Source organism: Methylobacterium sp. NPDC097929 (assembly GCF_049543375.1).
Taxonomy (GTDB): domain Bacteria; phylum Pseudomonadota; class Alphaproteobacteria; order Rhizobiales; family Beijerinckiaceae; genus Methylobacterium.
Genome location: NZ_JBMVEP010000001.1, coordinates 504,357 through 613,250 on the forward strand (window position 1 = coordinate 504,357; position 108,894 = coordinate 613,250).

Sequence of the window (108,894 nt, forward strand, 5' to 3'; positions counted from 1 at the left end):
GCGGGTGGCCCTGCCGGATGCGCGCGCCGAGCCGCACGGGCTCGCGGAAATCCAAGGGCGTGCCCACGACCGGGGTGATCGCGCCGGTCGGAATCTGGGTCGCGTCGGTCGGCGCGTAGCCCTCGGCGAAGATCCGTGCCTCGTGGTCCATCACGTCGCCGCTGCCCTCGCCGGCGAGGTTGAAGTAGCTGTGATTGGTGAGATTCAAGACCGTCGGCCGGTCGGTCGCGGCGCGGTAATCGATGCGCAGCGTGCCGGTCGCGGGCAGGCTGTAGCGCACCTCCACGTCGAGCGTGCCGGGAAAGCCCTCCTCGCCGTCGGGGCTGCGCCGCGTGAGCGCCAGACGCATCGCGTCGGCGGCCGTGACGCGCCAGAGGCGCTTGGCGAAACCCGCGGGTCCGCCGTGCATCGTGTTGGGCGGCTCGTTGATCGGAAGCCGGTAGGTCTGCCCGTCCAGGGTGAAGCGCCCGCCCGCGATGCGGTTGGCGTAGCGCCCGGCGATCGCGCCGAAATGCGGGCTCACGGTCTCGTAGCCCTCCACCGTGTCGAGGGCGAGCACGACGTTGGCGGCGAGGCCCTGCCGGTCGGGCACCTCAATGGCGGTGACGATCGCCCCGTAATCGATGACCTGAACGCGCAGGTCTTCGCGGGTCAGCGTGTAGCGGGTGACCGCTTCGCCCTCAGCCGTGGTTCCGAATCGTTCCTCGATCACGCGCCGCTCCCACCGCCGTCGCAGCGTCTACGCGCGAACGGGGGAGGGGTGGCAGCGGCTGTCAGAAATACCCGCGACGCGCCGGTCTTCTACACCGATGCGACGTCGGGCCGGGCGCTCTGCGTATCGTCCGACAGCTGGAGCCGGTGCAGCCGGGCATAGGTGCCGCCGGTCGCCAGCAACTCGTCGTGCCGGCCGAGTTCGATCACCCGGCCGGCCTCCATCACGGCGATGCGGTCGGCCTCACGCACGGTCGAGAGGCGGTGGGCGATCACGAGGGTGGTGCGGCCGCGCATCAGCCGCTCCAGAGCCTCCTGCACGAGGTGCTCCGACTCGGAATCGAGGGCGGAGGTCGCCTCGTCGAGGAGCAGGATCGGCGCGTTCTTGAGGAAGGCGCGGGCCAGCGAGATGCGCTGGCGCTCGCCGCCGGAGAGGCGGCCGCCGCTCGGGCCCACTTGGAAGTCGTAGCCCTCGCCGAGCCGGCTGATGAAGCCGTGGGCCGCCGCGGCCTGCGCGGCCGCCTCGATCTCGGCCCGGGAGGCGCCGGGGCGGCCGAAGCCGATATTGGCCGCGATGGTGTCGTCGAACAGCACGACCTCCTGCGAGACCACCGCCACGGCGGCCCGCAGGGAGGCGATGGTGGCGTCGCGCACATCCGTGCCGTCGATCAGCACGCGGCCCGCCGTGACGTCCTGGAGGCGCGGCACGAGGTTGAGCAGCGAGGACTTGCCCGAGCCCGAGCGGCCGACGAGCGCCGTCCGCGATCCGGCCGGCACCACGAGGTCGATGCCCTCCAGGGCCGGCGCGTCGGGCCGGTAGCGGAAATGCACGCCCTCGAAGCGGATCTCGCCCCGGGTCACGGTCAGAGGCCGGGCATCGGGCGCCTCGCGGATGGTGGGGCGCTCGTCCATCAAGGCGAAGTAGCGCGTCAGCGCGGCGGCGGCCTCCTGCAGGATGGCGTTGAGGGTGCCCAGCGCCCGGGCCGGCTGCGCGGCGAGCAGGAGCGCGGCGACGTAGCCGGTGAAGTCGCCCACCGTACGGTCGCCCGACATCACCCGCTGGCCCACCAGCACCAGCACGCCCGCGACCGCCAGGCCGCCGCCGATCTCCATCAGCGGGTCGAGCCGCCCACGGGCATTGGCCGCCTTCATCTTGAGGCGGCGCACCTCGTCCAAGGCCTGGGCGGCGCGGCCCTTCAGGTAGCCTTCCAGCGCGTAGGTCTTGGCGACGCGGGCGCCCTGCAGGCTCTCGGTGATGAGGCTCGCGGTTAGGCCCATCTGCTCCTGCGTCGTGGTCGAGACCTGGCGCAGCTTCCTGCCGATGCGGTTGACCGGCCCGGCCACCAGCGGCACCGTCACCGCGGCGGCGAGGGTCAGCAGCGGATCCATCCAGACCAGCGCGATCACCAGCGCGACTAGCATGGCGACGTCGCGCAGGAGCACCGTGGAAATGCGGGTCAGCGCCTCCTTGATGAAAGCGAAGTCGGTGGTGAAGCGCTGGGTGAAGGCGGCCGGGCTCTCCCGGCCGAGCTGGGCCAGATCCGCGTCGATCAGGTGGCCGTAGAGCGCGGCCTGCATGTCGGCCTCGACCCGCGTCACGACCCGGTTCGTCAGCACGGTCTGGCCGAACAGCGCGAAGCCGCGCACAGAGGTGACGGCGATGACGACGAGCGGGCCGTAGGCCAGCGCGGCCGTGTCCTTGCTGTCGAAGGCGTCGAAGGCGGCCTTGATGAGGGCGGGATAGAGGCCCGTCGCCGCGCCGACGATGGTGATGAGCACGAGCACCACCGCCAGCGTCGCCCGGTGGGGGGAGAGCCATTCCCGCCAGAGCCGCCGGAGCAGGGGAAGGGTGTCGCCCCTCAGGAGCGGCCGGCGCGCCATGCTGTACCGTGTCGATGCTGACCCCGGCGGGAACGCCGGGGCCCGCGGTGTTTGCCGCTCCGGGCCCGCCGGATCAAGCGCGGGACGCGGTCAGTCCCGCTCGCCGCCGTGCCGATGCCAGCCGCGGTGCGGTCCGCCGTGAGGGCCGCCGTGAGGACCGCCATGCATCCGCAGGGGCCGGGCGAGCACCATGGCGCGGCGTTTCTGCCCCTCGTCGAGAGTCGCGAAGAGCGGGGCGGTCGCATCGGCGAGCTTGCGCAGGGCGTCGCCCCGGGCACTCGCCGCATCCGCCATGGCGCGCAGGGCGCCGGGCGCGTCGTCCACCATCCGGCCGCGCTCGCGCCGGGCCTCGCGCCGCGCATCCCGCTGCTTGGACAGGTCGCGGATCGCGGCCTCCACCGGCGGCCACAGCTTTTCCTGATCGGGATTGAGCTTCAGGCCCGCATGCAGCCCGGCGATGCGCGCATCGGTGAAGGCAGCCCGATCCTCGGGCGAGAACGCGGCCCAGCGGCCGTGCCGATGCCGGCCGCCGTCCGCGAAGGGGTCGGCACGGTCGCCCGCCCGCACCGCCGCGGTGCCGAGACCGGCGGCACCCAGGCCCACCAGCCCCACCAGAAGAAGACCCTTCACCCGTCGCTCGATCATGGGAAGCCTCCACCGCATCGGGACCGCCGGCCCCGAGGTCTCGCGAGGATGCGCAGAGCGACGTCTCTGGCATGTGTCCGGAAGATGAAAGCTTGTCCATGTTCCGGCCCGCCCCTTGGCGATGTGATAATGTTACATTATGACGCGAGCCGAGCGGAGGAGCGGTCGGCATGGCAAGGGGCGTGGCAAGGGGCGTGGCACGGGGCGTTGGACGAGGTTTCGCACGGGGATCGCGGCGCGCGCTGGCGGCGATCGGTCTGGTCCTGCTCGGACTCGCGCCTGCTGTCGCCGCCGAAGCGCCGCTGAAGGCGGTGGCGACCTTCTCGATCCTGGCCGACCTCGTCGGTCAGGTCGGCGGCGAGCGAGTGGCGGTGACCAGCCTCGTCGGGCCCGACGCCGACGCTCACGGCTATTCCCCGGCACCGGGCGACGCCCGCCGGGTCGCCGAGGCGGGTCTCGTCGTCGTCAACGGTCTCGGCTTCGAGGGCTGGATCGAGCGGCTGATCAAGGCCTCCGGTACCAAGGCGCCGGTCGTCGTCGCCTCGAAGGACGTGCGGACCATCGCCGGGCGCCACGACCACGACGACCACGGGCACGATCACGGCGATCACGCCGACCCGCATGCTTGGCAGAGTGTCGCGAACGTGAAGCTCTATGTCGCCAACATCCGCGACGGCCTCAGCGCCGCCGACCCGGGAAACGCCGCACTCTACGCCGCCAACGCCGCCGCCTACACGCAGAAGCTCGACGCGCTGGACGCCGAGATCCGTGCGACGCTGCAGGCGATCCCGGAGGCGCGCCGCCGCATCATCACCACGCACGATTCCTTCGGCTATTTCAGCGATGCCTACGGCATGCGCTTCCTCGCGCCGCAGGGGATCTCGACCGACAGCGAGGCGGGGCCGAAGGACGTCGCCCGCATCATCCGCCAGATCCGCAAGGACAAGGTGCCGGCCGTGTTCGTGGAGAGCATCGCCGATCCGCGGCTGATGCAGCAGATCGCCCGCGAGAGCGGCGCCAAGGTCGGCGGGCGGATCTACTCCGACGCGCTGAGCGGCCCCGGCGGGCCGGCACCGGGCTATCTGGAGATGATGCGCTCCAACCTCAACGCGTTCCGCGAGGCGCTGAGCTGACCTGGTTGCTCAGCCGCCGGTCATCGGCGGGAAGAAGGCGATCTCCCGGGCGCCCGCGATCGGCGTGCCGGGCTTGACGTGGACCCGGTCGATGGCCGTGCGCACCACGCCCTCGTTCTCGAAAGCGTAGTCGTACTCCTCGCCCCGCGTCTTCAGCCAGCCGATCAGGTCGGTGACCGTGACGACGCCCTCGGGCGGAGTCACGACCTCCTCGGGCTTGCCGACGCGCTCGCGCACCCAGGCGAAATAGACGAGCTTCATCTCACATCCACTTCCAAATCCGTCCTTGCGCGGCGGAGCTGACGCAATCCAGAGCCCCATCCTCTCCGGACTGGCCACGCCCTGGATTGCTTCGCATTCGCTCGCGATGACGGATGCGTTAGCGCGGATCGTCGATCACGTGCCGGATCCCGGCCCTCATGTAGTCCCAGCCGGTATAGAGCGTGAGGGCGGCCGCGAGCCACAGCAGGACGATGCCCGCCGCGAGGCTGCCGGGGATCAGGCTCTCCCCCGCCGGGCCGGCGACGAGGACGCCGAGGGCGATGAGCTGCACCGTCGTCTTCCACTTGGCGATCCGGCTGACGGGCAGGCCGACCTTCAGCTCCGCGAGGTACTCGCGAAGCCCCGAGACCAGCACCTCGCGGCAGAGGATGACGATGGCCGCCCAGAGCGACATGCCCTCGATGGTGCGGTCGGCAGCGAGCATCAGCAGGCAGGCGGCGACGAGCAGCTTGTCGGCGATCGGATCGAGCATCCGCCCCAGCGCCGAACTCTGCGCCCAGGCCCGCGCCACGTAGCCGTCGAGATAATCGGTGATCGCCGCGGCCACGAACACGCCGAAGGCGGTCCAGCGCGCACCGACCTCGTCCGGCCAGAACAGCAGGATGACGACGACCGGGACCGCGACGAGGCGGCCGTAGGTGAGGCAGTTCGCGAGCGTCCAGGCCTGCGACCGGCGTCGGGGGAGGACGGCGTTCATCGACGGGGTGAAATCATGGGCCGCATGGGGCGTCAACCGCGTGGGAGGGGGGGCTGCCAAAGGATCGGCCAGGGGCTCGGTCGACACGGGGCTCGGCTCAGGCATTGGCGTGGAAGAAATCGTAGACCGCCCGGGCGGTGGCGGCATTCACGCCCGGCGCCTTGGCGAGATCCTCGAGAGCCGCCCGCTCGATCGCCTTCACCGTGCCGAAATGGTGCAGGAGCGCGCGTTTGCGAGTGGGGCCGATGCCGGCGATCTCGTCGAGGGGGTTCCTCGTCATCTCGCGCTTGCGCCGCGCGCGGTGGGTGCCGATGGCGAAACGGTGCGCCTCGTCGCGCAGCCGTTGCACGAAGTAGAGCACGGGATCGCGCGGCGGCAGCTTGAAGGGGCTGCGGCCGGACACGAAGAAGGTCTCGCGGCCGGCATCGCGGTCGCGGCCCTTGGCGATGCCCACCAGCGGCACGTCGGTCACGCCGATCTCGGCGAGCGAAGCGCGGGCCGCCTCCAGCTGGCCGGCGCCGCCGTCGATCAGCACGAGGTCGGGCCAGGTGGGGAAAGCGTCGGGATCGTCCGAAACCGGGTCGGTCGGCGCCGGCACGGCCTGCGCCTCGGCGGCAGCCCGCGGCTCACCGGCCTCCGCCTCGCGGGGCGTGCGCGGCGCCTCCTTGGCCAGCCGCTTGAAGCGGCGGGTCAGCACCTCGCGCATCATCCCGAAATCGTCGCCGGGGGTCAGCTCCTCCGACTTGATGTTGAAGGTGCGATAATGCGTCTTCATGAAGCCGGTCGGGCCGGCGACGATCATGCCGCCGACCGCGGCCGTGCCGGAGATGTGCGAGTTATCGTAGACCTCGACCCGCCGCGGCGGCTTGTCGAGGCCGAAGGCCTGACCGAGCGCGGTCAGCAGCTTGCCCTGGGAGGCAGTGTCGGCGAGCCGGCGTCCCAGAGCCTCCTTGGCGTTGCGCTGGGCGTACTCGACGAGGTTCTTGCGTTCCCCCCGCTGCGGCTGGTGAACCTCGACCCGGTGCTCGACACGGCTCGACAGGGCCGCAGCCATGAGCTCGGCATCCTCGATCGTGTGACTGACGAGGACGAGCTTGGGGGCGGGCTTGTCGTCGTAGAACTGCGAAATGAACGAGGCCAGCACCTCGTCCGCACTCATGGAGCGGTCAGCCTTGGGGAAATAGGCGCGGTTGCCCCAGTTCTGGAAGTTGCGGAAGAAGAATACCTCGATGCAGAACTGACCCGCCTGCTCGTCGAGGGCGAACACGTCCGCCTCCTCGACGCCCTGCGTGTTCACCCCTTGCGTCCCCTGGATCGCCGAGAGCGCGGCGATGCGGTCGCGGAAGCGCGCGGCGCGCTCGAATTCCAGCGCCTCGGAGGCGCGCTGCATCTCCTCGCGCATCCGATCCTTCACTGCATTCGACTTGCCCGAGAGGAAGGCGCGCGCGCTGTCGGCGAGGCCGGCATAATCCTCCTGCGCGATCTCGCCGGTGCAGGGGCCGGAGCAGCGCTTGATCTGGAAGAGCAGGCAGGGCCGGGTGCGGTTCTCGTAGTAGCTGTCCGTGCAGGTGCGCAGCAGGAAGGCGCGCTGGAGCGCGTTGACCGTGCGGTTGACCGCCCAGACGCTGGCGAAGGGACCGTAGTAATTGCCCTTGCGGCGGCGCGCGCCGCGATGCTTGACGATCTGCGGCGCGGGCCCGTCGCCGGTGAGCAGGATGTAGGGAAACGACTTGTCGTCGCGCATCAGCACGTTGAAGCGGGGCTTCAGCTGCTTGATGAGGTTGGCCTCGAGAAGAAGCGCCTCCGTCTCCGTCGCCGTGGTGACGAACTCCATCGCCGCCGTCTGGGCGATCATGCGGGCGATGCGGTTGGAATGCGCCTGTCCGCGGGCGTAGGAGCCGACGCGGTTCTTCAGGTTCTTGGCCTTGCCGACGTAAAGGACATCGCCCTTGGCGTCGAACATCCGGTAGACGCCCGGCGACGTCGGCAGCGTCGTCCAGAAACGGCGAATGATCTCGGTGCCGGCCTGCACCGCGCCGGGCTCGAAATCGAAGTCGATCTCGGGCGCCTCGTCGAGGGAGGGCGCCTCGCTCTCGTCCTCGTCGAGCCCGTCGGGCGGGACGTCCTCGAAGTCGGATCGGGTCGCGCGGCTCATGGTCCCGATGTAGGCCGCGACGATTCCGGTTGAAAGGGCCGTTTCGCTGCGGCCGATCAGTCGAACAGCGCGTCGATGTCGGACTGATCGACGTGGCCGGGATCGTCCTGGAGCTTGGGGCCGTTGAGGAGCGAACTCTCGTCGTCCGCGGCGGGCTCCGCCGTGTCGACCGCCAGCAGATCGCGGAAGCCTTCGAGCCCGCTCCAGGCTTCGATGACGCGGTCGAGATGCTCCTCGACGAACTTCAGCACGTTGACGATCTTGTTGATGCGCTGTCCGGTCAGGTCCTGGAAGTTGCAGGCTTCGTAGGCGCTGATCACGCTGTCGAGGATGCCGTCGACGTTCTCTTGGGCGGCCTTGGGCAGGCGCAGGCCGCGCATCATGTTGGCGTTGGTCTCGATCCGCTCGATGCTGCCGAGGATGGTCGAGGTGGCCTGCTCGGTGGATTCGACCACGGCGTCGAGCTCGCCCGCCACGCGCCGCATCCCCTTGCCCGTGCTCTCAGAGCGGTGGAGGCTCGCGATCTCGGACTTGGTCCGCGTGATCGCCTCCTTCATCACCTCCAGTTCGTGGCGCATGGCGAAGGCCTCGCCGAGTTCGCGGCGGCAGGCCTCCACGGTTTCGCCGGCGCTCGCGGCCGTGACGCGGCGCAGATCGTTGATCGCCGACAGGATCTCGTCGAGACGCGGGTTCGGCACGCCCGTCCGATCGGCCGCAGCGGCGACCGCCGCCGGAGCGGGAAGGCCCAGGCTTTCCTCGATGCGGTAGCGCTTGGTCATCATCGGTCGGGCAGGCCTTCGGGGTCGGTCAGGTCCGTCACAATCTCCCGCAGCGGTTTCCAATTGCTGAAGTTTTTTGCAAGAACACGCGCATCATGCGCCGGCTTCGCGATGGGTCCGTGGAGGTGAACGCTCGATGCGGGTCTTCACCGGCCGTTGACGATGAATCGGGGATGGGCGGGAGCCCGGCCTCCGTCCCGCAGGATTCACCACGTTCGTTCACCGTCCGCAGGCGCGATCCCCGTGACCATTCCCCTCACGCGAGCAAGGGCGGGAGCGAGGGATGCGTGTGAAACGGTGCGCAGCGGCGGCGATCGCCGTCGCGATGTCGAGCCAAGTGGCGCAGGCGGAGCCGGGCCGCTACGGCGGCGGCTTCATCGAGTATCTGATGACCGGCAGCGCTGCCGGCCAGCCCCGCGCCTCGGGCGTGGACGGCTACGGCAGCCTCGGGCCCGCTCGGGCACCCGTCGCCGTCGAGCCGCGGACCCGGTTCGCGGCCCTGCCGAACCGCGCCCCGCCGGAGGAGGGCGCCATCGCTCGCGCCGTCGATCCCCGCTACGCGCGGCAGGTCATCGGCTATGACGGCCCGGGACGGCCGGGCCAGATCGTGATCGATACGGGTGCCAAGTATCTCTATTTGATCCAGCCGGGCGGTCAGGCGATCCGCTACGGCATCGGCGTCGGCCGGCCGGGCTTCGTCTGGACCGGGGCGAAGACGATCACCGCCAAGCGGGAATGGCCGGACTGGACGCCGCCGGCCGAGATGCTGCGGCGGCGCCCCGACCTGCCGCGGCACATGGTGGGCGGGCCAGAGAACCCGCTGGGCGCCCGGGCGATGTATCTCGGCACCTCGCTCTACCGCATCCACGGCACCAACGAGCCGCATACGATCGGGCAGAACGTCTCCTCCGGCTGCATCCGCATGATGAACGAGGACGTGATCGACCTCTACGAGCGCACGCCGGTCGGCACCCGCGTCGACGTGATCTGAGATCCAAGCCTCCCGTTCAAACGCGAAGCCCGCCGCCGGGAGACCGGCGACGGGCTTCTTCGTCCATCCGCACGCGATGGGTCGGGCCGCCCCGATGTCGCGACCGGGCGCGGTCCGTTCCTGCGGGCTGATCAGGCCCAGTCGTCGTCGCCGCCGTCGCCCAGGTCGCCGCCGAAATCCCCACCGGTATCGCCGCCGCCGAAGGCCGCGTCCTGGAAGCCGCCGTCGCCGCCGCCGAGAGCCGAGCCGAGATCCTGCTCACCGCCGGCCGGGCCGGCCAGACCCGCGGCCGATGCGCTGCCGAGCTGGGAATGTCCGCCGGCGAAGGCGTTGGAGAGGGCGCTGCCGAGCAGCATGCCGCCCGCCGCGCCTGCCGCCATGGGCAGCGCGGTCGCGAGGAAGCCGCCGCCGCGGGCCGGCTGCTGGGCCTGTCCGCCCCAGGGACCACCCTGCTGCGGGCCGCCGTAACCGGGCTGCTGGCCGTAGCCGCCCTGCTGCGGGCCGCCATAGCCGGGCTGCTGGCCGTAGCCCGGCTGCTGACCCCACTGGCCGGCCGGACGCTGCGGCTCTGAGCGCTGGCCGCCGCCGAAGATGCTCGACAAGAAACCGCCACCGCCGCCGGAGGGCTGTGCCTGGGCCTGCTGCCGGGCCTGCTCGAGCTGCTGGTTGAGGCTCTTGATCGCCTCTTCCTGAACGTAGATGAGCTGCGCCATCGCGTAGGGCGCGTAGGGCTGGTTGCGCAGCTTCTCGGCGATGAAGCGCTCGGCATCGGCGTCGCGTTGCTGGCCGGATGCTTGTTCGAGCCGCTGGAAGATGCCGTTGATGATGTCGCGTTCTTCGCTGTTCATGGAGCCGTCTCCCTCAGGCGCCGACGGCATCGTCACCGCGCGGCGGCTACGAGATGGGGACCGGTCGAGCTTTTGTCAGGGGGCGGAGCGACGATTGTCGGCGCCCGGGCGCCGCCGCATGCGCGTTCGCGCACAGGATCGCGGCAGGCGAACGCCGTCTCGAAACGAAAAAGCCCGGCATCGAGCCGGGCTTCTCAGGCGGTCCGGCGGCTCGCTTGCGAGCCGCCGGAGAGCGTCGGGGTCTTAGTACGAGCCGAACTTGTAGTTCAGGCCGGCGCGGACGACGGCGAACTCGGTGTCGCGCTGACGGGCGACGTTGCCCGAAGCCAGCACCACGCCCGGGCTGTTCGTGAAGACGAGACCACCGGCGGGGGTGGAACCGAAGGCGCCACGGCCGCCGTTGCCGCGGTCGAGGTTCACGTACAGACCTTCGACCTTGAGGGTCACGGCCGAGGACTTGAAGAAGTTCAGGAACGAGTCGGTCGGGAGAGCGTACTCGATACCACCACCCGCGGCCCAGCCGGTCTGGAAGTCGTCGCTCGACACGCCGGTGCCGAACTCACGACCGCCGCCGGAGCCGTAGGCGAAGCCGCCGGTGCCGTACACGAGGGTGCGGTCGAAGGCGTAGCCGAGACGGCCGCGGACGGTGCCGAAGAAGTCGAGGCCCGATAGGCCGTTCGGGTTGAACACCTGGGTGCCGGCCAGGAGCGGGCCGCCGGCGAGGGCGAAGCGGTTCCGGTCACGACCGAAATCGACGTACTGGGCGTCGGCTTCGATACCGATCACGACACCGGAGCCCGGGGTGAACTGGTAGTTGTAGCCGATCTGACCACCGCCGACGAAGCCTTCGTCGCTGCGACGGTTGCCGAAGGCGACGACAGCGGTCGTGCCCGGGGCAACGAGGCCGGAGGCGCCGTTCACACCGAGAACGGTCGGGGCGTTGTTGTTGTCACCGGTGCCGAAGCCGTAACCAGCGTTGAAACCGGCGTAGAAGCCCGTCCAGGTGAAGACCGGCACCGGCTGGAACACCGGCGGGGGAGCCGCGCGGCGCGGAAGGTCGGCAGCGAGCGCCGAACCGGCGAAGGCGATGCCGGCGATGGCCGTGCCGGCGCGAAGGAAGGATTTCATCACTCTGGTCCTCTTTGACTGTGCCGAGGCCTCACTCGGAAGCGCAGCGGCACGGTGCCCCGTATCTATGCCAGCATCCCGGAAGATGCTGTTGCGGCTTGACCACGCCGACCGTCCAGAAGGCGGCCCCTTTGTGGCAGTGGTCTTTGGTCTACCGTCGTTCCAACCAGGAAACGTCGCCGAACGGCCAAGGTTCACGTACGGCCGAGCTTTTTTTGGTGACGCTTCCGGACAGATTGTCGCAGGGTGCAACCACGGCGTTCCGCGACGACGGAGGGATACGACGGCGCGGCCGGGCTTTCGAGTGTTCCAACGCACAAAAGCTAAGCTGAAGGTACCGTCGCGGAGCTTGTTGTAATGATGCAACGCATCATGCCTCGCCGCGCCGCACAACACCTCATGGCGTCAGAGCGATCGCCGAGATGAGACGACCGTAGTCGGGCTCGTTGCGGTGGGTCGTGCGGCGGAAGCTGTAGAACCGGTCGGGATCGGCATAGGTGCACAGGCCGAGCGCGGCGGCTTCGCCGATGCCGGCCTGCTCCAGACGGCCCAAGATGAAGGCCGGCAGATCGAACTGGGCGTGGCCCGGCCGTCCGGGGGCGAAGAAGCGTTCGGCCTCCGGCACCTCGGTGCGGAAGCGTTCCACGAACTCCTCGCCGACCTCGTAGGAGGCCTGAGAGATCGTCGGCCCCAGAACGGCGACGATGGTCTCGCGCCCGGCGCCGAGGCGCTCCATGGCCGCGACCGTCGCCTCGACCACGCCGCCGAGCGCTCCCTTCCAGCCCGCATGCGCCGCGCCGACGACGCGGTTCTCCGGGTCCGCGAAGAGGATCGGGCCGCAATCGGCCGTGGCGATGCCGAGCGCGAGGCCGGGCACGCGCGTGACCATCGCATCCGCCTTCGGGCGGTCGTCCAGCGGGAACGGCGCCTCGACGGTCACGACCTCCGCCGAATGCACTTGGTAGAGACTGACGAGGTTGCCCTCGGGCAGCGCGAGCTGCGCGCACATCCGCGCCCGGTTCTCGGCGATTCTGGCCGGCTCGTCCCGCGATCCGATCCCTCCGTTCAACGAGGCGTAGAGCCCCTCCGAGACGCCGCCCTGACGGGTGAAGAAGGCGTGCCGGACATAGGAGTGCGAGCTGAGTTCGGGCGCTTCGATGAACATGCTGTGCGGGCTCTCACGGGGGAGGCGGGAAGGCCGGCAACGGCCCCAGGGCGGGGTGGCTCGCGCCGAGCACCTTGAACAGGGCGCCCATACCGCGCGGGTCCGGATCGGTCAGGCGGGCTCGTGCGGCCTCGATCGCCGCGGCCTGGTCCGGCCTCGCACGGGTCTTCAGCCGCTCGGCACGCTGGTCGAGGCCGAGCGCCAGAAGGAAGTCGCGCTGCGCCACCGGCCCATGCACGGCGGCGCCCTCGGCCGCGGCGGCGCGGGCGAGGGCCGCGAAATCGACGTGGACGGTGAGATCGGCCTCGCCGGGGCGGGCGAGCGGATCGGCGAACCGGTGGCCCGCCAACGCCTGGAAGGTGTCGCCGAAGCCCGGCCGGTCGTGGCCGTAATCGACGGCGAGCAGGGCGCCGCCCCGGGCGACGAGGCGCCGGCAGAGGTCGCGGGTCACCATGAGCGCTTGGCTCGGCAGGGTCAGCACAGCGCCCTCGGGCGCCTCCGCCGCGATCCGGGCGTCGGGCTCCGGATCGAGGCCGAAGGCCAACCTCTCGCCCTCGGGCGCGAGGCCGACCCGGCGCTCGCACCAGCCGCGCCCCGTGCGCACGAACTGGCGGGCCGGAAGGGCGTCGAAGAACTCGTTGGCGAGCACGAGGAGCGGCGCCTCGGGCAGGCTCGCGACCGAATCGTGGAAGGTCGGTGCGGCCTCGGACAGCCGCTCGGCCTGGATTCGGCGCAGGACCGGGCTCGTCTCGACGAGATGCAGGTCGAAGTCGGCGCCGGCCGCGCGCAGCGCCCGGAGCGCATCGGCCATCAGCGTCCCCCGGCCGGGGCCGAGTTCCACGAGGCAGGGCCGCGCATCCGGCGCGGCCGCGGACAGGGCGGGGAGAATCGCGGCGGCCCAGGCGCCGATCAGCTCGCCGAACATCTGGCTGATCTCCGGCGCGGTGACGAAGTCGCCGGACCGGCCGAGGGGATCGCGGGTGGCGTAGTAGCCGTGGCGCGGATGGCCGAGGCAGAGCGCCATGTAGCGGTCGAGGCCGATCGGCCCGCCCGCCCGGATCTCCCGCGCGAGCAGCGCGAGAAGCGGCGTGGGCTCGGCCTCCACCGTCAAATCTGCCCGGCTTCCGGGCGGATCTCCGGCCCCGTCGATCGGGGCCGCGTCACGCCGCGGGCGGCGAGCACGATGTAGAGAAGTCCGACCAGCGCCATCGGCACGCAGAGCAGCATGCCCATGGTCACGCCGCCGCCGAGCGCGTTGACGTCCTGCCCGAACAGGAAGCCGAGCTGCCGGTCCGGCTCGCGGAAGAACTCGCAGAAGGTGCGCGCCAGCGCGTAGCCCAGCACGAAGATGCCGCCGAGCAGGCCCGGCTTGCGGAAGCCGAAGCGGCGCACGGCCCAGGCCATGACGACGAAGAGCAGCAGCCCCTCGGTGACCGCCTCGAAGAGCTGGCTCGGATAGCGCGGCACGTCGCCCCCGGTGGGGAAGACGACGGCGTAAGCGAAGTCCGGGGCGGGCCGGCCCCACAATTCACCGTTCACGAAGTTGGCGATGCGACCGAAGAACAGACCGATCGGCACCACCACGGCCGCCAGATCCAGCATCGTGTAGCCGTTGAGGCCCCGCGCCCTGGCAAACAGCAGGATCGCCAGGATCGCACCGAGGAAGCCGCCGTGGAACGACATGCCGCCGTTGCGGATCGCCAGGATCTCCAGCGGCTGATCGAGATAGAGCGGCAGGTTGTAGAACAGCACGTAGCCGATCCGTCCGCCGAGCACGACGCCGAGCGCCACCCAAACGATCAGGTCGTCGACATCCGTCTGGGTCGGGCGCTTCACCACGCCCCAGAGGGAATCGGCGGCGACCAGCCGGCGCGCGTAGAACCAGCCGCCGAGAAGCCCGGCAATGTAGGAGAGCGCGTACCACTTGATCTCGACGGGTCCGATCGAGACCGCGACCGGATCGATGGCCGGGAAGGGCAGGGCGAGAAGCGGCGGCATCGACGGCCCATGGGCGGCTTATCGGACGAAGGCGGCGCATTGGACCCGCGCGGCGCGCGAGGTCAAGGCGGCCGGGCCGACCGTTGCGCCCGGTGCTCCTGCGGGCGCAATCTTCGGCCTCTCGGGTCCTGCGGGAGGCGGAGCGATGCTTGGCAACGCGGAAATGGTCGCGCGGCTGGTGCTGGCCGGCATCATGGGCAGCGTGATCGGCTTCGAGCGCGAGCGGCTGCTCTGGGCGGCGGGCCTGCGCACGCACATGCTGGTCTGCGTCGGCGCCTGCCTCGCCATGCTGGTCTCGGCCTACGGCTTCGCCGACGTGCTGGGACAGCGGAACGTCACCCTCGATCCCTCCCGCGTGGCGGCGCAGGTGGTGTCCGGCATCGGCTTCCTCGGCGCGGGCACGATCCTCCTGCGGGGCGAGGTGGTGAAGGGCCTCACCACCGCCGCGAGCCTCTGGGCCGTGGCGGCGATCGGGCTCGCGGTCGGCGGCGGCCTCTACGTCCCGGGAATCGCCGCGACGATCCTCGTGGTGGGCATCCTCGCGGGCGTGAAGCCGATCGAGGAGCGCTGGCGCGACCGGATGCGGACGCGGGAACTCCACCTGACCGTGAAGGCGGGCAGCCTGTCGATCGACACCCTGCAGGAGGTGACCGGGGAGCGAAGCTCGCGCATCCGACAGTTCGTGGTGCGCCCGGGCGAGGGGGAAGGGCTCGAAGTCGTCACCATCGCCTTCGTGCGCCTCTCACAGGCGAGCGTCGACGACATCGCCCGCCGGCTCAAGGAGAATCCGGCCGTGGTGAACATCCGCTCCGGTCCCGAGGCGTGAGCGGGACCGCGCGAATTTCCGCGTCGCCACCCTACTCGGCGGAGCCTGGCCGCACTACGACGTGCGAACGCAACTCTCTGGGAAGAATCGAGCGAACCATGGTGTCGAAGCGGGTCCCCACGAGTCCCTATCCGGACCAGAAGCCCGGCACGTCGGGCCTGCGCAAGAAGGTGCCCGTCTTCCGGCAGCCGCACTACGTCCAGAACTTCGTGCAGGCGATCATCGACTGCATCCCGGACCGCAAGGGCGCGACCCTCGTGATCGGCGGGGACGGGCGCTTCTACAATCGCGAGGTGGTGCAGATCGCCCTCAAGATCGCCGCGGCCAACGGGTTCGGGCGGGTGCTGGTGGGGCAGGGCGGCCTGCTCTCGACGCCGGCCGCCTCCTGCGTCATCCGCAAGCACGGCGCGGTCGGCGGCATCGTCCTCTCGGCGAGCCACAATCCCGGCGGGCCGGAGGGCGATTTCGGCATCAAGTACAACGGCAGCAACGGCGGCCCGGCCCCCGAGAGCGTCACGGCGGCGATCTTCGAGCGCACCAAGGTCATCGGCGACTACCGCATCTCCGACGAGCCCGACCTCGACCTCGGCCAGATCGGCACGTCCGAGATCGACGGGATGCTGGTGGAGGTGATCGACCCGGTCGCCGACTACGCCGAGCTGATGCGCACGCTGTTCGACTTCGACGCGCTCGCCAAGATGTTCGCTTCGGGCTTCCGCATGCGCTTCGACGCGCTCTCGGCGGTGACCGGTCCCTACGCCAAGGCGATCCTCGAAGGCGCCCTGGGTGCGGCGCCCGGAACCGTGGTCAACGGCGAGCCCAAGCCCGATTTCGGCGGCCACCACCCCGATCCGAACCCGGTTCACGCCCACGAGCTGTTCGAGCTGATGCATGGGCCCGACGCGCCGGATTTCGGCGCGGCCTCCGATGGCGACGGCGACCGCAACATGATCGTGGCGCCGGGCCTGTTCGTCACGCCGAGCGACAGCCTCGCCATCCTCGCCGCCCATGCCCAGCGGGCGCCGGGCTATGCCGGGGGCCTCGCGGGCGTCGCGCGCTCCATGCCGACGAGCCGGGCGGTTGACCGCGTCGCCGCCTCGCTCGGCATCGAGGCCTTCGAGACGCCGACCGGCTGGAAGTTCTTCGGCAACCTGCTGGATGCCGGCCGCATCACCCTGTGCGGCGAGGAGAGCGCCGGCACAGGATCGAACCACGTGCGCGAGAAGGACGGGCTCTGGGCGGTGCTGCTCTGGCTCAACATCCTGGCCGCGACCGGCAAGCCGGCGCAGGAACTCGTGCGGGCGCACTGGGCCGAGTTCGGGCGCGACTACTACACCCGCCACGACTACGAGGAGATCGAGACGAGCGCCGCCAACCGGCTGATGGAGGGCCTGCGTGCCAGGATCGGCGCGCTGCCGGGCACGAAGATCGGCGGCCTCACCGTCGAGGCGGCGGACGATTTCCAATACGTCGATCCCGTGGACGGCTCGGTGACGGAGGCGCAGGGCGTGCGGATCACCTTCGCGGAGGATGCGCGCATCGTCTACCGCCTCTCCGGCACCGGCACCGCCGGAGCGACGCTGCGGGTCTACATCGAGCGCTACGAGGCGGCGCGGGACAGGCTGGAACTGCCGGTGGCCGAGGTTCTGGCGCCCGTCGTCGCCGTGGCCCGGGAACTGGCCGACATCGAGCGGCTCACCGGCCGCGCGGAGCCGAGCGTCGTGACGTGAGGCGCGGACGGTCGCGCCCGCACACCGTGCGGGCCTCGGCGGCGCTGGTCCTCCTGCTCGCGGCGGGAGGACCGACCCGAGCCGACGAAACGGGGATCGGCAGCGCCCGCTTCGACCTGCCCGCGGCGTTCGAGGCGTGGACCCGGCGGGACGCGAGCGACGGCCTCCTGTTCCAGCGCGTCTACGAGCCGACCGCTCCACGCGGACGCAAGGGCATGGCGATCCTGCTGGTCGCCAAGCCCAGGCCCGCCTCCGGCGCCTTCGACGCGGCCTTCGCGCAGTTCGTCCGCGGCTTCAAGCAGATCCCGACCGAGGGCAAGCCGCTGACCGCGCGGGCCGGCGAGACCCTCGACGGACACCGCATCCGCATCGAGCAGCGCTGCTGCCGCTCGAGCGAGGGACTGCGCATGAACGCATGGCTGGTCGGGATCGCGGCCGGGGCGAGCGAGCACTACCTCATGCTCCTCACGCTCCAGCTCGAACGCGAGGCCGAGAAGCCGGTCCACGAGGCCTTCGAAGCGCTGGTGCGCTCCTACCGCCCAACGAAGGAGGATCGCGGCTTCGTCCTGGAGCCGAAGCCGGGCGACGGGGGCATGGAAGGGCTCTTCTCGCGCACCGAGACCCGGCTGATGCCGAACGCCTTCGGGGGGATGGATTTCACCGCCGATCAGGCGACGCTGCTGTTCGACAAGGGCGGCCTCTACACCACCGAACTGCCCCGCGAGGGCGACATCGCCGCCCATTGCCGGACCGCGCTCGAGACTTGCGGCACCTATGCGCTGAAAGGCGGGTGGCTCTCGGCCAACCGCATCGACCGGGTCGAGATCGAGGGCAAGTTCGGCCTCGCGACACGCTCCAGCGAGGCGTTCGCTCGCGCGAAGGACGGGGTGACGATCGGCGACAAGAGCTACGCCCGGATGCCGCCCTTCGCCGACGGCCACCGCTTCTCCGGCACTTGGAGCCACACCTTCGGATCGAGCGGCCCGACGGGCTCGGTCGGCGGGGCGCGCACGCTGACGCTCACCCCGGACGGCCGCTTCACCCGCGAGGGCAGCACGGGCTTCTCCTCGACCGGCGGCGCGGTCGACGGCGGCACCACGGTCGCGGGGCACAGCCGCCGGCCGGTGCTGAGCGGGCGCTACGTGGTCTCGGGTTTCCGGATCACCCTCACCGACGAGGCGGGCGGGACGGAATCGCTCAGCCTGTTCGCGCCGGACCGCGACGGGGACAAGCTTCTGGTGATCGGCGGGTCGAACTACCTCAAGCAAGGACGGTGAGCGGGCGGGCTGCCGGTCGCTCGGTCCGTCGTCATCGCGAGGCGGAGCCGAAGCGATCCGGTGCTCCGTACGGGCCAGAAAGGCTCGCACCGCCGGATGGCTTCGCTCAAGCTCGCGACGACGACCCAATACGGTTTCGGGGTGATCGCTTCGATCTCTTCCGCCGTCATTGCGAGGCGTAGCCGTGGCAATCCAGGGCTCCGCACGCTCCGGAGGGGTCGCGCTCTGGGTCGCTTCGGCTCCGCCTCGCGATGACGGAACGGGGTGAAGGCCGAGGCGATGGACCGGGGACGAGATGAGGCACGGTTCGGAGCGGCCGGCCGGAGGTCGAACGGCCCCCTGACGACCTCAGGTCTGGTTCGGCTTGAGCTGATAGAAGATGTGCCGGCCGATCATGTCCTTGCGCTTGAGCCGGCGCGACCAGCCGGGCTTCACGTAATCGGCATGGTAGTGCGTCGCGCCGCCGACCTCGCTGAGATAGGTCTTGCCCTGGATCACGGCGCTGGCGACGCGGGTCGCGCTGCGCCAGGAATCCCCGTCGGTGATGCGCAGCGACTTGCCCTCGCAGGCGAAGGAGAACTGGCAGCCCATGAAGCGGTGGCGGTTCTGATAGACCACGCCGCAGACGCTCGACGGGTAGAGCCCGCTCTTGACGCGGTTCAGCACGACCTGGGCGACGGCGGCCTGTCCTTCTTCCGGCTCGCTGCGGGCCTCGAAGTAGACGGCCTCGGCGAGGCAGCGCTGCTCGCGGTCCATCGCATCGGGCTCGATCAGGTCGGCGTAGCGATGCGCCGCCTCCGGTGCGGAGGCCGGCGGGTCGAGAGGCGAGGGGCCGCGGTCCAGTCGCGCGGAGAAGCCGGGAAGCACGAGGCTCGCCGCCGCGACTTCGATCGGAGTGGCGTCGGCGGGAGCGGGCGTCACCGAGGAGAGGGCGACGGCACGGGGCGTCGAGGGCGTGGCGCCGTCCGAATCCGCGAGGGAGGGAAGTCCGTCCTCGCCCGGCTCGGCCCCGTGGTTCGAGCCCGGCACCGCGACGAAACCGGCATCGATCACGTCCGGGTTCCAGGCGGTGGAGGCGGCGAGCGAGCCAGTCGCGGCAACGTCCTGCGGCGCGAGCCGGTCGAGGCGCAGGGTCGCGTCGGTGCCCGCCGTGGCGGTGAAGGAGACCAGCAGGCCGCTGGCCAGCATCCACGGCACCACCGCCGAGACGATCCAGCGCGGACCGAGTCCCAGCCCCCGAACGCGTCTCGCACGCAATGCCGTTACTCCACGCTCACGAGCGGCCGGACGGCCCAGCCTAGAGCATGGCGGGTCGAACGTGCCTGACGGAGGCGAGTTTAATCGCGAACGTGGTTGCCGGACGGTTAAGGGGCCGGGCGTCCGTGGCGCTGGGCCAGTCCGCCGACGATGACGGCGACGTAGCCGGTGCCGTTCTGCGCGGTGATGATCATCCGGCCCGCCTCGCGCTCGCTGCGCTCGGAGACGAGGTAGATCAATCCCGTGATCCCGAAAGCCGTCACGAGACTGGCGAGGATCCAGAGATAGGCGGCCTGCATCGCGCGATGGCCGGAAACGATGGTGCGATGGTCGAGAACAGCGGAAGGCGAGTCGGGATTCGACATGTCTGCACGTCCCGCGGGAGCCCTGGCCGGACCGGCCGATCGGCGCTGCCCGCGCATCGGTTGTCCGCTAGCAGGTAACGTGCCGCCGCAACACGGGTTCAGCCCGTGATCCGCAAAATTATTGCAACGCTTGTCGCCCCTGGCGCGGGGCGGCCCGCGCGGACCGGTGGTGCCGGTCCGCGCGGACGATGCCGTGTGGCCTCAGGCGTCCTTGCCGAGGGCCGCCTGGGCCGCGGCGAGGCGGGCGATCGGCACGCGGAAGGGCGAGCAGGAGACGTAATCGAGGCCGACGTCCTGGCAGAAGCCGATCGAGGCCGGGTCACCCCCATGCTCGCCGCAGATGCCGAGCTTGAGCCCGGCGCGGGTGGCGCGTCCGCGCTCGACGCCGATCTTCACCAGTTCGCCCACGCCCTCCTGATCGATCGACACGAACGGATCGACCGAGAGGATGCCCTTCTGGGTATAGGGCCCGAGGAAGGTCGCGGCGTCGTCGCGGGAGATGCCGAGCGCGGTCTGGGTGAGATCGTTGGTGCCGAAGGAGAAGAACTCCGCCGTCTCGGCGATCTCGCCGGCCTTGAGCGCCGCGCGCGGCAGCTCGATCATGGTGCCGACCTGATAGTCCAGGGTCTCGCCCGTCTCCTCCGCGACCGCCTTGGCCATCGCGTCGATGCGAGCCTTGACGATGTCGAACTCCATGCGCGTGAAGACCAGCGGCACCATCACCTCCGAGGTCACCGGGGCGCCGGTATCCTTGGCGGCCTGCACCGCGGCCTCGAAGATCGCGCGGGCCTGCATCTCAGCGATCTCGGGGAAGGCGATGGCGAGGCGGCAGCCGCGGAAGCCGAGCATCGGGTTGTGCTCGGACAGCTCGCGGATGCGGTTGCGGATCTTGTCCTCCGGAATACCGGTGGCGGACTGGACCTCCTGAATCTCCTCGTCCGTGTGCGGCAGGAACTCGTGCAGCGGCGGGTCGAGCAGGCGGATCGTGACGGGCAGGCCCGACATGATCGTGAACAGCTCCACGAAGTCCTGACGCTGGTAGGGGAGGATCTTGGCGAGCGCGCCGCGGCGGCCCTCGGCGTCGTCCGAGAGGATCATCTCGCGCACCGCGACGATGCGGTCGCCCTCGAAGAACATGTGCTCGGTGCGGCACAGGCCGATGCCTTCCGCGCCGAACTTGCGGGCGGCGCGGGCGTCGGCCGGGGTGTCGGCGTTGGTGCGCACCTTCATGGTGCGGACCGCATCCGCCCACTCCATCAGGGCGGCGAAGTCGCCCGACAGCTCCGGCTGGAGCATCTTGACCTCGCCCTGGATCACCTGACCGGTCGAGCCGTCGATGGTGATGACGTCGCCCGCCTTCAGCGTCACGCCGCCGACGGTGAGCGTCTGCGCCTTGTAGTCGATCCGGATCGAGCCGACGCCGGAGACGCAGGGCTTGCCCATGCCGCGGGCGACTACCGCCGCGTGGCTGGTCATGCCGCCGCGGGTGGTGAGGATGCCTTCGGCCGCGTGCATGCCGTGGATGTCCTCGGGCGAGGTCTCGATGCGCACGAGGATGCAGCGGCGCTCGGCCTTCTTGGCGGCCTCCGCGGCCTCCGAGTTGAACACGATCTCGCCGACGGCGGCGCCCGGCGAGGCAGGCAGGCCGGTGGCGATGACCTTGCGCTCGGCATCCGGGTCGATGGTCGGGTGCAGGAGCTGATCGAGCGCGCCCGGCTCGATGCGCTTGATCGCCTCTTGCCTAGAGATCAGGCCCTCGCCCGCGAGTTCGACGGCGATGCGCAGGGCCGCCTTGGCGGTGCGCTTGCCGTTGCGGGTCTGGAGCATCCAGAGCTTACCCCGCTCGATGGTGAACTCCATGTCCTGCATGTCGCGGTAGTGCTTCTCGAGGATCCCGTAGATCCGCGTCAGCTCGGCGAAGCTCTCGGGCATCGCCTTTTCCATCGACGGCTTGTCGGACTTGGCCTCGATGCGGGCCTTCTCGGTGATGTCCTGCGGGGTGCGGATGCCCGCCACCACGTCCTCGCCCTGGGCGTTGATGAGGAACTCGCCGTAGAGCGCGCTCTCGCCCGTGGAGGGATTGCGGGTGAAGGCCACGCCCGTGGCCGAGGTATCGCCCATGTTGCCGAACACCATGGCCTGGACGTTGACGGCCGTGCCCCAGCTCTCGGGGATCTGGTTCAGCTCGCGGTACTTCTTGGCCCGCGGGATCATCCAGGAAGCGAACACGGCGCCGATCGCGCCCCAGAGCTGGTCCTCGGACTTCTGCGGGAAGTCCGAGCCGTGCTCGTCGCGAACGATCTTCTTGTAGACGCCGATCAGGTGCCGCCAGTCGTCGGCCTTCAGCTCGGTGTCGAGGGTGAGGCCCTTTTCGTCCTTGTAGTGCTCCAACGCCTCCTCGAAGGCGTGGTGCTCCACGCCGAGCACGACGTTCGAGTACATCGTGATGAAGCGGCGGTAGGAATCGTAGGCGAAGCGCTCGTCGTCCGCGTCCTTGGCCAGGGCCTCGACCGTCGCGTCGTTGAGGCCGAGATTGAGCACCGTGTCCATCATGCCCGGCATGGAGGCGCGGGCGCCCGAGCGGACCGAGACGAGCAGCGGCTTGTCGGCATCGCCGAAGCGGCGGCCGGTCAGCGCGCCGACCTTCTCCAGGGCGGCTTTCACCTCGTCGGCGAGTTCCGCCGGGAAGCTCTCGCCGTTCTGGTAGTAATAGGTGCAGACTTCCGTCGTGATCGTGAAGCCGGGGGGCACCGGCAGGCCGAGATTGGACATCTCGGCGAGGTTCGCGCCCTTGCCGCCGAGCAGGTTGCGCATCGACGCCTCGCCCTCGGCCTTGCCGTCACCGAAGGAATAGACCCATTTCGTCATCAGGCTCTCCGCTGGACGGATGTGGCGACCGTAAAGCGCCGTTCCCGCGGGCGTGGCGCATCTCATGTCGCAGTGCAAGGATAAGCTTCGGATCGCTCCACCGCGAGGAGTGACGAAGCGGGCGCTCTGTCAGAGCTTGGCGTGCATCCCGCGAACGGGGATGGCCGCGGCGCTAAACTGTCTCGGCCGGCGCGGGCTCGGCCCTACGTCAGGTGGCGCAGCACGCCGAGGCCGATCAATCCGACGACGATGAGGTAGACCGCCACGATGTAGTTCAGCAGCCGTGGCGCGATCAGGATCAGGATCCCGGCCAGGATCGCGATGATCGGCTGCAGGTTCGAAACGGTGATGGTCATCGGACGAGTTCGGTCACGCCTATGTCGGCGGCCAAGCTTGACCGCCAAGTGACGAACGGCGGCGAGGGCCGGTGGGTTCCCCCGCACCGGCCGTCACGCGCCCGCGATCGGTCTCAGGCGCGGTACTTGCCGCTGCGCTTCACGATCACCCGCGCTCCGGTCGGGACACGCTCGTAGAGATCGACGATATCCTCGTTGAGCATGCGCACGCAGCCCGAGGACATCTGCTCGCCGATGCTCCAGGGCTCGTTGGTGCCGTGGATGCGGAACAGGGTGTCGCGGTTGCCCTGGTAGAGGTAGAGCGCGCGGGCGCCGAGCGGGTTGTCGATGCCGCCCTTGCGCGAGCGCTCGATACCGGGATTGAGCGAGACCATCGTCGTGGTCGGGCTCCAATCGGGCCAGACGCCCTTGCGGCCGATGCGGGCGTCGCCCTTCCACGAGAAGCCGGCCTTGCCGACGCCGACGCCGTACTGGAGCGCGGTGCCGCCCTCCTGCACGAGGGCGAGCTGACGCTTGTCGATATCGACGACGATGGTGCCCGGCGCCTCGGGGCCGGCATAGGCGACTTCCTGGCGGCGGTACTTCGGATCGATGCGCGAGCGATCGACGAGCGGCACGTCGAAGGGCTTGTCCGGCATCGTTCCAATGTACCAGGCCGCATCGTCCTCGCCTCCCGCGAGGAGCCCGGGCTTGGAGGATTTGCAGGCGGCGAGCGGCACGAGGCAGAGCGCGACGAGCATCGCCCTGCGGATGGTGTGGCGGGCGGCCATGGCGGCTCCTGTCGGCGCTCCCGGGATCGGGTTCGAGTGGCACGTCATGCGCCATCACTACCCGGCCCGGCGGGGATACGGTGTGACTTCGGGGCCGCAGCCGCCCAGGAACGTCGCCGTGATGCCGGCTCGACCCTCGCGTTCACCGCCATATCTCAGCCCACGCTGCGATTGCGGAGGAGAGACCGGATGCCCGAGACCGAGACCGAACTCGCAGAGGCGGGCGGCGCGGCGACGGCGGCGCTCGCCCCGGCCATCCATCTCGATCACTGCGTCATCCACGTCTCCGACTGGGAGCGTTCGACCGCCTTCTACCGGGACGTGCTGCGCGCGGAGGTGATCCCGTTCGGCCGGGGCGTGGTGTTCCGTTTCGGCGGCGTGCAGCTCAACGTCCACGGGCCCGGCCAGATCGGCTCCCCGCGGGCGCGCGAGCCCGTGATGCCGGGCGGAAGCGACCTCTGCTTCCGCTAGTCCGGCCCGATCGAGGACGCGGTGGCGCATCTGGCCGCCCACGGCATTCCGGTCGAACTCGGGCCCGTCGAGCGCAACGGCGCGGCCGGCCTCGGGATCAGCGTCTATTTCCGCGACCCCGACGGATCGCTCATGGAATTCATCACTTACCCGACGCCGTGAGAGTGCCTCACGAAACTCCCGATCACAGGCCGTTCTCGCTCCGGAGACGACAGCGCAGCGGGAGTTTTGTGAAAGACACTGGGGCTCCCGGCCTCGCCGATCGGCCGCAACCGGTCTCAGGCCCGGCGGGTTGATCCGTCATGCATCGACGGAGATGACCCATGACACCCAGGATGCTCGGCGGCGCGGTCCTGGCCGCCGCACTGACCCTTTCCGCGGCTCCGGCCTGGGCCTTCGGCACCGGCGGCTCGTCGGGCGAGGGCGACGGCTATCTGCGCCAGCAATTGCAGAACCCCGGCTACGTCGAGCCGAGCCCCTACGCCTACCGCAACGGCTATCGCCGCAACGACCCGGGCGCGCGCTACGAGGCGTGGCGCCGGGGCTATCCGATCTACGGCGAGTGGGGCTGGAAGTACCGCTGATCCGACCGGCTTCACCGGGTCAGGCGTTGCCGACTCGCTCCGCCAGCCGCTGGTTGGTCTGTTCGAGGCGCAGCGCGAGGTCGCGCATCACGGCGATGCCGATCTGCGGAAACTGGGCGAGCAGTTCGAGGAAGACGTCGCGGTCGATCCGCAGCGCGGTCGTCGGCGCGTCGGCGGTGACGGTGGCCGAGCGCGGCTGGTCGGCGAGAATACCCATCTCCCCGACGAGGGCGTTGGCGCCCAGCAGCGCGAGACGGACGGGGCCGAAGGGCCCATCGATCGAGACGGCGGCCGACCCTTCGAGGATGAGATAGGCCGCATCCGCCGCCTCGCCGCGGACGAAGAAGTCCTGACCCGCCTCGAAATGCACCCGCTCGCTGGTGAAGGCGAGCAGCTTGAGCCGCGACGGCTCCACCTCGCGGAACAGGGGCACCTGCCGCAGGGACATCACCTCGGTATCGAGGGTCATGGGTTCACTCCGAAGCGCCGTCCGGGACGGCGGGCGGACAAAGCCCGCGGGTAGACGCGCCGGCCGGCCCTGTCAAAGCGGCGGGCGTTCCATCCCACCGACCGGCGCGAACCCCGGCATCATAATGCCGACCCTCACCCCTCCCGGCCCGTGCTGAGCCCGATCTCACCCGGCCGCGGCGGGTGCTTGGTGGTGGCGTGGGGATGCGGCGAGTCGATCGGCTCCTCGCGCGTGGCCGGCGTCCGGCTGTCTTCGGGCGCCGGCATCGGCGGCAGCGGCGTCGGGTTGGGCTCGGGCAGGCCGACGGACCCGGCCCCGGACTTGGCCAGGGCGGCCGCCTTTACCATATGGCGATTGGTCATATCCGGCTCCTCTCGGATGTGGCCGCCCCATTGGGGCCTGTTCACAACTTCGCGTAAAATCTCGGCCTGAGCGCAGCTAACGCATGGTGCGAACAGGAGTTTCCCGGCTCTCCCGGTTGATACGGCCAAGGAACAATCGAGTGCGCTGAAGGTTGAGGAGTGTGTACAAACTAAGCCTGAGGAGGCGCGAATGGCATCTGGTAATTCGACTTCGAAGCGAGGTTTCGCGTCGATGAATATCGAACGGCAGCGTGAAATCGCCAGCAAGGGCGGCCGCTCCGTTCCCGCGGAAAAGCGCTCCTTCTCCCAGGATCGCGAGCTCGCATCATCGGCCGGCCGCAAGGGTGGGCAATCGACCGGGCGCACCGGCGAAGCGTAACGCGATCGAGGCGGGACCGGGCGCACCCTTGGCGCCCGACCGCCCCGGTTCTCATGAGGTAGAATTATTGTTCGTCCTCGGCGGCTGGGGCTTTCTGCCGCGCCGGGGCCTATCTCGCTGTCAGGAAGCCGCGTCCGCTCGGGCCAGTTCACGCCATTTGAGGACGAGATCCTCTAGAACCTGGAGGTCCGGCACCTCGAGGCGCCCGAGTGTGCGCGAGACGTAGGCCGCCTGCGCCGCGATCCCGCGTGCGGCGAGATCCGCGCCCGCTGGCGTCAGATGCAGGGCATGTGAGCGGCGATCACCCGGAATCGCGCGCCGCTCGACGAGCCCCGCCTCCACCAGCCGGTCGATCAGGCCGGAGACGTTGCCCTTGGTCACGTACAACCGGGCAGCGAGATCCTGCTGGGTCAGGCCCTCCCACTCGCTCAAGGTCGAGAGCACGTCGAATTGCGGGATCGACAGGCCGAGCTCGCGCAGCTCCGCGGCTACGGCGGCAATGACGCGCCGGTTGAGGCGGATGAATCGAAACCATACCCGCAGGGCATCGGCAGGCTCGGTGCTCGGATCGGGACGCTCGGACATCTTCGTCCGGCTTGTAGCAGAGCTGGATGCGGACGGCATGCCCTCGTATTCTCTGCCCGCACGCGCATCATTCGCGCGCCGGGCCGTCGCAGCCCGAGGCGCGAGTGGCGCGGGGGTGCCCCAGCCTGTAGACTGACCGTCCAGCTTTCCATTTCCTCCCCGAGGCCATGCGCCGTCAGCTACTCGACGAACCGGTGACGCGGGCCGGGCGCTATGCCCGGACGCTCGCCCTGTTCTCCCTGATCGTCACCGGCATGGCCGTCCTGATCGTGCGCAGCCCCTCCGCCGAGGCCGCGCCCGCTCTCGCCGTGCTCGGCAGCGGCATCGCGCTCTCACTGCTCGCCGTGGCCCTCGCGGTCTTCGCCATGGTGCGGGTCTGGCGCGAGGGCGCGGGCGGTCTCGGTGCCGCCCTGGGGGGCCTGTTCGTGGCGAGCCTGGTCCTGGCCTATCCGGCCTACGCCGCCCTGAAGGGCGTGCGCCTTCCGGCGCTGACCGACGTGACCACGGATATCGAGCGTCCGCCGGCCTTCTCGCGCTCGCGCCTCGCCTTCGCCGCCCGCGAGGGCCGCTACCCGCCCGATCCCGGCCCGGCGACGCGGGAGGCGCAGCGGGCGGCCTATCCGCAGATCGCCCCGCTCACCCTCGACGTGGGCGCCGACGAGGCATTCGAGCTGGCGCGCAAGGCCGCGGTGAACCGCAAGTGGCAGATCGTGGAAGCGATCCGTCCCGGGGGGCGGATCGGCAACGGTCGCATCGAGGCGGTGGCGCATACCCGCATCCTGAACCTGCCGGCGGACATCACCGTGCGGGTCCATCCGCGGGCGGACGGCGCGCGCATCGACGTGCGCTCCGCCTCGCGCATCGGCGACCGTGACTTCGGCGACAATGCGGATCGCATCCGCTCCTACCTCGACGAGGTGGCCAACCTCGCCATCGCGCTGAAGTAGCGCCTCACGAAGTGTCCGATCGAACGCCTCGGGTTTGGCCCGCTCTCGTCATCGCGAGGCGGGGCCGACGCGACCCACAGCGCGACCTCGCCGGAGAGTGCGGAGCCCTGGATGGCTTCGGCTTCGCCTCGCCATGACGGGCAGAGGCTGGAAGAACCGGCCGGACATCGTCTCATATCGTCTCCGGTCCATCGCCTCGGCTTTTGCCCTGCACCGTCATCGCGAGGCGGAGCCGAAGCGACCCAGGGCGCGACCTCTCCGGAGAGTGCGGAGCCCTGGATTGCTTTCGCTGAGCCTCGCAAGGACGACGGACGAGACCGAAGCGATCAAACGGAAACCGTCTCACACCGGGCGGAAGTGGCCGTCGAGCAGGGGCGGACCGTCCGTGATGGCCAGCCCGCGCTCCACCAGATCCTCCAGATGGGCGAAGACCGAAAGCGCCGCGGCGCCGAGCAGGTGAGGCGCGAGCCCCTGGTAGACCGCGCCGACGATCGTGCGGATGTCGCGGTCGCCCGCTTCGAGCCGGGCGCGGATCGCCGCCTCGCGCTGGCGGCGATGGGCCGCGAGCCCCCGCACGAAGCGGCGTGGATCGCGCACGGGGCCGCCATGACCCGGCCAGTACAGCGTCTCGCCGCGCTGCCGCAGCCGCTCCAGGGAAGCCATGTAGGCCCGCATCGAGCCGTCCGGCGGGGCGACGATGGAGGTCGACCACGCCATCACGTGATCGCCGGAGAACAGCACGTTCTCCTCCGCCAGAGCGAAGGCGAGGTGGTTCATGGTGTGGCCCGGGGTCGCCAGGGCGGTCAGGGTCCAGCCCTCGCCCGTCAGGCTCTCGCCGTCGGCCAGCTCCCGGTCGGGCCGGTGCTCGCGGTCGGCGCTGGCGTCGAGGATCAGCAGCTCGTTCTCGGCGAGGCTGCGGGCCGCCCGGTGCGGGCCGCAACCGACGATCGGCGCACCCGTGCGCGCCTGGAGCAGGCGGGCTCCGGGAGAATGGTCGCGGTGGGTGTGGGTGACGACGATGGCCTCGACCCGCTCGCTTCCCAGTGCGGCCAGAAGCGCCTCCACATGCTCGGCATCCGCCGGCCCCGGATCGATCACGGCGACCCGGCCGTGTCCGACCACGTAGCTGCAGGTTCCGCTCGCGGTGAAGGGACCGCCATTGGGGCAGATCCGTCGCCGCACGAGCGGGCTCACCGCCTCCATGCGTCCGGCCGGGGGCAGGGCGCTCTCGAGGCCGGTGGCGGCGTCTGGGGCGCCCGCGGAGGGTTCGCTCATGCTGGTCCGCTTCAAGCAGGGGGCGGTTTCGCCCGCCTACGACAGCGCGGCGGTTTCGCCAACTCCCGGACCGCGACGGCTCAATGTCCGAAGGGGGAGGGCGCGACCACCCGGATCGGCGCGAAACCGGTGCCGGCCGGCGGCATCACCTCGGCGAAGCCCGCGGGCGCAACGTCGGTGCCGACATCCATGCGCAGACGCGCGACCTGCGCTTCCGCCACGCGGACCCGGCGGGTGCGGGCCTCCGCGACCTGCAGGCTGCGGCGGAACGCCGACGCCGCGGCATCCCGGCGAAGGGCGCCGACGCGCCCCTCGATCGCCTCTCGAAGAGGCCGGCCGGACGGTGCCGTGCGGTAATCGGCCAGCACCGGGCCGCTGCGGGAGAGGTGCGTCACCAGATCGGCGCCGTCCTCGGAGGCGATCACGTCGCCCGCGCGCAGGGTCCGGTCCCGGCCGAGATCCATGAGGGGGCCGGCCTGCCCGGCGGGCTGGCAGGAGCAGCCTTCGACCCGCTCGCGACGGAACAGGTTGGCCCGCGCGAGGCGGCGATAGGGCAGGCCGCCGAGGCCGACCGCCTCCTGCATCTCGGACCGGCCGGGGGCCAGGGTGAAAAGCTCGCTCGACGCGTTCGGGCAGGCGGCCGCGCAGGCCGCGGCATGGACCGGAAGGTCGCTCCGCGCCCGCAGGCGGCCGATCGGAAAGACGTATCCGTCGCACAGCCGCACGCAGACGGTCCGCGTCCCGGCCGCGAACGAAGCCGGGGAGACGGCGTGCGACGCCGCACTCCTGCGGCCAACGGCGTCGCGACGCGCCTCGATGCGCGGCGTGCGCTGCACGAGCCGGGTCTCGGCGGAGCGCCGGGGATCGGGCAGGGAGGCGTAGCGCCGGGGATAGGCAGGCGGCTCGGCCCGAACGATCGGGGCGGGTGCCGGCGGCGAGGCACCGAACAGCGACCCGAACAACCTGGTCAACACATCTTGCTCGGCGGCGCGGACCCTCGTCGCGGAGGCCGTGCAGCCGAAACCGAGCAGCGCGAGCAGGAGGATGCCCGCCGCGCGCCGAAGCGTCAGTGTCCGCCGCCTGGGCGCGACAGGTCTCGCCCGCCATGGTCCGGGCGCGCGCTTGCCGAACGTCATCTCCGCCGCTCCGTCGATCCGGCGCGGGCCGGATGTCCTGTACGGCGCCGAGCTAGGCGGCGGCACGCGGGGGCGGCAACTTCGTAGAAACCACGCAGAGACCGACGCAGGCGCCGCCGCCCTGCGCGGGCTCGAGACCCGTCGGCGCAAGTCGTTCTGGAGCCGGCGCATTCCCGAACGTCGGACGATCGCTTGATCGAGCCCGCCATCGACAGGGCTGTGGAGAACGGCGGACACCACGAAAAAAGCGCCGTCCTCGCGGACGGCGCTCGGCCTCGACCAATATGGGATTTTCGGGGATCGCCGCTCAGCGGCGGCGGGCCGTCTTCACGCGGACGGGAATGGGTTGCAGCACCGGCTGCGGCGACAGCGCCGAAGCGAGCCGCTCCGCGGCGGCGAGAACGGCTTTCACCAGGGCGGTACCGAGGGCTGCGGGCTTTCTCTGTGCAGGCACGCCGAACGCCTCCTTCGCGATCTCAGTCTGAGCGTTGAAGATGAGATGGTGACGAACGGTCGGTTTCGCTAGTCGGTTCCGGCCCGGTCCCACATCGGGCGAAAACGCGCAGTGGCGGACGATCAAGGCGCGGGACAAGTCGGAACCGAAAAGGAACTTCGGCCGAAAACTTAGCGTTATTGAACCCAAGAGGCTGCGGCACGGGCCGCGCCAGTCTTTGGAAGGAACTTCGAAATGCTCGGTTGGGCTGTTACGTTCCTGGTGGTTGCCCTCGTCGCGGCCCTGCTGGGCTTCGGCGGCATCGCCGGCACGGCCATGGAGGCTGCCAAGCTCGTCTTCTTCATCGCGATCGTCCTGTTCGCGATCTCGGCCGTCATCGGCCTGATGCGCGGTCGTTCGCCGACCCTGTAGCGGGCGCGCACGCCGCCTTCACGCAACGTCCCTCGGCCGAGGCGCCGGGGGAGGGCTCCAGAAGACCGGAGCCTCGTGCGTCACACGAATGGAGCCGCCCCCGGATTGCGGGAGCGGCTCGGCCTGCATCACATGCAATCTTGTTCTCAGGCCTCCGCGGGATCGTCCGGCGCCGGCCCGTCGTCGAGACGGGCGATGAGGTCGCGGAAGCGATCCGGGATCGGTTGCTGCACGACGGAATCGTAAAGAGCGCGCAGATGGTTGCCGATGCGCCTCTGGCTTTGGTCGTTCAACCCGCTTTCACCACGCGCCCGAGTGGGCCGGTCTCCGGAAGGAGACGCGCCGGCCGGCTCGTCCTCGTTCATGCTTTCAAGATCCCCTTGGCGCCACATCTGCTGCGATTGTCTTGCAGCTTGACATGAGTCATGGCTGCATCAGCAACGCCGGCATGCGGTTTCGGTTCCGCGGCTGCCAGGAACGGACGTCCAGCCGCCGCGTTAGGGGCGCAGCGACAACGAAGAGCGAAGAGGCTCAGGGGAACTCATGTCCACAGCACAATTGGTCGTGCAGCATCTGCCGTACCTGCGCCGTTACGCGCGGGCGCTCACGGGAAGCCAGGTCGCCGGCGATGCCTACGTGGCCGCGACGCTGGAGACGCTGGTCAACGAGCCCGAGACCCTCGGCCGCAGCACCAACGTCAAGGCCGACCTCTTCCGCGTCTTCACGCGCATCTGGAATTCGCTCTCGGTCAACGGCCACAGCGATCAGGTGCAGCACGATCTTCCCGCCGAGGTTCGGCTGGGCCAGATCACGCCGCTGCCCCGGCAGGCCTTCCTGCTCTCCTGCCTCGAAGGCTTCTCAGAGGAGGATGCCGGCGTCATCCTCGACGTGGACGTGGCCAAGGTGCGCGACCTCGTCGACGAAGCGGGCCGCGAACTAGCCGCCGACATGGCGACCGAAATCCTCATCATCGAGGACGAGCCGCTGATCGCCATGGATCTGGAGGCCCTGGTCGAAGGCCTCGGCCACAACGTCATCGGCGTGGCCCGCACCCGTAGCGAGGCGGTCAAGATCGCCTCCGAGGGCAAGCGGCCGGGCCTGATCCTGGCCGACATCCAGCTCGCCGACGGCTCCTCCGGCCTCGACGCGGTCAACGACCTGCTGAAGACCTTCGAGGTGCCGGTGATCTTCATCACGGCCTACCCGGAGCGCTTCCTCACGGGCGAGCGGCCGGAGCCGGCCTTCCTCATCGCCAAGCCATTCCAGCCCGCCAACGTCTCGGCGGTGATCAGCCAGGCGCTGTTCTTCCAGCAGAGCGCCCGTCGTCGCGAGGCGCGCAGCGCCTGATCCATCCGACCTTCGCGGCTCCCGACCGAGGGCGCCGGCCGTTGAGGCCGGCGCCTTTTTCTTTGGCGCAGCATTATCCCTGCTGCAGCCTTGGGCGGCCCAATCCGGAAGGCGCGCAAGAAAAAACGGGCCGGACCATTGTCCGACCCGTCGAAAGGTTCCGGCCGATGCACAAGGGGAATGCGGGGAGGACCAGGTGGCCGGGTGCTCGATCAACGATGCAGCCCTGAAACAGTTCCGGACAATCGAACTGGAACGATCCTTTTCACTCCACAGAGGCTTTTTTGCCACGCCGGACGCGGCTTATCCTCCTACCGCGGTGCGCCAGAATCATCTTCGAGGGAGGTCAGAATACTGATTTGATCCGAAGCGGGACAGTGAAGGAACCGGAGATCGGAAAGCAGCGTTGTGACGACAACCTGTCAAGCTCCCATCGGAGATCGCGAAGATGCTTCGGCCCGGCTTCATCCTCGGTGTGACTGGCCCCGCTGCGATCCTCACCGTGCTTCTGCTGCCGGTCGTCCGGCAAGAGGCCGACGCGATGGCGGCCTCGACCCCCGCCAGCGCCCGCGTCGCCTACGAGGCGCCCGCCTCGCCGCTGCCGGGCATGCGCCCCTACTCCACCGCGATCAGCCCGATCCACGTCGCGGCCGCGCCCCATCCGTCGGCCCGCACGGAGACGGCGCCGAGCCGCTCGGCGCAGGAGGAGCTGCCGGTCAAGCCGCGGCGCCTGACCCGCGAGGGCTGCGAGACGCCGATCAGCGCGCTGGCCGGCCCGGAGGCCCGCCGCATGGTCCCCGGCCGCTGCATGACCTGAAGCCGGGCTGCAGACCCCGGATTTCTAAGTTGGACGGCTCACCTTCTCGACATCCGCCGTCGGACCGGCCGGCGTCATCCGCTCTCGGGTGACGAGGCGGTCGCCGGGACCGAAGCTGCCCAGCGGCACGTCCCGGTCGGGCAGCACCACCGTCGTCATCGTGTTGACGTGGACGAGCACGTAGCGCCGCAGCGGCAACGAGGCGACGGCCCAGCGCCGCAACTGATCGTGGTACGGCGCCCGCTTCCAGGCCCCCGCCTGCCCCGGATCGACCTGAACGTTCAGGAAGCGCGTGACGGGATCGAGGCTCAGCACCATCTTCGCCCGGTCCGGCCGCCACTCGGGGCCGATCCAGCTCTCCGTCATCCAGAGGCAGTGAAAGGCCCGGCAATGGTCGGGCCGCTCGGCGTGGATGCCGCAGCCGCCGCCGGAGCGGACATGCCGGCACCAGCGCCCGGCCGGGCTTTCCACCGCCGGCACGTCGTAGACCTTGCAGCAGAGCGTGCAGGGTCCGCAGCTGCGGCCCTCGGCGGGCACGGCGACGATGGAGGCGGGATCGAGCATCGCGGGCAGCGGCAAGTCTTCGAGAGTGTCGGGACTGCGCCTTCCTGACGGCGATTGCGGCCGTTAGTGTGGCGGCGCTGCCGGCGCGTCCCGTCGGCCACATCTCCGGCTGCCCCGCATCATGTTGTCGAACATCGCCGCCCGCGACGTCGAGACCCTGATCCACCCCTACACCAACCTCGCCACCTTCCGGGACACCGGCCCGCTGGTGCTGGAGCGCGGCCACGGCGTCTGGGTCTACGACACCGACGGGCGCCCCTACCTCGAAGGGATGGCCGGGCTCTGGTGCACGGCGCTGGGGTACGGCAACGAGGAACTGGTCGAGGCGGCGGCCGAGCAGATGGGCCGGCTGCCCTTCGCACACCTGTTCTCCGGGCGCAGCCACGATCCGGCGATCGAACTGGCCGAGACGCTCAAAGAGCTGATGCCGGTTCCGACCTCGAAGATCTTCTTCACCTCGTCGGGCTCGGAGGCCAACGACGCGCAGGTGAAGCTCGTCTGGTACATGAACAATGCCCTCGGGCGCCCGCGCAAGAAGAAGATCATCGGCCGCCGGAAGGGCTATCACGGGGTGACGGTCGCGACCGCCTCGCTGACGGGCTTGCCCGCCAACCACACCGACTGGGACCTGCCGATCGCCGGCTTCCTGCACGCGGCCTGCCCGCACCATTACCGCGGGGCCGAGCCCGGCGAGAGCGAGGAGGCCTATTCGCAGCGCCTCGCCGCGGAGCTGGAGGCGCAGATCCTTGCCGAGGATCCCGACACGGTCGCCGCCTTCTTCGCCGAGCCGGTGATGGGCGCGGGCGGCGCGATCGTGCCGCCGGCGGGCTACTTTCCCGCAATCCAGGCCGTCCTTGACCGCTACGACGTGCGCCTGATCGCCGACGAGGTGATCTGCGGCTTTGGCCGGCTCGGAACGTGGTTCGGCGGGCAGGCCCTGGGCATGCGCCCGCACACCCTCTCCTTCGCCAAGGCGCTGACCTCCGGATACCTGCCGCTCGGCGGCATCAGCATCGACGAGCCGCTCTACCGGGCCATGCTCGACGAGAGCGCCAAGCTCGGCGGCTTCGGCCACGGCACGACCTATTCCGGCCACCCCGTCGCCTGCGCCGTCGCCAACCGGGCGCTGCACATCTACCGGCGCGACCGCATCGTCGAGTGCGCCGCCGAGCGGGCACCGCATTTCCAGGCGGCGCTCGCCCGTCTCGCCGACCATCCCCTCGTCGGCGAGGCGCGGGGCATGGGGCTGATCGGCGGGATCGAGATCGTGGCCGACAAGGCCAGCAAGCGGCAATTCGATCCGAAGGCGGGTGTCGCGGCGCGTTGCGTCGCCTTCGCCCAGGCCGAGGGGCTGATCGTTCGATTCCTGGCCGGCGACCGCATCGCCGTCTGCCCCCCGCTCGTGATCCAGCCGGACGAGATCGACACCCTGTTCGAGCGCCTGACCCGCGCCCTCGACGCGACCGCCGGATGGATCTCGCGGGAGGGCGTGGCGCTCGCGCCGGTCCCCTGAACCGGCGGGAGCGCAATTCCGGCAATTCGGGCGTAAATCGGGCCGGTGCGTGACAAGATACGGTGCACTGCAATGCACTATCGCGCAGTGCAAAAACTGATGCCGTAGCCTGCTTGGTTTCGGAGCGTGCCTGAAATGCAGGCTTCACGCCCGCCTTAAGCTTCCGTTCATGTGAACGGAACGATCAAGGGAAGCGCGGCATCTTCTCGATCTCGCCGCCCATGTCGGGCCGATCGGCGGTTCCGGTGCTTTCGGTGCGCGAGCCCGGGCGCCGCGGCCGGGATCGGACCGTCCCGAAGCGCAAACAGGACAGGAACCATGTACGCCCCCAGCCGAACCTCGACCTTCGCGGCAGAACCGGGCAGCGCCGCCCGGGTGACCGTGGCCGGGGATCGCGAGAACTTCCGCCCCGTCGCCCTGCCGGCGCTGGCCGCCGCCGTCCACGTCAACACCGCTTCCCTGAAGGCGGCGCGGGCCAAGGCGCAGGCCCGGAATGCCATCCGCTTCGTCCACGAGGACCAGCCGGTCGACTGAGCGCGTTCCGACGGGATGTTGAGCTGACGAGGCTTGACGCCGCGGTCGCGGCGGTGGCTCTGGCGGCATGGTCATCCTCCCCACACGCAGGCAGGTTCTGGGCGGCCTCGGCGCCACCACGCTGAGCGTCGGAGGGGGCTACGCCTTCGTCGTCGAGCCCCGGTTCCGGCTCGCGCTCACCCGCTACGCCCTGACGCCGCCCGGCTGGACGCCGGGCCTGCGCCTGCGCATCGCGGTGATCGCCGACATCCATGTCTGCGAGCCCTACATGCCGCTCGACCGGGTGGCGGAGATCGTGGCGGCGGCCAATGCGCTCGCGCCCGATCTGATCCTCCTGCTCGGCGACTATCCGGCCGGCCGCAAGGTGACGTGGCGGCCCGTGCCGCTGCCCGACTTCGCCCGCCTCGCGGCGGAGCTGCGCGCGCCGCTCGGCACCTACGCCGTGCTCGGCAATCACGATTGGTGGGACGACCACGCGGCGATGCGGGCGGGGCGGGGGCCTGTCGAGGTGCGCCGGCTCCTGGAGGCCCGGGGTATTCCGGTTCTGGAGAACGACGCGGTCCGGCTCGTCCACGGGGGCCGGCCCTTCTGGCTGGCGGGGCTCGCGGATCAGGAGCCGTTCCTGCCGATCGGCAGCCGCCGCAGCCTCGCCGACATTCCGGCGACTTTGGCGCAGGTGAGCGACGACGCGCCGGTGCTGCTGATGGCGCACGAGCCCGACATCTTCGTCGAGGTGCCGCGACGCGTGTCGCTCACGCTCTCCGGCCACACCCACGGCGGACAGATCCGTCTGCTGGGCTACTCGCCGGTCCTGCATTCCCGTTACGGCCAGCGCTTCGCCTACGGCCACATCGTCGAGGAAGGGCGACACCTCATCGTGTCCGGCGGCCTCGGCGTCAGCCGGGTGGGCGTGCGGCTCGGGGTTCCGCCGGAGATCGTGCTGCTCGAACTGAGCGAGGGCGCCCCCTCCGCCTGACGGCCTTCCCCGTCTCTCCCGGACCGGCCCTTGCGGATGAGCCCTCGCGGATCAGCCCTTGCGCGCGGCGGCGCGGCCGACATGCAGGAAGCTGCGCTCCCCGGTCGCGGCCTCGGCGACGTGCTGGATCGTGTCGAGGAGCTGGGTGATCGGCCGCGGGCTCGGGGCCGGGGCCAGGGCGTCCGGGGCGACCCGGCGGGCGGAGGTGCGCCCGGCCACGAGCTGCGCCTCGCTCAGGACATCGAAACTACGGCCGACTCGTCGGTTCATGGCTCTCTCCCCTCGGGCCGACGGTGGTCGATCATGGTAAACGAGGCGTTAACGGCAGGAAGCGTTTCCTTTGGCCCCGGCAGGTTCCGCGCGGGCTCATGCCGGTGGACGACGCGGCGCGAGGCCGGTCCTCAGCCCGACCGTCGCGCCGCATCCTCGGCCCAGAGATGGATGGCCGCATAGGCTCGCCAGGGCCGCCAGGCCGCCGACCGGGCGAGAAGCTGAGCTCGATTCGGCCGCCCGCTTCCGTCGTCGAGGGCGCGCATCAGGCCGACATCGCCGGCCGGCAGCGCGTCGCTCTGCCCCAGGGCGCGCATGGCGACGTAATGCGCCGTCCACTCGCCGATGCCCGGCAGGGCTTTCAGCCGCGCCACCGCCGCATCGAGATCCGTGGCCGGCGCGAAGAGATCGGGCGTGGCCATCATCGCCGCCGCGAGACCCTGGATCGCCCGGCCGCGGGCGCGGGGCATGTTGAGCACCCGCGACACCTCCGCCTCCACGAGTTGTTCCGGGGCCGGGAAGAGGTGGGTGAGGCCGGGCTCGTCACCCCGTTCCGCCGGCGTCAGCGGCGTGCCGAAGGCCGCGACGAGACGGCCGGCGAGGCGCGTCGCGGCGGCGACGGAGACCTGCTGACCCAGGATCGCGCGCACCGCGAGTTCGAACCCGTCGAAGGCCCCCGGCATGCGCAGGCCCGGCCGCCGCGAGGCGAGATCGGCGGTGAAGGGATCCCGGGCGAGCCCGGCGGCGATCGCGGCCGGATCGGCGTCGAGATCGAACATCCGGCGCAGCCGCGCCAGGATCGTCGCGCGGCCACTGGACGAAACGGGCCCGTGGATGCGCACGCGCAGCCCGTCGACCGCCGGCCGGACGCGAAGCGTGCCGCGTTGCCCGTCGAGGCTGAAGCTGCGGGCGTAGCGGCCCGGCCCGACACGCTCGACGCCGGGGCTGGCATGGTCGGCGAAGAATCGCTCGAGATGGTCCCAATCGTAGGGCGGGCGGAAGGAAAGCGCCTCGTCCACTTCGTTCGCGCAAGCGCGTGCCATCGTTTCCAGGGGAGGGATCGTTGGAAGAGATGCCTCTCCTGTCGGACAGGCGTCAGAGCGGCGCAACCCGTCCCGTGCTCTCGAACTCCGCCGTGTCGTCCATGAGGTCGGTCAGCGAGACCTCGATCTGCCGCCCGTCCTGCAGGTGGAGCGTCGCGTCCGGCGTCAGCCAGAACGGGCGCAGGGCGGCGTGGCTGCCGGTAATGCTGCCATGGGCGATCACGGCACCGTCGCGGCGCTCGACCACCACCTTGTAGCGGATCTTGATTGGCTCAAGCCCTTCCGCGGACACGGCCCCGCGACCATTCACGACCTTCAGGACTTGGTTTGGTTCGAACATGGGAGGTCAGGATACGCAGGAGCGGGAATAGAAGGCAACGACATTGCCACTTGTTCCCGGTCCGCACCGCCGCTTTTCCCTTGTTCAACCGATCTCGCCCCGCTGAGGGCTCCGCCGGAGCCGGACGGTTCAGGGCAGGTCGCGCACGACAACCCGGCCGCGCTCGACCGAGAGCGCCACGCGCCCGTGCTTGAGCGCGAGCGCACGCTCGCCGAACAGGCTGCGGCGCCAGCCCTGCAGCACCGGAACGTCCGCCGCGTCGTCCTCGGCCAAAGCCTCCAGATCGTCCACGGTGGCGATGATCTTGGGCGCGACGCCCTCCGCCTCGGCCACCGCCTTGAGGAGCACCTTCAGGAGATCGACGAGGGCCCCGCTGCCGCCCCCCCGCGAGCGGCTGCGCTCGGGCGCGGCGATCTCGGACAAATCGCGGGCAAAGCCGCGCTCGACCGCCGCCAGGATCTCCGAACCGGTGCGCGAACGCTCGAAGCCGGCGGGGATGGTGCGCAGCCGTCCGAGCGCCTCGACGCTGCGCGGACCCGAGGTGGCGATGTCGATCACCGCCTCGTCCTTGAGGATGCGACCGCGGGGCACGTTGCGGCTCTGCGCCTCGGCCTCGCGCCAGCCGGCGACTTCCATCAGCACCGCGATCTCCCGGGGCTTGCGCATGCGGCCCGCCAGACGGCGCCAAGCGAAGGCGGGATCGGCTTGATAGGTCTCGGGCGAGGTGAGGACCGCCATCTCCTCGTCGAGCCAGAGCCCGCGATCGGTGCGCACGAGTTCGGCCGCGAGCACCTGATAGATCGTCACGAGATGGGTGACGTCGGAGAGCGCGTAGGCGAGTTGCGCCTCGGAGAGGGGGCGGCGCGACCAGTCGGTGAAGCGGGAGGACTTGTCGATGCGCGCCTTGGCGACGTCGTTGACGAGCTGCTCGTAGGAGACCGAGTCGCCGTAGCCGCAGACCATGGCCGCGACCTGCGTGTCGAAGAAGGGCTGGGGCAGCAGCCCGCCCAGCAGCCAGACGATCTCCAGGTCCTGCCGGGCCGAGTGGAACACCTTCACGGTGCCCTCATGCGCCATCAGGTCGAAGAAGGGTGTGAGGTCGAGCCCCTTGGCGAGCGGATCGACGAGGCAGGCGAATCCGTCCGGCCCTGCCATCTGGATCAGGCAGAGTTTCGGATAATAGGTCGTCTCGCGCATGAACTCCGTATCGACGGTCACGAACGGCTGCGCGGAGAGACGGGAACAGGCGTCGGACAGGGCCTGCGTTTCGGAGATCAGTTCCATGGAACTGGCTATACCGAAGGTCGCCGGGCGCCGCGAGACGACGGAAGGCCAATTGTCCCCACGGGATTGCATCCCGGACGGGAAAACTTCGGCGGCTCAGGCCGCCCGCCGCGGGGGGCGCCCGCCGCGGCGTCTACGCTGAGCCTCGGCACGGGCGAGCAGCCAGTCGAGAATCCCGGTCTCGATGCGCGTGCCCGAGGCCGGCTCGGTCAGTCGGCGGATGCGGTCGGCCCGCAGGCCGCGGTAGAGGCCGTGGGCGCGGTCCGTGCCGCCGAGCAGCGTGCGGCCGGGGCCGAGCTTCAACTCACGCGCGTCCAGGGTGCGGGTGGTCCAGGCGCCGCGGGCGTCCTCGTAGACGACCTCGAACGCTCCCTCCAGCGGCAGGGTGCGCCAAGCGCCGCCGGCACGCTCGTCCGGGTCGCGGCGGGCGTCCGCCCGTCCCCGCGAAACGGGCGCTTCGTCTCGGAGAAAATCATGGAAATCCATGGGGTTGATATGGGATTTGCCCCTGTTTTCCACAAGGGATTCGCACCCCGTCCGGCGCGCTCGTGCCGCGGCGCACCAGGATTGTCTGCATTCGAAATCGCGTTAGATACAGGCTAAGGTCACGCTTGGCGCGGGCGGGCAGGATAGGTTCCCGGAGAGGCGACAATGCAGTGGCGTAGGTTTCGGACGGCATCCCTTGCGGTTGCGGCAGGGCTGGCGATGACGCTGGCCGCGGCGCTTTCTCCGGCGCCCGCGGGCGCTCAGACATTCCAGACGGCGGCCCCCCACGCGATCCTCATCGACGCCGAATCCGGCTCGGTGCTGTTCGAAAAGGCCGCCGACGAGCTGTTCTCGCCCGCCAGCATGGCCAAGCTGATGACGGCGGAGATCGTGTTCCGCGCGATCAAGGAGGGGCGGCTCAACCTCGACACCGAGTTCACGGTCACCGAGGACGCGTGGCGCCGCGGCGGGGCCGGGGGCGGCGGCTCCTCGATGTTCGCGCAGGTGAACAGCCGCATCAAGCTCTCCGACCTGCTGCGCGGGCTCATCGTGCAGTCGGGCAACGACGCGGCGATCACCATCGCGGAGAACATGGCGGGAAGCGAGGAAGGCTTCGCCGGCATGATGAACCAGCGGGCCAAGGAGATCGGGCTGACGCGCTCGACCTTCCGCAACGCCACCGGCTACGCGGCCCCCGACCAGAAGGTCACCGCCCGCGACATGGCCCGGCTCGCCGAGCACATCGTCCAGACCTACCCCGAATTCTACAAGATCTACTCCGAGCGCGAGTTCACCTGGAACAAGATCAAGCAGCAGAACCGCAACCCGCTCCTGACCCTCGACATCGGCGCCGACGGCCTGAAGACCGGCTATCTCGAAGAATCGGGCTACGCGCTGACCGCCTCGGCGGTTCAGAACGACCAGCGGCTGATCATGGTGATCTCGGGCCTCAAGACCGCCCGGGACCGGGCGGCGGAAGCGCGCAAGCTGATGGAATGGGGCTTTCGCGCCTTCGAGCCCCGGCAGATCTTCGCGGCCAACGAGCCGGTGGCCGAAATCTCGGTCTTCGGCGGCGAGAAGGGTTCCGTGCCGGTCGTCGCCAAGAAGCCCGTGCGCCTGCTGGTGCCCCGCGGCGCCTCGGACCGGGTCTCGGCCAAGGTCGTCTATCAGGGTCCGGTCGCGGCGCCGATCGTGCAGGGTCGGGAAGTGGCCCGCCTGCGCGTGACCCGCGGCGACGCGGTCGCACTGGAGCAGCCGCTCTATGCCGGGGAGAGCGTGGAGGCGGGCACGCTCTCGCAGCGGGCACTGGACGCGGCCATGGAGGTCGGGACCGACCTGATCCGCCGCGCCTTCGAGAAGGCCAAGGGCGGCAACGCGCAGCCGGCCGGCGCCGCCAGCGGAAATTCCTGAGGCGGGACCGGCCTCCGCTCGGGCGTCAGGGCGCCTCGGTCGTGTTGGCGGGGACGTAGGCGCGGATTCCGAGGGGAAGGTCGGCGCCCGGGCGCTGGAACGCGTCGCCGGCATTCGTCGGCGCGGCCTCGTCCGCTCCGCCGCGCACGCTGAGCAACATCCAGGGGCCGGTGATCTCGAAGAGGGTGGCGGGATGCGCCGCGCCGTCGCCGGAAGCAGGCGTCGGCGGCCGCAACTCGGCCCGGGCCTGGAGCCGGCGGTCCATCAGGCCAATCCGACCGCTGAGTGAGGCCCGGACGCCGCGGGCGGTCAGCGCGCCCTCGACGATTTCGCCGACGCCGTCGGCGAACAGGACCGAGATCGCGGCCCTCTCGAACGCGGTGCGGCCGTTGCGGCGGGCGAGGGAGCCCGGCGCCGGAGCCCCCCCGCGCTGCACCACGTCGGCGAGGTCGAGCCCGCTGAGCGCGCCGTCGTTGCTGGCCAAGGCGAGGCGGCCGGTCAGGGCGCGGATCATCCCTTCCGTGTCGCGGCCCGCCCCCTCCAGCGCGAGGCTGCCCTGGCTCGCACCGAGCATCCAGCGATCCTGCCCGAGATCGGTCAGCAGGGCGCCGAGGTCGAGCCGGTCGAAGCTCCCCTGCGCCTTGACGCGGGTCCGCGTCGGATCGCCCTCGACGCTGGAGAGGATGGCACGTCCCTTGATCACGCCGCCCTGCACGGTCGCGCGGCCGAGCGAGGCCTCGATCCCGTCCTCGCGCACGAGCACGCTGGAAGCGAGGTCGCTCATCTGAACCGGGCCGATCCGGGCGCTTCCGGCGGAGATCCGCAGATCGAGGTCGCCCCCCGTCAGCGGACGCAGATCGAGGGGACGGCGGCGCCAGGCCGCGTCGGAGGCATCGTCCAGACCGGTCAGGCTCAGGAGGTCGGCAAGCAGGGGCGACAGGTTGAGGCTGTCGGCGGCGAGCGTCGCCTGCACCGCGTTGCGCCGCGGCCCGAAGCTGGCCGAGCCCGCCCCCTCCAGGATGTTCCCGCCGGTGCGCACCGTGACGTTCGGGAACTGAATCTGGCCCGCGGCGGCTTCGAAACTGCCCTCGACCGAGAGATCCTGCACGAAGGGGGAGAGAGCAAGATCGCCGCCGGTCAGGGCCAGGGTGCCCGGCAGGGACCGGGTCTGGAGGCTGCCGCTGCCCGAGGCCTTGAAGCCTTCCCGCAGGCTGCCGCTCCCCTCCGCGCTGAGCGATCCGGACGGCCAAGCGAGGGAGGCCGCGAACGGACTCGTTTCGCCGGACAGGAGCGCGTGCGGGCGCAGGTCCGTGAGGGTGAGTTGGGCGGCCTGGTCATTCCAGCGCAGGGAACCTGCCAGGGCGAGGCTCTCGCTCCAAGTCGGCCAGGACAGCGTCATGTTGACGTCGCGGGCGCTCCGGAGCGCCCCGTCGCGGGGGTCGCGGCCCGTCACCGTCGCGCGGGCCAGGATGATGCGCCGGGGATGCTCGCTCGACTCGTCGGCGATGCTGTGCAGCAGGCGCTCGGTCGCGCCGGCCCAGCGCGTATCGCCGGCTTGCTGCGGCAGATGCACCTCGGCCCCGTCGAGGCTGAGCGAATCGACCTCTACGCGGCCCGTGATCAGGGCGGTAAGGTCGAGTTGGAGCGAGAGGCGGCCGCCGACAGCGAGGAGGGGGCCGGCCCCGTCGCCCTCGTTCAGGCGGATGTCCTCGAACACCACCCGAGGGACTGGGAGCAGAACGATCTCGGTGCGCCCCCTGGCGGTGAGGGCCACGCCCCAGCCCTGCTGCAATCCCCGGCTCACGAACTGGGACACGCCGGGCGCCTCGACCGACCAGGGCAGGCAGGCGGCGACCAGTCCGGCGGCGACCAGCCCGAAGCCGAGGGCGGGAAGGGTGCGGCGCAGCGACATTTCACTCCGTGAGGACGAGGCGACCGGGGCGGGCCGGAGCGGCGTTCCGCCAAGAACCGATGCTTAGCCGGTTGCGATCTCCCTGTCCCGCGACCGAACCGCCGACGACCGGCCCATCCTCGGCTTGCGCCTCGTCGAACCGCGAGAGTGACCGGCACCTGTAACGGCGCGGGACTTTTGCATCGCGCACAAATGCGTCCGCGGTTTGACGAACGCCCTACCGCGTTGCACACCCGGGCATCGTCGAGAGCGGGTGAACCCGGCCGCCGAGTCACGGCCGTGCCCGGGAGCGAACGACGACGAGGGAGGGACGGTTTCGATGAAGAAGGTCTATCCGGATCCGACGGCGGCGCTGGCCGGACTCCTGCGCGACGGCATGACGATCATGGCCGGCGGCTTCGGTCTGTGCGGCATCCCGGACGAGCTGATCGACGCCATCCAGGCCTCGGGCGTCAAGGGCCTGACGGTCATCTCCAACAATGCCGGCATCGACGGCGTGGGTCTCGGCAAGCTGCTCGACACCCGTCAGGTCGCCAAGATGATCTCGTCCTACGTCGGCGAGAACAAGGAATTCGCCCGCCAGTATCTCGGCGGCGAGCTGGAGATCGAGTTCAACCCGCAAGGGACGCTGGCCGAGCGCATCCGCGCGGGCGGCGCGGGCATCCCGGCCTTCTTCACCAAGACCGGCGTCGGCACCAAGGTCGCCGAGGGCAAGGAGGTGCGCGAGTTCGACGGCGAGAGCTACGTCATGGAGCGTGGGCTGTTCGCGGATCTGGCCATCGTCCACGCCTGGAAGGGCGATACCGAGGGCAACCTCGTCTACCGGAAGACGGCGCGCAACTTCAATCCGATGATGGCCACCGCCGCCGAAGTCACGGTCGCCCAGGTCGAGCATCTGGTGCAGCCGGGCGAGATCGACGCCGACCACATCCACACGCCGGGCATCTTCATCGGCCGCATGATCCACGTGCCGGTGCGCGAGAAGCGCATCGAGCAGCGCACCGTGCGCCAGCGCAAGCAGCCGGAAGCCGCGGCCGCCGGCGGCGGCCAGATCTGATCCGAACAGCCGGCCGCGAGGCCGCGAGCGCGACGGCGCGTCGCCGCCCCTGCGGCGGACGGCGCATCGTCGCTCCGACGATGCGCCAAACGAGGAAGAGACAATGGCCTGGACCCGTGAGCAGATGGCGGAGCGCGCCGCCCGGGAGCTGGAGGACGGCTTCTACGTGAATCTCGGCATCGGCATCCCGACGCTGGTGTCGAACTACATCCCCGACGGCATGTCGGTGCAGCTGCAATCCGAGAACGGCATGCTCGGCATGGGCCCCTTCCCCTACGAGGGCGAGGAGGACCCCGACCTCATCAACGCCGGCAAGCAGACCATCACCGCGCTGCCGACCACGAGCTACTTCTCCTCGGCCGATTCCTTCGGGATGATCCGGGGCGGGCATATCGACCTGTCGATCCTCGGCGCGATGCAGGTCGCGCAGAACGGCGACCTCGCCAACTGGATGATCCCCGGCAAGATGGTGAAGGGGATGGGCGGGGCGATGGACCTCGTGGCCGGCGTGAAGAAGGTCGTCGTGGTGATGGAGCACGTCGCCAAGGGCAAGGATGGCTCCGAGGCGCCCAAGCTCCTGAAATCCTGCGACCTGCCGCTGACCGGCACCGCCGTGGTCGACATGGTCATCACCGATCTCGGCGTCTTCACCATCGACAAGAAGGGCGAGGGCGGCATGACGCTGGTCGAACTCGCCGACGGCGTCACCGAGGACGAGATTCGCGCCAAGACCGAAGGGGCGTTCAAGGTCGCCCTCGCCTGAACCGGCGCGGCGCGGGGAAGGGCGGCCCGTTTCGGGACGCCTTTTCCCGCCTCCGGCCGGGTATGGCTAAGCCGGCATTAATCGGGATCGTCGAAAGCTTCGCATCGACCGGGACGGCGCCGTGAGAGCGCACCGGTCCGGGAGCTTTTAGCGATACGTAAGGTGCTGTGTATGCGTAGCGTTCCGGGAACGGACAACGTCATCCCCTTCCGCCGGCCGTCGGTGCCGGGGCAGGGTGCCCGCGACGGCGGATTCGGGCCGGTGCCGGCCCCGCGCAGCCGGGCGCGGGCCGACCAGCGCAGCCTGATGGATGCGGTCTACGCCACCGGCAGCCTGCGGGTCCCGGCGGGCGACCGCGAGACCAAGCTGATCGCCTCGCGCCTTCAGGTCTACGGCTTCCTGACGATCGAGGAGATGGGCGAGGACGGCTCCCTGCGCCGCCTGCGCCCCTCCGAGGCGATCCGCGCCCGTTCCGAACGGCCCTGGCGCCTCTCGAAGGCCGGCTACGGCGCGAGCCTGGCCGTGACCATCCCCTCCGTCGACGACTTCCTGTTCGAGCCCGCCGGCATGCCGGCCTGATCGTGCTTCCGGGTGCGGCGCCGGGTGATCCTCGCGACCGCATCGAGTGCGGAGCGGGGCCATTGACCGCGCGCCGCCTCACCCCGTAAGCGCCGAAGCCATGCTGCGCGAGCGCCCGCACCGAACTGTGCACGGCCGCGCGATCATCGGTGTGATCGCGCTCTACGCGCTCGTGCTCCAGACCTTCCTTACCGCCCTCGCGCCGGCGCCGCCGCGTGTGGTGGGCGGGGTGATCTGCGCCGAGCACGGCGCCCCGGATGCACCCGACGAGGACGGCCGCGCCTGCGCGCACGCCGCCTGCTGCACCCAGGTCCAGGCCCTGGACCACCACGCGCCGGTCCCCGCGGCCTCCGCTCCGGCGGTTCGGCCGCCGCGCGCGACCCCCGCGCTCTGGCGCGCCGCCGAGGCGGTCCAGGCTCGCGCGCCGCCGGACCAGGGATTCGGTCCAAGAGGTCCGCCCACCGTCTGAGTCGATCCACCGATCCCTCAGACGCGGACCTCCCTTCCATGAATCGCTCGATTTCGGCCGGCCCCGCGGCCGTGGCCGCCGCGCGCACCGCGCGCGACGCGGTCTACCGCGCCGTCTGGCGCTGGCACTTCTATGCGGGCCTCATCTGCCTGCCCTTCCTGATCCTGCTCTCGGCCACCGGGGCGATCTACCTGTTCAAGGGCGAGATCGAGCGGAACGCCCTGGCTCATCGCGCCGTCGTGGTGCCCTCGGCCCAGGCGCCCATCGGGCCGGACCGCCTCGTCTTCAACGCCATGCAGGCAATTCCCGGCGGCGATCCGGTCTCCTACACCGAGCCCGCCGGCCTCACGGACTCGGCCCTCGTCATCCTGACCGAGGGCGCGCGCCGGACGCTGGTCTTTCTGAACCCCTATACCGGCGACGTGCTCGACCGGGTCTCCGCCGAGCGCGACCCGATGGGGATCGTGCGGCGCCTGCATAGCCTCACCCTGTTCGGCACGGCGGCGAACGCCCTCGTCGAGATCATCGCCGGTCTCGCGATCATCCTCGTCGTCACCGGCGCCTATCTCTGGTGGCCGCGGGGGAGGGCGGATCGCCTCGTGACCTTGCGCGAGACGCCGCGCCGCCGGGTCTGGTGGCGCGACCTGCACGCGGCGACCGGGCTGTTCGCGGGCGCCGGCCTGCTCTTCCTCGCCCTGACAGGCCTTCCCTGGTCGGTCTGGTGGGGGCAGGAGCTGCGCGCGTGGTCGAACCGGGCCGGTCTCGGGCAACCGAGCGCGCTCTGGTCGGCCAAGCCCGTCTTCACCCTGCGGATGGGCGAGCGGCTGGAAAGCGCGGGCTGGGCGCTCGCGGATGCGCCGCTGCCGCGCTCCGGGGCGGCGACGGCCCCCTCCATCGGCATCGACCGGGCGGTCGCGACCCTGCGGGAGATGGGCATGCCCGCGGGCTTCGAACTGGCCCTTCCGGTGGGCGAGACGGGCGTCTTCGCGGCCTCGGCCTATCCCCGCGACGTCACCCGCCAGCGCATGGTCTCCCTCGACCGCTACAGCGGCCAGCCGATCCTCGACCTGCGCTTTGCCGATCTCGGGCCGGTGGCGCGGGCGATCCAGCTCGGCATCGGCATCCACAAGGGCGAGTACTGGGGACGGGCGAACCAGCTCGTGATGCTGGCCTTCTGCCTCGGCACGATCCTGCTCTGCGTGAGCGCCGCCGTGATGTGGTGGAAGCGCCGCCCGGCCGGAGGCCTCGGCACGCCGCCCTGGCCGCGGGACCGTCGGGTCGTCGCGTGCGTGACCGCGCTCCTGCTCGGCCTCGGTGCCCTGTTTCCGCTGACCGGCCTCGCGATCCTCGCCCTGCTCGGCCTCGACCTCGCCGCCCAGGCCCTGCGGGCCGCCGCGCGCGCCTGACGCCTCGCCTTCGCGGGCCGGTCGGCCCGCGCGCTCCGATCTCACGCCCCACGAGCCGCCCTATGTCCCACCACACTCGTGCGCGCCGCGCCGCGTGGCTCCTCGCCTTGCCCCCGCTGGTCCTGGCCGCCGTCCCGGCCGCGGGCGAGACCGTCACCCTCGAAGAGCTCTCCGTGACCGGCGAAGGCGACGCCCGCCCGAAAGCGGGTTCCAGCGCCTCCGGCTTCGGCGTCGCCGCCCCGCCCGGCGCCGCTCTGCCCGCCATCGAGCGCCCGGTCGGGCAGGTGGTCACGGCGGTCGGGCGGGAGGGCACCATCGCGAATCGCCCGGCGACGAGCGTCGGCACGGTGCTGCTCGACAGCCCCGGCGTCACCCTGCGCCAGGGCAATGGCGGGCGCGACGTGGTGATCTCGATCCGCGGCAACAACGCCCGCTCGACCGGCGTGACGCGCAACATGGTGGTGCTGGAGGACGGCTTTCCCCTCACCCAGCCCGACGGAGCCTCCCGCTTCGATCTGGTCGATCCGCGGGCCTATGCCCGCATCGACGTGTTCCGCGGCCCGCAATCGGCGCTGTTCGGCAACTACGCCACCGGCGGCGCGCTCGCCTTCCGCACCCGCACCGGCCGGGAGATCGACGGCTACGAGGTAGGCGTCGATGCCGGCAGCGACGGATATCTCAGCCACTACTTCACCGTCGGCGGTGTGAGCGGCCCGTTCGAGATCAGCCTGTTCGCGAGCGACCTGCGCGCCAACGGCTACCAGGAGCACGCCTCCTACGACACGCAGACGGTCAACCTGCTCGCGAGCTACACGCCGAGCCCGGACAACCGCTTCACGCTGAAGGTGATCAACAACGAGATCAGCGCCAACATCCCCGCCCGCGCCTCGCTGGACCAGTTCCGCATCAATCCCTACCAGCGCGGCTGCGCCACGGCGGCGGAAGCGGCGCCGGGCTGCACCACCTTCGGGCTCCTGGCGAACGGGGCCTTCGGACCGCGCGTGCCGGTGACCGCCGCCGAGGGCGCTTTCCGCCGCAACGATCGGCGCACGATCGTCGCGGGCCGCTGGGAGCACGATTTCGATGCGCAGACGGCATGGCGCGTGCAGGTCGGCTTCGACGAGCGCAACTACAACCAGCCGTTCTACACCACCTCGGGCAGCGGCAGCCTGCCCTCGTACTTCGTGCAGACCGACCTGACCCGGCGCGGGGAGCTGTTCGGCCTGCCCGCCGTCGGCACCGTCGCGCTCGCGTACAGCGCGGTGGACATCGTGGCCTCCACCTACAACCGCGCCCCCTATGGCGGCCGCCGGCTCGGCGCGCTGATCGGGCTTCAGGACGCGCTGCAGTCCAATCTCGGCGGCCGGGCGCGGCTCGAACTCGAACTTTCCCCGGACTGGGCAGCAGTCGCCGGAATCAGCGCGGAGGAGACGAGCATCACCGGGCGCAACCGCACCTTCGCGACCACGCAAGCGGGCACGACCGCGACGTTGGCGCAGGCCGACCGCCGCTTCTTCAACGTCGCGCCGGAACTCGCCCTGGTCTACCGGGCGGCTCCGGACTGGGCCCTGCGCGGCCGGGTCGCGACGGGCTACTCCACGCCCGGCTTCTCGAGCCTGTTCGTCACCTCGGCCGGGCTTCCCGGCAACAATGCCGACCTGAAGACGCAGGAGAATCTCGGCTTCGATCTCGGGACCGACTTCATCCCCTTCGAGGGATTGAAGCTGAGCCTCACCGGCTTCTACGAGTTCTTCCGCAACGAGCTGGTCACGCAATCGCCGGGCGCGGGCCTCTTGAGCTACAGCTTCAACGCGCCGGCTTCCGAGCATCGGGGCATCGAGGTCGGGGCCGACTGGACCTTCGCGCCGGGCTGGCGCGGCAGGCTCGCCTACACCTTCGACGATCAGGTCTACACCGACTATATCGAGCAGATCAGCGCCGGCAGCCTCACCGCCCGCTTCGACCGGGCGGGCAACCGCATTCCCGGCGTGCCCGCGCATCAGCTCCTCGCCCGGATCGGCTACGACGTGCCCGCCGGCCCGCTGGCCGGGGTCGGCGGCTTCGCCGAGGTCGTGGCGCAGGACGGCTCCTACCTCGACAACGCGAACCTCCTGAAGGTGCCGGGTTTCGCGATCCTGAACCTCAACATCCACTATTCCGCGCTGCTGCCGAACGGCTACGCCCGGCGCATCGATCTCTACGGCGAGTTGCGCAACGTCTTCGACGCGACCACGATCGGCTCGGCCAATCCGCTCGCCAACACCATCGACCCCGCCACCGGCGCGCAGAACGGCCGCGCCGTCCTTGCAGGCACGACGGGCTCGATCTTCGCCGGCCCGCCGCGGACCTTCGTGGCGGGAATGAAGCTGTCGTTCTGAGGGGCTTGGCTCGTTCCGGGCCGTCGCGGTGTCAGGCTCAGGCCGCGCGTCCGACGCATCGCTTCGGCAGAGCGTTCAACTCGGCTCGGCCTCGTGACCCGCGGCGGGCGAACGACCGGCTTCGCGAACGAGGCGGGCCTGGCACTCGGCGGCGCGGCGAGCCGAACGCGCGTGCCGGGGCGAGACGCCCTCCGGCAGCGCTCCGCCCGCTCCGCGCTTGACGGCCAGAAGGCCGGGATCGCCCCAGCGTTCGAGCAGGGCCTGGAAGGCCGCGTGGCGGGCGGGATCGAAGGCCGTCCGGCGGCCCGTCCGATCCTTGCCGGGATGCGGCGGGTGGAGGCTCGCGCAGGGCACGAGGCCAGCCGGGATCGGCGTCGTCGCCGCGTGGGTGCGGCCGGCACGCAGGATCGCCGGAAGGACGAGCGTGCGCGGCCCCTCGGGTCTCGCCTGATCGGCACGGGGGATCGGCGTATAGACCTCAATGCGTCCGAGGCGGGCGCGGAAGACGCGGTGCGGGCTCATCGCCGCGAGGTTCGGGCCGACCGGATCGTCGCCCGCGAAGAGCGGCCGCCCGGCGCCAGCGCGCAGACAGGCGAGGATCTCCCGATCGCTCGCCCGAACGCAGGCATCGACCGCCCGCAGGCCCAGACCGAGATCGAACAGGATCGCCGCTCGATCCTCCTCCCGCGCGGCGTCCCGGTCTGGCCCGAGTTCGGTCAGCACGGGACGCCCGGCCATGGCGCAAGCGGCCTCGGGCAGGCAGAGCGCCACGGCGTGATTGTAGCCGTCGGAGAAACCCGTCTCGTAGGCGACCGGCCGCAGGCCGGGCGCGAGCTCGAGGACGAGCGCGCCGCGATCCGTGGCAAGCCCGATCCGCTCGTCCGGCAGGGCGCGCGACGGCTCGTCGGCATCGTGCACGAATTCGGCCAGGGCACCGAAGCTGCCAAGACTCCAAGTGGTATCGGGGTCGGCCAGCGCGTTGCGCAGGAGCGCTTCGATCTCTGACGCCGTGGGCAAGGGCTCCATCACTCTTCTGCGTCACCGCCCATCCGATCGGCCGGGCACGCCGGCGGGCCTGTCGTCGGCCCTGCTTAATTTTCCCAATCCGATCGCATCGCGGCTCACCGCTGATGCCACGCGTCGGCCATTGCCTGTTTCGGCGTTTGCTGGAAGTCTCGAGCGCGAACCATCATACGACCGCTGACGTGGTCAGGAGCCTGGCGATGGATACGGTCAATCTGACGGAGGCCGAAGGCCGCTTGAGCGAGTTGGTCGATCGGGCCGAGGCCGGGGAATCAATCGACATCACCCGGCGCGGCCGGCCGGTGGCGCGGCTGACCTCCGTCGCGAGACCTCGGAAGCGGATCGAAGCGGCCATGCTCCGGGCCCTGACGGCGACGATGCCGCCACAAGACGAGAGTGCCGTCGATCTCGTCCGTTCGATGCGGGACGGCGATCGTTCCTGATGCTTTATCTCGACACCTCGCTGATCGTCGCCAGCCTGTCCAACGAGATCTCGACGGCCCGCGCGCAACAATGGCTCGGGGAGCAAGATCCCGAGGGCCTTGCCATCAGCGAATGGACCCTCACCGAGATTTCCTCCGCCTTCGCGATCAAGCTCCGCACAAGCCAGATCGACCTGGGCCAGCGCGCAGCAGCACTCGCGATGTTCAACAGGCTGGTCGCCGAGAGCTTGCGCGTGTTGCCGATCGAAGGCAGCCATTTCCGAACGGCAGCGACGTTCGTCGATCAGCATGCGCTCGGTCTTCGCGCCGGGGACGCCCTACACCTCGCGACCGCGTCGGCGCATGGGGCGACCGTCACCACGCTTGATCGACGCCTCGCCGAAGCTGGTCCCGTCCTCGGCGTCCCGACGCATCTGCTCGCCTGACGCCGCACACGACGGCTCGGAAGCCGACGGCCACGGCAGCGACATCCCTCACTCCCACTCGATCGTGCCGGGCGGCTTCGAGGTGATGTCGTAGGTCACCCGGTTGATGCCCTTCACCTCGTTGATGATCCGCGTGGCGACGCGGCCGAGGAAGGCCATGTCGAAGGGGTAGAAGTCGGCGGTCATGCCGTCGACCGAGGTGACGGCGCGGAGAGCACAGACGTGATCGTAGGTGCGCCCGTCGCCCATCACGCCCACCGTCTTCACCGGCAGGATCACCGCGAAGGCCTGCCAGATCGTATCGTAGAGCCCGGCCTGCCGGATCTCGTCGAGATAGATCGCGTCGGCCTTGCGCAGGGCCTCCAGCTTCTCGCGGGTGATGACGCCGGGACAGCGGATGGCGAGGCCGGGGCCGGGGAAGGGGTGGCGGCCGACGAAGGCCTCGGGCAGGCCGAGTTCCTTGCCCAGCAGGCGCACCTCGTCCTTGAACAGCTCACGCAGCGGCTCCACGAGCCGCATGTTCATCCGCTCGGGCAGGCCGCCCACGTTGTGGTGGCTCTTGATGGTCACCGAGGGGCCGCCGGAGAACGACACGCTCTCGATCACGTCCGGGTAGAGCGTGCCCTGCGCCAGGAAGGCGGCGCCGCCGATCTTCTTCGCCTCGGCCTCGAACACGTCGATGAACAGGCGCCCGATCGTCTTGCGCTTCACCTCCGGGTCGTCGACGCCTTCGAGCGCGCCGATGAACAGGTCCTGCGCCTGAACGTGGACGAGGGGGATGTTGTAGTGGTCGCGGAAGAGGCGGACCACCTCGTCGCCCTCGCCGAGGCGCATCAGGCCGTGATCGACGAAGACGCAGGTGAGCTGGTCGCCGATCGCCTCGTGGATCAGCACCGCCGCGACCGAGGAATCGACGCCGCCGGACAGGCCGCAGATCACCCGCTCCTTGCCGACCTGCTCGCGGATCTTGGCGATCGCCTCCTCGCGATAGGTGCCCATGGTCCAGTCGCCGGAGCAGCCGGCGATGTCGCGCACGAAGTTGCGGATCAGCAGCGCGCCGTGCGGGGTGTGATGCACTTCCGGGTGGAACTGCACCGCGTAATACTTTCGCGCCTCGTCGGCGACCGCGGCGAAGGGCGCGTTGCGCGACATCGCGATCGTGCCGAACCCGTCCGGCAGCTTGGTGACCCGGTCGCCGTGGCTCATCCAGACCGGATAGGTCTCGCCCGTGTGCCAGACGCCCTTGAAGAGCGGCGACTCGGAAACGATCTCGACCTCGGCCCGGCCGAACTCGGCGTGGTGGCCGCCCTCGACCTCGCCGCCGAGCTGGGCCGCCATGGTCTGCTGGCCGTAGCAGATGCCGAAGACCGGCACGCCCGCCTCGAAGATCTTTTGCGGGGCGCGGGGCGAGAGATCGGTGGTCACCGATTCCGGGCCGCCGGACAGGATCACACCCTTGGGCCGATGCTCGTCGAAGGCGGCCTCGGCCTTTGTGAAGGGCACGATCTCGCAATAGACCCCCTCCTCGCGCACCCGGCGGGCGATGAGCTGGGTCACCTGGGAGCCGAAATCGACGATCAGGATCTTGTCGTGGTGGGAGGTGTCGATGGTCATGCTGCCTCGGGCCTTCTGCGATATCGGTTAGACGAGGCCTCGGGGCGGTGCAACGCGCCGCGTCGCTGAGCCCTCATGCCGCGGCCCTCAGATCGCTGCCATTAACCTGACGTTCACCGTTCCCTTGCGACACGGCACGCCCCTCGAAACGGACAGGAATTATCCGACCATGAGAGCTGCCCTCTTCGGAATCGCCGTCACGATCGCAGGTTTCGGCGCCGCCGCGCCGGCTCAGGCTCTTCCCCTGGCGGGCGCCGCCCCGCTCTCGAACGGCCTCTATCAGGAAGCGCAGTACCGCAGCCGCCGCGTCATCCGCGGCCCGCGCTGCAAGACCATCATCACCAAGCGCCGCGGCCCCTTCGGCCGCACGGTCGTGACCCGCGAGAAGCGCTGCTTCTGATCCCGGTCGCCCGATCGGAGAACGCGAGCGGCCCCCGGAGACGGGGGCCGTTTTCGTGTCAAGCGCCCTTCACGGCATCGCCTTCCAACCGGCGACGATCAATCCGCTTCCGCCGCGCCGCGATCGAACCATCCCCGACGACCGAGCATGGTCAGGGACGGAGGCTTCGCGCTCACCAGACGCGCGAAGGATCGCAGGAGCGACGGGTCTGGCCCGCTCGACGGCGTGCCCGGCGCGCCTGAGCCGGAGCGCCCGACAGCCCTGGCCGCGTAGTCTCGATCGATCATCCGCCTCAGAAAGGGACCGATCTCCCTCAAGACCGCCTCCGGTGCTTGACGCTGCGGGAAGTGGCCGAGCCCCGGCAGGACGACGCGGCGGTAGAAGCCCGCGAAGAGCATGTCTCGATTCTCCGAGGTCGCCGGATCGTTGCAGGGGTCCCCGCCGCCGTGCAGCGTCAGAGTGGGAACGCGGATGACCGGGTCGGCCGCGAGACGCGCATCGAGGGCACCGTAGCAGGGCGTCGGCTCGGCGAGGCCCCAGCGCACACGGTAGGAATGCAGCGTGATCTGCGCCCAGTCCGGGTTGTCGAAGGCGGCCGCCGTGGCGGCGAAGCTGGCATCGGACACCGGCCAACCGGGATTCCAGATCGTCCAGATGTGCCGCGTGAAGCGACGCCGCTCATCCCGCACCAGCGCCTCGCCCCGCGGCAGTGCCATCAGCCAATGATACCAGTAGTTCTGTGCCTGGTTCAGCGGCAGGGGCTGAGCCGGGTCGTTCGTCCCCCAGCCGACGGAGAGAGCAACGCAGGCGGCGACGCGTTCGGGCGCCGCACAGGCCGCGATGTAGGCCGCCCGCGCCCCCCAGTCATGGCCGATGACGGCGAAGCGTCGAAGGCCCAGGGCATCGGCGAACTGCAGCACGTCCGCACCGAATGCGGCGAGTTGGCCGGAGCGGGGAATCTCTGCTCCGCGAAAACGGGTCGGTCCGAAGCCCCGCAGATACGGCACGAGCGTACGGAAGCCGGCGGCTCGAAGAGCGGGGACGATGGCGTCCCAGGTTCGGACATCGTCCGGCCAGCCATGCAGCAGCACCACGGGGAAGCCGTCGGGCGGGCCGCCCGCCTCGTAGCCGATGTCGAGAACGGGGGTCGTGGCGGTCAGGAGTCTGGTGGTCATGGCGCCGGTATGCCCGTGACCAGCGATCGCGACCAACGCTGCCTTGCGGGAGCATCGATCGCGATTTACGATGGCACATGGATCTACGCGGACTGCATGCCTTCCGGATCGTTGCGGAGACCGCCTCTATGACGGCGGCGGCCGAGCGGCTCGGGACCGTGCAGTCTGCGCTGTCGGCACGCATCGGCCAGTTAGAGGCCGCGATCGGAACGCGGCTGTTCGAACGGTTGCCGCGCGGGGTACGCTTGACGGCGGCGGGCGCGCGGCTGCTGCCCTACGCGGAGCGGATGGAGGCGCTGGCCGCCGAAGCCGTGAATGCGGCGCGGGGCAGGGAGATCCGAGGCCCGTTCCGCCTCGGAGCAATTGCCGTCGTGGCGGCGACACTGCTTCCCCCGGTCCTCGCCCGACTTCTGGCGGACGACGACGGGCTCGACCTGCAGATGGCGACGGGCATTTCGCGCGATCTCGACGCCGCTCTGGCCCATGGAGCCCTCGACGCAGCCATCCTCGGCCACCGCTCCGGCCATTCGGCGATCGTCTCGCATCCGCTCGACAGCGTCCCTCTCGCCCTCCTGCATCCGTTGGAGCTTCCGGCGGAGAGGGCCGACCAGGCGTTCACCTTCGCAGCGGGCTGCGTCTGCCGCGAGCGGTTGGATCTGCTGCTGCGGGAACGCAGGATCGGAGCCCGCATCGTCGAACTCGGTTCGGTGGAAGCCATCCTCGGCTGCGTGGCGGCCGGGCTCGGCGTGGCCCTGCTGCCCGCGATGCTGGCGCGGCGGGATGGTATTGCAGCGGAACGCGTCGGTCACATCGACCTGTTCGTCGCGCATAGGCCGGAAGCGGAGCGGCAGGTCCGGGGTTTGGTCTCGGCCTATCGCGCCTGCCGGCCGAAATCCCCGGCAAACGTGTCCTGACACGACACTGCTGGCCGAGCGGCGGAGCCCGCGCCCGTCAGGACTTCAGCAGCCCGTGGCCGCGCATCCAGGCCATGAACAGGGCGGGCCAGGCCGCCGCCGGGCTGCCGGGCACGCCGAGGCCGAAGCCGTGGCCGCCGCGCTCGAACAGGTGCATCTCCGTCGGCACCTTCGCTGCCCGCAGGGCCGCGTACATCAGGAGCGGATGGTCGGTCACCGCGATTCTATCGTCGGAGGCCTGGACCATGAAGACCGGCGGGGTGCGCGCGTTGACCTGCACCTCGACGGAATAGGCCCGCCGCCGCGCGTCGGGCGGATCGTCGCCGACGAGGACCCGGCGGCTCGTCATGGTGCGATCGAAGGGCGCGCGCATGGTGACGATGGGGTAGATCAATCCGGCGAAGGAGGGGCGGGCGCTCAGCCCGTCCGCATCGTCGAGGTCGTCGTAGAGATCCTGCTCGGCATCGGTCGCGGTCACGCCCATCAGGTGGCCGCCCGCCGAGAAGCCGAGCACGCCGATCCGGTCGGGATCGAGGCCGAACTCCTCGGCCCGCCAGCGCACGAGCCGCATGGCCCGCTGCGCGTCCTGCCGGGGCGCGTCCGGGCCGTCGCGCCACTCCTCGCTCGGCAGGCGGTAGATCAGCACGAAGGCGGTGATGCCCGCCCGGGCCAGCCAATGGCCGACGGGCAGGCCCTCGTTGCCGATATCGATGCGCAGGTAGCCGCCGCCGGCCGCGATGACGATTCCGGCCCCGTTCGGGCGCTGCGGCCGGATCACGAGCAGGCAGGGCCGCACCACGCCAGTCACGACCCCGGTCAACGTTTCGTCGAAGCGGTACTCGGAGCGGAACGGACCGCCCCCGCCCGGCGGCAGCTCCGGCCACAGGTCGATGACCTCGAGCTCGGCGCCCGGTGCCGCTTGCGGCAGGGGCTGGACGGTCTCGCCCGTCTGCGGCCGCACCGGAAGCCGAGGCGCCGGCTGCTGCGCCCGCGCCGCCTCGGACCCGCTCAGCATCGCCGCCGTCCCCGCGAGCAGAGCCCGCCGATGCAGCGTCATGACATCCGCCTCGTCATCGCATCTCCCGTCGCGACGCCGCGCGGGAAACAGTCCGGGGCGAGGGCCTAGGTCCGGGGTTCAACGAGGAAGGCGGCCTCCCGATCCCGGCCTCAACCCGATTTGCGTGTCATGGTCGCGACATAGAAACCGTCGGTGCCGGTGAGTGCCGGGCTCATCTGGATGCCGCGCTGCGTCCGGCGGACCTTCTCGTCGAGGCCGGGAACGACGGCGAGATTGGTCGCCACGGCCCGGATCGCGCGGTCGCGCTTCAGCAGGCCGTCCACCGCCGCGTCATTCTCCTCGGGCAGGAGTGAGCAGGTGACGTAGACGAGGGTGCCGCCCGGCCGCAGCAGCCGCGCCGCCCGGTCGAGCACCTCGGCCTGCTCGGCGATCCGGCCCGAGAGGCTTCCCGGCCGCAGGCGCCACTTGGCGTCGGGGTTGCGCCGCCACGTGCCGGTGCCGGTGCAGGGCGCATCGACCAGCACCCGGTCGACGCTGCCGTCGAGATCGGCCAGCACGTCGGCCCGCGCCTTGCCGGTGCGGGGCGTGCGCACCTCGACCGCGGCGCCCGAGCGGCGCAGGCGCTCGTGGATCGGCGCGAGCCGGCGCGGATCGGCGTCGGTGGCGATGAGCCGAGCGGCGTTGCCGGTGATCGCGGCGAGCGCCAGCGACTTGCCGCCCCCGCCCGCGCAGAGATCGACGATGGTCTCGCCCGGCCTTGCACCGGCGAGCAGGCTCGCGATCTGCGAGCCCTCGTCTTGGATCTCGAACCCGCCCTCCAGGAAGAGCGGATCGACGTGAAGCGCCGGGCCGCGTCCGTCCTCGCCGAGCGGAACGCGCAGGCCCAGGGCCGAGAGCGGCGTTTCCTCCGGGGAGAGGTCGGCCAGCGCCTCGGCCGCCGCCGCACGGCTCTGCTTGAGCGTGTTGACGCGGATATCGAGGGGTGCGCGGCGGGCGAGCACCCGCAATTCGGGCAGCAGATCGTCGCCGAACAGGGCGGCGAGCGAGGGCAGCACGAAGGCCGGCGCGTCGCCCGCCACCTCCGGCGGCGCCTCGGCGAGGCTGCCCTCCAGGAGGCGTGTCCGCTCGGCCTCGGTGAGGGGAGGGGGCGCGAAGCGGGCGCCGTCGAACAGGGAGGCGATGCTCGGCTCGGCGAGGCCGCGCTGAAGGCGCAGGGTGCCGATGAGGATGGCGCGGCCCGTCTCCTCGCCCATGATCCAGGCGGAAGACGCCCGGCGGCGCAGCCCGTCATAGACGAGGCTGGCGATGGCCGCCCGGTCGCCGGAGCCGGCGAAGCGGTGGGCGAGACCCCAATCCTTGATCGCGTCCGCGGCCGGGCGGCGGCGCGCGAGGATGTCGTCGAGGATCTCGATGGCGGCGGAGAGGCGGGCGGAGGGGGTCAGGATGGGCTCCGGAAACGTTTCGTTAAACCTGCCGCCGTGCGGCCACGCTTGGACCTGCGGCCCGACACGATGCGGCCGAGCTTCCGGCCCTTTCGCCGTTCAGAACGGCACGATGGCCCCGTCCGTCAAGGACCCCAGGAAGAGAGGACGCCATGCCGTCCCTGAAGCCCCTCATCGGTGCGAGCCTCGTCGCGCTGACGCTCGCCGCCTGCTCCACCGCGCCGGCCGCGCCCGGGCTCGATCCGGTGCCGCCGCCGGCCCGCCGGCCCGATGCCAAGACGCAGCTCGAATACGGCAGCCCGCCCCCGCCGCCGCCCGGCCGCTACTGAACCGACCGGCGTCGCTTCCGGAGGCGGCTCAGGCCGCATCGCGGGCGCGACGGTTCTCGTAGGCCTTGAGATGGGTCAGCACGCGGGCGAGCCCCGGCGTCTCGACGCCCTTGGCCTGCCCGCGCGCGATCAAGTCGCCGACGATGTGGTCGGCCTCGATGCGGGCGCCGCCCTCGATGTCGCGCAGCATGGAGGCGGTCATCGCCGAGCCTTCGCTCGTCAGCATCTTGCGGGCGCCGGCCATCACCTTCTCCCGGGCGCCATTGCCGTGGGCTTCCGCCACCCGCTGGCACTCGTCGTGCAGTCCCTCGATGAAGGCCCGGCCGCTGGGCGCGGCGACGATGTCGCCGATGGCCGCGCGCATCAGCGTGGTGGAGCCCGCAAGCGTCGCGAGGAAGACCCACTTCTCCCACATCTCGAGCAGGATCCGGTCGCTGCCGCGGGCCTGGAAGCGCACGCCTTCCATCTGCGCCTCGATGCGGCCGAACCGCTCGGAGCGCGCGCCGTCGCGCTCGCCGTAGGTCAGCGTGTGCAGGTCGGTCATCTGGCGGATCTCGCCGTCCTTCGTCAGCGTGGCGACGATGCCGCAGCTGCCGCCGAGCACCCGCTCCGCGCCGAAGGCCGCGTCCAGGATGTCGAGGTGGCGCATGCCGTTGAGGATCGGCAGCACCGCCGTGCCCGCACCGACGGCGGGCGCCACGTCGGCGATCGCCGCGTCGAGGTCGTAGGCCTTGGACGAGAGGAGCACGAGATCGAACGGACCGGCCCCGGCGAGACGGTCGGCGGTCACGGTCTGCGGCGCGTCGATCGTCAGATCGCCCACGGGGCTGCGGACCCGCAGGCCCTGCGTCGCGAGCTTTTCCGCGCGGGCCGGGCGCACCAGGAAGGTCACGTCCCGCCCGGCTTCCGCCAGCCGCGCTCCGAAGTAGCCGCCGGTCGCGCCGGCCCCGACCACGAGTATCCGCATCGTGTTCCCCTATCGTCCGGCCCTGCATACCGCGAAGCCGCAAGCGCCGCACCTGATCCGTTGCAGCCGGTCGCGTCCGACCGCCGAGCGCCTGGAATCCGGCACCGCCAGCGGCTAAGCGTGACCCCTCCGGTCGATCCCTGCACCCCGCGCCGGCACGCGGGCCCTCGCGGACTTCGTTCATGCGCGCTCTTCCGAGCCTGGCCGCTCTGGCTGCCAGTCTTCTTCCCGGCCTCGTCCCGCCCCCGGTCGCGGCCGCGGACCGCCAGCCCTTCGCGGTGGTCAAGGGCTGGGAGATCGAGCGGACCGTCGGCGAGACCGGCGGCAATCCCTGCCTGATGACGCATGCCTACGAGGACAAGGACGACGGCAACGCCGCCAACGTGGTGGTGTTCGCCCGCAATGGCAGCTCGCTTGCTCTCGTGCTGGTCTACCAGGGCTGGGCCTTCGGCAAGGACGAGGCGATCAAGGCGGCGCTCGTTCTCGACAAGAAGCCGATCAAGGGGAAGATCGCCTGGATCGGCGACGAAAAGACCGCGCGCGCCCTCCTGCCCGAGAGCATCCTGCCGGATCTGCTCGCGGCCGGGACGGTGATCCTGCGCTTCGCGAACGGGGATGCGGACTTCAGGATCCCGGATTTCGCGGCCGGCTACGAGGCGCTCAAGCGCTGCGACGCGACGCCCGCAGCCGCCGCGCCCCAGGCGGCCGCACCGGCCCCGGTGCCCACCGGCCCCTCGGCCGAGCCCTCCACGCCGCGGCTGGCCGCCTACGTGATCGGCCTCTCGCTGCAGCGCGCGCTCAAGGAATGCGCGATCCCCGCGACGGACGATCAGCGCCGTTCGGTCGATGCCAGGATGGCCGCGCTCCAGCCGGAGATGGCTCCGCTGGACGCGTCCCTGCGCAGCGAACTGCAGCGGCGCGGAACCCCGTGCCCCGCCGCGGAGAAGCAGGGGGCCTTCCAAGAGATCCTGCGCAAGTTCACCGCCTTGAGCCCGGAAGAGCTGGCCGCCTCCCTGGAACAGGACTCCGCGAACCGGAAGGCGACCCCGTCACCCGCCCCGAAATTCTGAGATGCGGGCTCGCCTCCGCGACGCTCGCGTGCCCGATTGCGCTGTGAGGGATTCGCCCCGCACGCTGGTTGAGCCGGCAAGGAAAGGCTAAGCTGAACCGGTCCGACCGGCCGCCTCGCAATTTCGCGGGCGGCGGAGCCCGACCGTCGTCGCGGAGATGTCGCGTGCGCCTCTCACCCGTCCTGGCGGCGATCTCGGCGGTGACGCTGACGGCGCTCCTCGCCGGGCTCGGGGCCGAGGCGGCACCCCGCCGCGAGCCCTTCGAGAGCGTGCAGGGCTGGGCGGTTGAGCGCCGGACCGGCGGACCGGATGCCGGCTCCTGCTCGATGACCCGCACCGCCGAGGATGCGCAGGGCGACACCGCCAGCCTCGTGATCGTCTCGCGCGATCATGCGGGCCTCGCCCTGGCCCTCGCCGACCGGAACTGGGATTTTTCCGCGGGCGAACGGCTGACGGCGCCGCTCCTGCTCGACGGCAGGCCGGCGGGCCCAAGGACGATCTGGACCGGCGACGGCCAGATCCTGCGCGCGGCCTTGCCGGACACGCTCGTGCCGGACCTGCTGGCGGCACGACGGCTCAGCCTGCGCTTCGAGGACGGCGAGGCGGCCTTCGACATCCCGGACATCGCCGCCGCCTACGCCTCGCTGCAGCGCTGCGAGGCCGCTCGCGCCGAGCCGCCGTCGGTCGCCGCCGCGCCGAACCTGCCCGCGCGGGCGCGATTGGCCTCCTACACCGTCGGGCTGGCGGTCGAGGGCGTGCTGCGGGCCTGCCCCGTCACGGCCACGGATCGCGAGCGCGCCGCCGTCGAGGCCAAGATGGCCGCCCTCCGGCCGGAGATGGCAGCCTTCGAGGCCGCGATCCGGGCACAGGTGACGCAATCGCGCGGCTTTGCCTGCCCGAGCGTCGAGAAGGAGCCCGAGTTCCGGGAGGCGATGCGCCGCTTCATCGAGCTGAGCCCGGACGAGTTCGCCGCCGTCATCGACCGGCAGGCCCACGCCGCGCCGGACATGCCGGTCACCAAGCCCTGATGCCATTCAAGTCATCGGGCGCCCGCTGGAAGGGGGACGGCGAGACCTTCGCGCCTGCCCCATCGAATTCGGCCAACGCGTTCAGAGTATCCGCGGATCGGCCTCGCATATGAAAGGCCGTCTGCGCTGGGCTCGCCGGGATTTCGCCGCAGCGACGATCGATTTTTTTCGTTTTCGCGCCTTTTTCGGCGCGCATCTTAAAATATAGCAAAGTACAGGTCGCAGCCGGGATCTAGGTTCGCCCCGTTCCGGAGGCCGACCATGATTCGCTCCCCTTCGACGGCCCTCACTCCCGTGCGGGACCGCGTCGTCGGCTACACGATCTGCGTGATGATCACCCTCGAAGGATTGATGCTGCTGGCGAGCCTGATCTGGCTCTGAGGCCGGGCTGCGGCCGGAAGCAGGCAATCCCGAGGGAAGCGCAGAACCCGGCGAGACGGCGGACCCGTTTCAAGGCGAGACCATCGCCCCGGGCACGACCCCGGGGCGACATATCGGACGACGGTCAGCGGCTCGGGTAGTTCGGGCTCTCGCGGGTGATGGTCACGTCGTGGACGTGGCTCTCGCGCAGGCCCGCATTGGTGATGCGCACGAACTGCGCCCGCTCCTGGAAATCCGGCACGGTGGCCGCGCCGACATAGCCCATCGCCGCGCGCAGGCCGCCCGCGAGCTGGTGCAGCACCGCCGCGACCGGGCCCTTGTAGGGCACCTGGCCTTCGATACCTTCCGGCACGAGCTTGTGGGTGTCGCTGACCTCCGCCTGGAAGTAGCGGTCGGCGGAGCCGCGAGCCATGGCGCCCACCGAGCCCATGCCGCGGTAGCTCTTGTACGAGCGGCCTTGGTACAGAAAGACCTCGCCCGGGGCCTCGTCGGTGCCGGCGAGCAGCGAGCCCAGCATCGCCACGGAGGCGCCGGCCGCGATCGCCTTGGCGAGATCGCCCGAGAACTTGATGCCGCCGTCGGCGATCACCGGCACGTCCGCGCCCTGAGCCGCCTCGACCGCCTCCATCAGCGCGGTCAGCTGGGGCACGCCGACGCCCGCGACGATGCGGGTGGTGCAGATCGAGCCCGGGCCGATACCGACCTTGATCGCGTCCGCGCCCGCATCGATGAGCGCGCGGGCGCCCTCGGAAGTGGCGACGTTGCCGGCGATGATCTGCACGGCGTTCGAGAGCTGCTTCACCCGAGCGACGCTGTCGAGCACCTTGCGGGAATGGCCGTGGGCGGTGTCGACCACCACCACGTCGCAGCCGGCATCGATCAGGCGCTCGGCGCGCTCGAAGCCGGAATCGCCCGTCGTCGTGGCGGCGGCGACCCGCAGGCGGCCCTGCTCGTCCTTGACCGCGTTGGGATAGGCGACCTGCTTCTCGATGTCCTTGACCGTGATCAGGCCGATGCAGCGATAGTGGTCGTCGACGACGAGCAGCTTCTCGATGCGGAACTGGTGCAGCAGGCGCTTGGCCTCGTCCTGCGTCACGCCCTCGCGCACGGTGATGAGCCGGTCGCGGGTCATGAGTTCGGCCACGGGCTGGCCGGTATTGGTGGCGAAGCGCACGTCGCGGTTCGTCAGGATGCCGACGAGCTTGCCGCGCGAGCCGTTGGGGCCGCGCTCGACCACCGGAATGCCGGAGATCCGGTTCTTCTTCATCACGTCGAAGGCGTCGGCCAGCGTCTCGTCGGGATGGATGGTGATGGGATTGAGCACCATGCCCGACTCGTACTTCTTCACGAGGCGGACCTGCTCGGCCTGCTCGGCCGGCTCCAGGTTGCGGTGGATCACGCCGAGCCCGCCGTTCTGCGCCATGGCGATGGCCATCCGCGCCTCGGTCACGGTGTCCATGGCCGAGGCGATGATCGGCAGGTTGAGCTTGATCGTGCGGGTGAGGCGGGTCGCGACGTCGACCTCGGTGGGCATCACCGAGGAGGCGGCGGGGCGCAGCAGCACGTCGTCGAAGGTAAGGCCCTCGATGATCGTGTCAGCGCTGATACGGGCCATGGAAACCAACTCCGAAAGACGGGTGTTGCGCCGGGCCGGAAGGGTACGGCCAGCGGGATCGGGTTGGCAGGGGCCAGTATCACGGGCGCAAGCGCCGCGCAAAGCCGCCGCGGCGCTTGGCGGTGCATGGCCCGTGCATGGCTGACCGGCAAATCCGGCGTTCGGCGCGCACCAGCGCGCTCGCGGCAAGACACCATTAACCCTTACGATCCACCATCACGGCGGACCGTCCGCGTGTCTTATGCGGGACCGGCCGGCTGGAGACGAGCCCTCGCCATGATGTCGCGCGCCGAACGCAGTCCCCTGGCGGATTGGTGGTGGACGGTCGATCGCGGCCTGCTCGCGGGGCTCGGCTGCCTGATGGTGGCCGGCCTCGTCTTCCTGATGGGCGGCGGCCCGCCGGTGGCCGAGCGCATCGGCCTGCCGACCTTCTACTTCCTGAACCGGCAGGCGATGTATCTCGCCCCGACGATCCTGCTCATCATCGCGGTCTCGTTCCTGTCGGTGCGCCACATCCGGCGCTTCGCCCTCGTCACTTGGCTCGTCGGCGTGACGCTCTGCATCCTGGCCGGCAAGTTCGGCCCGGAGATCAAGGGCGCGCACCGCTGGATCCAGATCGGCTCCTTCGGTCTCCAGCCCTCGGAATTCGTGAAGCCCGCCTTCGTGGTGGTGGCGGCTTGGGCCTTCTCGGAAGGGGCGCAGCGCCGCGACATGCCCGGTGGCCTGCTGGCGATCCTGCTCCTGCCGTTGACCATCGTGCCGCTGATCCTCCAGCCCGATTTCGGGCAGACCATGCTGATCACGATGGTGTGGTGCGCGCTGTTCTTCGTCGCCGGCCTGCACTGGTTCTGGGTGGCGGGCCTCGGGGTGCTCGGCCTCACGGGCGTGTTCGCCGCCTACACCTTCCTCCACCACGTGCGCGAGCGCATCAACCGTTTCATGGACCGCGATTCGGGCGACAGCTTCCAGGAGTTCTGGTCGCGGGAATCGTTCAATTCGGGAGGCTGGTTCGGCACCGGACCCGGCGAGGGTGTGGCTAAGCGTCACCTGCCCGACGCGCATACCGACTTCATCTTCTCCGTCACCGGCGAGGAATTCGGCGTGCTGGTCTGCCTCTGTCTCGTCGCGCTGTTCGCCTACATCGTCATGCGCGGCCTGAAGCTGGCCCGCCGCACCGACGACACCTTCACGAGGCTCGCCATCACCGGACTGACCACGCTCTTCGGCCTCCAGGCCTGCATCAACATGGCGGTGAACACCCAGCTCATGCCGGCCAAGGGCATGACCCTGCCCTTCGTCTCCTACGGCGGCTCCTCGCTGATCTCGCTCTCGCTCGGCATGGGCTTCCTCGTGGCGCTGACCCGCAAGCGCCCGCGCACCACCGCCCTGAAACAGCGCCCGCCCGGCACGCTGCCCTCCGCCGTCCCGGGAATGATGCAGTGACCGTCTTCACCCCCCTCGTGCTGGTCTGCGCGGGCGGCACCGGCGGCCACCTCTTCCCGGCTCAGAGTCTCGCCTACGCCCTGAGGGAGCGCGGCATCCGCGTGGCGCTCGCGACCGATGCCCGGGTCGATTCGATCGCGGGCGACTTCCCGGCGGAGGAGATCGTCACCATCGCCTCGGCCACGCCCTCGGGCCGCTCGGCGCTGCGCCGGGCCGGCGCCGTGGTCACGCTCGGGCGCGGCTTTGGGCAGGCCGCCCGCGCCGTCCGGCGCCTGAACCCGGCGGCGGTCGTCGGCTTCGGCGGCTACCCGACCGTGCCGCCGATGCTGGCCGCGCAGCTGCTGCGGGTGCCGACCATCCTGCACGAGCAGAACGCGGTGATGGGCCGGGCCAACGGCTTCCTCGCCAAGGGCGCGCGGGTGATCGCCACCGGCTTCGAGGCCGTGCGCGGCGTGCCGGAGAAGGCCACCGCGCGCCGCGTCCATACCGGCAACCCGATCCGCCCGGCCGTGCTCGCCGTGGCCGAGACGCCCTATCCTCCACTGGATGGGGACGCGCCGCTGCGCCTCCTCGTGTTCGGTGGCAGCCAGGGCGCCCGCGTGATGAGCGAGGTGGTGCCGGCGGCGCTGGAGAAGCTGCCCGCGGATCTGCGCGCCCGGCTCCACCTCGTCCAGCAGGCGCGGCCCGAGGACCTGACGGCGGTGCAGAACCGCACCCTGGCCATGGGGCTCGGCGGGATCGAGGCGGCGCCCTTCTTCAAGGACCTGCCCGGCCGCATGGCCGCCGCCCATCTCGTGGTGGCGCGCTCGGGCGCCTCGACGGTCTCGGAACTCGCCGCCATCGGCCGGCCCGCCATCCTCGTGCCGCTGCCCGGCGCGCTCGATCAGGATCAGGCGGCCAACGCCGCGACGCTGGCGCAGATCGGCGCCGCCCTCTCGATTCCGCAGAGCGCCTTCACCCCCGACCGGCTCGCCGCCGAACTCGTGGACCTGTTCGAGGCGCCCCGGAAATTGACCCAGGCGGCGGCTGCGGCCAAAACCGCCCGCATCCTCGACGCGGCCGACCGCCTCGCCGCGCTCGTCGCCGAGACCGCGGCCGCCGCTTGAAATCTGCGACAAGCCCGAAAAGGCTTGCCGCGTCCGGCGGACGACCGCCGCCCCGCAGTCGCGGGGGCGGGTTTCGACGATGCAGGATCGTCGAAGCCCGGAACGAGACAGCCTGGGTTCGTCAGCGCCCCGGACTCAAAAGGTTTTCGATATGAAGCTGCCCGAAAAGCTCGGCCCCATCCACTTCATCGGCATCGGCGGCATCGGCATGTCCGGCATCGCCGAGGTGATGGCCAATCTCGGCTACACCGTGCAGGGCTCGGACGCGAACGACAACGCCAACGTCCGGCGCTTGGCCGAGAACGGCATCCGCACCTTCGTCGGTCACAAGGCGGAGAACGTCGCGGAGGCCGCGCTGGTGGTGGTCTCGACCGCGATCCGCCGCGACAACCCGGAGCTGATCGAGGCCCGCGAGCGCCGCCTGCCGGTGGTGCGCCGCGCCGAGATGCTGGCCGAGCTGATGCGCTTCAAGTCCTGCGTCGCGGTGGCCGGCACCCACGGCAAGACCACGACGACCTCGCTGGTCGCGACGCTGCTCGACGCCGGCAACCTCGACCCGACGGTGATCAACGGCGGCATCATCAACGCCTACGGCACCAATGCCCGCATGGGCGGGGGCGACTGGATGGTGGTGGAGGCCGACGAGTCCGACGGCACCTTCCTCAAACTGCCGGCCGATGTCGCCATCGTCACCAACATCGACCCCGAGCATCTCGACCATTTCGGCTCGTTCGAGGCGATCAAGGACGCCTTCCGGCGCTTCATCGACAACATCCCGTTCTACGGCTTCGCCGTGATGTGCATCGACCACCCGATCGTCCAGGATCTGGTCGGGCATATCGAGGACCGGCGCATCATCACCTACGGCGAGAATCCGCAGGCCGACGTGCGCCTCATCGACATCGACCTGAAGGGCGGTCAGAGCCGCTTCCGGGTGATGATCCGCGACCGCCGGCCCGGCTTCCGCATGGAGATCGAGGATCTCGTCCTGCCCATGCCCGGCCGCCACAACGCCCTCAACGCCACCGCGGCTTTGGCGGTGGCCCACGAACTCGGCGTTCCGGCGGACGCGATCCGCAAGGCTCTGGCGGGCTTCGGCGGGGTCAAGCGCCGCTTCACCCGCACGGGCGCGTGGAACGGCGCGACGATCTTCGACGATTACGGCCACCACCCGGTGGAGATTCAGGCGGTGCTGCGCGCGGCCCGCGCCTCGACCGACGGCAACGTGATCGCCGTGGTGCAGCCCCATCGCTACACCCGGCTTCAATCGCTGTTCGAGGATTTCTGCACCTGCTTCAACGACGCCGACACGGTGATCGTCGCCCCCGTCTACGCGGCGGGCGAGGCGCCGATCGAGGGCATCGACCGCGACTCGCTGATCGCTGGCCTGAAGGCCCGCGGCCACCGCGACGCCGTCGCCCTGGAGCGCCCGGAGGATCTGGCCCGCCTCGTCGGCAGCCGCGCGCAGACCGGCGACTATGTGGTCTGCCTGGGCGCCGGCACCATCACTCAATGGGCCTACGCGTTGCCGGGAGAGCTGGCGGCTCTGAAGGGGTGAGCGGGGTTGCGCTCCGCGGACGATGAGCGGAGACGGTTTCGCAAGCGGCTTCGGCACGACCAGACCGAGGCCGAGCGCCGGCTGTGGCTTCGTTTGCGTGACCGTCGTCTCGCCGGGTTCAAGTTCGTCCGGCAGGAAAGCGTCGGCCGCTACGTGGCGGATTTCTGTTGCCGCGAGGCAAGGCTGATCGTCGAGCTCGACGGCGGTCAGCATGCGCAGAGCGGCTACGACGCCGCAAGAGATGCGTGGCTGGTCGAGCGTGGCTACCGCGTCTTGCGCTTCTGGAATGCCGAGGTCATGACCAACACCCTTGGTGTGCTCGACACGATCCTCGCCGCGCTTCCCCCCTCTCCCCGCTCGCGGGGAGAGGGTCGCGACGACCTCGTCGTCGGCGCGACAAGCCCGCAGGGCGATGGTGAGGGGGCTCCTCACGTGGAGCCTCCTCCTGATCCGCCCCCTCACCCTCGGCTGCCGCCTCGCTTTGCCGACGACGAGGTCGGCAAAGCCCTCTCCCCGCCTGCGGGGAGAGGGGGGAAACGGATATGACCGCGCACAGCCTCATCGACGCGATCCGCGCCGCCGCGCCCGGCCTCCGCGGGCGCCTTCTCGAGAACCAGTCGCTCGCCGACCTGACGTGGTTTCGCGTCGGCGGTCCGGCCCAGGTGCTGTTCAGCCCGGCCGACGAGGAGGATCTGTCGCAGTTCCTCGCCGCCCTCGATCCCTCCGTGCCGGTCACGGTGATCGGGCTGGGCTCTAACCTGATCGTGCGCGACGGCGGCATTCCCGGCGTGACGATCCGGCTCGGCGGCAAGGCCTTCGGCTCGGTCGAGATCGACGGCGAAACCATCCGATCCGGCACCGCCGTGCCGGACATGCGGCTCGCCAAGGCGGCAGCCGAGGCTTCCCTTGACGGGCTCGCCTTCTTCCGCGGCATTCCCGGCTCCGTCGGCGGCGCGCTGCGCATGAATGCCGGGGCGCATGGCGGCGAGACCACCGACGTGCTGATCGAAGCCCGCGGCATCGACCGCAAGGGCGCGGTCCGCCGCTTCACCCATGCCGAGATGGGCTTCCGCTACCGCCACGCCTCGGCGCCGGACGACGTGATCTTCACGAGCGCGACCTTCCAGGGCCGACCCGGGAACCGCGAAGAGATCGAGGCGGAGATGGAGCGGGTGACCGCGGCGCGAGAGGCCGCCCAGCCGATCCGCGAGCGCACCGGCGGCTCGACCTTCAAGAACCCCGAGGGCGGCAAGGCTTGGCAGCTCATCGACGCCGCCGGCTGCCGCGGACTGACTCGGGGCGGGGCCCAGGTCTCGGAGATGCACTGCAACTTCCTGATCAACCGCGGCGGCGCCACCGCGGCCGACATCGAGGGGCTCGGCGAGGAGGTGCGCCGCCGGGTGCGCGACCATTCGGGCTTCGAGCTGCACTGGGAGATCAAGCGCATCGGCGTCGAGACCGCACCCGCCTGACCCTCCGCCCGCGTCGAGACCGGAGGACGCATCGCCCATGGCTTCCACCGACCCCACAGCCCTGACCGAACATCTCGGCAGGCTTGTCGACGACATCGCCGCCGGGGCCGATCGGGCCCGGACGGGCGGCGACATCCTGCGCCTTCGCGACCGGCTCAACCGCGAGTGGGACGGCGCGAAGCCCGGTGCCCACCTCTCTGCGGACGCCTACGCGGCCCTGCGGCTTCGCTGCGAGGCCGCGCATGCCCGCCTCACCGAGCGCTTCGTCAGCCTCAGGGATTCCACCCCGCAGCCGGAGCCGCGCCTTCTCATCGATCCCGACGGCCCGACCGTCGATTCGTTCTTCGAGGCGGATGGGCGGGCCGGCGATTGGACGGCCGGGGCCGAGGCCGCGATCGGCGCGGCCGAAGCCCGCCTCGGGGTGAGGCTGCCCGAAGCGCTCAAGGCGCTCTACCGGCGGCGGAACGGCGGAGCGACGGACTTCTTCCTGGCCACGGATTCCCCCGATGCTCCCCTCGAATTCGAGGGTGACGCGGCTTTGCGCGAGGCCGACGACCTCTGGCGGACGGTGCTGCCCGGTTTCGATCTGGCCGCCCTGGAACGGCTGGAGAGCCTCGGCGCGATCGGTGACGGCATCGATTTCGGCAGCGAGGAGGCGTCCTGGCGCGCCGCCTTGCACGGGATCGATCGCCTGATCGCGCTCAGCAACCACGGCTCCGACTTCTGGCTCTGCCTCGACTACGCGGACGCGGCCTCTGAACCGTCCGTGGTGCTGTTCGACGCCGTCTCGCCGGATGGCGGCCCCGGCCGCATCACCTTCCGCCGCCCCGACTTCGCCGGCTTCTTCGCCGGGCTGCGGCGGCACGGCGTCACCGTCGAGGACGGCGTCGCATTGCGCGGCAGCCGGCTCCTCGGCGAGGAGGCCTGATCGTCTTGCCCCACCATCGTGCGCCCGTGGCGCCCAAGCAGCCCTGAAAGGCTCTAGCCGATGTCCAAGCACGTCGCCGTCCTGATGGGCGGCTGGTCTTCCGAGCGGGAAATCTCGCTTCGCTCCGGCCATGCCTGCGCCGGGGCGCTGGAAGGGGAGGGGTACCGCGTCACCCGCGTCGATGTCGGGCCCGACATCGCGACGGTGCTGACCGAGCTGGCGCCCGACGCGGCGCTCAACGCGCTCCACGGCCCGGCCGGCGAGGACGGCACGATCCAGGGCCTCCTGGAGATCCTGAAGATCCCCTACACCCATTCCGGCGTGCTGGCCTCGGCACTGGCGATGCACAAGGAGCGTGCCAAAACGGTCATGCGCGCGGCCGGAGTCAGCGTTCCCGAGGGCCGGGTCGTTAACCGTCATGATGCGGCGAAGTCACACCCGTTAACCCCTCCCTATGTCGTGAAGCCGATCGCCGAGGGCTCCTCCATGGGGGTCATCATCGTGCGCGACGCGGCCTCGGAATCGCCCCGGATCCTGGCCTCCGACGCGTGGGTCTACGGCGAGGAAGTCCTTGCGGAGACTTACGTTGCCGGCCGCGAGCTGACCTGCGCGGTGCTGGGCGACCGGGCGCTCGGGGTGACCGAGATCAAGCCCGTCTCGGGGGAGTGGTACGACTTCGATGCGAAGTACGCCGGAGGGGGGTCGATCCACGTCCTTCCGGCCGATCTTAAACTAAATCTTTACCAGCGTGTCCAAGAGTTGGCGTTAACGGCGCATCAAGCACTGGGATGCCGTGGCGTCAGCCGTGCCGACCTTCGTTACGACGACACGCCGGGGGGAACCGGCGCCCTCGTCGTCCTGGAGGTCAACACGCAGCCAGGGATGACCCAGACGAGCCTTGTGCCGGAGATCGCGGCCCACGCAGGCCTGAGTTTCGGTGAACTCGTCCGATGGATGGTGGAGGACGCTTCTCTCAACCGCTGAACGCCGCCGGCACCCCCGGCAGCGGCGGACTCCTCGCGGGCCTGCGGCTCCCGAGGATCCTCAGGCGGTTCTCGTCGGCACGCCGCCTCCGGCCGGCGGTGCCGATCGAGGCGCGCGTGCCGCGGCTCGCGGGCACGGCGCTGATCGCCGGGCTCGCCGGCGGCATCGCTCTCGCCGGCTTCGTCGTGAGCGGGCGCTACGACGGCTTCGTGGCCGAGAACGGCCGGCCCGTCGACATCCTCGCCCGGCTCGCCGGCTTCGGCGTCGAGCGCGTCACCATCACCGGTCTCTCGCGGATGTACGAGCGCGAGGTGCTGCAGGCCGCCGGCATCGACTGGCGCTCCTCCGTGCCCTTCCTCGACGTGGATCGCACCCGTGAGCGCCTGCTCGCCGAGAAGCTGATCGCCAGCGTCTCCGTGCGCAAGCTCTACCCCAACGAGATCGTCATCAATCAGGTCGAGCGCGAGCCCGCCGCCCTCTGGCAGCAGAACGGCGAGATTCAGGTGATCGCCGCCGACGGCAAGGTCGTCGACGACCTGCGCGACGAGCGCTACGTCAACCTGCCCCTCGTGGTGGGCGCGGGCGCCAACGAGCGCCTTCAGGAATATCTCGGCCTGATCGAGGCCGCTGGGCCGCTCGGCGCGCGCATCCGCGCCGGTACCTACGTCTCCGGCCGGCGCTGGACGCTCAAGCTCGACGGCGTCGACATCCGCCTGCCCGAATCCGAACCCGCCGCGGCTCTGGCCCGGCTCGTCCGCCTGGAGCGGGAGAACCGGATTCTGGAGAAGGACATCATCGCCGTCGATCTGCGCATGGCCGACCGCGTCGTGGTGCGCCTGACCGAGGAGGCCGCGGCCGCCCGGGCCGAGAGCCGCAAGAAGCCGAAGAAGGGGACGGCGACATGAGCCCGTCCCGAACCGCCCGCCTCTCCGTACCGTCCCGAGCCCTTCGCCGCGAGTTCCGGTAGCGTCCGATGCAGACCCATCACGGCCTCACGCCGCGCCTGAAGCCGCTCTCCGCCCGCCGGAGCGCGACGCTCTCGGTGCTCGATATCGGAACCAGCAAGGTCGTCTGCCTCATTGCCGAGCTGCAGCCGGCCGAGGCGATGTCGACCTTACGCGGGCGCACCCATCTCGCCCGCATCATCGGCATCGGCCACCAGCGCTCGCTGGGTCTGAAGGGCGGCGCCATCGTCGATCTGGAGGCGGCCGAGGGCGCGATCCGTCAGGCGGTCCACGCCGCCGAGCGGATGGCCAAGGCCGAGGTCCAGTCGGTCATCGTCAACATCTCCGGCGGGCGCCTCGCCTCGCAGCATTTCGAGGCGCGGGTGAACGTCCGCTCCGGCACCGTCACCGGCGCCGACGTGGAGCGCGTGCTGGAGACCGCGAGCGCCCACGGCGTCAGCCCCGGCCGGGCCGTGCTGCACGCCCTGCCGATCGGCTACGCGCTCGACGGGCAGGGCGCGGTGATCGATCCGTCGGGCATGATCGGCAGCGCGCTCGGCGTCGATCTGCACGTCGTCACCGCGGAAGCGGCCGCCGCGCGCAACCTGATGCTGGCGGTCGAGCACTGCCATCTCGGGGTCGACGCGGTGATCGCCACGCCCTACGCGGCCGGCCTCTCCGCCCTCGTGGACGACGAGGCGGAACTCGGCTGCGCCGTGGTCGATATGGGCGGGGGCACCACCAGCGTCGGCGTCTTCATGGGCGGGCACCTCGTCCATTGCGACGCGATCGCGGTCGGCGGGCACCACGTCACCATGGACATCGCCCGCGGCCTCTCCACCCGCGTCTCCGTCGCCGAGCGGCTCAAGACCCTCTACGGCTCGGCCATCGCCACGGCCTCCGACGAGCGGGACATGATCGCCGTGCACGGCGTCGGCGAGGACGAGGGCGAGGCTCCCGGCCACGTGCCGCGCTCGCAGCTCGTGCGCATCGTCAAGCCGCGGGTCGAGGAGGTGCTCGAACTCGTGCGCGACCGCCTGCGCGGGGCGGGCTTCGGTGCCCAGGCCGGGCGCCGGGTGGTGCTCACGGGCGGCGCCAGCCAGCTCGTCGGCCTGCCGGAAACGGCCCGCCGCATCCTCCAGGGACAGGTTCGGATCGGGCGCCCGCTTGGCATCCGCGGCCTGCCCGAGGCGGCCAAGGGGCCCGCCTTCTCGGCCGCCGTCGGCCTGCTGGTCTACCCGCAGGTGGCGCATGCGGAGCATTTCGAGCCGCGGGGGCAGGGCGCCTTCGCCGGCACGGGAACGGACGGATACTTCTCCCGGGTCGGTCGCTGGATCCGGGAAAGCTTCTGAAGGACGACCCGCGCCGGAGCGAGGCCAGCGCGGGACAAGCAAGACAGGGCAGGCGTCGAACACGGCGTCGAACCAGGCAATCGAAAGTCACGAAGGGCACGACCACATGGCCATCTCTCTTCAGGCTCCGGACATCCGGGAACTCAAGCCCCGTATCACCGTCTTCGGTGTCGGCGGCGCGGGCGGCAACGCCGTCAACAACATGATCGAGTCGGGCCTGCTGGGCTGCGAGTTCGTCGTGGCCAACACCGACGCCCAGGCGCTCACCTCCTCGAAGGCCGAGCGGGTCATCCAGATGGGCATCGGCGTCACGCAGGGCCTCGGCGCCGGCTCGCACCCGGAAGTCGGCTCGGCGGCGGCCGAGGAGGTGATCGACGAGATCCGCGACCAGCTCTCGGGCGCGCACATGGCCTTCATCACCGCCGGCATGGGCGGCGGCACCGGCACGGGCGCGGCCCCCGTCATCGCCCGCGCGGCGCGTGACATGGGCATCCTCACGGTCGGCGTCGTCACCAAGCCCTTCCAGTTCGAGGGCATGCGCCGGATGCGCACGGCGGAAGCCGGCATCCAGGAGCTTCAGGCGGCGGTCGACACCCTGATCGTGATCCCGAACCAGAACCTGTTCCGGGTCGCCAACGAGAAGACCACCTTCGCCGACGCCTTCGCGATGGCCGACCAGGTGCTCTACTCGGGCGTGGCCTGCATCACCGACCTGATGGTCAAGGAAGGCCTGATCAACCTCGACTTCGCCGACGTGCGCGCGATCATGCGCGGCATGGGCAAAGCGATGATGGGCACGGGCGAGGCCTCCGGCGAGAACCGCGCCAACCGCGCCGCGGAAGCCGCCATCGCCAACCCGCTCCTCGACGACGTGTCGATGAAGGGCGCGCGCGGCCTGCTGATCTCGATCACCGGCGGCTCGGACCTCACCCTGTACGAACTCGACGAGGCCGCGACGCGGATTCGCGAGGAAGTCGATTCGGATGCCAACATCATCCTCGGCGCCACCTTCGACGAGAGCCTCGACGGCATCATCCGCGTCTCCGTGGTCGCCACCGGCATCGAGCCGGCGCTGATCTCGGCCGATTCCCCGAACAACCCGGAGATCGCCCAGACCGAGCAGCGCATCGCCGAGGTGGCCGAGCGCCTGCGCTCGGAGGCCCGGGCCCGCGCCTCCGCCGCGCTGAGCCCCGCCTCGACGCACCAGCCGGTTCATCAGCCCGCGGCCCGCGCCGCGTCGCCCGAGCCGCAATCCGCCCCCGCGTCCCGGCCGCTTCTCGCCGAGCCCGCCGCGCCGGAACCCCTTCGTGCCGAGCCCCTGCGCGCCGAGCCCGCCCCGATGGCGCATCACCACGATGTCGTCCTGACCCACGCGCCCGCCCGGGCCGCCGTGCCCGCCTACGAGCCGCCGGCTCCGATGAGCGCGCCGGAGCCCGTCGCCCAGGCGAACGGCCCCTACGTGCCGCCGCGCCCGCAGATCGCCCGCGCGCCGCGCATGCCGCAGATCTCGGACCTGCCGCCCCACACCCAGGCGCAGATCCTCAAGAGCCGCGGCGAGGAGCCTCAGGCCGAGCCGAGCCAGGATTCCAAGCGCATGACCCTGCTGCGCCGCCTGGCCACCGTCGGCTTCGGCGGTCGCCGCGAGGAGGCCGAGACCGCCCCGGTCCCGGCCGCCCGCGCCCCCGCTCCGGCCCCGGTCGCGGCGCCGCGCGTCGAGCCGGCCCTGCGCGCTCCGGCGCCCCAGGCGCCGCAATACCGCCCGGCTCAGGGCAATCTGGACGCGCAGGGCCGCGCCCTGCCGCCCCGGATGATGGAAGACGACCAGCTCGAAATCCCCGCTTTCCTTCGCCGTCAGGCGAACTGAGCACGGATTGCCTGTGGATCGGTGGGGGCAACCGGGCCCCTATCGGACCGCACTGGGATATTTCAGCCACAGGCCCGGGACCGCAAGGTCCCGGGTTTATCTGTTTGTTAACGTACTGAATTCAAATTGGTTTTCAGAAATCGTGGCGAAACCGTGGCTGTAACAGATCGTAAGAATCCGTGATTTGGCCGCCCTGATTGCCACAGCTATACACGCTTCCGGAACGACAGAAGGCGCGGACGGTCGCTCGACCCGACAGCGCTCGCAGAGGCTTCAAGCAGCGGACGGACTTCCCCACACCGTGCCCCCGAAACGGGGGTGCGCGGGCAGGATCCTGGCCGAGGGCTAAGGTATGCGGACGAACCAACAAACAACGCTCAAAACGTCCGTGACCCTCACCGGAATCGGAGTTCACTCCGGAAACCCGGCAGAGATCACGATCCACCCCGCTCCAGCCAACCACGGTATCGCGTTCCTCCGAACGGGCACCACGACCGGCAACGACCGGCTGATCAAGGCCCACTACGCCTGCGTCTCCGCCACCGAACTCTGCACCGTCATCGGTGATGTCGAGACCGGTGCCGTCGCCACCATCGAGCACCTGATGTCGGCCCTCTACGGGCTCGGCGTCGACAACGCTCTGGTCGAGATCGACGGCCCCGAAATGCCGATCCTCGACGGCAGCGCCCGTCCCTTCGTCCAGGCGATCGACAGCGTCGGCCTCTCCACCTGCGGCGCCGCGCGCCGCTGGATCAAGGTGCTCCAGCCGGTCCGCATCGAGGCCGGCCGCGCCTTCGCCGAACTCCGCCCGATCGACCGCGGCTTCCGCCTCGACGTGGAGATCGACTTCGAATCCCCGGTGATCGGCCGCTCGCGCAAGGCGATGGACCTCACCCCGGCCGCCTACCGCCGCGAGATCGCGGGCGCCCGCACCTTCGGCATGATGAAGGACGTGGAGCGCTACTGGAAAGCCGGCTTCGCGCTGGGCGCCTCCCTCGACAACACGGTCGCCGTCGGCGAGACCGCGGTCGTCAACCCGGAAGGCCTGCGCTACGCGGACGAGTTCGTCCGCCACAAGTTCCTCGATGCGGTCGGCGATCTCGCGCTGGCCGGGCTGCCGATCCAAAGCGCCTACCGCTCCTATTGCGGCGGCCACCGCATGAATGTCGGCATCCTCGAAGCCCTGTTCGCCGACCGCGCGAACTACGCCATCGTCGAGGGCCAGGGCACCCGCCGCGAAACCGCCCGGGCCGAGTTCGGCGCCGGTCTCGGCATCGCCGCCTTCGCCGCCGAACTGTAACCGGCAGGCCACATCGGCGCCTCAACTGCACGACGGGCGGATGGCATGAACGGTTCGTTCGCACCTGCCGTCTTCGTGCCCGAATCGGCCTCCAACCGTACAGCCTGCGCGTAGGCCGCGCCGCCGTCGAAGCGGTCGGGCCTGACAGGGATTTGACCGCGATGCCTCTGACCTTCCCGACCCGTGGCGCGATGGTGGCCGTGCTCCTGAGCCTGGGCCTGGGGCTCGGCGGCTGCGACGCCCTCGACCCGACGGGCCTGTTCAACGAGAAGTACAAGCCCGAAGCCATCCCGGACACGCCGGCCGACAAGCTCTACAGCCAGGGCCTGGCGAAGATGGAGGACCGGGACTACGAGGCCGCCTCCAAGTCCTTCGACCAGCTCGACAAGCAGTACACCTATTCCGACTGGTCGCGGAAAGGCCTGCTGATGACGGCCTACGCGAATTACGAGGGCGCGAAGTACGACGACGCGATCAACGCCTCGAAGCGCTACCTCCAGCGCCACCCGGCGAGCAAGGACGCGGCCTACGCCCAGTACCTGATGGCGATGTCGCAATATAAGCAGATCCCGGACGTGACCCGCGATCAGGAGCGCTCGGAGCGCGCCCTCGTGGCTCTTCAGGAACTGGTGCAGAAGTATCCGACCTCCGAATACGCCGCCGACGCCAAGGCCAAGATCCAGATCACCCGCGACCAGCTCGCCGGCAAGGAGATGGCGGTCGGCCGCTTCTACCTCGAGAAGCGCGCCTTCCCGGCGGCGATCAACCGCTTCCGCGACGTGGTCAGCAAGTATCAGACGACCCGCCACGCCGAGGAGGCGCTGGAGCGTCTGGTCGAGGCCTACATGGCGCTCGGCCTCACCGCCGAGGCGCAGACGGCCGCGGCCGTACTCGGCCACAACTTCCCGGACAGCCCCTGGTACAAGGACGCCTACGCGCTCCTGCAGACCGGTGGCCTCGAGCCGCGCGAGGAGAAGGGCTCCTGGCTCAGCAAGATCTACCGCGGCGTGATCGGACGGACCGCCGCGGCGGAGTAAGCACCGGCGGCGATGCCCGGTGACGAGGCATCGCCCCATCGGCCATCACGATGAGGCCCGCAGTCGCTCGTGCGACATGGAACGACGGCTCTGCGGGCGAGAAGCCTGCCCCGGCGGGCTGAGAAGCCGGATCAGAGAATCCGGTCGATCCGCCTCTCGATGCGCTCCGAGTGCTCCCGCGCCTCCGGCACCGCATCCAGGAGCTGGCCGTAGCGCGAGGACACTTCGGACAGAAATCCGATCAGCGCCCTGACCGATTGCATCTCGGGGTCGTTGGGAGGGGTGTAGCGCAGCGCGCCGCCCCGGTAATCCATCGGATCGTTCACGAGGCAGCGTTCCTCGTTCTTCGTCTTGAGAAACGCCTCCGACCTCAGCAGCAGTTCGGGCCGCTCGCGAAGAAGTTCGAAGGGCCCACGATAGTGGCTCGAATAGCCGCGGCTTTGATACGCTTCTCCCGCCGTGAGGATCTTCGCCCACCCTCTCACGAACTTGGTCACGTACTGAGCCGGATTTCGCTCCGAGAAATGGGCGATCCGCAGACGCGACTCCGTCACCACCTTGCCGGTGCTCTGCGGGGGCAAGTGCACATCGTGCTGCCCCTCCGTCACGAGGCCCTTCTCCTTTGAGAGCCGCCAACTCGCAATGATCTTGTAGTCGTCGGTCACATCCGTGCGGTGGGTCATGCGCTGCGGCACGAGGTTCTGTGCGGCATCGTCGTGCGTCGTGTAATTGTAGTGAACCCAGGGGAAACGCACGGCTACGACGTTTTCGCGTGAGTTCTCCAACTCGTGGAGATAGCTCCGCAAGCCCCCGGGCAGATGGCGCTGGTCATAGAATTCGTCGCCATCGAGACAGGCGACCCAATCGGCGTCGTGGTGTCGTATGGCTTCTTGATAGAGCCAGTTGTTCATATCCCGCTCCGAGAAGCAGATCGACGGCGACTGATAGACGGTCAGCGACACTCCCTCTTCGGCGAGGCGCCGCAGGACGTCGAGCGTGCCGTCACGGCTTCCGTTGTCGAGGATGACGTGGTGATCGACGAAGGTCGCGGCGTGCCGGATGAAAGCCTCGATGATATCGACCTCGTCGAGTATCCGGCTGACCGCGACGACCCGCATAGACCGCTCTCCCAAGCATCGCCCTCGAACACGAACCGAGGCGCACGAATTGGCGTCATCCCGATCCCCGTCGCGACAGGTTTCTCGGAGCACGCTCTCGATCGGCGGATGCCTCACCGGCCCGGGCGGCCTGCGCCTGCCTCCGGCCGGCCGCAGCCGAATGCGCACGCTCCTATCTCAGTTGGGCCCCTGAGTCCTCCGGCCTCGATCGGACCGCCTCCGGCCGCAGCCCGAATGGCGCGGCTGTTTACCCGCACCGGCCGTTCTCCACTTTCCGGGTGAACTCTCCGCCGCTTGCGGCTAAACCGGCGCGCAATCCAGCACAGGGCCCTGGCGCCGCTTCATGCTCGTCCAGCTCGCGATCCGCGACATCGTTCTGATCGACAAGCTCGAGTTGACCTTCTCCGGGGGGCTGACCGTCCTCACCGGTGAGACCGGTGCGGGAAAATCGATCCTGCTCGACGCCTTCGCCCTCGCGCTGGGCGGGCGCGGCGACGGCGGGCTCGTGCGCCATGGCGAGGCCCAGGGCGGCGTCACCGCCGTGTTCGACGTCGGTGCCGATCACCCCGCCCGCACCATCGCCGCTGCCGCGGAGATCGACACCGACGGCGACCTGATCCTGCGCCGCACGCAATTCGCCGACGGGCGCACCCGCGCCTTCGTCAACGACCAGCCGGTCGGCGTTCAGACCATGCGGGCGATCGGCACGGCTCTGGTCGAGATCCATGGTCAGCACGACGACCGGGCGCTGGCCGATCCCACCACCCACCGCGCCATCCTCGACGCCTTCGGCGGACTCCAGGGGCCGCTCGCCCAGGTCGCGGCCGCGGCCAAGCGCGTACGCGCCGCGCGCTCCGCCCTCACCGAGCAGCGCGAGCGGGTCGAGGCCGCGCGGAAGGAGGCCGATTTCCTGCGCCACGCCGTGGAGGAACTGGGCGCCCTGGATCCGCAGGCGGGGGAGGAGGCGACCCTGGCCGAGCGGCGCACGGTGATGCAGCAGGGCGAGAAGGTCGCCCGGGAATTGAACGAGGCCCTCGACCTCGTCGGCGGCTCGGGCTCGATGGTGCCGCACCTGTCCTCCGCCGTGCGCCGGCTGGAGCGGCGCAGCGCCACGGTGCCGGCCCTGGTCGATCCGAGCATCGCCGCGCTCGACGCGGCCCTCGTCGCCCTCGACGAGGCCCGGGCCACCCTGGACGCGGCCGTGCTCGCCGCGGAGTTCGATCCGCGCGAGCTGGAGCGGGTCGAGGAACGCCTGTTCGCCCTGCGCGCCGCCTCGCGAAAGTACGCGGTCCCGGCCGACGACCTCGCCGACCTGCGCAGCCGCTACGATGCGGATGTCGCCGCCCTCGATGCCGGCGAGCAGGCCCTGGCCGGTCTTCAGGCGGAGCTGGACGCGTCCGAGACGGCCTATGCCCAGGCGGCCAAGCGACTCGGCGAGGGGCGCCGCAAGGCGGCCAAGGCGCTCGACGCGGCGGTCCAGGCCGAGTTGCCCCCGCTCAAGCTCGAAGGCGCGCGCTTCATCACGCAGATCGCCGTGGACGAAGCCTCGCGCGACGCCGCCGGCACCGAGCGGGTGGAGTTCTGGGCGCAGACCAATCCCGGCACCCGCGCCGGCCCGATGATGAAGGTCGCCTCGGGCGGCGAGCTGTCCCGCTTCATGCTCGCCCTCAAGGTGGTGCTGGCCGGCAAGGGCTCGGCCCCCACCCTGATCTTCGACGAGATCGACACCGGCCTCGGCGGGGCGGTGGCCGACGCCATCGGGGCGCGGCTCGGTCGGCTCTCGGAGCAGGTTCAGGTGGTGGCGGTCACGCACGCACCGCAGGTCGCCGCCCGCGCCTCGACCCATTTCCGCATCGCCAAGGACAGCGTGAAGAGCGGCAAGGCGGCCAAGGGCGCGGAGAAGAGCGAGCGGGTCACGACCCGGGTGGTCGGGCTTGCGGCGGATGCGCGCCGTGAGGAGATCGCCCGGATGCTCGCCGGCGCCACGGTGACCGACGAGGCCCGCGCGGCGGCGGCACGACTGCTGCTGGGCGCCGCCGGCTGACCGGTTCCTACTCGCCGTCGTCCAGCTCGATCCCGTACTCCGCCAGCACCCAGAAGATCGCCTCCAGGTCGTCGGCCGTCACGTCGCGAGGGGGCAGCGCCTCTTCGAGGTCGTCGTAGGTCAGCGAGCGGCGTCGCTCCGCATCCGCCTTGGCGAGCAGGCGGTCGACCGTCATGCGGATATCCGCCGGCAGGGCGTCGTGGCTCGGCAGCACGACCCCGCCGGCCGGCTGCAGGGCATCGGCGAGCAGGCGATCGATGATCGCCTGCCGTCGCGCGTGGGCACCGTCCGAACTGTCCATGGAGCGGAATATGGACCGGCGCGGGCGCGCGTCGAGTCTCCCCCGACCGCCGTCTTTCGTCACTCCTTGCCGACCGACATCAGCAGGCGCTCGGTGCGGGCATCCTCCAGACGGTTGACCATGCGGCGGCCCTCGTGGACGTCGCGGAGCGTCTTGGTGGCGGTGATGCAGGACTGGACCAGCATCACCGTACCCATGGCGAGATAGCCCTTCATCCAGAAGTCGAGGGGCATGAACAGGATGCCGAAGCCGACGAGCGCGGCGGAGGCGATGAAGGAGTCCTGGGTGAAGACGACCCAGGCGCCGGTATGCTGCGCAGTCTCTTGGGGCATGGCACAGGGTTCCTTGTGACTCTGTCGGTTCGGACGAGGGATCAGGCAGAGGGAGAACGTTCGGCCTCGGCGCGGCTGCGCAGGCGGGCGAGCACGGCCTCGGAGGAGGGGCGGGTGGGCGGGCCGAAGCCCTCGCGCTCGAGTCGTTCGGCGATGGTCCCCTCGGGGGTCTCGATCGCGGCAAGCGCCTCGTCGGTCGCCGCCGCCTCGGCCTGGAGCCGCTGGAGGCGCGCCAGCGTGGCCTCGGCCTCACCGAGGGTGGCGCGTTCGCCCACGGTCTCCGTCCGGCGCAGACGCCGGACGGCCTCGGAGGCCGCGGCGACCCGCCGTCCGCGCTCCAGGGCCGCCTGACGCCGGGTCGCGTCGGCAAGCACCCCACGCATCCGCGCCACCTCGGCGGCGAAGGTCGCCCGCGCCTTGCGCAGGGCATCCCGCTCCGCTTCGAGCCCTGCGATCGCCTCGGCCGCCTCGCGGGCCAGATCTTCGCGGCCCGCGCTGAGAGCCGCCACGGCACGGAGTTCGAGGTCGGCCGCGCGGGACTCGACCTCGGCGAGGCGGCGCGCCTCGGCACCGTCCCCGGCCATGGCCGCGGCGAGGCTGCGCCGGCCCCGCTCCAGATCGGCGGCCGTCTCGCGGATCTGCTGATCCAGCACGAGGAGGGCGTGGCGGTCGTGGGCCTCCTCGCAGGCCTGGGCGGCGGCGCCGCGGGCAAGCGTTCGCAACAGCGTCAACATGGCATCGCTCCGGTGGCGTGACCCGTTCCGTCACGCCCCGGAGATGCGCCGAGTTTGCACAGTGTTCAAGTGACGTTTTGCACAACGTGCAATCCGCCCTGGCGCTGACGGCGCAGGTTCCGCACAGTCAGCGCCAGACTGGCTTGAGCCCGGCAGGCTGGCTCAATCGTGCACGGCCGGCCCCGCCGCCCTGGCGATGCGCACCGGGATCGCCTTCGCGGCTGGGACCTTGGCCTGCGCGTCGTGGTGCCAGAGCGGGATCAGGACGTTCAGCTCCGGGTAGTAGCCGGCGCAATTACCCTCGGGGATGTCGTATTTCACGATCCGCAAGCCCTTCACCTCGCGGGCGAACGCGTCGGCGGCCTCGGTCACGACATCCACGGACTCGCCGTCGGCCAGATGCAGCCGCTCGATGTCGTTCTCGTTCATGAACAGCACCTGCCGCGTGCCCTTCACCCCGCGAAAGCGGTCGTGATAGCCGTAGATCGTGGTGTTGAACTGGTCGTTCGAGCGCAGGGTGATCAGGTCGAGCACGTCGCGCCGGTCGCTCTTCATGTCCGGGTCCATGTCGAGCCCGTCCGGGGGGACGGCGAAGTTGGCCCGGCCGGTCTCGGTCTCCCACTTGCGCTCCCGGGCGGGCAGCGGCTTGTGCAGGCCGCCGGGCTCGAACAGGCGCGCGTTGAAGTCCTTGAACTTGTCCGGGTAGGTCGCCTCAATGGCGTCGCGCACCCGTGCGTAGTCGCCGACCCAGGCGTCCCAATCGACCTTCGGATTGGGCGGCAGGGTCGCCTTGGCGAGCTGCGCCACGATCCAAGGCTCGGAGCGCACGTGGTCGCTCACGGGGCGGGCGACGCCGCGCGAGCCGTGGAAGCAGGAGGTCGAATCCTCCATCGACACGGCCTGCGGCCCGCTCGCCTGCTCGTCCACCTCGATCCGCCCGAGGCAGGGCAGGATGTAGCTGATCTCCCCGTGCACGAGGTGCGAGCGGTTGAGCTTGGTCGAGACTTGGACGGTGAGCCGGAGCCCGCGCCACGCCTCCTCCATCCGCCGCGTATCGGGGACCGCCCGCACGAAGTTGCCTCCAAGACCGACGAAGGCCTTCACCTCGCCCGAGAGCACGCCCTCGCAGGTCTCGACCGTGTTCAGCCCCTTCTCGCGGGGCGGCTCGAAGCCGTACATCTCCTTGAGCTTGTCCAGCGGCACCAGCGAGGGCTCGTCGGCGATGCCGACCGTGCGCTGACCCTGCACGTTGGAATGGCCGCGCACGGGGCAGATGCCGGCGCCCGGCCGGCCGATATTGCCGCGCAGGAGCAGCAGGTTGACGACCATCTGCACCGTCTCGGTGCCGCGGCGGTGCTGCGTCAGCCCCATGCCGTAGATGCCGATCGCCGCCCGCGCCCGGGCGTAGACGGCGGCGGCCGCCTCCATGGCCTCCCGCTTGAGGCCGGATTTCGTCTCCAGGGCCGGCCATTCGAGCCGGTCGCAGAACTTCTCGAATTTCTCGAAGCCGTGCGTGTGCTCGGCGATGAAGTCGGTGTCGAGGACGCGCGGGCGGCCCTCGTCCTGCGCCTGCCGGTCGGCGGCGAAGAGCGCCTTGCACATGCCGGCGATCGCCGCGATGTCGCCGCCCGCCTTCACCTGGTGGTACTGGGTCGAGATCTGCGTCGAGGAATGGGTCAGCATCTCGACGGGCGATTGCGGGTTGGTGAAGCGCTCCAGTCCGCGCTCCCGCAGGGGATTGAAGGTGATGATGGGCACGCCGCGGCGGCGGGCGTCCTGCAGCGGGTGGAGCATCCGCGGCGAATTCGAACCGACATTCTGCCCGAAGAACAGGATCAGGTCGGTCGATTCGAAATCCTCCAGCACCGTCGTGCCGACCGGCACGCCGATCGATTGCGGCAGCGCCTTCGAGGTCGATTCGTGGCACATGTTGGAGGAGTCGGGCAGGTTGTTGTTGCCGTACATGCGCGCGAACAGCGCGTACATGTAGCTCGTCTCCAGAGAGGCCCGGCCCGAGGAGTAGAACACCGCCGACCTGGGGTCCGTCTCGCGCAAAGCCTTCAGCTCGCGGCCGATCTCCACGAAGGCCTCCTCCCAGGAGACCGGAAGGTAGCGGTCGCGCTGCGGATCGTAGCGCAGCGGGTGGGTCAGCCGGCCCTTCTCTTCGAGGTCGTAGTCCGGCCAGGTCAGCAGTTCGGTGACCGAGTGGCGCTCGAAGAATTCCGGGCCGATCCGCTTGCGGGTCTGCTCCCAGGCCGTCGCCTTGGCGCCGTTCTCGCAGTATTCGAACGTGGCCGGCTTGGCCGGCTTCGACCATGCGCAGGACACGCACATGAAGCCGCCCGGCTTGTTCTGCTTCATCAGCATCGCCGCGCCGGAGGCCGGGATCTCCTCGCGGGTCAGGATGTCGACGAGCGACCGGGCCGACCCCCATCCGCCGGCCGGGTCGGTATAGGCTTCGATCTTCTGGTCGGGCATGGCCGGGCTCGCTTCGCGTGAACCTCGGCCAACATCCGCGCGAAAGGCCCGGTTCCGCCCGTGCGACGATGCCTACGGCGTCGCGAAGACCGCCTCGGCCTATTGGTCGGCGAAGGGCTCCGCGCCGTGCGCGTCGGGGTTCATCCCCTCCACCGCCCCGCGGCTGCGGCGGGGCCGGGGCGGCGCGTTGGCCGCCGTCGGCGCCGCGGTGTTGGCGCCGAGCCGCGCGGCGAGGGCGATCGCCCGCGCCTCGGTGAAGCGCAGGTGGCAGTAGCCGTGCGCGCCCTCGCGGGCATAGGTCCGGCAGGCCTGCTCCCGGTCGGAGGAGAAGGCGGCCTGCTCCTGCACGATCGGGCGGATGTCGCTGCCCCGCGCCCGCTGGGTCATGACCTTGTAATTGTCGCGCACGGCCTTGTCGGCGACGCCGCGGGCGGTGTCGAACTCGCCCGCCTGCGGCATCAGCGCGGCGGCGTTCGGCCCCCAGAGGCCCGAGGGGGTCGTCTCGCAATCGGCGGCGGTGAAGGTGCAGGCCGGCCCGGAGCCGAGCGGCGTGGCGAGCACGCTGCCGTCGAGGATCTCGAAGCGCAGAGGGCATTCGGCGCTGGCGACCGAGAAGCGGAAGACGCCCTGCGCGCGTCCCTCGGCGGCGAGCGAGACCGGCTTGCCCTCGGCGAGCTTCACCGTGCAGCTCTCGGTGGGCTGCGAGATCCTGGTGCCGGGCAGGCTCACGAGCGCGGTGTAGGCCGAGCCGCTCCGCTCGATCTTGAGGGAGCCGTTCAGCCCGTTCAGCAGAAGGGTCTGTCCCGCGACGTTGTCCTCGGCCGGCACCCGCAGCACCACCGGCTGGCGCGGCTGGGCCGGCACGCTCGACCGCGTCTCGGACCCGTCGCCCGGCGGGGGCGCGATCGGCGTGCCGGGCTCGACGGGCTGGGGCGGCTGCACCGGCACGTTGCGCGGCGGCTGCGGCGGTCGCGCGGCGCGGCCGATGCCGAACAACTCCTCGAAGAAGGACTGGGCCCGGGCCGGCGCAACGGACATCCCCGCCAGGCAGGCGAGCGCGACGAGCAGCCCCGTCGCGGCGCGCGGCGGGCGAGGCCGGCCCTGACGGGATCCTTCGGGGTTGGGCAGAAACATCAGGCCTTCGTCATTCCGGTTCGATGCCCCCTGGCGCGGGCAGTCGCGCGCAGTCACCTATCGTCGTAGCACGCCACCCGTGGCGCGGACGTGGCAGCCTGGCAACAAGCCCGTGCGCCGCCGGAGGCCGCAGCGTCAAAAAAATGCGTGAACCCGCCGGGGGATGGGACGCCTGCGCGAACCTTCGGGCCGGCGTTCTTGCGGCGGCGTAGCCGTCTTCTTATATGCGGCGGGACACGGGACGAGGCCTTGGGAGCGCATCCCGCGAGGGTCAGGCGCTTCGGACCATCCCGTTCTCAAACCAGACGTTTCAACCGCCATGGGTCGAGCTGCTTCGGGGCTCGGCGGTCTGCTTGAAAAATCCAACAGAGGGATCCCACCATGGGTAAAGTGATCGGTATCGACCTCGGCACCACCAATTCCTGCGTGGCCGTCATGGAAGGCACGCAGCCGCGGGTCATCGAGAATGCGGAAGGCGCCCGCACCACCCCGTCCATCGTCGCCTTCACCGACGACGGGGAGCGCCTCGTCGGCCAGCCCGCCAAGCGGCAGGCCGTGACCAATCCGGAACGCACCTTCTTCGCAATCAAGCGTCTGATCGGCCGGACCTACGACGATCCGCTGACGCAGAAGGACAAGGGCCTCGTGCCCTACAAGATCGCAAAGGGCGACAACGGCGACGCCTGGGTCGAGGCCGACGGCAAGCGCTACTCGCCCTCGCAGATCTCCGCCTTCACCCTTCAGAAGATGAAGGAGACGGCCGAGTCGCATCTCGGCCAGCCGGTGACGCAGGCCGTCATCACGGTGCCCGCCTACTTCAACGACGCCCAGCGTCAGGCCACCAAGGATGCCGGCAAGATCGCCGGCCTCGAAGTGCTCCGCATCATCAACGAGCCGACGGCGGCCGCGCTCGCCTACGGCCTCGACAAGAAGAAGGCCGGCACCATCGCGGTCTACGATCTCGGCGGCGGCACCTTCGACGTGTCGATCCTCGAAATCGGCGACGGCGTGTTTGAGGTGAAGTCCACCAACGGCGACACCTTCCTCGGCGGCGAGGACTTCGACAACCGCGTGGTCGAGTACCTGACCGCCGAGTTCAAGAAGGAGCAGGGCATCGACCTGACCAAGGACAAGCTCGCCCTCCAGCGCCTCAAGGAGGCCGCCGAGAAGGCGAAGATCGAACTGTCCTCGGCCACCCAGACCGAGATCAACCTGCCCTACATCACCGCCGACGCCTCCGGGCCGAAGCACCTCGCGCTCAAGCTCAGCCGGGCCAAGTTCGAGAGCCTCGTCGACGACCTCGTGCAGCGCACGATCGAGCCCTGCCGCAAGGCGCTCAAGGATGCCGGCGTCTCTCCGGCCGAGATCGACGAGGTCGTGCTCGTCGGCGGCCAGACCCGCATGCCCAAGGTGCAGGAGGTCGTCAAAGCCTTCTTCGGCAAGGAGCCCCACAAGGGCGTCAACCCGGACGAGGTCGTCGCCATCGGCGCCGCGGTCCAGGCCGGCGTGCTCCAGGGCGACGTCAAGGACGTGCTGCTGCTCGACGTGACCCCGCTCTCGCTCGGCATCGAGACGCTGGGCGGCGTGTTCACGCGCCTGATCGACCGCAACACCACGATCCCGACCAAGAAGTCCCAGGTCTTCTCCACGGCCGAGGACAACCAGAACGCGGTCACCATCCGGGTCTTCCAGGGTGAGCGCGAGATGGCGGCGGACAACAAGCTGCTCGGCCAGTTCGATCTCGTCGGCATCCCGCCGGCGCCCCGCGGCATGCCGCAGATCGAGGTGACCTTCGACATCGACGCCAACGGCATCGTGAACGTCACGGCCAAGGACAAGGCGACGAACAAGGAGCACCAGATCCGCATCCAGGCCTCGGGCGGCCTCTCCGACGCGGACATCGAGAAGATGGTCAAGGACGCCGAGGCCAATGCCGAGGCGGACAAGAAGCGCCGCGAGCTGGTCGAGGTGAAGAACCAGGGCGAGAGCCTGATCCACGCCACCGAGAAGTCGGTCGCGGAGTACGGCGACAAGGTCTCGGCCGCCGACAAGGGTGCCATCGAGTCCGCCATCACCGCGCTGCGCACGGCGCTGGAGGGCGACGACGCCGAGGGCATCAAGGCCAAGACCAACGACCTGATGCAGGCCTCGATGAAGCTCGGCGAGGCCATGTACGCCGCCTCGCAGACCGAGGGCGCGCCGGGCGCCGAGGGTGCCGCGGCCGCGGGCGAGAAGAAGGACGACGTCATCGACGCCGACTTCCAGGAAGTGGACGAGAACGAGCGCAAGAAGCGCGCGTAAGTCGTCGTAATGGCCGGGAGCGGTGCGCCAGCGCCGCTCCCGGCATTTTTCGTTCCAGGGACGATGCGGACGGCTTGATCCTCGGGCAAGGCTCGGGGATCAACCTTGTCGGGCGTCCGATGGATGCGGTGGTCGATCCGGCCCGTCCCGTTCGAGTCGGGAGGCGGATCGCGGCGCGGCCGAGAGACCGGCACCGACGATCGGGCCGGCAGCCGACGCGAACGAGAGGCTCCAGGGGCCGGGAATGTCGAAGCGGGACTATTACGAGGTCTTGGGCGTCTCGAAGACCGTGACGGAGAGCGAGCTGAAGGTCGCCTTCCGCAAGCTCGCCATGGTCCATCATCCGGACCGCAATCCCGGCGACAAGGAAGCCGAGATCAAGTTCAAGGAAGTCAACGAGGCCTATCAGTGCCTCTCCGACGGCCAGAAGCGCGCGGCCTACGACCGCTTCGGCCATGCCGCCTTCAGCCAGGGCGGCGCGGGCGGACCCGGATTCGGCAACGAGTTCGGCGACTTCATGTCGGACATCTTCGAGAACTTCTTCGGGGACGGACGGGCGGCGCCCGGCGGCTCCGGCGGGCGCGGGCGCGGCGGCGCGCCGGGCCGCGAGCGCGGCTCGGACCTGCGCTACAACCTCGAGATCAGCCTCGAAGAAGCGTTCTCCGGCAAGACCGAGACGATCCGCATCCCGACCTCCATCGCCTGCGAGGTCTGCTCCGGCACCGGCGCCAAGGCCGGCTCGAAGCCGCGCACCTGCTCGACCTGCGGCGGCTATGGGCGGGTACGGGCGGCGCAGGGCTTCTTCGCGATCGAGCGGACCTGCCCGAGCTGCCACGGCCGCGGCGAGGTGGTGGACGATCCCTGCACGGCCTGCTCCGGCGCAGGACGGGTCAACCGCGAGCGCACGCTCTCGATCAACGTGCCGGCGGGCGTCGACGACGGCCTGCGCATCCGGCTCGCGGGCGAGGGTGAGAGCGGCCTGCGCGGCGGCCCGGCGGGCGACCTCTACGTCTTCCTCTCGATCAAGCCGCACCCGTTCTTCCAGCGCGACGGGGCGGACCTGTTCTGCCGCGTGCCGATCTCGATGGTGACGGCGGCACTCTCTGGCGAGATCACCGTGCCGGTGATCGACGGCTCGCAGACCCAGGTGCGCATCCCGGCCGGAACCCAGACCGCCAAGCAGTTCCGCATCAAGGGCAAAGGCATGCCGGTGCTGCGCTCGCGGGAGGTCGGCGACCTCTACATCCAGGTCTCGGTGGAGACGCCGCAGAACCTGACCAAGCGCCAGCGCGAGCTCCTGCAGGAGTTCGACCAGTCGGCCTCCGACGAGAACCACCCCGAGAGCGCCGGGTTCTTCTCCAAGGTGCGCGACTTCTTCGTCAGCGGCGCAATGCGGACGTGAGCGGCGCGCAACTGCAGCCATCGACCTACGGGCGGCGCGCCGCGGGATCAAAACCGCGGGACGCCGGTTCTCTCCGCGGCTCGGTGCGGCGCGCCGCGTGCCGTTCGTTACGGACGCGCGCGGCGCAGCTTGACTGAGTGCGGGTTTTCGTCGTCTAGCCTGTCCCCTCCATGATGACCCGAGGACCATCGGACGTGCCGCCGCTTCGCCGTACCAGCGCCCGAGCCGTCGCCGCGACACGCGTCATCCGCGAGCGGAAGGATCCTCTGGAGGACGAGGCGCGCTTTCTGCGCTCCTGGTTCGAGCGCCCGCTCGTCACCGGCGCCGTCACGCCCTCGGGCCGGATGCTCGCGCGGACCATGGCGGCCTACGCCGATCCGAACGTCGCGGGTCCCGTGATCGAGCTGGGACCGGGCACCGGCCCGGTGACCGAGGCTCTGATCCGCCGCGGCTTCGATCAGGACCGGCTCGTCCTCGTCGAGTTCAACCCGGATTTCTGCACGCTGCTGCGCCGCCGCTTTCCCGGCGCCACCGTGATCTGCGGCGATGCCTACCGCATCCGCGACACGCTGGGCGACCGGCTCGGCAGCCTCAGCGCCGCGACGATCTCGAGCCTGCCACTGTTCACCAAGCCCCTGGAACAGCGTCTCGAGCTGCTTCAGGGCGCCCACGACCTGATGCGTCCGGGTGCCCCCTTCGTGCAGTTCACCTACGCGGTGGTGCCGCCGATCCCTGCCAAGTGCGAGGCCGGCAGCTACACCGCCAGCCGCTCCAACCGGGTCTGGCTCAACCTGCCGCCCGCCCGCGTCTGGGTCTATCGGCGGCCCGAGCCGCAGGGCGCCGCCGGTCCCTGAGCGCCGACATCGCTGGCATGTTTCCGATTGTACGGATCGCGCTCAGTCGCCATTCACCCGGCGCCGCCTAGCGTCACCTCCAAGGCCGGTCCCGACGGCCGATGATTGGAGGTCACACCATGTCCCAGCGATCCATGACAGGGCGCGCCCGCGCCGCGCTCGCCGGCCTCGCGCTCATGGCCGCCGGCCTGTTCGGTGCCGATGCCGCCCGCGCCGCGCCGCTCGCGCCGGCTCCCGCCGCAGCGCTCGCCTCCGAGGCGACCGTCGAAACGGTGCAGTGGCAGCACCATCATTTCGGCCATCGCCACCATCCCCGCCATTGGGGCCACCGCCACCATCGTCACGGGCATTGGGGCCATCACCGCCGCCACTGGGGCCACCATCACCACGGCTGGGGCCACCGCCATCACCATCGCGGTCACTGGGGTCACCGCCACCGCTGGTAAGCGAGGCGGAAGGCCGGCCGGGGCTGTCGCCTCGGCCGGCCTTCCCGTTTCAGCCGAGCCGCTCCATCACGGCCTCGCAGGCGACCGGTGAGGCCGTGCCGATCCGGTAGGCCGCCCGCAGAGCCGCTTCGGCCCGCCCGGCCGCGGCCTCGTCCGCCGCGTGGACGAGAGCGATCGGATCGCCCGCCGCGAGCCGGTCACCGGGCCGCACGAGACCGGTGAAGCCGACGCTCGGATCGATCGCGTCCTGCGGCCGGGTACGGCCGCCGCCGAGCCCGATCACCGCGAGGCCGACGGCGCGGGTATCGACGCGCTCCACGAGACCCGCCTTTCCGGCCGTCACCGGGCGCACCACCGCCGCCCGCGGCAGGTGCTTGTCCGGTGTGTCGACGAGGTCGGTGGGGCCGCCCAGAGCCGCCACCATCCGCGAGAAGACTTCGCAGGCCCGGCCCGAATCGAGCGCTTCCGTCAGCCGTTCCTCCGCTTGCCCGACATCCGCGGCGAGGCCGCCGATGGTCAGCATCTCGGCGGCCAGCGCCAGCGTCACCGCGTGGAAGCGCGGCTCGCGGGTGCGGCCGGTGAGGTAATCGAGCGCGTAGGCCACCTCGACCGCGTTGCCGGCGGCGGAGGCGAGCGGCGCGTCCATGTCGGTGACGAGGGCGCGGGTGCGCAGGCCGGCCGCGTTGGCCACCGTGACGATGCTCTCGGCCAGCGCCCGCGCCTCCTCGCGGCTCACCATGAAGGCGCCCGAGCCGACCTTCACGTCCATGACGAGGCCCTGCAGCCCCGCCGCGAGCTTCTTGGAGAGGATCGAAGCGGTGATGAGATCGAGGGATTCCACCGTCCCGGTGACGTCGCGGATCGCGTAGAGGCGGCGGTCGGCCGGCGCCAGTTCGGCGGTCTGGCCGATGATGGCGCAGCCGACCTCGGCGACCACCGCGCGGAAACGGTCGAGGCCCGGCGCCACGTCGTAGCCGGGAATGCTGGCGAGCTTGTCGAGGGTGCCGCCGGTATGGCCGAGCCCGCGCCCGGAGATCATCGGCACGAAGCCGCCGCAGGCCGCCACCATCGCCGCGAGCGGCAGGCTCACGGTGTCGCCGATCCCGCCGGTGGAGTGCTTGTCGAGCACGGGGCCGGGCAGGTCCCAGGCCAGCACCGTGCCGGAGCCGGTCATGGCCCGGGTCAGCGCCACGCGCTCGTCGAGGCTGAGCCCGCGGAAGAACACCGCCATGGCAAAGGCCGCGGCCTGCCCCTCGGTCACGCGCTCCTGCACCAGCCCCTGGATGAAGCCGGCGATGTCGGTCTGCGAGAGCGCGCGTCCGTCGCGCTTGTCGCGGATGATCTCCTGGGGGAGCCTCATGCCTCCGCCCCCAGGGCGCGCACCAGTTCGGCGTGGAGCGCGCTCGCGCCGATGCGGAAGGTCGTCGGACCGGCCCAGTCCGGCCCCATGATCCGGTCGGCGAGCGCCAGATAGGCGGCGGCGTCCTCGACCCGGCGCAGGCCCCCCGAGACCTTGAGGCCCGCCGGACGGCCGCCCGCGCGGATCGCGTCGAGCATGATCTCCGCGGCGGGCAGCGTGGCGGAAACGGGCGTCTTGCCCGTGGAGGTCTTGAGGAAGTCGGCGCCGGCCTCCAGCGCGAGCCGGCTCGCCCGGGCGATCAGATCCGCGTCCCCGAGCATGCCGGTCTCCAGGATCACCTTGAGAAGCCGGTCGCCGCAGGCCTCGCGTATAGCGGAGACCATCGCCCGGGCTCCGTCCGAATCGCCCCGCATCAGGGCGCGGTAGGGCAGGACGAGATCGATCTCGTCGGCGCCCGCGCGCAGGGTCTCGCGCGTCTCGCGGATGACCTGCGCCGCGTCCTCCTCGCCCGAGGCGAAGTTGACGACGGTGGCCACGCGCACACCGCTGCCCTCGAGCGCGCTCACCGAGACCGGGACGAAGCGCGGCCAGACGCACACGGCGGCGACGCCGCTTCCGCGGGCGGTCTCGCAGAGGGCCAGCGCGCCGGCCTCGGTGGCGCTCTCGCCGAGATCCGTCAGGTCGAGCAGCGGCAGGGCGCGCCGGGCGACGCGGGCGGCCTCGCGCGGGGGGAGGGGGGAGGGTGCGGACATCCGCGATCCTTCAAGGTTCCGGCAGGCGGGCGACGAAGGCGGCGGCGAGCCGGGCGAGGTCGGTGCCCGCGCGGGCCGCGACCGCCTTGGTCTCGGCATGGTGGGGATCGCCGCCCTCGATCCCCGCCGCGAGGTTCGTCACCACCGAGACGGCGGCGACGGAAAGGCCGAGGAAGCGGGCGAGGATGGTCTCGGGCACGGTCGACATGCCGACGAGATCGGCGCCGAGGATGCCGGCCATGCGGACCTCGGCAGGCGTCTCGAAGCTCGGCCCGGAGAACCAAGCGTAGACGCCCTCGGCCAGGGGCAGGCCGGCCTCCTGCGCCGCCGCCCGCAGAGCGCGGCGCAGGGCGGGATCGTAGGCGTCCGTCATCGGCACGAAGCGCGCGTCGCTCGCCTCGCCGATCAGCGGGTTGAGCCCCGACAGGTTGATGTGGTCGCTCAGCATCACGAGGCTGCCGGGACCGACGGCGGGACGCAGAGAGCCGGACGCGTTGGTGAGCAGGAGTCGATCGGCACCCAACGCTCGCGCGGCGGCGAGCGGCCGGCGCATCGCCGCCGCATCGCCCCGCTCGTAGGCGTGAGCCCGCCCCTCGAAGACGAGGACCGACCGCCCCGCGAGACGCCCGCGATGCAGGCGGCCGCCATGCCCGCTGACGCCCGGGGCGGGAAAACCGGGAATCTCTGCGTAGGCGAGGCTGCGACGATCCTCGACCGCTTCCACCAGCGCACCCAGGCCGGTCCCGGTGACGATGGCGCAGGCGTGAGGGCCGGCGAAGCCCTCGGCCCGCAGCCGGGCGAGCGCGGCGTCGTCAGCCACCATGGGCGAGATGCTCCGGTCCGAAGGAGGCCGGCAGCAGCGCCTCCAGCGTGTAGCGGGCGCGAAGGCCGCCGGGTCCGGCGGCGAGGATCGGCGTGTCGGGCGCCCCGAACTCGCGGATGCGCTGGCGGCAGGCCCCGCAGGGCGTGACCGGATCGGGGCTGTCGGCCAGGACGAGGATCGCCCGGATGCGGCGGCCCCCGCCCGCGATCATCGCGGAGACGGCGCCCGCCTCGGCACAGGTGCCGACGGGATAGGCGGCGTTCTCCACGTTGCAGCCGGCATGGATGCGCCCGGCCTCGTCGCACAGGGCCGCACCGACACGGAACCCGGAATAGGGCGCGTGGGCGCGGGCGCGCATGGCGAGGGCTGCCGCGAACAGGGCGTCGAGGTCGGGTTCGGTCACGGGCGCGCTCGGGGCAGCGGACAGGGCATGGTCCGGTTTGGCCCGAGGTGCCCCTGCCTGTCGAGGGGCGGGAGCGGACGGGACGCGCCGGCAGTCGACAGCGCCGCGCGCGCCTTCTAAGGCAGATCGGGACGGATTGGACGGCAGCGGGAGGCCACGGCAATGCTCGGACGCTACGATCGGGGATCGACCGGCGGCGAGGCCAAGGTCGAGTTCGGTGACGGCACCATGCGGGTGGTCAAGCCCGGCACCTACGTGCGCTGCGCGGTGACCGGCGAGCCCATCGCCCTCGACGCCCTGCGCTACTGGGACGTGGATCGCCAGGAGGCCTACGCCTCTCCCGAAGCGGCGATGCAGCGGCTCAAGGAGACCCGCGCGAGCCGTTGACGCCGCGCCGCGTCCGCCGCCCCGCCTCGACCGACCTCGTCGGAATCGGCCTGCTCGCCGGAGCGGCAGGCCTTGCTGTCATCGGCATCAGCGATCTCGCCGCCCTGATCACCGGCACCGAGCGGATCGAACTGTCGAGCCACGCGCCGGCGGCCCTGGCCGCCGCCATCGGGCTCGCCGCCTTCGCGGCGATGCTGCTGCGGCGCAAGGGGACGCCACGCGGTGACACCCGGCTCATGGGCCTTGCCCTGGCCTGCATCCCGCTGATGCTGCTACTGCCCATCCCCTACCTGCTGGCGGGACGCGCCGTGCTGACCGCGCACGGCTACCGGCAATGCGACACCGGCATCGACGGCCGCCGGGCCGTCTACCGCTGGTATCGGAGCCCGACCGGACCCTGCCGTTGACGCCGAGCGTCAGGCCCGCGGGAACGCCGCCGCGAGTTGAGCCCGGATACCCGCCTCGTCGGCGAAGGCGAGGACCACCCGCAGCACCTCCACCCCCGCGCTCCGCCCGGCCGGCAGGCGCACCGCATCCTTGGCCGTGGTGACGAGGCCGGCGCCCTCGCGCCGGGCCAGCGCCGCCAGATCCGCCAGATCCGAATCCCGGAACGGGTGATGATCGGGAAAGGACCGCTCGGCCACCACCTGCGCGCCGAGCCCCCGCAGCGTCTCGAAGAACTTCTGCGGGCGGCCGATCCCGGCGAAAGCGACGACCCGGCGCCCGGCCCAGGCCCCGCCGGCCTCGGGCACGAGGCGGGCGCGGTGGACCGGCAAGCCGCGGGCCTGCGCCGCCTCCGCGACCGCCGCGCCGGGCGCGCCGTCCCCGACGAGGACGAGGCCGGCCACATGCGGCCATTGCCGGGCCAGCGGCGCCCTCAGGGGGCCGGCCGGGAAAGGCAGGCCGTTGCCGACGCCCGCCCCGGCATCGACCACGGCGAGCGCGAGGGTCTTGGTCAGGCTGGGGTTCTGCAGCCCGTCATCCATGACGATCACGCTGGCACCGGAAGCCGCGCAGAGGCGAGCGCCGGCCGGGCGGTCACGGGACACGATCGTGGTCGCGCGCGCCGCGAGCAGCAACGGCTCGTCACCGACCTCCGCCGCGCCGTGCCGCGCGGGATCGACGGCGAGCGGCCCGGGGAGCCGGCCGCCATAGCCGCGGCTGAGGAAGGCGGGCCGGTGCCCGAGATCGCGCAGCAGGCCGGCGAGGGCCAGGGCGGCCGGCGTCTTGCCGGCGCCGCCGAGGGTGAAGTTGCCGACGCAGAGGACGGGACAGGGCGGTGCGGCGCCGGGGCGGTCCATGCGGCCGGCGACGCGCCCACCGTAGACACGGCCCGCGGGTGCCAGCAGCCGGGCGAGGGGATGGGTCGGCGGCTGCGACCAGAATCCGGGCGGGCGCATCGGGGGCTCAGGCGCGCTCCCGCGCGGCCAGCTTCATCTGCGCGACGTAGGGTTCGAGCACCGCCAGCGTGCGCGTCACGGCCCCTTCGAAGGGCAGGAGCGCCGCATGGCCCCGCTGCGCCATGGCGGAGAGGCGGTGCGGATCGGCGACGAGTTCGGCGACCGCCGCGAGGAGGGAATCCTCGTCCGCGACCGCGCGCGCACCGCCGTCGGCGTCGAGAGCGCCGTAGGGCTCCGTGAAATTGTGGACGTACGGCCCGTGCAAAATCGCGCTCTCCAGGCGCACCGGCTCGATCGGATTCTGGCCCCCGTGCGGCACCAGCGAGCCGCCGAGGAAGACGAGCGGGCAGAGCCGGTAGAACAGTCCGAGTTCGCCGAGCGTGTCGGCCACGTAGAGGTCGATGCCCGGCAGCGGGCGCCCGCCCTTGGCGCGGCGGGCCACGCGCAGGCCGGCTTCCACGGCGGCCTGGGCCACCTCCTCGCCCCGGCGGGGATGGCGCGGCACGATCACCGTCAGCAGGCGGGGGAGGCGCGGCTTGAGGCGGGCATGGACGCGGGCGACGATCTCGTCCTCGCCCGGATGGGTGCTCGCCGCCACCCAGACCGGCCGGTCGCCGATCATGTCGCCGAGATAGGCGACCTGTTGCGCATCCGCGGGTGGTACGGCCGAGTCGTATTTGAGGTTGCCGACCACGCTGATGCGCGGGGCGCCGAGCCGGGCGAAGCGCTCGCCGTCCTCCCGGGTCTGAACGAGGCAGACCGCGATCCGGGTCAGCAGCGCGCGGGCGGTGTCGGGCGAGCGCGTCCAGGCCTTGTAGGAGCGCTCCGACATCCGGCCGTTGACGAGCACCAGCGGGATACCCCTTCGATGAAGGGAGACGATGGTGTTGGGCCAGATCTCCGATTCGGCCACGAGGGCAAGGTCGGGCTGCCAGTGATCGAGGAAGCGCTCGATCCAGCGCGGCGCGTCGAGCGGCATGTACTGGTGCACGGCGCCCGGCGGCAGGCGCCGGCTCAGAAGGTCGGCGGCGCTGCGGGTGCCGGTGGTGACGAGCACCGAGCAGCCGCGGGCGATCATGCTCTCGATCAACCCGACCAGGGAGAGGGCCTCGCCGATACTGGCCCCGTGCATCCAGACGAGGTGGCCCACCGGCCGCGCCCGGCCGGCCAGACCCCGGCGCTCGGAGAGCCGGGCAGGATCTTCCTTGCCCCGGCGGGAGCGCCAAGCCAGCAGGCCGGCGACCGCGGGCTCGCCGAGATAGAGCCCGTAGCGATAGGCGCGCAGGGCGACGGGAAGCGGCGCCACCCTCATGCCGGGCGGCCCGGCGCGTCGCTCAAGGACTCGGTCGGCGTCGCGGGCCAAGCGCCGACCCGGTCGGGCCGGCCGACGAGGCTGTAGGCGCGGTCGTGGACGCGGTTGAGTTCCGTCTGCACCCGCTGCCGCAGGGCCTCGACCTCGGGGGGCTCGATGTCGCGGGGGACGAAGGTCGGCTCGCCGAACACCATCGCCCCGCGGCCGAAGGGCAGGCCGAGGCAGGCCCGGTCCCAGGAGTTGAAGCGGATGTGCCGGCTCGTCACGACGGCCACCGGCACGATGGGAGCGCCGGAGAAGCGGGCGAGCATGATGATGCCCGCATCGCACACCCGCGAAACCTTGGGCACGTCCGCCGAGAAGGCGACGGTCTCGCCACCCTTGAGCGCCCGGACCATGGCGCGCAGGCCCTCCGCCCCGCCCTTGGCGCGCGCATCCTTCACCGCGCGGCCCCGGGCGCCGGAGGCACGCATTACCCGGACGCCCAGGCGGGTGAGCGCCATGGTGTTGATGTTGCCGTCGGGCGAGCGCGAGATGATCGTGGCGACCCGGTCCTGCGGACGGCTCATGAACGAAATCATGATGTGCTGGCCGTGCCACATTGCCGCGATGAACGGGCCGTGGGCATCGAGCCGGGCATAGGCGTCCGCCGGCTCCAGGGTGAAGCGGTTGGTGCGCCGCACGAGCCGGAGATAGCCGGAGGCGACGTGGCTGAGCGCAAGCTGCACGGCCGGCTTGCGGCCGATGGTCTTGATGAGGCCCATGGGATCGGCGCGCTCTTCCCATTCGCGGATTGCCGGCTCCGGCGGCGAGGTCCGGAGGGTCCGACAGACGGGGCTGTCTAGCCCCGACAGGTCCGCCGAGGCAACGGACGGAATACGGAAGTTTAATCTAGGTTATAAGCTCGGTCGCGCTTCGGCCCCGGTCCGGTGTTGACGCGGGCGCGGGTTCCCGCGATGCGGGGCGGCGACATGTTCCGACTCGCCCATCTCACCGATCCGCATGTCGGACCGCTGCCGCGACCGCGCCTGCGCCAGCTCCTCAGCAAGCGGGCCACCGGCTACGTGAACTGGCGCCGCGGCCGCGGGCGCCACCACGACATGGACCTGCTCGGCGCGCTCGTGGCCGACCTGCACGCCCAGGCCGTCGATCACGTCGCCTGTACCGGCGACCTGTGCAATCTCGGCCTGCCCGACGAGTGGGAGACCGCCCGGATCTTCCTGGAGGCGCTCGGTCCCGCGGACCGGGTCAGCTTCGTGCCGGGCAACCACGATGCCTATGTCCGCGGCTCGCTGGAGGGCCTGCTCGGCACCTGCGGCGGCTGGACGGAGGCCGATGACGGCCAGAGCTGCGCCTTCCCCTATCTGCGGCGGCGCGGGCCGCTCGCCCTGGTGGGATTGTCCTCGGCGATCCCGACCAAGCCCTTCGCCGCGAGCGGGCGCCTCGGACCGAGCCAGATCGAGCGGGCCGAGCGGCTTCTGCGCGATCTCGCCGCGGCGCCGGAGCGACCCTGCCGCGTGGTGATGATCCACCACCCGCCCCACCTCGGCGGAGCGGCCTCGGGGCGGGAATTGAAGGATGCGGCCGATTTCTCGGCGATGATCGGCCGGGCCGGGGCGGACCTGATCCTGCACGGGCACAACCACGTCGGCACCGTGGCGCAGATTCCGGGGCCGGAGGGACGGCCGGTGCCGGTGGTGGGCGCGCCCTCGGCCTCGGCACGCACGCTGCTCACCAACCGCCGCGCCTCCTACTACCTCTACACGGTCACGCGAGGGGAGGCCGGCTACCGCATCGCCGTGACGGAGCGCGGCCTCGACGAGGCGGGCGGCATCGGGCCGCTCTCGGGCTTCGACATCGAGACCCCGCCCGCCGACCGGATCGGCCGCATCCACCGCCGTCGCCAGGCCTGAGGGCCGTCAGATCAAGCCCATCTTGGAGAGGCCGTTCGCGCGGGGCAGGGGGCGCAGCAGGCTCTTCACCTGCGAGAAGGGCCGCGGCCGGTTGATGACCTCGTCGAGCCGCGACCACAGGGTCTTGGGTGAGAACGGCTTGGCGATGATCTCGTTGACCCCCAGCGCGATCGCCCGGTCGACGACGTTGCGGCGCGGCTGGGCCAGCATCAGGATGATCGGCACCGTCGGCGAGGGCGAAGTGGCCGGCGTGCGGGCGAGCCGGATGAACTCCTCGCCCGACAGGATCGCCAGATCCCAGTCGATGATCGTGAGGTCGGGCTTGCTCTCGGCCAGCACGCCGAGCGCCTCGGCGCCGTCCGGCGCCTCCAGCACGCGCTTGATGCCGACGCGCATCAGCATGTCGCGCACGATGCGGCGGATATAGAGGCTCTCGTCCACGACGAGGGCCGAGAGATCCGGGAAGGTCGGGGTTGCGATCATCGGCGGCGGTCGCGCCCGGCGGGGTCCGGAGCGTCTCCGGGCCACCCTAGCGCCGTGCCGGTTTGCGTTTCCCTAAGGCCCGCGAGGGATCACGGCGCCGAATCACCTCGGCCGGATTGTCCCGCCCCACAACCTCAAAGAGGCAAGGGAGCCCTGCGGAAGAGATTGCGTACGCAGTTGACCCCGAAAAAGCGGAGCTCGAAGCACGGACCGGTTAGAAGTTCCTTGCGGTATGGGCGGGATTGCGTCAGACCTATGGCGTTACTCCCGGTGGCCGCAGCCGGGGGAATGATAGTGCGGGGCGTGGGCTGTCTCGAGATAGCGCGCACGCGGTATTCGAGACTTGGCGGGCGAACGGTTTTTGCGAGCTTTCAATGGGACGTGGTCGTGATTTCAGGGGGCCGCAGAAGCGCGGCTTCGATGAGGGTGGTGCCGAGCCGCAGTGGCCCGATCAGCTCCCCTCCAGCGGCGGGTACGGCGGCGGGGACCGCTTCGGTGGCGGTTACGGCGGCGGTGGCGGTTTCGACCGCGGTCCGTCGCGCGCTGCCGCGGCGCCGACGGGCCCGGAGCGTGATGCCACGGTAAAGTGGTTCAACAAGGAGAAGGGCTTCGGCTTCGTGGAGCTCGGCGACGGCTCCGGCGACGCCTTCCTCCACATCCGTGCGGTCGAAGCCGCCGGCCACGACGATCTCCTTCCCGGCACGCGCCTGACGGTCCAGACCGCTCAGGGCCAGAAGGGCCCGCAGGTCACCGCGGTGACCAGCGTCGACACCTCGACGGCCGAGGCGGCTCCGCCCCGGCGCGAGGCTCCGCGCTTCGGCGGCGGCGGTGACCGCTTCGGTGGCGGCGGCGATCGCTTCGGCGGTGGCGGCGACCGCTTCGGCGGCGGCAGCCGTGACCGCTTCGGCGGTGGTGGTGGCGGCGGCGGACGTTTCGCCAGCGGCCCCTCGGTCGAGATGACCGGCACCGTGAAGTGGTACGACCCGGCCAAGGGCTTCGGCTTCGTCTCGGTCAACGACGGCGGCAAGGACGTGTTCGTGCACCGCTCCGCCCTGTCGCGTGCCGGCCTCGACTCGCTGGCCGAGGGCCAGCAGGTCACCCTCGGCGTCGTCGAGGGCCAGAAGGGCCGTGAGGCGCAGAGCGTCAGCGTCGATTACTGATCGGCGCACAACGGATTGACGAAGCGGCGGCCTCACGGCCGCCGTTTTCGTTTGTGGGAATGGCCGCGCCTATCGGGCGCCCCCCGACGAGCTCAGCGTGAGAGTGATGCGATGCGGCGGACGGCGAGCGCGCTCGGCCTGCTCCTGCTTTGCGCGGCGCCGGCCGCGGCCGAGGACTTCACCGGCTTCTACGCCGGGGTGAATGCGGGCTGGGCCTCCGGGCGCGACCGCGACGCCGCGGCACCGTCTCTGCCCGGTGAGGCGAAACCTGGAGACGGGCTCCCGCCGAGCGTGGCGCGGGTGCAGGAACGCCACCTGCCGAACTCCGAACGGCCCGCGCGCGGACGCTGAGGAGCGCCCGCCGAATCCGTCACTGTTTCCGTGGGTAGCGCTCGGCCACCAGGGCGTGGGCGAGGCGGGCGGTTTGCACCTCGCCGCCCTCCGGCCGGCCCGGCTTGGTCGAGGGATTCCAGCCGAACAGGTCGAAATGCACGTGGGCCCGCGTGCGGCGCACGAACCGGCGCAGGAACAGGGCGGCGGTGATCGCCCCCGCGAAGGGGCCGCCCGGCGCGTTGTTGAGGTCGGCCACCTTCGAGTCGAGCAGGCTGGCATAGGGCGCGTGCAGGGGCAGGCGCCAGACCGGATCGTTGACGCTGAGCCCGGCCTGCGCGACGGCGGCGGCCAGCCCCTCGTCCTCGGTGAAGAAGGCCGGCAGGTCGGGTCCCAGGGCCACGCGGGCGGCGCCGGTGAGGGTCGCGAAATCGATCAGCAGATCCGGCTCGTCCGCGTCGGCGAGCGCCAGGGCGTCGGCGAGGATCAGGCGGCCCTCCGCGTCGGTGTTGCCGATTTCGACGGTGAGGCCGGCGCGGGAGCGGATCACGTCGCCCGGTCGGAAGGCCTCGCCGGCAATCGCGTTCTCGACGCTCGGCACGATCAGCCGCAGGCGGACCGGCAGGCCCGCGCCCATGATCATCTCCGCGGCTGCGAGCGCCGCGGCGGCGCCGCCCATGTCCTTCTTCATCAGCAGCATGTTGGAGGCGGGCTTGATGTCGAGCCCGCCCGTGTCGAACACCACGCCCTTGCCGACCAGCGTGACCCGCGGCGCATCCTGCGCACCCCAGGTCAGATCGATCAGCCGCGGCGCCCGCGGCGAGGCGGCGCCGACCGCGTGGACGAGGGGAAACTCTTCCTTCAGCGCCGCGCCCGCTGTGACGGTGACCGCCGCCCCGAACCGCGCGCCGAGGGCACGCAAGGCCGCCTCGATCTCGGCGGGGCCGAGGTCGTTGGCGGGCGTGTTGACGAGATCGCGCCCGGCACAGACCGCCGCCGCGATCCACCCCAGCGCCGCCGCGTCGGCGCCCTCCGGGGCGACGAGGCGCGGGCGCGGCTCACCGGGCTTGCGGTAGCGTTCGAACCGGTAGCTCCCGAGCAGCCATGCCAGGGCCGCCTCGCCCGCATCGAACCCGTCCCCGGGCTCGAACCGGTAATCGCCCGCCGGCAGCGTCCCCGGCAGCTTGCCGGCCAGGAAGCGGTCGCGGGCGGGTGCCTCGGCCTCGCCGAGACCGAGCAGGACGCGGGCGAGACGCCCGTCGTCACCGGGCAGCAGGGCGACGCGCCCGGCCTTCGGGGCAAAGCCCGTGGCGGCGGCGAAGGCGCGCTGGATCGGCGGCAGCGCCGCCTCGGCACCCGCCCAATCCTGCGCCGTCACGCAGAGAATCGGGATCGCCTCGGCGGCGCTGGCGAGGAGGGCGGGTCCGTCCCGGGTCTCGGTCTGGGTCATGGAGGAGAAGCTTAACCGGCCATTAGGGTTAACGCTCTATCACCCCGGGGTCGGCGCGGCGCAAGCGCCGGCGTTCCGCCTCGGGAGATGACAGAGATGACCGGCATCCGCGGCACGGCCCCGCGCCTGCTCGCTGCGGCCGTGATCGGCCTCGGCCTTGCCGGCTGCCAGAGCCGATCGCCGGAGACGACGGGCTCGATCGGCGGCCTCGATCTGCTGGGCACGAAGCGCTCCGAGCGCTCGCCCCGGGCGGAGATCGACGCCCTGGCCGCGCGCTACGCCTCCGACCCGAAGGACGTGCGCAACGCCATGCGCTACGCCGACGCCCTGCGGGCCACCGACCAGAAATCCCAGGCCGCGGCGGTGCTGCAGCAGGTCGCCCTGCGCAACCCGAAGGACCGGACGGTGCTCGCCGCCTACGGCAAGAGTCTCGCGGAGGCCGGCCGCTACGGGGAGGCCAACGAGGTCCTCCAGAACGCCCACAGCCCGGCCCAGCCGGATTGGCGCGTGCTCTCGGCGCAGGGCATGGTGGCCGACCAGACCGGCGACCATGCCCGGGCGCAGAGCCTCTACGACGCGGCCCTCAAGATCGCCCCGAACGAGCCGCGCGTCCTGTCGAATCTCGGCCTGTCCTACGCGCTCGCCCGCCAGCTCGACGCGGCGGAGACGACGCTGCGCCTCGCCGCCGAGCAGCCCCGGGCCGATGCCCGCGTGCGCGGCAACCTCGCTCTGGTGCTCGGCCTGAAGGGCCGCTACGACGAGGCCGAGCGGGTGCTGGCCCAGGATCTCGGACCGGCGGAGGCGGCAGCCAACGTCCAGTCCCTGCGCGCCATGGCGGCCCGCCATGCGGGAGCGAAGACGGCGCAGGCCGCGGCCCCCCATCCCCGGCGGCAGCTGGCGCGAAGCGTGGTCCCGTAGAGCGCGGGCTCGCCCCCGAACTTCTCGCCCTTCGACCTTGACGAATCCGGCCCATCTCCCCTATAGGCTCGCCACTTCCATAGGACTCCGCCGGTATCGATTGTCGCGAGGGTTCGACGCCTTCGGCGCGAGAGCCGTGGGGCATTGCCGAAACGCTTCAGCGCCGAGACCCGGCCTAACGTTGACAGGACTGTAACGATGTCGCGTCGCTGCGAACTCACGGGCAAGGCCGTCCAGGTCGGTCACCTCGTGAGCCACTCGAACCGTAAGACCAAGTGCCGGTTCCTGCCGAACCTCTGCAACGTCACGCTGCAGTCGGATGCGCTCAACCGCCGCGTCCGCCTGCGGGTCACCGCCCACGCGCTGCGCTCGGTCGAGCACCGCGGCGGCCTCGACGCCTTCCTCGTCAAGGCCCGCGAGATCGAGCTGTCGCAGACGGCCCGCCTGCTCAAGCGCGACATCGAGAAGAAGCTCGCCGAGACCGCGACGCCCGCCGCCGCGTAACGCGCCCGGGCCGGCACGGACCGGCCCTCTTCGCAGAATCATCGGGAGGCCACCGGATGCGCTGAAGGCGCCCGGTGGCCTTTTCCGTTCGACGGGGCACTCGCGGCCGATGACGGCGCTCACCCTCATCCTTCCGATCTTCGGCCTCGTCCTCGTCGGCTGGCTGGCCTCGCTCGCCAAGATCATCTCGGAGCGGGTCGGCGACGGCCTGTCGGAATACGTCTTCTCGCTCGCGGTCCCCGCACTCATCGTCTCGACGCTGACCCGGCCGGGACTCTCCGGCGAGATCGCCTGGGGTTACTGGGCGAGCTATTTCGGCGGGGCGGCCCTCGCCTGGACCGTCGGATCGCTGATCGGGCGCCGCACCGAGGGCGTCGACCGGCGCGGCGCGGTGCTGCACGGCTTTGCCGCGAGCCAGTCCAACACGGTCTTCGTCGGCGTGCCGATGATCCTCCAGGCCTACGGCGAGGCGGGGGCCTTCCCGCTCTTCATGCTGCTCGCCGTGCACCTGCCCTTGATGATGGGCGCGGCGACCCTCCTGATCGAATCGGAGGGCGGGCGTTCCTACGGCCAGCGGCTGAAGGCGCTGGGCCTCGCGCTGGGCAAGAACCCGATCTTCCTGGCACTCGTCGTCGGCATGGCGATGAAGGCCGCGGGCCTCTCCTTCTCGGGCATTCCGAAGGCCCTGGTCGATTCCCTGGCCGGCACCGCCTCGACCTGCGCGCTGATCGCGCTCGGGGCCGGGCTGACCCGCTACAAGGTGCTGCACGACCTTCCCGGCGCCAGCGTCGTCGCGGCCCTGAAGCTCGGGCTGCATCCGCTGGCGGTCTACGGGCTGGCCTTCCACGTCTTCACCATGCCGCCGGCCTATGCGGGCGTGGCCGTGCTGTTCGCGGCAATGCCGGTGGGCATCAACTCGTACCTGCTGGCGGTGCGCTACAAGAGCGAGCAGGGGCTCGTGGCCGCCGCGGTGCTGGTCTCGACGCTCGCCGCGACCGCGACCACCATCGGCTGGCTGACGGTGCTCGGGCGGGGATAGTTTTTCAAACTCCGCTCGATCCAACCCTCTCCCTCATCCTGAGGTGCCGGAGCGCAGCGCAGGCCTCGAAGGATACTCCAGGAATCGCGCGGACTCTGGAGGATCCTTCGAGGCCGCTGCGCGGCACCTCAGGATGAGGATGGTGGATGGGAGACGCGCTCTCCGACAGGTCTCGCGTCGTCGGGCGGGATGGCTGCGTTGACCCCGGCCCCCTCGCTCCATAGGTTGCCCGCTCTCGCGCCCCGGCCCGGATGGCCGGCGCGGCGCCCGTCCTGAACCCCGAAAAGCTCCCGTCCGATGTCCGCGCCCCTTCGTCTCGACCCCGACATTCTGGAGGCCGCCGCCTCCGCCGCCGCCTGGCCGTTCGAGGAGGCGCGCAAGCTCGTGGCGCGGCTGGAGAAGAAGCCCAAGACCGAGGTGCTGTTCGAGACCGGCTACGGCCCCTCGGGCCTGCCGCATATCGGCACCTTCGGCGAGGTCGCCCGCACCTCCATGGTGCGCCACGCCTTCCGCGTGCTGACCAAGGACGCGGTGCCGACCCGGCTGATCGCCTTCTCCGACGACATGGACGGCCTGCGCAAAGTCCCGGACAACGTGCCGAACCGCGAGCGGCTGGCCGAGGCCCTGAACCTCCCGCTGACCCAGGTGCCCGACCCGTTCGGCACGCATGAGAGCTTCGGCGCGCACAACAACGCCGAGCTGCGCCGCTTTCTCGACGCCTTCGGCTTCGACTACGAGTTCCGCTCCGCCACCGAGTGCTACCGGGCCGGCCTCTTCGACGACACGCTGCGCCTCGTGCTGGAGCGCTACGAGGCGGTGATGGCGATCATGCTGCCCTCGCTGCGGGCCGAGCGCTCCGCGAGCTACTCGCCCTTCCTGCCGATCCACCCCGTCACCGGCCACGTGATGCAGGTGTCGATCGACGAGGTTCGGCCCGCCGCCGGCACCATCGTCTGGCGCGATCCGGCGACGAACGAGGCCTACGAGACGCCGGTGACCGGCGGCCACGTCAAGCTGCAGTGGAAGCCAGACTGGGCGATGCGCTGGGTCGCGCTGGGCGTCGATTACGAGATGGCCGGCAAGGACCTGATCGATTCGGTCAAGCTCTCGGGCCAGATCGCCCGGGCGCTGGGCGCCGAGCCGCCGGAAGGCTTCAACTACGAACTCTTCCTCGACGAGAAGGGCCAGAAGATCTCGAAGTCGAAGGGCAACGGCCTGACCATCGACGAGTGGCTGACCTACGCGACGCCTGAGTCGCTGGCCTTGTTCATGTACAACAAGCCCCGCGAGGCCAAGCGCCTGTTCTTCGACGTGATTCCGCGCCACGTCGACGAGTACGACAACTTTCTGGGCCGTTTTGCCGGCCAGGAAGCCAAGCACCGGCTCGGCAACCCGGTCTGGCACCTGCACGCGGGCGCGCCGCCCGCCCCCGAGACCATCGACGAGGCCGGCACCACGCTCTCCTTCGGCATGCTCCTGAACCTCGTGGCGGTGGCCAATGCCGAGGACGAGGCGGTGCTGTGGGGCTTCATCCGCCGCTACGCGCCGAACGTGGGACCGGAGACGCATCCGCGGCTCGCCGGCCTCGTGACCCGGGCGCTCGCCTATTACCGGGACTTCGTGCGGCCGCAGAAGCAGTACCGCGCGCCCACCGAGGAGGAGACCGCCGCTCTGCGCGACCTCGGCGAGACGCTCAAGGAGCACGAGGCCTCGACCGATCCGGAAGCGCTGCAGGCGATCGTCTACGAGGTCGGCCGGCGCCACTTCCCCGACCTGTCGGGCAAGGCCAAGAGCCCGGACGGGCGGCCCGGCGTTTCCAAGACGTGGTTCGCCTCGATCTACAACGTGCTGTTCGGCGAGGCGCAGGGACCGCGCTTCGGCTCGTTCATCGCGCTCTACGGCGTGGCGGGTACGCGGGCGCTGATCGAGAAGGCGCTGAGCGGTGCGCTCGTGGCCGAGCACGAGGCCTTCCTGGCGGGCCGCAAGGCCGCCGCGGCGTGAGCGTGGGACGGGGCGGCATGGGGAGGATGAGGGCGTTGGCAGGCATCCTCGGCACCCTCGCCGCCCTGTTCGGCACCCCGGCCTCGGCGCAAGTCGCGCAGGGGATCAAGGCCTATGCGCGCGGCGACTACCCGACGGCGATGCGCGCCTTCGAGGCGGGCGCGGCCAAGGGCGATCCGCAGGCCCTCTACAATCTCGGCGTCGCCTATGCGGAAGGCCGCGCCGTGCCGGCCGACCCGGCCCGCGCGCTCGATGCCTACCGGCGGGCGGCAGAAGGCGGCAGCGTGCTCGCCGCCTTCAACCTGGGCCAAGCCTATCGCAAGGGGCAGGGGGTCTCCGCCGATCCGGCCCAGGCCGCGCGCTGGTACGAGCAGGCAGCCAAGGGCGGCCACTACAAAGCCGGCAACGAACTCGGCATCCTCTACATGGAGGGCAGGGGCGTGCCGCGCGATCCCGTCGAGGGCATGGCCTGGATCTACCCGGCCACCCACGCCTCGATCATGGACGAATCCGCCATAGCCAACGCGATCCAGGCGGCGGGCATGCTGGACGGCGCACAGATCCAGGAGGCGCAGGCGCGGGGGAGGACGTATTTCCAGCGCTATATCGCGCCGAACCGGGCGGTGGTGCGGGCCCTATCGGGCGGCTGAGCTATGCCGGTCAGCTCATAGCCGGCCACCTCGCGGCCACGAACGACCTCACGTCACGAAAAATCGACTGGTCGGCTACCAATCTCCGCACGAGGCGGCTCGAAATCGAGATCCGCGGCGCCCGGCATCGCCAGTGCATCGGCAACGTTCCGCCGCCCGTCGAACCGCCGTGTGCTCCGATCGAGCACCGCCGCCAGCCCGATGCCGACGGCATAGGCGATCATGTTCCAGACGGAAAAAATCCGCCCGAGCAGCAGCTGCCCCGCCAGCGTCAGGCGGAACGCGTCGAGCCCCGGCGTGTGGACGAGGCGGAACAGCTCGACCAGCACGGCGACGATCAGGGCGAAAGCCGCCAGCCGCGCGACCGAGGCGGCGGGCCGGGCGAAGGCGACGAGCCCGTAGACCATCGCGCCCCACAGGACTGAGCCTCCGTACTTCACGACCTCCCTCGGCAGGCCGAGCGGCACGAGGCGCAGGCCGATGCCCGCCGCGATCACGGCGAGGGTGGCGGCGAAGAGGAGAGGGCGGCGGGATCGAAGGCTTGGCATCGCGGCGGTTTACAGGGCGGGAGGCGCCCGGTATCACCCCGGGCCACACTGACAGTCGAGTTTCACACCAGATGCGCGCCGAGATCGAACAGGCCTCGGATGCCGCCAAGCAGTCTATAGGGCTGCTGAGGAGGCATCTTTGACTGGGACACCGTCGATAAACGTCTCGCGGAGCTGAATGCGGCTTCCGAGAACCCCGACCTCTGGAACGATCCGGAGGCCGCACAGAAGGTCATGCGCGAGCGCCAGGAGCTCGACGAGGCCGTCACCGCGATCAAGAAGCTCGAACGCGATCTCGAGGATGGCGCGACGCTGATCGAACTCGGCGAGATGGAGGGTGACCAAGCCTCCATCGACGAGGGCGAGGCCGCGATCAAGGCGGTCGAGAAGGAGGCCGCGAGC

110 protein-coding genes and 1 pseudogene (2 of these 111 running past the window's edge) are annotated in these 108,894 nt (G+C 70.7%); 57 read left to right on the forward strand and 54 right to left on the reverse strand.

What is annotated here, in order from left to right:
* From ACPCJR_RS02330 to ACPCJR_RS02340, 3 genes are all read right to left on the reverse strand, one after another.
* Positions 1 to 712 carry the 5' portion of an aldose epimerase family protein gene (locus ACPCJR_RS02330; protein ID WP_391510876.1) on the reverse strand. It extends 329 nt beyond the left edge of the window, so 712 of the gene's 1,041 nt are visible here — the first part of the coding sequence; the start codon lies at positions 710 to 712; its stop codon lies beyond the left edge, outside the window.
* Between the two features lie 89 nt (positions 713 to 801).
* Positions 802 to 2,592 (reverse strand): ABC transporter ATP-binding protein, encoded by a 1,791-nt coding sequence (locus ACPCJR_RS02335; RefSeq protein WP_391510875.1) that lies wholly within the window; start codon positions 2,590 to 2,592, stop codon positions 802 to 804.
* A 90-nt stretch (positions 2,593 to 2,682) separates the two neighbouring features.
* Positions 2,683 to 3,237 carry a Spy/CpxP family protein refolding chaperone gene (locus tag ACPCJR_RS02340; RefSeq protein ID WP_391510874.1) on the reverse strand — a complete coding sequence of 185 codons (555 nt, stop codon included), beginning with the start codon at positions 3,235 to 3,237 and terminating at the stop codon, positions 2,683 to 2,685.
* 170 nt (positions 3,238 to 3,407) lie between these two features.
* On the opposite strand from ACPCJR_RS02340, the gene ACPCJR_RS02345 reads away from it, so the two are divergent.
* The gene (locus ACPCJR_RS02345) at positions 3,408 to 4,370 is read left to right on the forward strand and encodes a metal ABC transporter substrate-binding protein (RefSeq protein WP_391510873.1); all 963 of its coding nucleotides are present in this window, start codon (positions 3,408 to 3,410) and stop codon (positions 4,368 to 4,370) included.
* A 9-nt stretch (positions 4,371 to 4,379) separates the two neighbouring features.
* On the opposite strand, the gene ACPCJR_RS02350 is transcribed toward ACPCJR_RS02345, so the two are convergent.
* From ACPCJR_RS02350 to ACPCJR_RS02365, 4 genes are all read right to left on the reverse strand, one after another.
* On the reverse strand, positions 4,380 to 4,631 hold the full coding sequence (locus tag ACPCJR_RS02350; protein WP_391510872.1) for a MoaD/ThiS family protein: 252 nt from the start codon (positions 4,629 to 4,631) through the stop codon (positions 4,380 to 4,382).
* 118 nt (positions 4,632 to 4,749) lie between these two features.
* Complete coding sequence (gene pgsA, locus ACPCJR_RS02355) at positions 4,750 to 5,349, reverse strand: CDP-diacylglycerol--glycerol-3-phosphate 3-phosphatidyltransferase (RefSeq protein WP_391510871.1); 600 nt, start codon at positions 5,347 to 5,349, stop codon at positions 4,750 to 4,752.
* Positions 5,350 to 5,446: 97 nt separating this feature from the next.
* Positions 5,447 to 7,504, reverse strand: a complete 2,058-nt coding sequence (gene uvrC / locus ACPCJR_RS02360) for an excinuclease ABC subunit UvrC (RefSeq protein ID WP_391510870.1) — start codon at positions 7,502 to 7,504, stop codon at positions 5,447 to 5,449.
* A gap of 56 nt (positions 7,505 to 7,560) precedes the next feature.
* Positions 7,561 to 8,286, reverse strand: coding sequence for a protein phosphatase CheZ (locus tag ACPCJR_RS02365; RefSeq protein WP_391510869.1), 726 nt, complete (start codon positions 8,284 to 8,286; stop codon positions 7,561 to 7,563).
* Positions 8,287 to 8,566: 280 nt separating this feature from the next.
* Between ACPCJR_RS02365 and ACPCJR_RS02370 the strand changes: the two genes are divergently transcribed.
* The gene (locus ACPCJR_RS02370) at positions 8,567 to 9,274 is read left to right on the forward strand and encodes a L,D-transpeptidase (protein WP_391510868.1); all 708 of its coding nucleotides are present in this window, start codon (positions 8,567 to 8,569) and stop codon (positions 9,272 to 9,274) included.
* Positions 9,275 to 9,405: 131 nt separating this feature from the next.
* Here ACPCJR_RS02370 and ACPCJR_RS02375 read toward each other — a convergent pair whose 3' ends face one another.
* The 5 genes from ACPCJR_RS02375 to lgt form a co-directional block, all read right to left on the reverse strand.
* Positions 9,406 to 10,122 carry a DUF2076 domain-containing protein gene (locus tag ACPCJR_RS02375; protein WP_391510867.1) on the reverse strand — a complete coding sequence of 239 codons (717 nt, stop codon included), beginning with the start codon at positions 10,120 to 10,122 and terminating at the stop codon, positions 9,406 to 9,408.
* Positions 10,123 to 10,365: 243 nt separating this feature from the next.
* Entirely contained in the window at positions 10,366 to 11,250 is an 885-nt protein-coding gene (locus tag ACPCJR_RS02380) for an outer membrane protein (RefSeq protein ID WP_391510866.1), read from the reverse strand.
* Positions 11,251 to 11,647: 397 nt separating this feature from the next.
* Complete coding sequence (gene pgeF / locus ACPCJR_RS02385) at positions 11,648 to 12,415, reverse strand: peptidoglycan editing factor PgeF (protein WP_391510865.1); 768 nt, start codon at positions 12,413 to 12,415, stop codon at positions 11,648 to 11,650.
* Between the two features lie 13 nt (positions 12,416 to 12,428).
* A complete protein-coding gene (locus tag ACPCJR_RS02390; protein WP_391510864.1) occupies positions 12,429 to 13,520 on the reverse strand; it encodes a class I SAM-dependent methyltransferase in 1,092 nt (363 codons plus the stop codon).
* 2 nt (positions 13,521 to 13,522) lie between these two features.
* The gene (gene lgt / locus ACPCJR_RS02395; protein WP_391510862.1) at positions 13,523 to 14,413 is read right to left on the reverse strand and encodes a prolipoprotein diacylglyceryl transferase; all 891 of its coding nucleotides are present in this window, start codon (positions 14,411 to 14,413) and stop codon (positions 13,523 to 13,525) included.
* A gap of 145 nt (positions 14,414 to 14,558) precedes the next feature.
* Between lgt and ACPCJR_RS02400 the strand changes: the two genes are divergently transcribed.
* The 3 genes from ACPCJR_RS02400 to ACPCJR_RS02410 all read left to right on the forward strand — a co-directional run bounded on the left by ACPCJR_RS02400 (position 14,559) and on the right by ACPCJR_RS02410 (position 18,246).
* A complete protein-coding gene (locus ACPCJR_RS02400; RefSeq protein ID WP_391510861.1) occupies positions 14,559 to 15,239 on the forward strand; it encodes an MgtC/SapB family protein in 681 nt (226 codons plus the stop codon).
* 98 nt (positions 15,240 to 15,337) lie between these two features.
* The gene (locus ACPCJR_RS02405; RefSeq protein ID WP_391510859.1) at positions 15,338 to 16,969 is read left to right on the forward strand and encodes an alpha-D-glucose phosphate-specific phosphoglucomutase; all 1,632 of its coding nucleotides are present in this window, start codon (positions 15,338 to 15,340) and stop codon (positions 16,967 to 16,969) included.
* A complete protein-coding gene (locus ACPCJR_RS02410; RefSeq protein ID WP_391510858.1) occupies positions 16,966 to 18,246 on the forward strand; it encodes a hypothetical protein in 1,281 nt (426 codons plus the stop codon). The genes ACPCJR_RS02405 and ACPCJR_RS02410 overlap by 4 nt, the downstream gene beginning before the upstream one ends.
* Positions 18,247 to 18,594: 348 nt before the next feature.
* On the opposite strand, the gene ACPCJR_RS02415 is transcribed toward ACPCJR_RS02410, so the two are convergent.
* The 5 genes from ACPCJR_RS02415 to ACPCJR_RS02435 form a co-directional block, all read right to left on the reverse strand.
* A complete protein-coding gene (locus tag ACPCJR_RS02415) occupies positions 18,595 to 19,503 on the reverse strand; it encodes a cell wall hydrolase (protein ID WP_391510857.1) in 909 nt (302 codons plus the stop codon).
* Between the two features lie 107 nt (positions 19,504 to 19,610).
* Complete coding sequence (locus tag ACPCJR_RS02420) at positions 19,611 to 19,868, reverse strand: hypothetical protein (RefSeq protein ID WP_391510856.1); 258 nt, start codon at positions 19,866 to 19,868, stop codon at positions 19,611 to 19,613.
* A gap of 201 nt (positions 19,869 to 20,069) precedes the next feature.
* Positions 20,070 to 22,736: a pyruvate, phosphate dikinase gene (ppdK, locus tag ACPCJR_RS02425; protein WP_391510855.1), complete on the reverse strand. Its 2,667-nt coding sequence runs from the start codon at positions 22,734 to 22,736 to the stop codon at positions 20,070 to 20,072.
* Positions 22,737 to 22,939: 203 nt separating this feature from the next.
* Positions 22,940 to 23,092, reverse strand: coding sequence for a DUF3096 domain-containing protein (locus ACPCJR_RS02430; protein WP_110349933.1), 153 nt, complete (start codon positions 23,090 to 23,092; stop codon positions 22,940 to 22,942).
* Positions 23,093 to 23,205: 113 nt separating this feature from the next.
* Complete coding sequence (locus ACPCJR_RS02435) at positions 23,206 to 23,862, reverse strand: L,D-transpeptidase (protein WP_391510853.1); 657 nt, start codon at positions 23,860 to 23,862, stop codon at positions 23,206 to 23,208.
* A gap of 189 nt (positions 23,863 to 24,051) precedes the next feature.
* On the opposite strand from ACPCJR_RS02435, the pseudogene ACPCJR_RS02440 reads away from it, so the two are divergent.
* Positions 24,052 to 24,495: pseudogene (locus ACPCJR_RS02440) on the forward strand (VOC family protein).
* Positions 24,496 to 24,656: 161 nt separating this feature from the next.
* On the forward strand, positions 24,657 to 24,917 hold the full coding sequence (locus ACPCJR_RS02445) for a hypothetical protein (protein ID WP_391510852.1): 261 nt from the start codon (positions 24,657 to 24,659) through the stop codon (positions 24,915 to 24,917).
* 19 nt (positions 24,918 to 24,936) lie between these two features.
* On the opposite strand, the gene ACPCJR_RS02450 is transcribed toward ACPCJR_RS02445, so the two are convergent.
* Together ACPCJR_RS02450 and ACPCJR_RS02455 are read right to left on the reverse strand one after the other, a co-directional pair.
* Complete coding sequence (locus ACPCJR_RS02450; RefSeq protein WP_110349929.1) at positions 24,937 to 25,386, reverse strand: Crp/Fnr family transcriptional regulator; 450 nt, start codon at positions 25,384 to 25,386, stop codon at positions 24,937 to 24,939.
* A 134-nt stretch (positions 25,387 to 25,520) separates the two neighbouring features.
* On the reverse strand, positions 25,521 to 25,748 hold the full coding sequence (locus ACPCJR_RS02455) for a hypothetical protein (RefSeq protein WP_391510851.1): 228 nt from the start codon (positions 25,746 to 25,748) through the stop codon (positions 25,521 to 25,523).
* A gap of 190 nt (positions 25,749 to 25,938) precedes the next feature.
* Between ACPCJR_RS02455 and ACPCJR_RS02460 the strand changes: the two genes are divergently transcribed.
* Positions 25,939 to 26,127 (forward strand): general stress protein, encoded by a 189-nt coding sequence (locus ACPCJR_RS02460; protein WP_041371474.1) that lies wholly within the window; start codon positions 25,939 to 25,941, stop codon positions 26,125 to 26,127.
* Positions 26,128 to 26,247: 120 nt separating this feature from the next.
* Here the strand turns inward: ACPCJR_RS02460 and ACPCJR_RS02465 are convergent, their stop codons facing one another.
* Positions 26,248 to 26,712 (reverse strand): MarR family winged helix-turn-helix transcriptional regulator, encoded by a 465-nt coding sequence (locus ACPCJR_RS02465; protein ID WP_391510850.1) that lies wholly within the window; start codon positions 26,710 to 26,712, stop codon positions 26,248 to 26,250.
* A gap of 167 nt (positions 26,713 to 26,879) precedes the next feature.
* Between ACPCJR_RS02465 and ACPCJR_RS02470 the strand changes: the two genes are divergently transcribed.
* Positions 26,880 to 27,659, forward strand: coding sequence for a DUF1499 domain-containing protein (locus tag ACPCJR_RS02470; RefSeq protein ID WP_331286921.1), 780 nt, complete (start codon positions 26,880 to 26,882; stop codon positions 27,657 to 27,659).
* A gap of 342 nt (positions 27,660 to 28,001) precedes the next feature.
* On the opposite strand, the gene ACPCJR_RS02475 is transcribed toward ACPCJR_RS02470, so the two are convergent.
* From ACPCJR_RS02475 to ACPCJR_RS02485, 3 genes are all read right to left on the reverse strand, one after another.
* Positions 28,002 to 28,934, reverse strand: coding sequence for an MBL fold metallo-hydrolase (locus tag ACPCJR_RS02475; RefSeq protein ID WP_391510849.1), 933 nt, complete (start codon positions 28,932 to 28,934; stop codon positions 28,002 to 28,004).
* A gap of 80 nt (positions 28,935 to 29,014) precedes the next feature.
* Complete coding sequence (locus ACPCJR_RS02480; protein WP_391510848.1) at positions 29,015 to 29,908, reverse strand: DUF2865 domain-containing protein; 894 nt, start codon at positions 29,906 to 29,908, stop codon at positions 29,015 to 29,017.
* Between the two features lie 469 nt (positions 29,909 to 30,377).
* Complete coding sequence (locus ACPCJR_RS02485; RefSeq protein WP_391510847.1) at positions 30,378 to 30,650, reverse strand: hypothetical protein; 273 nt, start codon at positions 30,648 to 30,650, stop codon at positions 30,378 to 30,380.
* 108 nt (positions 30,651 to 30,758) lie between these two features.
* Here ACPCJR_RS02485 and ACPCJR_RS02490 point away from each other — a divergent pair, with 108 nt between their 5' ends.
* Positions 30,759 to 30,935 (forward strand): DUF1328 domain-containing protein, encoded by a 177-nt coding sequence (locus tag ACPCJR_RS02490; protein WP_110349924.1) that lies wholly within the window; start codon positions 30,759 to 30,761, stop codon positions 30,933 to 30,935.
* 146 nt (positions 30,936 to 31,081) lie between these two features.
* Here the strand turns inward: ACPCJR_RS02490 and ACPCJR_RS02495 are convergent, their stop codons facing one another.
* On the reverse strand, positions 31,082 to 31,300 hold the full coding sequence (locus tag ACPCJR_RS02495) for a NepR family anti-sigma factor (protein WP_391510846.1): 219 nt from the start codon (positions 31,298 to 31,300) through the stop codon (positions 31,082 to 31,084).
* Between the two features lie 178 nt (positions 31,301 to 31,478).
* On the opposite strand from ACPCJR_RS02495, the gene ACPCJR_RS02500 reads away from it, so the two are divergent.
* Both ACPCJR_RS02500 and ACPCJR_RS02505 read left to right on the forward strand, forming a co-directional pair.
* Positions 31,479 to 32,282 carry a response regulator gene (locus ACPCJR_RS02500; RefSeq protein ID WP_331286917.1) on the forward strand — a complete coding sequence of 268 codons (804 nt, stop codon included), beginning with the start codon at positions 31,479 to 31,481 and terminating at the stop codon, positions 32,280 to 32,282.
* Between the two features lie 448 nt (positions 32,283 to 32,730).
* Positions 32,731 to 33,099: a hypothetical protein gene (locus tag ACPCJR_RS02505; protein WP_391510845.1), complete on the forward strand. Its 369-nt coding sequence runs from the start codon at positions 32,731 to 32,733 to the stop codon at positions 33,097 to 33,099.
* Between the two features lie 24 nt (positions 33,100 to 33,123).
* Here ACPCJR_RS02505 and ACPCJR_RS02510 read toward each other — a convergent pair whose 3' ends face one another.
* Positions 33,124 to 33,663, reverse strand: coding sequence for a hypothetical protein (locus ACPCJR_RS02510; protein ID WP_391511214.1), 540 nt, complete (start codon positions 33,661 to 33,663; stop codon positions 33,124 to 33,126).
* A 121-nt stretch (positions 33,664 to 33,784) separates the two neighbouring features.
* Here ACPCJR_RS02510 and ACPCJR_RS02515 point away from each other — a divergent pair, with 121 nt between their 5' ends.
* The 3 genes from ACPCJR_RS02515 to ACPCJR_RS02525 all read left to right on the forward strand — a co-directional run bounded on the left by ACPCJR_RS02515 (position 33,785) and on the right by ACPCJR_RS02525 (position 36,686).
* The gene (locus tag ACPCJR_RS02515; RefSeq protein ID WP_391510844.1) at positions 33,785 to 35,176 is read left to right on the forward strand and encodes an aminotransferase; all 1,392 of its coding nucleotides are present in this window, start codon (positions 33,785 to 33,787) and stop codon (positions 35,174 to 35,176) included.
* A 318-nt stretch (positions 35,177 to 35,494) separates the two neighbouring features.
* The gene (locus tag ACPCJR_RS02520) at positions 35,495 to 35,710 is read left to right on the forward strand and encodes a hypothetical protein (protein ID WP_391510843.1); all 216 of its coding nucleotides are present in this window, start codon (positions 35,495 to 35,497) and stop codon (positions 35,708 to 35,710) included.
* 67 nt (positions 35,711 to 35,777) lie between these two features.
* Positions 35,778 to 36,686 carry a metallophosphoesterase gene (locus tag ACPCJR_RS02525; RefSeq protein WP_391510842.1) on the forward strand — a complete coding sequence of 303 codons (909 nt, stop codon included), beginning with the start codon at positions 35,778 to 35,780 and terminating at the stop codon, positions 36,684 to 36,686.
* Between the two features lie 51 nt (positions 36,687 to 36,737).
* Here ACPCJR_RS02525 and ACPCJR_RS02530 read toward each other — a convergent pair whose 3' ends face one another.
* The 5 genes from ACPCJR_RS02530 to ACPCJR_RS02550 form a co-directional block, all read right to left on the reverse strand.
* Positions 36,738 to 36,956: a hypothetical protein gene (locus tag ACPCJR_RS02530; RefSeq protein ID WP_110349916.1), complete on the reverse strand. Its 219-nt coding sequence runs from the start codon at positions 36,954 to 36,956 to the stop codon at positions 36,738 to 36,740.
* A gap of 131 nt (positions 36,957 to 37,087) precedes the next feature.
* Positions 37,088 to 37,999, reverse strand: a complete 912-nt coding sequence (locus ACPCJR_RS02535) for a DNA-3-methyladenine glycosylase family protein (protein WP_391510841.1) — start codon at positions 37,997 to 37,999, stop codon at positions 37,088 to 37,090.
* Between the two features lie 52 nt (positions 38,000 to 38,051).
* The gene (locus ACPCJR_RS02540) at positions 38,052 to 38,339 is read right to left on the reverse strand and encodes a hypothetical protein (protein ID WP_391510840.1); all 288 of its coding nucleotides are present in this window, start codon (positions 38,337 to 38,339) and stop codon (positions 38,052 to 38,054) included.
* 129 nt (positions 38,340 to 38,468) lie between these two features.
* Positions 38,469 to 39,623, reverse strand: coding sequence for a ribonuclease D (gene rnd, locus ACPCJR_RS02545; RefSeq protein WP_391510839.1), 1,155 nt, complete (start codon positions 39,621 to 39,623; stop codon positions 38,469 to 38,471).
* Between the two features lie 96 nt (positions 39,624 to 39,719).
* Positions 39,720 to 40,109: a hypothetical protein gene (locus ACPCJR_RS02550; RefSeq protein WP_391510838.1), complete on the reverse strand. Its 390-nt coding sequence runs from the start codon at positions 40,107 to 40,109 to the stop codon at positions 39,720 to 39,722.
* A gap of 219 nt (positions 40,110 to 40,328) precedes the next feature.
* Here ACPCJR_RS02550 and ACPCJR_RS02555 point away from each other — a divergent pair, with 219 nt between their 5' ends.
* Positions 40,329 to 41,519: a D-alanyl-D-alanine carboxypeptidase family protein gene (locus tag ACPCJR_RS02555; RefSeq protein WP_391510837.1), complete on the forward strand. Its 1,191-nt coding sequence runs from the start codon at positions 40,329 to 40,331 to the stop codon at positions 41,517 to 41,519.
* A gap of 25 nt (positions 41,520 to 41,544) precedes the next feature.
* On the opposite strand, the gene ACPCJR_RS02560 is transcribed toward ACPCJR_RS02555, so the two are convergent.
* On the reverse strand, positions 41,545 to 43,431 hold the full coding sequence (locus ACPCJR_RS02560) for an AsmA family protein (RefSeq protein WP_391510836.1): 1,887 nt from the start codon (positions 43,429 to 43,431) through the stop codon (positions 41,545 to 41,547).
* Positions 43,432 to 43,750: 319 nt separating this feature from the next.
* On the opposite strand from ACPCJR_RS02560, the gene ACPCJR_RS02565 reads away from it, so the two are divergent.
* From ACPCJR_RS02565 to ACPCJR_RS02590, 6 genes are all read left to right on the forward strand, one after another.
* The gene (locus tag ACPCJR_RS02565) at positions 43,751 to 44,488 is read left to right on the forward strand and encodes a CoA transferase subunit A (RefSeq protein ID WP_391510835.1); all 738 of its coding nucleotides are present in this window, start codon (positions 43,751 to 43,753) and stop codon (positions 44,486 to 44,488) included.
* A gap of 103 nt (positions 44,489 to 44,591) precedes the next feature.
* A complete protein-coding gene (locus ACPCJR_RS02570; protein WP_391510834.1) occupies positions 44,592 to 45,251 on the forward strand; it encodes a 3-oxoacid CoA-transferase subunit B in 660 nt (219 codons plus the stop codon).
* Positions 45,252 to 45,422: 171 nt separating this feature from the next.
* Complete coding sequence (locus tag ACPCJR_RS02575; protein ID WP_391510833.1) at positions 45,423 to 45,830, forward strand: hypothetical protein; 408 nt, start codon at positions 45,423 to 45,425, stop codon at positions 45,828 to 45,830.
* 151 nt (positions 45,831 to 45,981) lie between these two features.
* Complete coding sequence (locus ACPCJR_RS02580; RefSeq protein WP_391510832.1) at positions 45,982 to 46,299, forward strand: hypothetical protein; 318 nt, start codon at positions 45,982 to 45,984, stop codon at positions 46,297 to 46,299.
* Positions 46,300 to 46,337: 38 nt separating this feature from the next.
* The gene (locus ACPCJR_RS02585; RefSeq protein WP_391510831.1) at positions 46,338 to 47,705 is read left to right on the forward strand and encodes a PepSY-associated TM helix domain-containing protein; all 1,368 of its coding nucleotides are present in this window, start codon (positions 46,338 to 46,340) and stop codon (positions 47,703 to 47,705) included.
* Positions 47,706 to 47,767: 62 nt separating this feature from the next.
* Complete coding sequence (locus tag ACPCJR_RS02590) at positions 47,768 to 50,083, forward strand: TonB-dependent receptor family protein (RefSeq protein WP_391510830.1); 2,316 nt, start codon at positions 47,768 to 47,770, stop codon at positions 50,081 to 50,083.
* A 75-nt stretch (positions 50,084 to 50,158) separates the two neighbouring features.
* Here the strand turns inward: ACPCJR_RS02590 and ACPCJR_RS02595 are convergent, their stop codons facing one another.
* Complete coding sequence (locus ACPCJR_RS02595; RefSeq protein ID WP_391510829.1) at positions 50,159 to 51,109, reverse strand: DUF6925 family protein; 951 nt, start codon at positions 51,107 to 51,109, stop codon at positions 50,159 to 50,161.
* Positions 51,110 to 51,306: 197 nt separating this feature from the next.
* Between ACPCJR_RS02595 and ACPCJR_RS02600 the strand changes: the two genes are divergently transcribed.
* A complete protein-coding gene (locus tag ACPCJR_RS02600; RefSeq protein WP_391511213.1) occupies positions 51,307 to 51,549 on the forward strand; it encodes a type II toxin-antitoxin system Phd/YefM family antitoxin in 243 nt (80 codons plus the stop codon).
* Complete coding sequence (locus ACPCJR_RS02605; RefSeq protein ID WP_391510828.1) at positions 51,549 to 51,974, forward strand: type II toxin-antitoxin system VapC family toxin; 426 nt, start codon at positions 51,549 to 51,551, stop codon at positions 51,972 to 51,974. Before ACPCJR_RS02600 ends, ACPCJR_RS02605 begins: the two co-directional genes overlap by 1 nt.
* A gap of 48 nt (positions 51,975 to 52,022) precedes the next feature.
* Here the strand turns inward: ACPCJR_RS02605 and guaA are convergent, their stop codons facing one another.
* A complete protein-coding gene (gene guaA, locus ACPCJR_RS02610) occupies positions 52,023 to 53,588 on the reverse strand; it encodes a glutamine-hydrolyzing GMP synthase (protein WP_391510827.1) in 1,566 nt (521 codons plus the stop codon).
* A 169-nt stretch (positions 53,589 to 53,757) separates the two neighbouring features.
* Here guaA and ACPCJR_RS02615 point away from each other — a divergent pair, with 169 nt between their 5' ends.
* Positions 53,758 to 53,988, forward strand: a complete 231-nt coding sequence (locus ACPCJR_RS02615) for a hypothetical protein (protein WP_391510826.1) — start codon at positions 53,758 to 53,760, stop codon at positions 53,986 to 53,988.
* 98 nt (positions 53,989 to 54,086) lie between these two features.
* Here the strand turns inward: ACPCJR_RS02615 and ACPCJR_RS02620 are convergent, their stop codons facing one another.
* A complete protein-coding gene (locus ACPCJR_RS02620) occupies positions 54,087 to 55,163 on the reverse strand; it encodes an alpha/beta fold hydrolase (RefSeq protein WP_391510825.1) in 1,077 nt (358 codons plus the stop codon).
* A gap of 77 nt (positions 55,164 to 55,240) precedes the next feature.
* On the opposite strand from ACPCJR_RS02620, the gene ACPCJR_RS02625 reads away from it, so the two are divergent.
* A complete protein-coding gene (locus tag ACPCJR_RS02625; protein ID WP_391510824.1) occupies positions 55,241 to 56,077 on the forward strand; it encodes a LysR family transcriptional regulator in 837 nt (278 codons plus the stop codon).
* A 37-nt stretch (positions 56,078 to 56,114) separates the two neighbouring features.
* On the opposite strand, the gene ACPCJR_RS02630 is transcribed toward ACPCJR_RS02625, so the two are convergent.
* Entirely contained in the window at positions 56,115 to 57,134 is a 1,020-nt protein-coding gene (locus ACPCJR_RS02630; protein WP_391510823.1) for an alpha/beta hydrolase, read from the reverse strand.
* A gap of 110 nt (positions 57,135 to 57,244) precedes the next feature.
* On the reverse strand, positions 57,245 to 58,537 hold the full coding sequence (locus ACPCJR_RS02635) for an RsmB/NOP family class I SAM-dependent RNA methyltransferase (protein WP_391511212.1): 1,293 nt from the start codon (positions 58,535 to 58,537) through the stop codon (positions 57,245 to 57,247).
* A 152-nt stretch (positions 58,538 to 58,689) separates the two neighbouring features.
* On the opposite strand from ACPCJR_RS02635, the gene ACPCJR_RS02640 reads away from it, so the two are divergent.
* Entirely contained in the window at positions 58,690 to 58,866 is a 177-nt protein-coding gene (locus ACPCJR_RS02640) for a hypothetical protein (protein ID WP_391510822.1), read from the forward strand.
* 28 nt (positions 58,867 to 58,894) lie between these two features.
* Here the strand turns inward: ACPCJR_RS02640 and panE are convergent, their stop codons facing one another.
* Positions 58,895 to 59,833, reverse strand: a complete 939-nt coding sequence (panE, locus tag ACPCJR_RS02645) for a 2-dehydropantoate 2-reductase (RefSeq protein WP_391510821.1) — start codon at positions 59,831 to 59,833, stop codon at positions 58,895 to 58,897.
* Between the two features lie 182 nt (positions 59,834 to 60,015).
* Here panE and ACPCJR_RS02650 point away from each other — a divergent pair, with 182 nt between their 5' ends.
* Both ACPCJR_RS02650 and ACPCJR_RS02655 read left to right on the forward strand, forming a co-directional pair.
* A complete protein-coding gene (locus ACPCJR_RS02650; RefSeq protein ID WP_391510820.1) occupies positions 60,016 to 60,903 on the forward strand; it encodes a hypothetical protein in 888 nt (295 codons plus the stop codon).
* 164 nt (positions 60,904 to 61,067) lie between these two features.
* Positions 61,068 to 61,931, forward strand: coding sequence for a hypothetical protein (locus tag ACPCJR_RS02655; RefSeq protein ID WP_391510819.1), 864 nt, complete (start codon positions 61,068 to 61,070; stop codon positions 61,929 to 61,931).
* A gap of 505 nt (positions 61,932 to 62,436) precedes the next feature.
* Here the strand turns inward: ACPCJR_RS02655 and guaB are convergent.
* The gene (gene guaB, locus ACPCJR_RS02660; protein ID WP_391510818.1) at positions 62,437 to 63,927 is read right to left on the reverse strand and encodes an IMP dehydrogenase; all 1,491 of its coding nucleotides are present in this window, start codon (positions 63,925 to 63,927) and stop codon (positions 62,437 to 62,439) included.
* Positions 63,928 to 64,203: 276 nt separating this feature from the next.
* Between guaB and ACPCJR_RS02665 the strand changes: the two genes are divergently transcribed.
* From ACPCJR_RS02665 to ACPCJR_RS02720, 12 genes are all read left to right on the forward strand, one after another.
* The gene (locus ACPCJR_RS02665) at positions 64,204 to 65,370 is read left to right on the forward strand and encodes an FtsW/RodA/SpoVE family cell cycle protein (RefSeq protein ID WP_391510817.1); all 1,167 of its coding nucleotides are present in this window, start codon (positions 64,204 to 64,206) and stop codon (positions 65,368 to 65,370) included.
* Complete coding sequence (gene murG, locus ACPCJR_RS02670; protein WP_391510816.1) at positions 65,367 to 66,476, forward strand: undecaprenyldiphospho-muramoylpentapeptide beta-N-acetylglucosaminyltransferase; 1,110 nt, start codon at positions 65,367 to 65,369, stop codon at positions 66,474 to 66,476. Before ACPCJR_RS02665 ends, murG begins: the two co-directional genes overlap by 4 nt.
* Before the next feature lie 151 nt (positions 66,477 to 66,627).
* Positions 66,628 to 68,034 carry a UDP-N-acetylmuramate--L-alanine ligase gene (gene murC / locus ACPCJR_RS02675; RefSeq protein ID WP_391510815.1) on the forward strand — a complete coding sequence of 469 codons (1,407 nt, stop codon included), beginning with the start codon at positions 66,628 to 66,630 and terminating at the stop codon, positions 68,032 to 68,034.
* Positions 68,035 to 68,040: 6 nt separating this feature from the next.
* On the forward strand, positions 68,041 to 68,580 hold the full coding sequence (locus tag ACPCJR_RS02680; protein ID WP_391510814.1) for an endonuclease domain-containing protein: 540 nt from the start codon (positions 68,041 to 68,043) through the stop codon (positions 68,578 to 68,580).
* Positions 68,577 to 69,506 carry a UDP-N-acetylmuramate dehydrogenase gene (gene murB, locus ACPCJR_RS02685; RefSeq protein ID WP_391510813.1) on the forward strand — a complete coding sequence of 310 codons (930 nt, stop codon included), beginning with the start codon at positions 68,577 to 68,579 and terminating at the stop codon, positions 69,504 to 69,506. Before ACPCJR_RS02680 ends, murB begins: the two co-directional genes overlap by 4 nt.
* A 37-nt stretch (positions 69,507 to 69,543) precedes the next feature.
* Entirely contained in the window at positions 69,544 to 70,434 is an 891-nt protein-coding gene (locus tag ACPCJR_RS02690; protein WP_391510812.1) for an SMI1/KNR4 family protein, read from the forward strand.
* 60 nt (positions 70,435 to 70,494) lie between these two features.
* Complete coding sequence (locus tag ACPCJR_RS02695; protein WP_391510811.1) at positions 70,495 to 71,418, forward strand: D-alanine--D-alanine ligase; 924 nt, start codon at positions 70,495 to 70,497, stop codon at positions 71,416 to 71,418.
* Complete coding sequence (locus ACPCJR_RS02700; RefSeq protein WP_391510810.1) at positions 71,385 to 72,323, forward strand: cell division protein FtsQ/DivIB; 939 nt, start codon at positions 71,385 to 71,387, stop codon at positions 72,321 to 72,323. The genes ACPCJR_RS02695 and ACPCJR_RS02700 overlap by 34 nt, the downstream gene beginning before the upstream one ends.
* A 68-nt stretch (positions 72,324 to 72,391) precedes the next feature.
* Positions 72,392 to 73,714, forward strand: coding sequence for a cell division protein FtsA (ftsA, locus tag ACPCJR_RS02705; RefSeq protein WP_391510809.1), 1,323 nt, complete (start codon positions 72,392 to 72,394; stop codon positions 73,712 to 73,714).
* Positions 73,715 to 73,820: 106 nt separating this feature from the next.
* Positions 73,821 to 75,578 (forward strand): cell division protein FtsZ, encoded by a 1,758-nt coding sequence (gene ftsZ / locus ACPCJR_RS02710; protein ID WP_391510808.1) that lies wholly within the window; start codon positions 73,821 to 73,823, stop codon positions 75,576 to 75,578.
* Between the two features lie 352 nt (positions 75,579 to 75,930).
* Complete coding sequence (gene lpxC, locus ACPCJR_RS02715; RefSeq protein ID WP_391510807.1) at positions 75,931 to 76,878, forward strand: UDP-3-O-acyl-N-acetylglucosamine deacetylase; 948 nt, start codon at positions 75,931 to 75,933, stop codon at positions 76,876 to 76,878.
* Positions 76,879 to 77,039: 161 nt separating this feature from the next.
* Positions 77,040 to 77,915, forward strand: a complete 876-nt coding sequence (locus ACPCJR_RS02720) for an outer membrane protein assembly factor BamD (protein WP_110350243.1) — start codon at positions 77,040 to 77,042, stop codon at positions 77,913 to 77,915.
* Between the two features lie 131 nt (positions 77,916 to 78,046).
* Here ACPCJR_RS02720 and ACPCJR_RS02725 read toward each other — a convergent pair whose 3' ends face one another.
* A complete protein-coding gene (locus ACPCJR_RS02725; protein WP_391510806.1) occupies positions 78,047 to 79,033 on the reverse strand; it encodes a glycosyltransferase family 2 protein in 987 nt (328 codons plus the stop codon).
* A gap of 343 nt (positions 79,034 to 79,376) precedes the next feature.
* Between ACPCJR_RS02725 and recN the strand changes: the two genes are divergently transcribed.
* Positions 79,377 to 81,077: a DNA repair protein RecN gene (gene recN, locus ACPCJR_RS02730; protein ID WP_391510805.1), complete on the forward strand. Its 1,701-nt coding sequence runs from the start codon at positions 79,377 to 79,379 to the stop codon at positions 81,075 to 81,077.
* Between the two features lie 7 nt (positions 81,078 to 81,084).
* On the opposite strand, the gene ACPCJR_RS02735 is transcribed toward recN, so the two are convergent.
* The 5 genes from ACPCJR_RS02735 to ACPCJR_RS02755 all read right to left on the reverse strand — a co-directional run bounded on the left by ACPCJR_RS02735 (position 81,085) and on the right by ACPCJR_RS02755 (position 86,056).
* The gene (locus ACPCJR_RS02735) at positions 81,085 to 81,378 is read right to left on the reverse strand and encodes an RNA polymerase sigma factor region1.1 domain-containing protein (protein ID WP_391510804.1); all 294 of its coding nucleotides are present in this window, start codon (positions 81,376 to 81,378) and stop codon (positions 81,085 to 81,087) included.
* A gap of 59 nt (positions 81,379 to 81,437) precedes the next feature.
* Positions 81,438 to 81,710, reverse strand: a complete 273-nt coding sequence (locus ACPCJR_RS02740; protein WP_391510803.1) for a YiaA/YiaB family inner membrane protein — start codon at positions 81,708 to 81,710, stop codon at positions 81,438 to 81,440.
* A gap of 41 nt (positions 81,711 to 81,751) precedes the next feature.
* Entirely contained in the window at positions 81,752 to 82,444 is a 693-nt protein-coding gene (locus tag ACPCJR_RS02745; protein WP_391510802.1) for a PspA/IM30 family protein, read from the reverse strand.
* A 162-nt stretch (positions 82,445 to 82,606) separates the two neighbouring features.
* Positions 82,607 to 84,922: an FdhF/YdeP family oxidoreductase gene (locus ACPCJR_RS02750; protein WP_391510801.1), complete on the reverse strand. Its 2,316-nt coding sequence runs from the start codon at positions 84,920 to 84,922 to the stop codon at positions 82,607 to 82,609.
* Between the two features lie 99 nt (positions 84,923 to 85,021).
* Complete coding sequence (locus ACPCJR_RS02755; protein WP_391510800.1) at positions 85,022 to 86,056, reverse strand: hypothetical protein; 1,035 nt, start codon at positions 86,054 to 86,056, stop codon at positions 85,022 to 85,024.
* 381 nt (positions 86,057 to 86,437) lie between these two features.
* On the opposite strand from ACPCJR_RS02755, the gene dnaK reads away from it, so the two are divergent.
* From dnaK to ACPCJR_RS02775, 4 genes are all read left to right on the forward strand, one after another.
* Positions 86,438 to 88,357 carry a molecular chaperone DnaK gene (gene dnaK, locus ACPCJR_RS02760; RefSeq protein ID WP_391510799.1) on the forward strand — a complete coding sequence of 640 codons (1,920 nt, stop codon included), beginning with the start codon at positions 86,438 to 86,440 and terminating at the stop codon, positions 88,355 to 88,357.
* 244 nt (positions 88,358 to 88,601) lie between these two features.
* On the forward strand, positions 88,602 to 89,759 hold the full coding sequence (dnaJ, locus tag ACPCJR_RS02765) for a molecular chaperone DnaJ (RefSeq protein ID WP_391510798.1): 1,158 nt from the start codon (positions 88,602 to 88,604) through the stop codon (positions 89,757 to 89,759).
* Between the two features lie 194 nt (positions 89,760 to 89,953).
* Positions 89,954 to 90,613 carry a class I SAM-dependent methyltransferase gene (locus ACPCJR_RS02770; protein ID WP_391510797.1) on the forward strand — a complete coding sequence of 220 codons (660 nt, stop codon included), beginning with the start codon at positions 89,954 to 89,956 and terminating at the stop codon, positions 90,611 to 90,613.
* 119 nt (positions 90,614 to 90,732) lie between these two features.
* Complete coding sequence (locus ACPCJR_RS02775; protein WP_391510796.1) at positions 90,733 to 91,059, forward strand: hypothetical protein; 327 nt, start codon at positions 90,733 to 90,735, stop codon at positions 91,057 to 91,059.
* A 49-nt stretch (positions 91,060 to 91,108) separates the two neighbouring features.
* On the opposite strand, the gene deoA is transcribed toward ACPCJR_RS02775, so the two are convergent.
* The 4 genes from deoA to ACPCJR_RS02795 are packed head-to-tail and all read right to left on the reverse strand — an operon-like array spanning position 91,109 to position 94,421.
* Positions 91,109 to 92,419, reverse strand: coding sequence for a thymidine phosphorylase (gene deoA / locus ACPCJR_RS02780; RefSeq protein ID WP_391510795.1), 1,311 nt, complete (start codon positions 92,417 to 92,419; stop codon positions 91,109 to 91,111).
* Entirely contained in the window at positions 92,416 to 93,171 is a 756-nt protein-coding gene (gene deoC, locus ACPCJR_RS02785) for a deoxyribose-phosphate aldolase (RefSeq protein WP_391510794.1), read from the reverse strand. Before deoC ends, deoA begins: the two co-directional genes overlap by 4 nt.
* Before the next feature lie 10 nt (positions 93,172 to 93,181).
* Positions 93,182 to 93,994: a purine-nucleoside phosphorylase gene (locus tag ACPCJR_RS02790; protein WP_391510793.1), complete on the reverse strand. Its 813-nt coding sequence runs from the start codon at positions 93,992 to 93,994 to the stop codon at positions 93,182 to 93,184.
* The gene (locus ACPCJR_RS02795; RefSeq protein ID WP_391511211.1) at positions 93,984 to 94,421 is read right to left on the reverse strand and encodes a cytidine deaminase; all 438 of its coding nucleotides are present in this window, start codon (positions 94,419 to 94,421) and stop codon (positions 93,984 to 93,986) included. The genes ACPCJR_RS02790 and ACPCJR_RS02795 overlap by 11 nt, the downstream gene beginning before the upstream one ends.
* 138 nt (positions 94,422 to 94,559) lie before the next feature.
* On the opposite strand from ACPCJR_RS02795, the gene ACPCJR_RS02800 reads away from it, so the two are divergent.
* A complete protein-coding gene (locus tag ACPCJR_RS02800; protein WP_110349871.1) occupies positions 94,560 to 94,784 on the forward strand; it encodes a DUF2093 domain-containing protein in 225 nt (74 codons plus the stop codon).
* Positions 94,781 to 95,191 (forward strand): hypothetical protein, encoded by a 411-nt coding sequence (locus ACPCJR_RS02805; RefSeq protein WP_391510792.1) that lies wholly within the window; start codon positions 94,781 to 94,783, stop codon positions 95,189 to 95,191. The genes ACPCJR_RS02800 and ACPCJR_RS02805 overlap by 4 nt, the downstream gene beginning before the upstream one ends.
* 9 nt (positions 95,192 to 95,200) lie before the next feature.
* Here the strand turns inward: ACPCJR_RS02805 and lpxK are convergent, their stop codons facing one another.
* From lpxK to ACPCJR_RS02820, 3 genes are read right to left on the reverse strand one after another with little or no spacing between them, the layout of a single operon-like run.
* Positions 95,201 to 96,184 (reverse strand): tetraacyldisaccharide 4'-kinase, encoded by a 984-nt coding sequence (gene lpxK / locus ACPCJR_RS02810; RefSeq protein ID WP_391510791.1) that lies wholly within the window; start codon positions 96,182 to 96,184, stop codon positions 95,201 to 95,203.
* Positions 96,185 to 96,191: 7 nt separating this feature from the next.
* Positions 96,192 to 97,496: a 3-deoxy-D-manno-octulosonic acid transferase gene (locus ACPCJR_RS02815; RefSeq protein ID WP_391510790.1), complete on the reverse strand. Its 1,305-nt coding sequence runs from the start codon at positions 97,494 to 97,496 to the stop codon at positions 96,192 to 96,194.
* Positions 97,493 to 98,260, reverse strand: a complete 768-nt coding sequence (locus tag ACPCJR_RS02820; RefSeq protein ID WP_391510789.1) for a lysophospholipid acyltransferase family protein — start codon at positions 98,258 to 98,260, stop codon at positions 97,493 to 97,495. Before ACPCJR_RS02820 ends, ACPCJR_RS02815 begins: the two co-directional genes overlap by 4 nt.
* Positions 98,261 to 98,467: 207 nt before the next feature.
* Here ACPCJR_RS02820 and ACPCJR_RS02825 point away from each other — a divergent pair, with 207 nt between their 5' ends.
* Positions 98,468 to 99,409 (forward strand): metallophosphoesterase family protein, encoded by a 942-nt coding sequence (locus ACPCJR_RS02825; protein ID WP_391510788.1) that lies wholly within the window; start codon positions 98,468 to 98,470, stop codon positions 99,407 to 99,409.
* A 6-nt stretch (positions 99,410 to 99,415) separates the two neighbouring features.
* Here ACPCJR_RS02825 and ACPCJR_RS02830 read toward each other — a convergent pair whose 3' ends face one another.
* Positions 99,416 to 99,892, reverse strand: a complete 477-nt coding sequence (locus ACPCJR_RS02830; RefSeq protein ID WP_110349865.1) for a response regulator — start codon at positions 99,890 to 99,892, stop codon at positions 99,416 to 99,418.
* 374 nt (positions 99,893 to 100,266) lie between these two features.
* On the opposite strand from ACPCJR_RS02830, the gene ACPCJR_RS02835 reads away from it, so the two are divergent.
* Both ACPCJR_RS02835 and ACPCJR_RS02840 read left to right on the forward strand, forming a co-directional pair.
* On the forward strand, positions 100,267 to 101,052 hold the full coding sequence (locus ACPCJR_RS02835; RefSeq protein ID WP_391510787.1) for a cold-shock protein: 786 nt from the start codon (positions 100,267 to 100,269) through the stop codon (positions 101,050 to 101,052).
* Positions 101,053 to 101,163: 111 nt separating this feature from the next.
* Entirely contained in the window at positions 101,164 to 101,403 is a 240-nt protein-coding gene (locus tag ACPCJR_RS02840) for a hypothetical protein (protein ID WP_391510786.1), read from the forward strand.
* A gap of 19 nt (positions 101,404 to 101,422) precedes the next feature.
* Here ACPCJR_RS02840 and ACPCJR_RS02845 read toward each other — a convergent pair whose 3' ends face one another.
* A complete protein-coding gene (locus ACPCJR_RS02845; RefSeq protein ID WP_391510785.1) occupies positions 101,423 to 102,832 on the reverse strand; it encodes a leucyl aminopeptidase family protein in 1,410 nt (469 codons plus the stop codon).
* Between the two features lie 96 nt (positions 102,833 to 102,928).
* Here ACPCJR_RS02845 and ACPCJR_RS02850 point away from each other — a divergent pair, with 96 nt between their 5' ends.
* The 5 genes from ACPCJR_RS02850 (at position 102,929) to ACPCJR_RS02870 (ending at position 107,944) form a co-directional block, all read left to right on the forward strand.
* The gene (locus ACPCJR_RS02850; RefSeq protein WP_391510784.1) at positions 102,929 to 103,750 is read left to right on the forward strand and encodes a tetratricopeptide repeat protein; all 822 of its coding nucleotides are present in this window, start codon (positions 102,929 to 102,931) and stop codon (positions 103,748 to 103,750) included.
* A gap of 198 nt (positions 103,751 to 103,948) precedes the next feature.
* Entirely contained in the window at positions 103,949 to 104,254 is a 306-nt protein-coding gene (rpmB, locus tag ACPCJR_RS02855) for a 50S ribosomal protein L28 (protein WP_110349860.1), read from the forward strand.
* A 109-nt stretch (positions 104,255 to 104,363) separates the two neighbouring features.
* Positions 104,364 to 105,293 (forward strand): AEC family transporter, encoded by a 930-nt coding sequence (locus ACPCJR_RS02860; RefSeq protein WP_391510783.1) that lies wholly within the window; start codon positions 104,364 to 104,366, stop codon positions 105,291 to 105,293.
* Between the two features lie 297 nt (positions 105,294 to 105,590).
* Positions 105,591 to 107,294, forward strand: coding sequence for a lysine--tRNA ligase (locus tag ACPCJR_RS02865; protein WP_391510782.1), 1,704 nt, complete (start codon positions 105,591 to 105,593; stop codon positions 107,292 to 107,294).
* 35 nt (positions 107,295 to 107,329) lie between these two features.
* On the forward strand, positions 107,330 to 107,944 hold the full coding sequence (locus ACPCJR_RS02870) for a tetratricopeptide repeat protein (protein ID WP_391510781.1): 615 nt from the start codon (positions 107,330 to 107,332) through the stop codon (positions 107,942 to 107,944).
* Positions 107,945 to 107,997: 53 nt separating this feature from the next.
* Here ACPCJR_RS02870 and ACPCJR_RS02875 read toward each other — a convergent pair whose 3' ends face one another.
* Positions 107,998 to 108,492: a DUF2809 domain-containing protein gene (locus tag ACPCJR_RS02875; RefSeq protein WP_391510780.1), complete on the reverse strand. Its 495-nt coding sequence runs from the start codon at positions 108,490 to 108,492 to the stop codon at positions 107,998 to 108,000.
* A gap of 71 nt (positions 108,493 to 108,563) precedes the next feature.
* On the opposite strand from ACPCJR_RS02875, the gene prfB reads away from it, so the two are divergent.
* A protein-coding gene (prfB, locus tag ACPCJR_RS02880; protein ID WP_391510779.1) for a peptide chain release factor 2 occupies positions 108,564 to 108,894 on the forward strand; the annotation gives its coding sequence in 2 pieces (ribosomal slippage) (positions 108,564 to 108,632 and positions 108,634 to 108,894; 1,128 coding nt in all); it runs 798 nt beyond the window's last position.

Bases quoted from the DNA above. Each gene is read 5' to 3' on its own strand.
- rpmB (WP_110349860.1), top strand. From the start codon at position 103,949: ATGTCGCGTCGCTGCGAACTCACGGGCAAGGCCGTCCAGGTCGGTCAC.
- ACPCJR_RS02400 (WP_391510861.1), top strand. From the start codon at position 14,559: ATGCTTGGCAACGCGGAAATGGTCGCGCGGCTGGTGCTGGCCGGCATC.
- ACPCJR_RS02585 (WP_391510831.1), top strand. From the start codon at position 46,338: ATGAATCGCTCGATTTCGGCCGGCCCCGCGGCCGTGGCCGCCGCGCGC.
- ACPCJR_RS02345 (WP_391510873.1), top strand. From the start codon at position 3,408: ATGGCAAGGGGCGTGGCAAGGGGCGTGGCACGGGGCGTTGGACGAGGT.
- ACPCJR_RS02640 (WP_391510822.1), top strand. From the start codon at position 58,690: ATGCCGTCCCTGAAGCCCCTCATCGGTGCGAGCCTCGTCGCGCTGACG.
- ACPCJR_RS02590 (WP_391510830.1), top strand. From the start codon at position 47,768: ATGTCCCACCACACTCGTGCGCGCCGCGCCGCGTGGCTCCTCGCCTTG.
- recN (WP_391510805.1), top strand. From the start codon at position 79,377: ATGCTCGTCCAGCTCGCGATCCGCGACATCGTTCTGATCGACAAGCTC.
- ACPCJR_RS02840 (WP_391510786.1), top strand. From the start codon at position 101,164: ATGCGGCGGACGGCGAGCGCGCTCGGCCTGCTCCTGCTTTGCGCGGCG.
- ACPCJR_RS02860 (WP_391510783.1), top strand. From the start codon at position 104,364: ATGACGGCGCTCACCCTCATCCTTCCGATCTTCGGCCTCGTCCTCGTC.
- ACPCJR_RS02510 (WP_391511214.1), bottom strand. From the start codon at position 33,663: ATGCTCGATCCCGCCTCCATCGTCGCCGTGCCCGCCGAGGGCCGCAGC.
- ACPCJR_RS02815 (WP_391510790.1), bottom strand. From the start codon at position 97,496: ATGAGGGTGGCGCCGCTTCCCGTCGCCCTGCGCGCCTATCGCTACGGG.
- ACPCJR_RS02495 (WP_391510846.1), bottom strand. From the start codon at position 31,300: ATGAACGAGGACGAGCCGGCCGGCGCGTCTCCTTCCGGAGACCGGCCC.
- ACPCJR_RS02700 (WP_391510810.1), top strand. From the start codon at position 71,385: ATGGATGGTGGAGGACGCTTCTCTCAACCGCTGAACGCCGCCGGCACC.
- guaA (WP_391510827.1), bottom strand. From the start codon at position 53,588: ATGACCATCGACACCTCCCACCACGACAAGATCCTGATCGTCGATTTC.
- deoA (WP_391510795.1), bottom strand. From the start codon at position 92,419: ATGAGGCTCCCCCAGGAGATCATCCGCGACAAGCGCGACGGACGCGCG.
- ppdK (WP_391510855.1), bottom strand. From the start codon at position 22,736: ATGACGAAATGGGTCTATTCCTTCGGTGACGGCAAGGCCGAGGGCGAG.
- ACPCJR_RS02460 (WP_041371474.1), top strand. From the start codon at position 25,939: ATGGCATCTGGTAATTCGACTTCGAAGCGAGGTTTCGCGTCGATGAAT.
- ACPCJR_RS02450 (WP_110349929.1), bottom strand. From the start codon at position 25,386: ATGACCCTCGATACCGAGGTGATGTCCCTGCGGCAGGTGCCCCTGTTC.
- ACPCJR_RS02665 (WP_391510817.1), top strand. From the start codon at position 64,204: ATGATGTCGCGCGCCGAACGCAGTCCCCTGGCGGATTGGTGGTGGACG.
- ACPCJR_RS02725 (WP_391510806.1), bottom strand. From the start codon at position 79,033: ATGCGGGTCGTCGCGGTCAGCCGGATACTCGACGAGGTCGATATCATC.
- ftsZ (WP_391510808.1), top strand. From the start codon at position 73,821: ATGGCCATCTCTCTTCAGGCTCCGGACATCCGGGAACTCAAGCCCCGT.
- rnd (WP_391510839.1), bottom strand. From the start codon at position 39,623: ATGGAACTGATCTCCGAAACGCAGGCCCTGTCCGACGCCTGTTCCCGT.
- ACPCJR_RS02540 (WP_391510840.1), bottom strand. From the start codon at position 38,339: ATGTTCGAACCAAACCAAGTCCTGAAGGTCGTGAATGGTCGCGGGGCC.
- ACPCJR_RS02625 (WP_391510824.1), top strand. From the start codon at position 55,241: ATGGATCTACGCGGACTGCATGCCTTCCGGATCGTTGCGGAGACCGCC.
- ACPCJR_RS02575 (WP_391510833.1), top strand. From the start codon at position 45,423: ATGCGTAGCGTTCCGGGAACGGACAACGTCATCCCCTTCCGCCGGCCG.
- ACPCJR_RS02800 (WP_110349871.1), top strand. From the start codon at position 94,560: ATGCTCGGACGCTACGATCGGGGATCGACCGGCGGCGAGGCCAAGGTC.
- ACPCJR_RS02500 (WP_331286917.1), top strand. From the start codon at position 31,479: ATGTCCACAGCACAATTGGTCGTGCAGCATCTGCCGTACCTGCGCCGT.
- pgsA (WP_391510871.1), bottom strand. From the start codon at position 5,349: ATGAACGCCGTCCTCCCCCGACGCCGGTCGCAGGCCTGGACGCTCGCG.
- ACPCJR_RS02845 (WP_391510785.1), bottom strand. From the start codon at position 102,832: ATGACCCAGACCGAGACCCGGGACGGACCCGCCCTCCTCGCCAGCGCC.
- ACPCJR_RS02825 (WP_391510788.1), top strand. From the start codon at position 98,468: ATGTTCCGACTCGCCCATCTCACCGATCCGCATGTCGGACCGCTGCCG.
- panE (WP_391510821.1), bottom strand. From the start codon at position 59,833: ATGCGGATACTCGTGGTCGGGGCCGGCGCGACCGGCGGCTACTTCGGA.
- murB (WP_391510813.1), top strand. From the start codon at position 68,577: ATGACCGCGCACAGCCTCATCGACGCGATCCGCGCCGCCGCGCCCGGC.
- ACPCJR_RS02820 (WP_391510789.1), bottom strand. From the start codon at position 98,260: ATGGGCCTCATCAAGACCATCGGCCGCAAGCCGGCCGTGCAGCTTGCG.
- ACPCJR_RS02340 (WP_391510874.1), bottom strand. From the start codon at position 3,237: ATGATCGAGCGACGGGTGAAGGGTCTTCTTCTGGTGGGGCTGGTGGGC.
- lpxC (WP_391510807.1), top strand. From the start codon at position 75,931: ATGCGGACGAACCAACAAACAACGCTCAAAACGTCCGTGACCCTCACC.
- pgeF (WP_391510865.1), bottom strand. From the start codon at position 12,415: ATGTTCATCGAAGCGCCCGAACTCAGCTCGCACTCCTATGTCCGGCAC.
- uvrC (WP_391510870.1), bottom strand. From the start codon at position 7,504: ATGAGCCGCGCGACCCGATCCGACTTCGAGGACGTCCCGCCCGACGGG.
- ACPCJR_RS02525 (WP_391510842.1), top strand. From the start codon at position 35,778: ATGGTCATCCTCCCCACACGCAGGCAGGTTCTGGGCGGCCTCGGCGCC.
- ACPCJR_RS02690 (WP_391510812.1), top strand. From the start codon at position 69,544: ATGGCTTCCACCGACCCCACAGCCCTGACCGAACATCTCGGCAGGCTT.
- ACPCJR_RS02535 (WP_391510841.1), bottom strand. From the start codon at position 37,999: ATGGCACGCGCTTGCGCGAACGAAGTGGACGAGGCGCTTTCCTTCCGC.
- ACPCJR_RS02595 (WP_391510829.1), bottom strand. From the start codon at position 51,109: ATGGAGCCCTTGCCCACGGCGTCAGAGATCGAAGCGCTCCTGCGCAAC.
- ACPCJR_RS02555 (WP_391510837.1), top strand. From the start codon at position 40,329: ATGACGCTGGCCGCGGCGCTTTCTCCGGCGCCCGCGGGCGCTCAGACA.
- ACPCJR_RS02875 (WP_391510780.1), bottom strand. From the start codon at position 108,492: ATGCCAAGCCTTCGATCCCGCCGCCCTCTCCTCTTCGCCGCCACCCTC.
- ACPCJR_RS02850 (WP_391510784.1), top strand. From the start codon at position 102,929: ATGACCGGCATCCGCGGCACGGCCCCGCGCCTGCTCGCTGCGGCCGTG.
- ACPCJR_RS02830 (WP_110349865.1), bottom strand. From the start codon at position 99,892: ATGATCGCAACCCCGACCTTCCCGGATCTCTCGGCCCTCGTCGTGGAC.
- ACPCJR_RS02620 (WP_391510825.1), bottom strand. From the start codon at position 55,163: ATGACCACCAGACTCCTGACCGCCACGACCCCCGTTCTCGACATCGGC.
- dnaK (WP_391510799.1), top strand. From the start codon at position 86,438: ATGGGTAAAGTGATCGGTATCGACCTCGGCACCACCAATTCCTGCGTG.
- dnaJ (WP_391510798.1), top strand. From the start codon at position 88,602: ATGTCGAAGCGGGACTATTACGAGGTCTTGGGCGTCTCGAAGACCGTG.
- ACPCJR_RS02455 (WP_391510851.1), bottom strand. From the start codon at position 25,748: ATGACCAATCGCCATATGGTAAAGGCGGCCGCCCTGGCCAAGTCCGGG.
- ACPCJR_RS02720 (WP_110350243.1), top strand. From the start codon at position 77,040: ATGCCTCTGACCTTCCCGACCCGTGGCGCGATGGTGGCCGTGCTCCTG.
- ACPCJR_RS02445 (WP_391510852.1), top strand. From the start codon at position 24,657: ATGACACCCAGGATGCTCGGCGGCGCGGTCCTGGCCGCCGCACTGACC.
- ACPCJR_RS02465 (WP_391510850.1), bottom strand. From the start codon at position 26,712: ATGTCCGAGCGTCCCGATCCGAGCACCGAGCCTGCCGATGCCCTGCGG.
- ACPCJR_RS02375 (WP_391510867.1), bottom strand. From the start codon at position 10,122: ATGAACAGCGAAGAACGCGACATCATCAACGGCATCTTCCAGCGGCTC.
- ACPCJR_RS02530 (WP_110349916.1), bottom strand. From the start codon at position 36,956: ATGAACCGACGAGTCGGCCGTAGTTTCGATGTCCTGAGCGAGGCGCAG.
- lgt (WP_391510862.1), bottom strand. From the start codon at position 14,413: ATGCCGCCGCTTCTCGCCCTGCCCTTCCCGGCCATCGATCCGGTCGCG.
- ACPCJR_RS02430 (WP_110349933.1), bottom strand. From the start codon at position 23,092: ATGACCATCACCGTTTCGAACCTGCAGCCGATCATCGCGATCCTGGCC.
- ACPCJR_RS02750 (WP_391510801.1), bottom strand. From the start codon at position 84,922: ATGCCCGACCAGAAGATCGAAGCCTATACCGACCCGGCCGGCGGATGG.
- guaB (WP_391510818.1), bottom strand. From the start codon at position 63,927: ATGGCCCGTATCAGCGCTGACACGATCATCGAGGGCCTTACCTTCGAC.
- ACPCJR_RS02755 (WP_391510800.1), bottom strand. From the start codon at position 86,056: ATGTTTCTGCCCAACCCCGAAGGATCCCGTCAGGGCCGGCCTCGCCCG.
- ACPCJR_RS02520 (WP_391510843.1), top strand. From the start codon at position 35,495: ATGTACGCCCCCAGCCGAACCTCGACCTTCGCGGCAGAACCGGGCAGC.
- lpxK (WP_391510791.1), bottom strand. From the start codon at position 96,184: ATGCGCCCGCCCGGATTCTGGTCGCAGCCGCCGACCCATCCCCTCGCC.
- ACPCJR_RS02420 (WP_391510856.1), bottom strand. From the start codon at position 19,868: ATGTCGAATCCCGACTCGCCTTCCGCTGTTCTCGACCATCGCACCATC.
- ACPCJR_RS02605 (WP_391510828.1), top strand. From the start codon at position 51,549: ATGCTTTATCTCGACACCTCGCTGATCGTCGCCAGCCTGTCCAACGAG.
- ACPCJR_RS02745 (WP_391510802.1), bottom strand. From the start codon at position 82,444: ATGTTGACGCTGTTGCGAACGCTTGCCCGCGGCGCCGCCGCCCAGGCC.
- ACPCJR_RS02650 (WP_391510820.1), top strand. From the start codon at position 60,016: ATGCGCGCTCTTCCGAGCCTGGCCGCTCTGGCTGCCAGTCTTCTTCCC.
- ACPCJR_RS02630 (WP_391510823.1), bottom strand. From the start codon at position 57,134: ATGACGCTGCATCGGCGGGCTCTGCTCGCGGGGACGGCGGCGATGCTG.
- ACPCJR_RS02435 (WP_391510853.1), bottom strand. From the start codon at position 23,862: ATGGCCGCCCGCCACACCATCCGCAGGGCGATGCTCGTCGCGCTCTGC.
- ACPCJR_RS02365 (WP_391510869.1), bottom strand. From the start codon at position 8,286: ATGATGACCAAGCGCTACCGCATCGAGGAAAGCCTGGGCCTTCCCGCT.
- ACPCJR_RS02570 (WP_391510834.1), top strand. From the start codon at position 44,592: ATGGCCTGGACCCGTGAGCAGATGGCGGAGCGCGCCGCCCGGGAGCTG.
- ACPCJR_RS02380 (WP_391510866.1), bottom strand. From the start codon at position 11,250: ATGAAATCCTTCCTTCGCGCCGGCACGGCCATCGCCGGCATCGCCTTC.
- ACPCJR_RS02505 (WP_391510845.1), top strand. From the start codon at position 32,731: ATGCTTCGGCCCGGCTTCATCCTCGGTGTGACTGGCCCCGCTGCGATC.
- ACPCJR_RS02740 (WP_391510803.1), bottom strand. From the start codon at position 81,710: ATGCCCCAAGAGACTGCGCAGCATACCGGCGCCTGGGTCGTCTTCACC.
- ACPCJR_RS02370 (WP_391510868.1), top strand. From the start codon at position 8,567: ATGCGTGTGAAACGGTGCGCAGCGGCGGCGATCGCCGTCGCGATGTCG.
- ACPCJR_RS02405 (WP_391510859.1), top strand. From the start codon at position 15,338: ATGGTGTCGAAGCGGGTCCCCACGAGTCCCTATCCGGACCAGAAGCCC.
- ACPCJR_RS02775 (WP_391510796.1), top strand. From the start codon at position 90,733: ATGTCCCAGCGATCCATGACAGGGCGCGCCCGCGCCGCGCTCGCCGGC.
- ACPCJR_RS02550 (WP_391510838.1), bottom strand. From the start codon at position 40,109: ATGGATTTCCATGATTTTCTCCGAGACGAAGCGCCCGTTTCGCGGGGA.
- ACPCJR_RS02790 (WP_391510793.1), bottom strand. From the start codon at position 93,994: ATGGTGGCTGACGACGCCGCGCTCGCCCGGCTGCGGGCCGAGGGCTTC.
- ACPCJR_RS02695 (WP_391510811.1), top strand. From the start codon at position 70,495: ATGTCCAAGCACGTCGCCGTCCTGATGGGCGGCTGGTCTTCCGAGCGG.
- ACPCJR_RS02515 (WP_391510844.1), top strand. From the start codon at position 33,785: ATGTTGTCGAACATCGCCGCCCGCGACGTCGAGACCCTGATCCACCCC.
- ACPCJR_RS02615 (WP_391510826.1), top strand. From the start codon at position 53,758: ATGAGAGCTGCCCTCTTCGGAATCGCCGTCACGATCGCAGGTTTCGGC.
- ACPCJR_RS02350 (WP_391510872.1), bottom strand. From the start codon at position 4,631: ATGAAGCTCGTCTATTTCGCCTGGGTGCGCGAGCGCGTCGGCAAGCCC.
- ACPCJR_RS02565 (WP_391510835.1), top strand. From the start codon at position 43,751: ATGAAGAAGGTCTATCCGGATCCGACGGCGGCGCTGGCCGGACTCCTG.
- ACPCJR_RS02865 (WP_391510782.1), top strand. From the start codon at position 105,591: ATGTCCGCGCCCCTTCGTCTCGACCCCGACATTCTGGAGGCCGCCGCC.
- ACPCJR_RS02475 (WP_391510849.1), bottom strand. From the start codon at position 28,934: ATGAGCGAACCCTCCGCGGGCGCCCCAGACGCCGCCACCGGCCTCGAG.
- ACPCJR_RS02835 (WP_391510787.1), top strand. From the start codon at position 100,267: ATGGGACGTGGTCGTGATTTCAGGGGGCCGCAGAAGCGCGGCTTCGAT.
- ACPCJR_RS02560 (WP_391510836.1), bottom strand. From the start codon at position 43,431: ATGTCGCTGCGCCGCACCCTTCCCGCCCTCGGCTTCGGGCTGGTCGCC.
- murC (WP_391510815.1), top strand. From the start codon at position 66,628: ATGAAGCTGCCCGAAAAGCTCGGCCCCATCCACTTCATCGGCATCGGC.
- ACPCJR_RS02335 (WP_391510875.1), bottom strand. From the start codon at position 2,592: ATGGCGCGCCGGCCGCTCCTGAGGGGCGACACCCTTCCCCTGCTCCGG.
- ACPCJR_RS02470 (WP_331286921.1), top strand. From the start codon at position 26,880: ATGCGCCGTCAGCTACTCGACGAACCGGTGACGCGGGCCGGGCGCTAT.
- ftsA (WP_391510809.1), top strand. From the start codon at position 72,392: ATGCAGACCCATCACGGCCTCACGCCGCGCCTGAAGCCGCTCTCCGCC.
- ACPCJR_RS02735 (WP_391510804.1), bottom strand. From the start codon at position 81,378: ATGGACAGTTCGGACGGTGCCCACGCGCGACGGCAGGCGATCATCGAT.
- deoC (WP_391510794.1), bottom strand. From the start codon at position 93,171: ATGTCCGCACCCTCCCCCCTCCCCCCGCGCGAGGCCGCCCGCGTCGCC.
- ACPCJR_RS02600 (WP_391511213.1), top strand. From the start codon at position 51,307: ATGGATACGGTCAATCTGACGGAGGCCGAAGGCCGCTTGAGCGAGTTG.
- ACPCJR_RS02490 (WP_110349924.1), top strand. From the start codon at position 30,759: ATGCTCGGTTGGGCTGTTACGTTCCTGGTGGTTGCCCTCGTCGCGGCC.